96 protein-coding genes, 3 tRNA genes and 1 pseudogene (1 of these 100 only partly in view) are annotated in these 115,343 nt (G+C 45.0%); 55 read left to right on the plus strand and 45 right to left on the minus strand.

Annotated features, from left to right (window positions below; genetic code table 11):
- Window positions 1–136: 136 nt before the first annotated feature.
- On the plus strand, window positions 137–322 hold the full coding sequence (locus tag ZYMOP_RS07950; RefSeq protein ID WP_013934807.1) for a hypothetical protein: 186 nt from the start codon (window positions 137–139) through the stop codon (window positions 320–322).
- 129 nt (window positions 323–451) lie between these two features.
- On the opposite strand, the gene ZYMOP_RS07955 is transcribed toward ZYMOP_RS07950, so the two are convergent.
- From ZYMOP_RS07955 to ZYMOP_RS07965, 3 genes are all read right to left on the minus strand, one after another.
- Window positions 452–889, minus strand: coding sequence for an SRPBCC family protein (locus tag ZYMOP_RS07955; RefSeq protein ID WP_202943969.1), 438 nt, complete (start codon window positions 887–889; stop codon window positions 452–454).
- A 43-nt stretch (window positions 890–932) separates the two neighbouring features.
- Window positions 933–1,694, minus strand: coding sequence for an SDR family NAD(P)-dependent oxidoreductase (locus tag ZYMOP_RS07960; RefSeq protein ID WP_013934809.1), 762 nt, complete (start codon window positions 1,692–1,694; stop codon window positions 933–935).
- Window positions 1,695–1,781: 87 nt separating this feature from the next.
- Window positions 1,782–2,489 (minus strand): TetR/AcrR family transcriptional regulator, encoded by a 708-nt coding sequence (locus tag ZYMOP_RS07965; RefSeq protein ID WP_013934810.1) that lies wholly within the window; start codon window positions 2,487–2,489, stop codon window positions 1,782–1,784.
- A 179-nt stretch (window positions 2,490–2,668) separates the two neighbouring features.
- On the opposite strand from ZYMOP_RS07965, the gene ZYMOP_RS07970 reads away from it, so the two are divergent.
- Window positions 2,669–3,808, plus strand: a complete 1,140-nt coding sequence (locus ZYMOP_RS07970) for an MFS transporter (protein ID WP_252507415.1) — start codon at window positions 2,669–2,671, stop codon at window positions 3,806–3,808.
- 45 nt (window positions 3,809–3,853) lie between these two features.
- On the plus strand, window positions 3,854–4,033 hold the full coding sequence (locus tag ZYMOP_RS09450) for a hypothetical protein (RefSeq protein ID WP_158498507.1): 180 nt from the start codon (window positions 3,854–3,856) through the stop codon (window positions 4,031–4,033).
- 80 nt (window positions 4,034–4,113) lie between these two features.
- On the opposite strand, the gene ZYMOP_RS07975 is transcribed toward ZYMOP_RS09450, so the two are convergent.
- Window positions 4,114–5,094, minus strand: a complete 981-nt coding sequence (locus ZYMOP_RS07975) for an SDR family NAD(P)-dependent oxidoreductase (RefSeq protein WP_041582193.1) — start codon at window positions 5,092–5,094, stop codon at window positions 4,114–4,116.
- A 26-nt stretch (window positions 5,095–5,120) separates the two neighbouring features.
- Here ZYMOP_RS07975 and ZYMOP_RS07980 point away from each other — a divergent pair, with 26 nt between their 5' ends.
- Window positions 5,121–5,807, plus strand: a complete 687-nt coding sequence (locus tag ZYMOP_RS07980; RefSeq protein WP_013934813.1) for a TetR/AcrR family transcriptional regulator — start codon at window positions 5,121–5,123, stop codon at window positions 5,805–5,807.
- Window positions 5,808–6,062: 255 nt separating this feature from the next.
- Here ZYMOP_RS07980 and ZYMOP_RS09455 read toward each other — a convergent pair whose 3' ends face one another.
- Entirely contained in the window at window positions 6,063–6,332 is a 270-nt protein-coding gene (locus ZYMOP_RS09455; protein ID WP_158498508.1) for a hypothetical protein, read from the minus strand.
- Between the two features lie 921 nt (window positions 6,333–7,253).
- Here ZYMOP_RS09455 and ZYMOP_RS07990 point away from each other — a divergent pair.
- Genes ZYMOP_RS07990 through ZYMOP_RS08000 form a run of 3 tightly spaced genes read left to right on the plus strand, consistent with a single transcriptional unit; the run spans window position 7,254 to window position 9,878 of the window.
- A complete protein-coding gene (locus ZYMOP_RS07990) occupies window positions 7,254–8,096 on the plus strand; it encodes a metal ABC transporter ATP-binding protein (RefSeq protein ID WP_013934815.1) in 843 nt (280 codons plus the stop codon).
- Complete coding sequence (locus tag ZYMOP_RS07995) at window positions 8,093–8,968, plus strand: metal ABC transporter permease (protein ID WP_013934816.1); 876 nt, start codon at window positions 8,093–8,095, stop codon at window positions 8,966–8,968. The genes ZYMOP_RS07990 and ZYMOP_RS07995 overlap by 4 nt, the downstream gene beginning before the upstream one ends.
- Window positions 8,969–8,993: 25 nt before the next feature.
- On the plus strand, window positions 8,994–9,878 hold the full coding sequence (locus ZYMOP_RS08000; protein ID WP_013934817.1) for a metal ABC transporter substrate-binding protein: 885 nt from the start codon (window positions 8,994–8,996) through the stop codon (window positions 9,876–9,878).
- A gap of 74 nt (window positions 9,879–9,952) precedes the next feature.
- On the opposite strand, the gene ZYMOP_RS08005 is transcribed toward ZYMOP_RS08000, so the two are convergent.
- Genes ZYMOP_RS08005 through ZYMOP_RS08015 form a run of 3 tightly spaced genes read right to left on the minus strand, consistent with a single transcriptional unit; the run spans window position 9,953 to window position 12,574 of the window.
- Window positions 9,953–10,117, minus strand: a complete 165-nt coding sequence (locus ZYMOP_RS08005) for a DUF2474 domain-containing protein (RefSeq protein WP_252507416.1) — start codon at window positions 10,115–10,117, stop codon at window positions 9,953–9,955.
- 1 nt (window position 10,118) lies between these two features.
- Entirely contained in the window at window positions 10,119–11,138 is a 1,020-nt protein-coding gene (cydB, locus tag ZYMOP_RS08010) for a cytochrome d ubiquinol oxidase subunit II (RefSeq protein WP_013934819.1), read from the minus strand.
- A gap of 5 nt (window positions 11,139–11,143) precedes the next feature.
- On the minus strand, window positions 11,144–12,574 hold the full coding sequence (locus ZYMOP_RS08015) for a cytochrome ubiquinol oxidase subunit I (RefSeq protein WP_013934820.1): 1,431 nt from the start codon (window positions 12,572–12,574) through the stop codon (window positions 11,144–11,146).
- A gap of 751 nt (window positions 12,575–13,325) precedes the next feature.
- On the opposite strand from ZYMOP_RS08015, the gene pflB reads away from it, so the two are divergent.
- The 5 genes from pflB to pnuC all read left to right on the plus strand — a co-directional run bounded on the left by pflB (window position 13,326) and on the right by pnuC (window position 20,937).
- The gene (gene pflB / locus ZYMOP_RS08020; protein WP_013934821.1) at window positions 13,326–15,641 is read left to right on the plus strand and encodes a formate C-acetyltransferase; all 2,316 of its coding nucleotides are present in this window, start codon (window positions 13,326–13,328) and stop codon (window positions 15,639–15,641) included.
- Window positions 15,625–16,419, plus strand: coding sequence for a pyruvate formate-lyase-activating protein (gene pflA / locus ZYMOP_RS08025; protein ID WP_013934822.1), 795 nt, complete (start codon window positions 15,625–15,627; stop codon window positions 16,417–16,419). Before pflB ends, pflA begins: the two co-directional genes overlap by 17 nt.
- Before the next feature lie 173 nt (window positions 16,420–16,592).
- On the plus strand, window positions 16,593–19,031 hold the full coding sequence (locus ZYMOP_RS08030) for a TonB-dependent receptor (RefSeq protein ID WP_013934823.1): 2,439 nt from the start codon (window positions 16,593–16,595) through the stop codon (window positions 19,029–19,031).
- A gap of 44 nt (window positions 19,032–19,075) precedes the next feature.
- Entirely contained in the window at window positions 19,076–20,224 is a 1,149-nt protein-coding gene (locus tag ZYMOP_RS08035; RefSeq protein ID WP_013934824.1) for a phosphotransferase enzyme family protein, read from the plus strand.
- Window positions 20,225–20,364: 140 nt separating this feature from the next.
- Entirely contained in the window at window positions 20,365–20,937 is a 573-nt protein-coding gene (pnuC, locus tag ZYMOP_RS08040) for a nicotinamide riboside transporter PnuC (protein WP_013934825.1), read from the plus strand.
- A gap of 47 nt (window positions 20,938–20,984) precedes the next feature.
- Here pnuC and ZYMOP_RS08045 read toward each other — a convergent pair.
- The 12 genes from ZYMOP_RS08045 to ZYMOP_RS08100 form a co-directional block, all read right to left on the minus strand.
- Window positions 20,985–21,060: transfer RNA gene (locus ZYMOP_RS08045), tRNA-Lys, on the minus strand.
- Between the two features lie 140 nt (window positions 21,061–21,200).
- The gene (locus tag ZYMOP_RS08050; protein ID WP_013934826.1) at window positions 21,201–22,181 is read right to left on the minus strand and encodes a DUF481 domain-containing protein; all 981 of its coding nucleotides are present in this window, start codon (window positions 22,179–22,181) and stop codon (window positions 21,201–21,203) included.
- 24 nt (window positions 22,182–22,205) lie between these two features.
- Window positions 22,206–22,676 (minus strand): RNA pyrophosphohydrolase, encoded by a 471-nt coding sequence (locus tag ZYMOP_RS08055; RefSeq protein WP_013934827.1) that lies wholly within the window; start codon window positions 22,674–22,676, stop codon window positions 22,206–22,208.
- Window positions 22,677–22,749: 73 nt separating this feature from the next.
- Window positions 22,750–23,457, minus strand: a complete 708-nt coding sequence (locus tag ZYMOP_RS08060) for an SDR family NAD(P)-dependent oxidoreductase (protein ID WP_013934828.1) — start codon at window positions 23,455–23,457, stop codon at window positions 22,750–22,752.
- Window positions 23,458–23,594: 137 nt separating this feature from the next.
- Window positions 23,595–25,121 (minus strand): amidophosphoribosyltransferase, encoded by a 1,527-nt coding sequence (purF, locus tag ZYMOP_RS08065; RefSeq protein ID WP_013934829.1) that lies wholly within the window; start codon window positions 25,119–25,121, stop codon window positions 23,595–23,597.
- A gap of 400 nt (window positions 25,122–25,521) precedes the next feature.
- The gene (locus ZYMOP_RS08070; RefSeq protein WP_013934830.1) at window positions 25,522–26,913 is read right to left on the minus strand and encodes a glutamate--cysteine ligase; all 1,392 of its coding nucleotides are present in this window, start codon (window positions 26,911–26,913) and stop codon (window positions 25,522–25,524) included.
- Between the two features lie 168 nt (window positions 26,914–27,081).
- A complete protein-coding gene (locus ZYMOP_RS08075; protein ID WP_013934831.1) occupies window positions 27,082–27,879 on the minus strand; it encodes a 16S rRNA (uracil(1498)-N(3))-methyltransferase in 798 nt (265 codons plus the stop codon).
- An 88-nt stretch (window positions 27,880–27,967) separates the two neighbouring features.
- Window positions 27,968–28,942: a thiamine-phosphate kinase gene (gene thiL, locus ZYMOP_RS08080; RefSeq protein WP_013934832.1), complete on the minus strand. Its 975-nt coding sequence runs from the start codon at window positions 28,940–28,942 to the stop codon at window positions 27,968–27,970.
- Between the two features lie 19 nt (window positions 28,943–28,961).
- Window positions 28,962–29,432, minus strand: coding sequence for a transcription antitermination factor NusB (nusB, locus tag ZYMOP_RS08085; protein ID WP_013934833.1), 471 nt, complete (start codon window positions 29,430–29,432; stop codon window positions 28,962–28,964).
- On the minus strand, window positions 29,432–30,724 hold the full coding sequence (gene hisD, locus ZYMOP_RS08090; RefSeq protein ID WP_013934834.1) for a histidinol dehydrogenase: 1,293 nt from the start codon (window positions 30,722–30,724) through the stop codon (window positions 29,432–29,434). The genes nusB and hisD overlap by 1 nt, the downstream gene beginning before the upstream one ends.
- Entirely contained in the window at window positions 30,714–31,382 is a 669-nt protein-coding gene (hisG, locus tag ZYMOP_RS08095) for an ATP phosphoribosyltransferase (RefSeq protein ID WP_013934835.1), read from the minus strand. Before hisG ends, hisD begins: the two co-directional genes overlap by 11 nt.
- An 88-nt stretch (window positions 31,383–31,470) precedes the next feature.
- Window positions 31,471–31,782, minus strand: a complete 312-nt coding sequence (locus ZYMOP_RS08100; RefSeq protein ID WP_013934836.1) for a BolA family protein — start codon at window positions 31,780–31,782, stop codon at window positions 31,471–31,473.
- An 83-nt stretch (window positions 31,783–31,865) separates the two neighbouring features.
- Between ZYMOP_RS08100 and ZYMOP_RS08105 the strand changes: the two genes are divergently transcribed.
- Genes ZYMOP_RS08105 through cobT form a run of 3 tightly spaced genes read left to right on the plus strand, consistent with a single transcriptional unit; the run spans window position 31,866 to window position 35,400 of the window.
- Window positions 31,866–32,498: a J domain-containing protein gene (locus tag ZYMOP_RS08105; RefSeq protein ID WP_013934837.1), complete on the plus strand. Its 633-nt coding sequence runs from the start codon at window positions 31,866–31,868 to the stop codon at window positions 32,496–32,498.
- A 29-nt stretch (window positions 32,499–32,527) separates the two neighbouring features.
- Complete coding sequence (cobS, locus tag ZYMOP_RS08110; protein ID WP_013934838.1) at window positions 32,528–33,511, plus strand: cobaltochelatase subunit CobS; 984 nt, start codon at window positions 32,528–32,530, stop codon at window positions 33,509–33,511.
- A gap of 32 nt (window positions 33,512–33,543) precedes the next feature.
- Window positions 33,544–35,400: a cobaltochelatase subunit CobT gene (gene cobT / locus ZYMOP_RS08115; RefSeq protein WP_013934839.1), complete on the plus strand. Its 1,857-nt coding sequence runs from the start codon at window positions 33,544–33,546 to the stop codon at window positions 35,398–35,400.
- A gap of 85 nt (window positions 35,401–35,485) precedes the next feature.
- Here the strand turns inward: cobT and ssb are convergent, their stop codons facing one another.
- The 3 genes from ssb to ZYMOP_RS08130 all read right to left on the minus strand — a co-directional run bounded on the left by ssb (window position 35,486) and on the right by ZYMOP_RS08130 (window position 38,436).
- Window positions 35,486–36,043, minus strand: a complete 558-nt coding sequence (ssb, locus tag ZYMOP_RS08120; RefSeq protein ID WP_013934840.1) for a single-stranded DNA-binding protein — start codon at window positions 36,041–36,043, stop codon at window positions 35,486–35,488.
- Between the two features lie 141 nt (window positions 36,044–36,184).
- On the minus strand, window positions 36,185–38,119 hold the full coding sequence (feoB, locus tag ZYMOP_RS08125; RefSeq protein WP_013934841.1) for a ferrous iron transporter B: 1,935 nt from the start codon (window positions 38,117–38,119) through the stop codon (window positions 36,185–36,187).
- Between the two features lie 5 nt (window positions 38,120–38,124).
- Window positions 38,125–38,436, minus strand: a complete 312-nt coding sequence (locus tag ZYMOP_RS08130) for a FeoA family protein (protein WP_013934842.1) — start codon at window positions 38,434–38,436, stop codon at window positions 38,125–38,127.
- A gap of 368 nt (window positions 38,437–38,804) precedes the next feature.
- On the opposite strand from ZYMOP_RS08130, the gene dnaE reads away from it, so the two are divergent.
- Complete coding sequence (gene dnaE / locus ZYMOP_RS08135) at window positions 38,805–42,278, plus strand: DNA polymerase III subunit alpha (RefSeq protein ID WP_013934843.1); 3,474 nt, start codon at window positions 38,805–38,807, stop codon at window positions 42,276–42,278.
- 55 nt (window positions 42,279–42,333) lie between these two features.
- Here dnaE and ZYMOP_RS08140 read toward each other — a convergent pair whose 3' ends face one another.
- The 4 genes from ZYMOP_RS08140 to ZYMOP_RS08155 form a co-directional block, all read right to left on the minus strand.
- A complete protein-coding gene (locus tag ZYMOP_RS08140; RefSeq protein WP_013934844.1) occupies window positions 42,334–42,879 on the minus strand; it encodes an HdeD family acid-resistance protein in 546 nt (181 codons plus the stop codon).
- A 239-nt stretch (window positions 42,880–43,118) separates the two neighbouring features.
- Window positions 43,119–43,784 (minus strand): phosphoribosylformylglycinamidine synthase subunit PurQ, encoded by a 666-nt coding sequence (purQ, locus tag ZYMOP_RS08145; RefSeq protein ID WP_013934845.1) that lies wholly within the window; start codon window positions 43,782–43,784, stop codon window positions 43,119–43,121.
- Window positions 43,784–44,017 carry a phosphoribosylformylglycinamidine synthase subunit PurS gene (gene purS, locus ZYMOP_RS08150; RefSeq protein ID WP_013934846.1) on the minus strand — a complete coding sequence of 78 codons (234 nt, stop codon included), beginning with the start codon at window positions 44,015–44,017 and terminating at the stop codon, window positions 43,784–43,786. The genes purQ and purS overlap by 1 nt, the downstream gene beginning before the upstream one ends.
- Before the next feature lie 234 nt (window positions 44,018–44,251).
- Window positions 44,252–45,256 (minus strand): KpsF/GutQ family sugar-phosphate isomerase, encoded by a 1,005-nt coding sequence (locus ZYMOP_RS08155; protein WP_013934847.1) that lies wholly within the window; start codon window positions 45,254–45,256, stop codon window positions 44,252–44,254.
- 442 nt (window positions 45,257–45,698) lie between these two features.
- Between ZYMOP_RS08155 and ZYMOP_RS08160 the strand changes: the two genes are divergently transcribed.
- From ZYMOP_RS08160 to ZYMOP_RS08175, 4 genes and pseudogenes are all read left to right on the plus strand, one after another.
- On the plus strand, window positions 45,699–47,030 hold the full coding sequence (locus tag ZYMOP_RS08160) for an efflux RND transporter periplasmic adaptor subunit (RefSeq protein WP_013934848.1): 1,332 nt from the start codon (window positions 45,699–45,701) through the stop codon (window positions 47,028–47,030).
- A gap of 36 nt (window positions 47,031–47,066) precedes the next feature.
- On the plus strand, window positions 47,067–50,153 hold the full coding sequence (locus ZYMOP_RS08165; protein WP_013934849.1) for an efflux RND transporter permease subunit: 3,087 nt from the start codon (window positions 47,067–47,069) through the stop codon (window positions 50,151–50,153).
- Window positions 50,150–53,452, plus strand: coding sequence for an efflux RND transporter permease subunit (locus tag ZYMOP_RS08170; protein ID WP_013934850.1), 3,303 nt, complete (start codon window positions 50,150–50,152; stop codon window positions 53,450–53,452). The genes ZYMOP_RS08165 and ZYMOP_RS08170 overlap by 4 nt, the downstream gene beginning before the upstream one ends.
- Window positions 53,443–55,146: pseudogene (locus ZYMOP_RS08175) on the plus strand (efflux transporter outer membrane subunit); the annotation flags it as partial. The gene ZYMOP_RS08170 and the pseudogene ZYMOP_RS08175, both read left to right, overlap by 10 nt.
- Before the next feature lie 65 nt (window positions 55,147–55,211).
- On the opposite strand, the gene ZYMOP_RS08180 reads toward ZYMOP_RS08175, so the two are convergent.
- On the minus strand, window positions 55,212–56,141 hold the full coding sequence (locus ZYMOP_RS08180) for a DMT family transporter (protein WP_013934852.1): 930 nt from the start codon (window positions 56,139–56,141) through the stop codon (window positions 55,212–55,214).
- A 515-nt stretch (window positions 56,142–56,656) separates the two neighbouring features.
- On the minus strand, window positions 56,657–59,725 hold the full coding sequence (locus tag ZYMOP_RS08185; RefSeq protein ID WP_013934853.1) for a TonB-dependent receptor domain-containing protein: 3,069 nt from the start codon (window positions 59,723–59,725) through the stop codon (window positions 56,657–56,659).
- 785 nt (window positions 59,726–60,510) lie between these two features.
- Between ZYMOP_RS08185 and ZYMOP_RS08190 the strand changes: the two genes are divergently transcribed.
- From ZYMOP_RS08190 to ZYMOP_RS08230, 9 genes are all read left to right on the plus strand, one after another.
- Entirely contained in the window at window positions 60,511–61,074 is a 564-nt protein-coding gene (locus ZYMOP_RS08190) for a hypothetical protein (RefSeq protein WP_013934854.1), read from the plus strand.
- 231 nt (window positions 61,075–61,305) lie between these two features.
- Window positions 61,306–61,533, plus strand: a complete 228-nt coding sequence (locus ZYMOP_RS08195) for a DUF2093 domain-containing protein (RefSeq protein ID WP_013934855.1) — start codon at window positions 61,306–61,308, stop codon at window positions 61,531–61,533.
- Between the two features lie 198 nt (window positions 61,534–61,731).
- On the plus strand, window positions 61,732–62,667 hold the full coding sequence (locus ZYMOP_RS08200) for a ribose-phosphate pyrophosphokinase (protein ID WP_013934856.1): 936 nt from the start codon (window positions 61,732–61,734) through the stop codon (window positions 62,665–62,667).
- A gap of 45 nt (window positions 62,668–62,712) precedes the next feature.
- Window positions 62,713–63,492 carry a histidinol-phosphatase gene (gene hisN / locus ZYMOP_RS08205; protein WP_013934857.1) on the plus strand — a complete coding sequence of 260 codons (780 nt, stop codon included), beginning with the start codon at window positions 62,713–62,715 and terminating at the stop codon, window positions 63,490–63,492.
- Between the two features lie 143 nt (window positions 63,493–63,635).
- The gene (gene rpmI / locus ZYMOP_RS08210) at window positions 63,636–63,839 is read left to right on the plus strand and encodes a 50S ribosomal protein L35 (protein WP_013934858.1); all 204 of its coding nucleotides are present in this window, start codon (window positions 63,636–63,638) and stop codon (window positions 63,837–63,839) included.
- A gap of 13 nt (window positions 63,840–63,852) precedes the next feature.
- Window positions 63,853–64,230, plus strand: a complete 378-nt coding sequence (gene rplT / locus ZYMOP_RS08215; protein WP_013934859.1) for a 50S ribosomal protein L20 — start codon at window positions 63,853–63,855, stop codon at window positions 64,228–64,230.
- A 310-nt stretch (window positions 64,231–64,540) separates the two neighbouring features.
- Window positions 64,541–65,641 (plus strand): phenylalanine--tRNA ligase subunit alpha, encoded by a 1,101-nt coding sequence (gene pheS, locus ZYMOP_RS08220; protein ID WP_041582207.1) that lies wholly within the window; start codon window positions 64,541–64,543, stop codon window positions 65,639–65,641.
- Complete coding sequence (pheT, locus tag ZYMOP_RS08225) at window positions 65,638–68,007, plus strand: phenylalanine--tRNA ligase subunit beta (protein ID WP_013934861.1); 2,370 nt, start codon at window positions 65,638–65,640, stop codon at window positions 68,005–68,007. The genes pheS and pheT overlap by 4 nt, the downstream gene beginning before the upstream one ends.
- 84 nt (window positions 68,008–68,091) lie before the next feature.
- Entirely contained in the window at window positions 68,092–69,882 is a 1,791-nt protein-coding gene (locus tag ZYMOP_RS08230; protein ID WP_013934862.1) for an ABCB family ABC transporter ATP-binding protein/permease, read from the plus strand.
- A gap of 101 nt (window positions 69,883–69,983) precedes the next feature.
- Here the strand turns inward: ZYMOP_RS08230 and ZYMOP_RS08235 are convergent, their stop codons facing one another.
- The 4 genes from ZYMOP_RS08235 to hisS form a co-directional block, all read right to left on the minus strand.
- Window positions 69,984–71,087 (minus strand): DUF4167 domain-containing protein, encoded by a 1,104-nt coding sequence (locus ZYMOP_RS08235; protein WP_252507417.1) that lies wholly within the window; start codon window positions 71,085–71,087, stop codon window positions 69,984–69,986.
- Window positions 71,088–71,366: 279 nt separating this feature from the next.
- A complete protein-coding gene (gene prmC / locus ZYMOP_RS08240; RefSeq protein WP_252507418.1) occupies window positions 71,367–72,224 on the minus strand; it encodes a peptide chain release factor N(5)-glutamine methyltransferase in 858 nt (285 codons plus the stop codon).
- Entirely contained in the window at window positions 72,217–73,293 is a 1,077-nt protein-coding gene (gene prfA / locus ZYMOP_RS08245) for a peptide chain release factor 1 (protein WP_013934865.1), read from the minus strand. Before prfA ends, prmC begins: the two co-directional genes overlap by 8 nt.
- Window positions 73,290–74,549 (minus strand): histidine--tRNA ligase, encoded by a 1,260-nt coding sequence (gene hisS, locus ZYMOP_RS08250; protein WP_013934866.1) that lies wholly within the window; start codon window positions 74,547–74,549, stop codon window positions 73,290–73,292. Before hisS ends, prfA begins: the two co-directional genes overlap by 4 nt.
- 227 nt (window positions 74,550–74,776) lie before the next feature.
- Between hisS and ppa the strand changes: the two genes are divergently transcribed.
- On the plus strand, window positions 74,777–75,310 hold the full coding sequence (gene ppa, locus ZYMOP_RS08255; protein WP_013934867.1) for an inorganic diphosphatase: 534 nt from the start codon (window positions 74,777–74,779) through the stop codon (window positions 75,308–75,310).
- Window positions 75,311–75,377: 67 nt separating this feature from the next.
- Here the strand turns inward: ppa and ZYMOP_RS08260 are convergent, their stop codons facing one another.
- Together ZYMOP_RS08260 and ZYMOP_RS08265 are read right to left on the minus strand one after the other, a co-directional pair.
- Complete coding sequence (locus tag ZYMOP_RS08260) at window positions 75,378–75,719, minus strand: hypothetical protein (protein ID WP_013934868.1); 342 nt, start codon at window positions 75,717–75,719, stop codon at window positions 75,378–75,380.
- A gap of 213 nt (window positions 75,720–75,932) precedes the next feature.
- Window positions 75,933–76,421, minus strand: a complete 489-nt coding sequence (locus ZYMOP_RS08265) for an SspB family protein (protein ID WP_013934869.1) — start codon at window positions 76,419–76,421, stop codon at window positions 75,933–75,935.
- Between the two features lie 87 nt (window positions 76,422–76,508).
- Here ZYMOP_RS08265 and hisB point away from each other — a divergent pair, with 87 nt between their 5' ends.
- From hisB to ZYMOP_RS08300, 7 genes are all read left to right on the plus strand, one after another.
- Window positions 76,509–77,099, plus strand: a complete 591-nt coding sequence (gene hisB / locus ZYMOP_RS08270) for an imidazoleglycerol-phosphate dehydratase HisB (RefSeq protein ID WP_013934870.1) — start codon at window positions 76,509–76,511, stop codon at window positions 77,097–77,099.
- Window positions 77,100–77,103: 4 nt separating this feature from the next.
- Window positions 77,104–77,742 carry an imidazole glycerol phosphate synthase subunit HisH gene (gene hisH, locus ZYMOP_RS08275; protein WP_013934871.1) on the plus strand — a complete coding sequence of 213 codons (639 nt, stop codon included), beginning with the start codon at window positions 77,104–77,106 and terminating at the stop codon, window positions 77,740–77,742.
- Window positions 77,743–77,833: 91 nt separating this feature from the next.
- Window positions 77,834–78,586 (plus strand): 1-(5-phosphoribosyl)-5-[(5-phosphoribosylamino)methylideneamino]imidazole-4-carboxamide isomerase, encoded by a 753-nt coding sequence (gene hisA / locus ZYMOP_RS08280; RefSeq protein ID WP_013934872.1) that lies wholly within the window; start codon window positions 77,834–77,836, stop codon window positions 78,584–78,586.
- Complete coding sequence (gene hisF, locus ZYMOP_RS08285) at window positions 78,583–79,359, plus strand: imidazole glycerol phosphate synthase subunit HisF (protein ID WP_013934873.1); 777 nt, start codon at window positions 78,583–78,585, stop codon at window positions 79,357–79,359. Before hisA ends, hisF begins: the two co-directional genes overlap by 4 nt.
- Window positions 79,360–79,465: 106 nt before the next feature.
- Window positions 79,466–79,792, plus strand: a complete 327-nt coding sequence (locus tag ZYMOP_RS08290) for a phosphoribosyl-ATP diphosphatase (RefSeq protein ID WP_041581804.1) — start codon at window positions 79,466–79,468, stop codon at window positions 79,790–79,792.
- Window positions 79,793–79,814: 22 nt separating this feature from the next.
- The gene (locus ZYMOP_RS08295; RefSeq protein ID WP_013934875.1) at window positions 79,815–80,192 is read left to right on the plus strand and encodes a histidine triad nucleotide-binding protein; all 378 of its coding nucleotides are present in this window, start codon (window positions 79,815–79,817) and stop codon (window positions 80,190–80,192) included.
- A 310-nt stretch (window positions 80,193–80,502) separates the two neighbouring features.
- On the plus strand, window positions 80,503–81,993 hold the full coding sequence (locus ZYMOP_RS08300; protein ID WP_013934876.1) for an amino acid permease: 1,491 nt from the start codon (window positions 80,503–80,505) through the stop codon (window positions 81,991–81,993).
- 110 nt (window positions 81,994–82,103) lie between these two features.
- On the opposite strand, the gene ppc is transcribed toward ZYMOP_RS08300, so the two are convergent.
- Complete coding sequence (gene ppc, locus ZYMOP_RS08305; protein ID WP_013934877.1) at window positions 82,104–84,761, minus strand: phosphoenolpyruvate carboxylase; 2,658 nt, start codon at window positions 84,759–84,761, stop codon at window positions 82,104–82,106.
- 212 nt (window positions 84,762–84,973) lie between these two features.
- The gene (locus tag ZYMOP_RS08310) at window positions 84,974–85,552 is read right to left on the minus strand and encodes an HNH endonuclease (RefSeq protein WP_013934878.1); all 579 of its coding nucleotides are present in this window, start codon (window positions 85,550–85,552) and stop codon (window positions 84,974–84,976) included.
- Between the two features lie 258 nt (window positions 85,553–85,810).
- Here ZYMOP_RS08310 and ZYMOP_RS08315 point away from each other — a divergent pair, with 258 nt between their 5' ends.
- The 3 genes from ZYMOP_RS08315 (at window position 85,811) to ZYMOP_RS08325 (ending at window position 88,041) form a co-directional block, all read left to right on the plus strand.
- A complete protein-coding gene (locus ZYMOP_RS08315) occupies window positions 85,811–86,392 on the plus strand; it encodes a cob(I)yrinic acid a,c-diamide adenosyltransferase (protein WP_013934879.1) in 582 nt (193 codons plus the stop codon).
- Between the two features lie 151 nt (window positions 86,393–86,543).
- Window positions 86,544–87,443, plus strand: a complete 900-nt coding sequence (gene argB, locus ZYMOP_RS08320) for an acetylglutamate kinase (protein WP_013934880.1) — start codon at window positions 86,544–86,546, stop codon at window positions 87,441–87,443.
- Window positions 87,444–87,462: 19 nt separating this feature from the next.
- Entirely contained in the window at window positions 87,463–88,041 is a 579-nt protein-coding gene (locus tag ZYMOP_RS08325) for a YqaA family protein (protein WP_013934881.1), read from the plus strand.
- Between the two features lie 713 nt (window positions 88,042–88,754).
- Here the strand turns inward: ZYMOP_RS08325 and ZYMOP_RS08330 are convergent.
- Both ZYMOP_RS08330 and ZYMOP_RS08340 read right to left on the minus strand, forming a co-directional pair.
- A complete protein-coding gene (locus ZYMOP_RS08330; RefSeq protein WP_013934882.1) occupies window positions 88,755–89,582 on the minus strand; it encodes an outer membrane protein in 828 nt (275 codons plus the stop codon).
- Between the two features lie 294 nt (window positions 89,583–89,876).
- Window positions 89,877–90,491, minus strand: coding sequence for an outer membrane protein (locus ZYMOP_RS08340; RefSeq protein WP_013934883.1), 615 nt, complete (start codon window positions 90,489–90,491; stop codon window positions 89,877–89,879).
- A 390-nt stretch (window positions 90,492–90,881) separates the two neighbouring features.
- On the opposite strand from ZYMOP_RS08340, the gene kdsB reads away from it, so the two are divergent.
- The 4 genes from kdsB (at window position 90,882) to ZYMOP_RS08360 (ending at window position 93,951) form a co-directional block, all read left to right on the plus strand.
- Window positions 90,882–91,682: a 3-deoxy-manno-octulosonate cytidylyltransferase gene (gene kdsB, locus ZYMOP_RS08345; protein WP_013934884.1), complete on the plus strand. Its 801-nt coding sequence runs from the start codon at window positions 90,882–90,884 to the stop codon at window positions 91,680–91,682.
- A gap of 17 nt (window positions 91,683–91,699) precedes the next feature.
- The gene (gene kdsA, locus ZYMOP_RS08350) at window positions 91,700–92,581 is read left to right on the plus strand and encodes a 3-deoxy-8-phosphooctulonate synthase (RefSeq protein ID WP_013934885.1); all 882 of its coding nucleotides are present in this window, start codon (window positions 91,700–91,702) and stop codon (window positions 92,579–92,581) included.
- Window positions 92,582–92,720: 139 nt separating this feature from the next.
- Window positions 92,721–93,500: an EAL domain-containing protein gene (locus ZYMOP_RS08355; RefSeq protein ID WP_013934886.1), complete on the plus strand. Its 780-nt coding sequence runs from the start codon at window positions 92,721–92,723 to the stop codon at window positions 93,498–93,500.
- Window positions 93,501–93,861: 361 nt separating this feature from the next.
- A tRNA-Ser gene (locus ZYMOP_RS08360) sits at window positions 93,862–93,951 on the plus strand.
- Window positions 93,952–93,965: 14 nt separating this feature from the next.
- Here the strand turns inward: ZYMOP_RS08360 and ZYMOP_RS08365 are convergent.
- The gene (locus tag ZYMOP_RS08365) at window positions 93,966–97,088 is read right to left on the minus strand and encodes a UvrD-helicase domain-containing protein (protein WP_013934887.1); all 3,123 of its coding nucleotides are present in this window, start codon (window positions 97,086–97,088) and stop codon (window positions 93,966–93,968) included.
- 1,758 nt (window positions 97,089–98,846) lie between these two features.
- On the opposite strand from ZYMOP_RS08365, the gene sucC reads away from it, so the two are divergent.
- The 4 genes from sucC (at window position 98,847) to pgl (ending at window position 102,886) form a co-directional block, all read left to right on the plus strand.
- On the plus strand, window positions 98,847–100,043 hold the full coding sequence (sucC, locus tag ZYMOP_RS08370; protein WP_013934888.1) for an ADP-forming succinate--CoA ligase subunit beta: 1,197 nt from the start codon (window positions 98,847–98,849) through the stop codon (window positions 100,041–100,043).
- Window positions 100,044–100,164: 121 nt separating this feature from the next.
- Complete coding sequence (locus ZYMOP_RS08375; protein WP_013934889.1) at window positions 100,165–100,914, plus strand: electron transfer flavoprotein subunit beta/FixA family protein; 750 nt, start codon at window positions 100,165–100,167, stop codon at window positions 100,912–100,914.
- Window positions 100,911–101,843, plus strand: a complete 933-nt coding sequence (locus ZYMOP_RS08380) for an electron transfer flavoprotein subunit alpha/FixB family protein (RefSeq protein ID WP_013934890.1) — start codon at window positions 100,911–100,913, stop codon at window positions 101,841–101,843. Before ZYMOP_RS08375 ends, ZYMOP_RS08380 begins: the two co-directional genes overlap by 4 nt.
- 335 nt (window positions 101,844–102,178) lie before the next feature.
- Window positions 102,179–102,886, plus strand: a complete 708-nt coding sequence (gene pgl, locus ZYMOP_RS08385; RefSeq protein ID WP_013934891.1) for a 6-phosphogluconolactonase — start codon at window positions 102,179–102,181, stop codon at window positions 102,884–102,886.
- 125 nt (window positions 102,887–103,011) lie between these two features.
- On the opposite strand, the gene ZYMOP_RS08390 is transcribed toward pgl, so the two are convergent.
- Window positions 103,012–103,332, minus strand: a complete 321-nt coding sequence (locus ZYMOP_RS08390) for a hypothetical protein (protein ID WP_013934892.1) — start codon at window positions 103,330–103,332, stop codon at window positions 103,012–103,014.
- 296 nt (window positions 103,333–103,628) lie between these two features.
- Between ZYMOP_RS08390 and ZYMOP_RS08395 the strand changes: the two genes are divergently transcribed.
- Together ZYMOP_RS08395 and pdxR are read left to right on the plus strand one after the other, a co-directional pair.
- Entirely contained in the window at window positions 103,629–104,003 is a 375-nt protein-coding gene (locus tag ZYMOP_RS08395) for a hypothetical protein (RefSeq protein ID WP_013934893.1), read from the plus strand.
- Window positions 104,004–104,122: 119 nt separating this feature from the next.
- Entirely contained in the window at window positions 104,123–105,634 is a 1,512-nt protein-coding gene (gene pdxR / locus ZYMOP_RS08400; protein WP_013934894.1) for a MocR-like pyridoxine biosynthesis transcription factor PdxR, read from the plus strand.
- Window positions 105,635–105,735: 101 nt separating this feature from the next.
- Here pdxR and ZYMOP_RS08405 read toward each other — a convergent pair whose 3' ends face one another.
- Both ZYMOP_RS08405 and ZYMOP_RS08410 read right to left on the minus strand, forming a co-directional pair.
- On the minus strand, window positions 105,736–106,407 hold the full coding sequence (locus tag ZYMOP_RS08405; protein WP_013934895.1) for a pyridoxamine 5'-phosphate oxidase family protein: 672 nt from the start codon (window positions 106,405–106,407) through the stop codon (window positions 105,736–105,738).
- A 93-nt stretch (window positions 106,408–106,500) separates the two neighbouring features.
- Complete coding sequence (locus ZYMOP_RS08410) at window positions 106,501–107,295, minus strand: DUF6624 domain-containing protein (RefSeq protein WP_013934896.1); 795 nt, start codon at window positions 107,293–107,295, stop codon at window positions 106,501–106,503.
- Window positions 107,296–107,760: 465 nt separating this feature from the next.
- On the opposite strand from ZYMOP_RS08410, the gene typA reads away from it, so the two are divergent.
- The 5 genes from typA to ZYMOP_RS08435 all read left to right on the plus strand — a co-directional run bounded on the left by typA (window position 107,761) and on the right by ZYMOP_RS08435 (window position 113,401).
- Complete coding sequence (typA, locus tag ZYMOP_RS08415) at window positions 107,761–109,578, plus strand: translational GTPase TypA (protein WP_013934897.1); 1,818 nt, start codon at window positions 107,761–107,763, stop codon at window positions 109,576–109,578.
- A gap of 226 nt (window positions 109,579–109,804) precedes the next feature.
- Entirely contained in the window at window positions 109,805–110,707 is a 903-nt protein-coding gene (locus ZYMOP_RS08420) for a transglycosylase SLT domain-containing protein (protein ID WP_049778874.1), read from the plus strand.
- 470 nt (window positions 110,708–111,177) lie between these two features.
- Window positions 111,178–112,689, plus strand: coding sequence for a mannitol dehydrogenase family protein (locus ZYMOP_RS08425; RefSeq protein WP_013934899.1), 1,512 nt, complete (start codon window positions 111,178–111,180; stop codon window positions 112,687–112,689).
- A 172-nt stretch (window positions 112,690–112,861) separates the two neighbouring features.
- A complete protein-coding gene (locus ZYMOP_RS08430; RefSeq protein WP_013934900.1) occupies window positions 112,862–113,290 on the plus strand; it encodes a hypothetical protein in 429 nt (142 codons plus the stop codon).
- Window positions 113,291–113,324: 34 nt separating this feature from the next.
- Window positions 113,325–113,401, plus strand: a tRNA-Pro gene (locus tag ZYMOP_RS08435).
- A 105-nt stretch (window positions 113,402–113,506) separates the two neighbouring features.
- Here the strand turns inward: ZYMOP_RS08435 and ZYMOP_RS08440 are convergent.
- Together ZYMOP_RS08440 and ZYMOP_RS08445 are read right to left on the minus strand one after the other, a co-directional pair.
- Window positions 113,507–114,343 carry a class I SAM-dependent methyltransferase gene (locus tag ZYMOP_RS08440; RefSeq protein WP_013934901.1) on the minus strand — a complete coding sequence of 279 codons (837 nt, stop codon included), beginning with the start codon at window positions 114,341–114,343 and terminating at the stop codon, window positions 113,507–113,509.
- An 87-nt stretch (window positions 114,344–114,430) separates the two neighbouring features.
- Window positions 114,431–115,343 carry the 3' portion of a TraB/GumN family protein gene (locus tag ZYMOP_RS08445; RefSeq protein ID WP_013934902.1) on the minus strand. It continues 137 nt past the right edge of the window, so 913 of the gene's 1,050 nt are visible here — the last part of the coding sequence; its start codon lies beyond the right edge, outside the window; its stop codon occupies window positions 114,431–114,433.

Consider the following 115,343-nt stretch of genomic DNA (forward strand, 5'->3'; position numbering starts at 1 on the left):
CCGAGATTGCGCCGGCTCTTATACATCTGCTGGATCAGGTATTGCGCTCATCCGACCGACTGGCTTACAGATATCTGGTCAGGCCGCCCTTCTTGGCGATCATGAGGTGATTTAATGAAGCCCTTCCGAGACATTCGTGTCCGTAGGTGTCCATCGTGTCAATGAAATTGACGCCGAGTTCGGGCAGGCGCCCCAGTGTACGGATGATCTCGTCGTAATCGGTAGGCAGCCCCCATATGCCCTAGACGGTGATACGCATCGCGTCGAAACCAAGCCGGTTGATACTGAGATCGCTATCAATCATGAAATGTGCCGGATCTGATGGCATTATGGCTTAAAAGGCGGAATCGCTAGTAATCGCGGATCAGTATGCTGAAGCGAAGTACACATCGCCCGTCACACCATGGGCGTTGTATGCACCTAAGTGCTCATTGGCCTTTCTTCGTAAATATCATTGTGCGTCCGCGCGCGCCACTATCTTTGCCAGTTTATCGAATGCTGGCTGATATATCTGCGTCGGCATTCTAGCCTCCATGTCAGCCGCGTGTTCGGCAGGCGCTTCAAACTGACCATACCACCGGATAAAGGTAAGATTGCCGTCCGTTACGGGCAGAAGACTTATCGTCGACCGGTAGTTCCAGATTGGCAAAGCTGACTCAATAATCGAGAACGTCACCGCATGATCCACGTCGGATAGCGCCAGAAGTTGTTCGCGGATGATGCCGACGTCGCCCATTTCAAGACGGCGGATCGCGCCGACGCGATCGCCAGACTCATCGCCTTCGATCGAGCAATGTTTCACACCTGGCAACCAGTCTGCAAGGGCACCGAAATCACGGATCATCCTCCAAACGGATGAAACGGGCGCATGAATAACGCTGCTGGCCATAACGTGGATCATATGAACTCTCTCGATTGTGACTGCTTGGCCATCAAAGTGACTGGCCGCCTGTCACTTCGATGCGCTGGCCATTCACCCAGTGCATGTCGTCAGACAGGAGAGCACGAACCGCGGCTCCGATGTCGTTGGGCTGACCGACACGTCCCAAAGGCGTGATCTCTGCCAAGCCCTTGTTGATCTCGGCATCGTCACGGACCAGACCACCGCCGAAATCAGACGCTACCGCGCCAGGTGCAACGGTATTGACGGTAATGTCCCGCGTGCCCAGTTCCTTCGCCATGTAGAGCGAAATGACTTCGGTTGCGGCTTTCATGGCCGCGTAGGGACCATGATCCGTCAGGTAGAAACGCGTTGCGGCGGAGGTAATGTTGAGAATACGGCCACCATCACGGATCAGGGGAAGAAGCGCTACCGTCAGCAGATAGGGGCCCTTAAAGTGGATATTGTACTGATTGTCGAGCTGCTCCGATGTTGCCGCGTCGAAGCGGGTGTGAATGATATTACCGGCGTTCTGGACCACGTAATGCAGTGTCTGTTGCCCGAATTCACTTGCGAGAAGTGCTTTGACCTGCTCCGCAAAATCCGTGAACAACGCATGGTTCGCTATGTCCAGTTGCAGCATGCGCAATTTCGCGTCCTCGTTGTTGAGGGCGGCTTCGGCCGCCTTCGCCTCGCCTTCATTGGCATGATAAGTACCGATCACGCTGATGCCCGAGGCAATTAGATGCTTCGCAATACTGTATCCGATGCCACGATTGGCACCCGTGATGAAAGCGATTTTTGGTGTGCTCATAATCAGATTCCTTGAGGAAACAGGGCATCGTGTTTTGGAAACGTCTATTCTGTATTGACCGATCTATAATATGGGTATGGAGTAGGGTCAAGGATTTATGGATTGATCGATACGGAATGGGGCGCCGAAGCCGGTTGGTCTCGTCTCCCTTATCTCATCAGCATCTTTTTCCGTTTGTTCGTTTCGGGGCTTCATCCTGTTGATATCCCACAATGTAAGGAGAGACGTGACGGCCGCATCCAGATTTTTTGACGTCATTCCATCCCTCGCTTCGCAGGTCATGCCGTGGAAAAAGGTTGTGAGAATATCGGGCAGAACATCCGTCGCCGCAGAAACTTGCAGTTCGCCAGTGGCAATAGCGCGTTCTACACAGGCTCTAATACCTGCCCGCGTACGCTGTCGCTCTGCCGCGAGAAGAGTTTGAATGGACGCGTTTTCTGGCGAACAATTACTGGCGCCTGACACGACCAGGCATCCGGTCGGGTGTGTGTGGGCCGCCTGCATGCGCGCTGAACCGCGCAACGTACGTTCGATGGCCTCGCGTGGTGACAGGCTCTTGTCCCATAAAGGCGCCATGACCTGCCCATACGTCGCCAGATATCGCTGTACGACTTCCCGGAACAGGGCTTCCTTCGAGCCAAACGCCGCATAAAAACTCGCGGGCGAGATATTGCCCATACAGGTCTTGAGCTGGGTCAGAGAGGTTGGTTCATAGCCTTGTGCCCAGAAAAGAGCCGTGGCGGCGTCAATCGCCTTGTCGCGATCAAATTCACGAGGCCGCCCTGTCCGCGCCATATCGTTGCTCCTTTGGAAAGACTTTCATATTAAGTGATCCAGAAGTGATTGCCAAGATTTTATTGCTCTCGTATATATGTATCAATCGATCCATATATGAGTGACATATGACCCCGAAGATAACATTACCCAGGCATAACCCCGATGACCTGCCTGTTGCTGGTCTACTTGCACTCGCGATGACCGGCTTTATCTGCATCATGACCGAAACCCTCCCAGCCGGTTTGCTGCCCGAGATCGGAACTGGACTACATATTTCCCCTGCGCTGGCAGGGCAGATGGTGACGGCCTACGCCACCGGCTCCCTAAGTGCTGCCATCCCTCTGACGCTTGCTACGCAGCGATGGCGGCGTAGGCGGGTCCTGCTGTTGTCGATCATCGGCTTTGTGATATTCAATTCCATTACCGCGTTTTCAACGTATTATGGAGTGACCCTCATTGCCCGCTACGGCGCCGGCGCGGCGGCGGGTCTCGCCTGGGCATTGCTGGCCGGCTATGCGCGCCGGATGGTGACGCGCGCCCAACAGGGCCGCGCTCTAGCGATTGCCATGGTGGGCACCCCAATCGCGCTCTCGCTGGGCGTTCCCGCTGGCACATGGCTGGGGGCGGTTGTCGGCTGGAGACTGGCCTTTTGGATCATGTCGGCATTGACCCTGCTACTGATCGTCTGGGTTCTAGCTAAGGTTCCCGACTTCCCAGGCGTTACCCATCATGAGCGCCTACCGTTCCGGCATGTTCTGGAAATGCCGGGCGTGCGAGCTGTTCTGGGCGTTGTGATGGCTTGGATGCTCGCGCACAATATTCTCTACACCTATATTGTACCGTTCGTGACACCGGCTGGATTGGCGGGGCAAGCGGATCGTATTCTGCTGCTTTTTGGGATTAATGCCCTTGCCGGCATCTGGCTGACTAGCCGCACGGTTGATCGTGCTCTGCGTCTTTCCGTTCTGGTTAATCTCGCAGTATTCGCGGGCGTTGCAGGTATGTTCGCCATCGGATCAGAGTCCCGTGCGGTGATCATAATCGGTGTCGCGATATGGGGCCTGACTTTTGGAGGGGCCGCGACATTGCTTCAAACGGCACTTGCCGATGCGGCCGGCGATGGTGCGGACGTCGCGTTGTCGATGAACGTTGTCGCCTGGAACAGTGCCATAGCCGGTGGAGGCGTTCTGGGCGGCGCATTACTCGACACATGGGGCGCTGTGTCGTTCCCTTGGGCTATGGTGGTAATCCTTACAGTCGGCTTCCTGATTGCAAGGCAAGCGCGGTCGCATGGATTCCCACCCGGCCACCGGCTCGGGCATAGAGACAAGAACTGAGATTTCGATAGAGATGGATTGATGCGTTAGCGCATGGCTTTGGTAATGATAAACGCATTTATGCCACCAACCGTCTGTCCCAGCGGACTTCAGGTCATCACCCGAATGAATGGTCGGGCCCTTCTGATCTTAAATTATGATCATCCAGAAAATGTCCGCCTTCCAGAAAGCGAAGAGAGGCACGTTGTGACCGAAATAAAGGCATATTCTGCCGATCCGCTGTGAATGTAAAGCGGATCGGCCCTTCCAAGGAATACCCGTTTATCTATTTGAAGAGACACGCTATCGATAAAAAATCGGCACCCTTAGTCGAACTGTTCTCCGACCATCTCTTCGCTTTTTGTCCATAATGCATCTGCTTGTGCTGGATCGACGGCATAGGCACGGACGCCCCCGTCAAGCAGTCCTGTGGGCGCGTCATTGGGAATGACCTGTGCTACGTGGCAGTCTTCGCAATAATGTCCACCTATCGCATCTGCGGACGCAACAATGCCAGCCCATACCGAGGTTGCAGCCCCTTGGGAGATCGTCTTGAACTGAAAGGGCGGCTTGTCTTCGCTGGCAGCCTGAGCGTTAAGCTGCTTCACCATTGTCTCTAGTTCGCCTTTCGGTAAATGGCGCACGAGTTCTGTCATGATCCCGCCGGGATGAACAGCGGTGGCCCGTATGCCCTGCGCCCGATGCCGGGCATCGAAGGCGACCGCGAATAGGATGTTGGCGGTCTTTGACCGGCCATAAGCAACCCAGGGGTCATACGGCGTGTGTTCGAAGTTTGGATCGGCAAGATCAATATCCGAAAAGCGATGCCCGGCAGAGGAAAGATTGACCAGACGGGAACCTGCCCGCAGCAGGCCGGCAATCCGGTTGACTAGCACGAAATGCCCTAGATGATTGGTGCCGAATTGGGTTTCGAACCCGTCCTTCGTATGCCCGAAGGGGGTGGCCATCACACCTGCATTGGCAATGACCAGATCGAACCGTTTACCGGCCGCGTTCAGACGATCGGCCGCCGCACGAACGCTTGCAAGATCCGCGAGGTCAAGTTCAAGCAGTTCAAACGATCCGCCACCTTTTTCCGCATCACGCCTGACCTGCGCGGTTGCCTGTTCTGCCTTCGCAAGGTTGCGTGCCGCGCCTACAACTGTGGCTCCGTGGGCAGCTAGCACACGGGCCGTCTCTACGCCAAGCCCTGCTGAAACGCCGGTAACGAGGATGCGCCTGTTGGTAAGCAAAATGCCGGATAGGACATCCTCGGTGGTGGATGTTGCGCCAAACTGCTGTGTCATAGTATGTGCCATGATAGGCCTCCAGCATGAAGGGAACGCCATTCCTTGCGGAAATAGCGCTTGGGGAATTATATGGAAGTATACTCCGTTTATTTATATACGGAGCTATCATCCGTTTAACAAGAGGGAAAGAAGTGGAAGAGGATCAGAAGCGTCGTCGTAGGCCCCGCAGCGATGGACGTAAAAATCGCGAACGTCTGCTGGAAACAGCCAGGAACGCTTTTGGATCAGGCGAAATTGACATTCCTCTGGATGAAATTGCGCGGCGTACAGGTGTGGGGATTGGCACGCTTTATCGGCATTTTGCTAATCGCGACGCCCTGATCGAGGCGGTCTATCGCGATGAACTAAACAGGCTCGCAGCAGCAGCCATCCATCTGGCGGAGACTCATGCGCCTGTCGAGGCGTTGCGCGCTTGGCTAAACCTGTTCGTTGATTACATCGCGACCAAGCAGGTGATCGCACCTGCGCTGAACAGCCTCATTGGTAGAACGGATGCTATTTATGCAGACTCCCGTACCGTTCTTACCACTGCGATTGACGGGCTTGTCGCCCGTGCCACAGAAAGCGGTGACATCCGTTTTGACATCGAGCCGATAGACCTGTTGTGTGCTCTTGGTGGCGTCTCGAACTACGCGGCAGGTCCTGGCTGGGAGGCGAGGGCGAAACGCCTCGTCGATATTCTAATTACAGGCGCGCAGTTGGCAGGGTGAATGTCGGGATTTTTGTTCGTTTTTGTCAATTATTCTGTGTGGTGTCCTCCCCATCTACGAGTAGGTAAGTATTTTTACGTCCAGACACGACCATGCACGACATGCTCAAAGAAATCCCTTAAGCGGCTTTCCTTTTCTCCATCTCTCGAAGAGAGCTACGATCATGGCGCAGCCGGCGGCGCGTATCCAATGGAGCTAGATCACCGTTGTTCTGACCCCGATCGTATTTTCATGGTCGGCAGCCACTTAGGTGGCCTAGCATTTAGGCTTCCAGTCAGAACTGTGCTCACCATGGTTTGCTATGCTGCATCGCTGGCGCTCAAGAACAAGGGTTGTGCTTTGGGCGTGAACGGATGAGAAGGCTTGAACAGGGCGGGGGGAGGTCTCTTCGGCCCCCGAGACGACCAGCGCCATTTCACGGTAACCTGTCGAACGGCTCTCCCGAAAAACGTTTATCAACGAACTCAAGCATGTTTTCGACTGGCTTCGACCGAAACGCTGCCAATGCCATGGTTTGTATGACATCGGCTCCCCAGCGATTTTAGCGGATCTTTTGGCTCGGTCATGAGCGGGAACAAGTTCGATCGCGTCCTGTAGCGCCTCGTCAAGTTCGACGGTAGCGCGTAGTTGATTGAGACCGGCTGCGATGGCCGCAGCCCACGCTATCAGCCTAATATTGGGATTTTCTTCCTTGAGGCGAGAGTCGTTCCCACCAGTTCGATTTTCATCTTCGCCAAGGCAGCCAATACCACTCCGATGGAAAAACGGTCGTTGGCGCCTTCGTCGGCGCAAGCTCGTTGCGGAGACCGCTGCGGCGGCGATCGAGAGCATCTCTCCGAGTGCGGGCAATTCGATGAGGCGCTCCAGCTCTCGGTTCCTGTTGTCTTCCATGCTGACCAAGAAACCCGCGGTGGCGAACGCGCCGAACCTCTACCGAACCTCATGAGCTGGGTTCCGCGATGATGCACTTTATTGACGATGCCCGCCCTCTCCCAGTGCGCGAAGGCTCGTTCCAACGGCGAGCACACTTCTAACGTATCGCCACACTCATCGGGCTTAACTGATGCCATGGCCTAGTTAGGCGGGGAATAATTTTTGTAATCCTTATTAACTGTTGCCCCTTTAAAATAATTCTAATCTATTGACCTTCTAAAAGGCCAATTTTAAGGCCTAGCTATCTAGCCGGTGGGCAACATCTAATAATAATTATAGCTATATTTTTATTGATAATAATTCTCATTTTCTTGATTCGAGAAGTTGACGGTTTTTATCAAAGCTTTTATAAAATATGTTATGTTATAACATAATTTCTTTATCTTGTTAGATATTTAAGAAAAATAGTAGGAAATTATGGGTAATGCGACGTGAAATAAGGGATGGTGCGCTTGCATCACATTCCTCAGAACAGCCTCGGGCTCCCCTTAAAAAATCATGGCTTGCTTTGGCATGGTGGCAAAGAGCACTATGGGCTTGTTTACCCATAGCCTTGTTATGGGGATGTATCTTTTGGGCGATCCAGATTCCATGACTGACGCGGCTATTCGTTTGGAGCATATCGCAATCGCCTATAATCAAAAGCCTGTCTGGTCAGACTTAACCTTGACCTTGGCCTCAGGCAGTTTGACGGCTATCGTTGGGCCCAATGGTGCGGGTAAATCAACCCTTCTAAAGGCGCTTTTGGGGGAAATTTCGCTTACGAGCGGGCATATTAATCGTAATAATATTAAACCCTCTCAATATGGCTATTTGCCACAGGCTAAAAATATTGATCGCAATTTTCCGATTAGTGTTTTTGATCTGGCTCTATCGGGAATGTTGCCCACAATGGGCGCTTTTAAGTCTATTTCGCAGAGCCAGTTACAGCATATTAATGCGTGCTTATCGCGCGTTGGACTGAATGGATTAGAAAACCGTTCCATCAATGCCTTATCGGGTGGGCAGTTTCAACGGCTCCTTTTTGGCCGCCTTCTTGTTCAAGATGCCCAGATTATTATTCTGGATGAACCCTTTGTGGGTATAGATATTGCTACGATACGAGAACTCGAAAAGATTATCATCGAATGGCATCAGGAAGGGCGCACTGTCATCGCTGCGTTACATGAAATTGAACAGGTTGCGCGTTTATTTCCTCAAACCTTACTGATGGCGCATCAAAAAGGTTTATGGGGTAAAACCGAAAATATCCTTACAACAGACCATTTAAACTGGGCTTATGGATACGAAATTGCCGCGCCTGTCGGAATGGGGGAAATTAATACAGTAACAGCAGATAGGAATGCCGTTTTATGACTTTGTGGGACATGGTAGCGGCGCCTTTTATCGATTACGGTTTTATGCGGCACGCTCTGGTCGGGACGATCGCACTGGGGCTAGGTTCAGGGCCTGTCGGAGTATTCTTGTTGCTTCGTCGGATGAGCCTTGTCGGCGATGCCATGAGCCATGCGGTTTTGCCAGGGGCGGCTATCGGTTATCTTGTCGCAGGGGGGCTGTCTCTCACGGCTATGGGTATCGGCGGCACAATAGCCGGTTTAAGTGTCGCCCTTTTATCCGGTCTTACCAGTCGTCGATCGCGCTTGGAGGAAGATGCCAGCTTTGCTTGCTTTTATCTAACGTCGTTAGCTCTGGGTGTGCTGATTGTCTCTTTGCGAGGCTCTAACATTGATCTTTTGCACGTTTTATTTGGAACTATTCTTGCCATAGATTTTCATGCCCTTTTGCTTATGGGGGGTATCTCGACGGCAACATTGTTTACGCTGGCTATAATATGGCGTCCCTTGATTACCGAATGTTTTGATCCTGATTTTATGCAGGCAATAAGGGGACGGGGTGCCTTTTATCACCTGATTTTCTTATTATTAGTAGTTCTTAACCTTATCGCCGGTTTCGAAGCTTTGGGAACATTGATGGCGGTTGGTATGATGATGCTTCCTGCGGCGATTGCCAGACTTTGGACCCAAAATCTAATTGCTATGACAATGACGGCGGCGGTAACGGCTGCTATTTCTGGCTTTATTGGTCTGCTTGTTTCTTTTCACATCGGTTTAGCTTCTGGGCCTACTATTATCCTGACTGCCAGTATTCTCTATGGTCTCTCTCTCTTCCTTGCACCTTGCGGTGTTCTGCAGAAAACGACGATCTCCTTTAGAAAATATGGATCGTAACCCTCTCATCCTGTTGGAAAATTCTATGAAATTTTTGGGGATTTTTGCAACTATTGCGCTATGTTTTTTGAGTCAGAATAAAGTCGAGGCGCGGACGATTAAGGCTGTTGCTAGTTTTACAGTCTTGGCAGATGTTATAAAACAGGTCGGTGGTACCCATGTAAATGTTATCAGTCTGGTACCTCCAGAAGGTGACCCCCACGAATTTGAACCCTCACCCGATGATGCCAAGCATCTGAGAACAGCGGATCTGATTTTTATAAGTGGAGAAGGTCTTGAGACATGGTTTTCACGTCTTGCGCTTGTTTCTGGATATAAAGGGCGTCCGATTGTTGTTTCAAAAGGGGTTAATACCCGTATGATAAAGGAGGATGGGCATATTATTGTTGATCCTCATGTCTGGAACAGCATTTCTAATGTGGAAATTTGGGTTAAAAATATTGCCCAAGTCCTTAGCAAGGCTGATCCAGAAGATGCCCGCGATTTTGCAAGCAATGCAGCACGTTATATAATCCAACTTCAAGCCTTAGACCGCGATGCGCATGCACGTCTTGATCCCATACCGATTTCGCGGCGTAAAATTTTAACTAATCATGATGCTTTTGGCTATTTTGGGCGGGATTATGGTATTACTTTTTTATCACCCGTAGGCATTTCTACCGAAGCAGAGCCATCTGCGGCAGATGTTGCCACCATAATCCGTCAAATTCGACAGCAAGGCGGGAAAGTCTTTTTTTTCGAAAATTCTACTGATCCTCGTTTGGTTCAACAAATCGCAGCAGAAGCCGGCGTTCACTCAGGCGGAAAACTTTATGTAGAATCGCTTTCCCCGCCTAATGGGCCCGCACCTACCTATATGGCTATGTTTCAACATAATGTTGACCAAATCGTCAAAGCGCTTTCCCATTGATTACTGACCCTATCCGCTAAAAAAGCCGCAGACTTTTCAGCCTGCGGCCTTGATATTTTAAAAAATTATTTTTCTTAATGTGGAATAAGCATCTTAAGCAGTTTTGCGACTACAATTGTTACAATAACACTAGAAGCCCATAATCCAATGAACCACAGCATTCTCTGCCCGAAACCGTGGGGGGCATGATCTGCCTCATCTGGAGATAAAGGCAGACGAAAATGCTGAAGCCATTTCATTTTAGTGATACCCATCACTGCTACTTACCTTTCCGTGGAAAATTTTATAGCAATAGATAGTATAAGCGAGCACCATTGGAAGCAAAATCGCGGTACCTACTAACAGGAATATCTGGCTACTCACCGGTGATGATGCCTGCCAAATGGTGATATAGGGCGGAACAATATAAGGCCATGCTGAAAGGGCGAGACCTATATAACTGAGCCCGAAAAAGGCTAAGGCACAAAGGAAAGGGGTTCTGTCCTGACCTTCCTTAAGGCTCCGAAAGAATATAAATGCGACTAACACAATAAGCATTGCCAAAGGCGCTACCATCATAGCCTGCGTACTGTTGGTCCATGTATGCAGATAGGTCGAATGTAGCATTGGCGTCCAAACAGCGACAATGCCAATACAAATGAGCAAGAGTGTTCCTAAAAGAGCCGCCATTTTACGGCCATAATCCCGCAGAGGGCCTTCTGTCCGCCAGATCAACCAGCCTGTACCCAAAAGACCATAGCCGATAACCAAGGCAACACCGCAGAAAATAGAAAATGGATTGAGCCAATCTAAAGGCCGACCGGAAAAATAATCTTGGGTGGTATGAATACCCTGCAGCAAGCCCCCAAGAATAGTACCCTGACAAAAAGTTGAAAGGGTAGAGCCTGCCATAAAAGAAAAGCCCCAAAGTGCCTTGGCTTGTTTATTATGCGCCTGTGCCCGATATTCGAAGGCAACGCCTCGGAATATCATAGACAAAAGCATGATAATAATTGGGATATAAAGGGCCGGTAAAATAACGGCATAAGCGGTCTTGAAAGCACCGAAAAGTACGGCGCCCCCGAAAATCATCCAGGTTTCATTGCCATCCCAAACGGGGGCAATGGTATTCATCATGACGTCCCGATGCTCTTCATCTTTTTGGGTAAGGAACAAAATGCCGATACCCAGATCAAAACCATCAAGAATGACATAGATAAGAATACCTACTGCGGCAAGACAGGCCCATATAACGGGCAACCAATATTCTGTTGCAGTCATCTTAATTACTCCGTTTTACCGGAAATGTCATGCGCCAGACGAGTAGCCCCTTTCGCATGAGCATTCTGGATAGCATCTTCGGGGTTAGGACCGTGTTCGTGGGATGAGGGTTGACGAGACAGCATCCGGAATAAAATGATCATACCGGCTCCAAAAACGAAGAGATAAACGATGACAAAAGCGGTCATCGAAAAGATCATACTGGGCAATATTACCGGTGACACACTGTCAGACGTGCGGAGTAACCCGTAAATCGTATAGGGCTGCCGACCAACTTCTGTCGTGATCCATCCACATAACAAAGCGATAAAACCCGATGGTGCCATGATTAGAGTAGCCCATTGTAAGGCTGGGGAATCATAAAGCTTCCCGCGGAAACGAAGGACTAATGACCATAAGCCCAGTAAAATCATTAACCCGCCGATGCCGGCCATAGCCCTAAACGAAAAAAACAGAATAGGGGAAGGGGGTCTCTGATCTTTGGGATAATCTTTAAGACCCGGTACTTTACCGTTCAGGCTATGGGTCAGAATTATAGAACCGGCATAAGGAATACTGATCGCATAATCCGTACGCTCTGTTTTCATATTAGGAATACCAAACAGAATTTCTGATGCGGGTCCTTCACTTTCCCAGTCCCCCTCAATCGCCGCAAGCTTGGCAGGCTGATATTTTAATGTATTCAGACCATGCATATCACCGGCTAAGAACTGGAAGGGAGCGGCAAGGGTTGCCATCCATAAAGCCATAGAAAACATGACACGGACAGGCTCAGACATCTTTTTGCCCGTTTTTCGATCACGCAGCATGTGAAAAGCAGCTGTTGCTCCAACAACAAAAGCAACACACAAGAAAGCCGCCATACCCATATGCACTAAGCGGTAAGGGAAGGAGGGATTGAAAATAATTTCAATCCAACTTTTAGGTAAGAAGTGACCTGTTTTTGGGTCAATAGTATAACCCGCAGGCGTTTGCATCCATGAATTGGAAGCTAAAATCCATGTCATGGAAATAAGCGTACCGATAGAAACGAGGCAGGTCGCCAAAAAATGAAGACCTTTACCAACGCGTCCCAGACCAAAAAGCATAATACCCAAGAAGCCAGCTTCCAAGAAAAAGGCCGTTAACACTTCATAGGCAAGAAGGGGGCCGGTGATAGCCCCTGCTTTTTGAGAAAAGAGAGACCAGTTGGTTCCAAATTCATAGGCCATAACAAGGCCAGAAACCACGCCCATACCAAAAACGAGCGCGAAAATTTTTACCCAATATTTAAAGAGATGAAGATAAACATTCTTGCCTGTTTTTAACCAGAGACCTTCTAAAACAGCCAAATAGGCTGCCAGACCAATAGAAAAAGCAGGAAAAATAATATGAAAACCCACCGTGAATGCAAATTGTATTCGGGCGAGCAGTAATGCGGTCGCATCTGGTACCATAGAAATGGCTCCGTATCGGTAGTTCAGGAAATGAAGGTTTAATGGGCTGTTCAGGTTTCATCCTCCTGAATACAAGCCGCTCCTCATATTTATTTTTGTATTGATAGCATTAGGCAATGAGTCAATAGAGAATTGAGAAGATTGCAAGGTTGATGTCTTTGCGAATATATATATTTACATCCAATAAGCTTTGTTTTTTAGATTAATTAAATTTAAATATATTTAATTTATATAAAATATTTTATTTATTGATATAATGATAAAGATTTATATTTTATTTTTATTATAAAAATTATTGTGTTTATAAATATATAACCTTTTTTAAAGATATTTTTTCACGGTAATTATCGTACGTTTACTTGAAATCTTTTGTAAAAAAAGACGATATAATGACATTTTTAAGGATAAAACGAGGCAAATTGAAATAAGAAGTTACTTTTACAAGATATTGAAAATAACGATTTTTGAAATCGGATTATTTCCTCAACGATAAAAATTACATTTTTGTATTTTTATATTTTACGTTTTTCTAGGGTATGTGATTTAAAAGTCATGATTTACCTGTAAGGTTTAAAATTTTTTTACAGGATAAGATTTTTTTATTTCAAATCTATCCTTTTCTTTCATGAAGCCTCGATAAAGAAAAGACTTATATTTTGTCATTTATTTTAATAATAGCTGTCAGCTATACAAGATTTTGCTAAACTGCAATTTATACACTGTCGATTATAGAGTCAAAGGTTGAAGCGACATGACCATTTCTACCCTTGAAAAGCCTGATATTACCGCCCGTAATAGATCAAAGGCTGAAAATCCTCTGATGGAAAGTGGCCTTGATCCATGGAGAGGATTTGAAGGGCGGAAGTGGCAACGAGAAATTGATGTGCGGGACTTCATTCTTGCCAATGTGACAAGCTATGAAGGTAATAGTGATTTTCTGGCTGATATTACGCCGCGTACTGCAAAATTATGGGAAAAGCTGAAGGTCTTTTTAGAGGCTGAACGCCAGACACAAGGCGGAGTCCTTGCTGTTGATACCTCTACTGTGGCGACCATCACAGCCCATGCCCCCGGATTTATTGAACGCGATTTAGAAGTTATTGTCGGCTTACAGACGGATGCCCCATTGAAGCGGGCTATCATGCCTTTTGGCGGCTATCGTATGGTTAAAAAAGGTCTTGAAGCCTACGGCTTTGAAGAAGATAAAAATTTATCTGCTATTTTTCCGACGCTTCGTAAGACGCATAATGATGGCGTTTTTGATGTTTATACCCCTGAAATCATGGCATGCCGCCGTTCCGGTATCATTACAGGCTTGCCCGATGCCTATGGTCGGGGGCGCATTATTGGCGATTATCGACGCGTTGCCCTTTATGGGATTGATTGTCTGATTGCAGAAAAGAAAGATCAGGCCAAAAATCTGGAGCGTAATCCTTTTAATGAGGAAACGCTGCGGTTGCGCGAGGAAGTCGCAGAACAGATAAAAGCGCTTCATGAGCTGGCCGCTATGGCTAAGGCTTATGGCTTTGATATTACCCAGCCAGCCGTGACCGCACAACAAGCGGTACAATGGACTTATTTCGCTTATCTTGCGGCTGTTAAAGAAGCAAATGGTGCGGCTATGTCCTTGGGTCGTGTTTCGACCTTCCTTGACATTTATATCGAGCGTGATCTTCAAGAAGGCCGTATCACTGAAGCGGAAGCGCAAGAATTGATTGATCAATTCGTTATGAAGCTGCGGATTGTCCGCTTCCTTCGTACTCCTGAATATGATCAGTTATTTTCTGGTGATCCAACTTGGGTGACTGAATCTTTGGGCGGTATGGCGATTGATGGTCGACCATTGGTAACAAAATCCAGTTTCCGTTTTCTGCATACCTTGGAAAATTTGGGACCAGCGCCAGAACCAAATCTGACCGTTTTATGGTCAGAAAACCTTCCCAAAGGTTTTAAAGATTATTGCGCTAAAATCTCGATTGAGACTTCCTCAATCCAGTATGAAAATGATGATTTGATGCGCTCTTATTGGGGGGATGATTACGGTATTGCCTGCTGTGTTTCCGCTATGCGCATCGGAAAGCAGATGCAGTTTTTCGGGGCACGAGCGAATCTCGCTAAAGCTTTGCTTTATGCTATTAATGGGGGTCGTGACGAAAAAAGCGGGGTTCAGGTTGCACCTGCTTTTGCGCCGGTTACAGGGGATGTCTTAGACTATGAAGATGTCAAACCCCGTCTGTTACAGATGATGGAATGGCTTGCCAGCGTTTATATTAATGCCTTGAATGCCATCCATTTCATGCATGATAAATACATGTATGAACGGATTGAAATGGCACTTCATGATCGTGACATCCTGCGCACGATGGCTTGTGGTATTGCGGGCCTTTCGGTCGCCGCCGACAGTCTTTCTGCTATTAAACATGCCAAAGTAAAAATTATTCGTGATGAGCGTGGGCTAGCCACTGACTTCGAAATCGAAGGCAACTATCCCGCTTATGGCAATAATGATGATCGGGCCGATGAGATTGCCATTTGGTTGGTCGAAAGCTTTATGAACATGCTGCGAAAGCAAACGACTTACCGCAATTCTGTGCCGACCCAATCTGTATTAACGATTACGTCTAATGTCGTTTATGGCAAAAAGACAGGCAATACACCCGATGGCCGAAAAGCGGGTGAGCCTTTTGCACCAGGTGCCAATCCTATGCATGGTCGTGATTTGAAAGGGCCTGTGGCCTCGATGGCCTCTGTTGCAAAATTGCCTTATGCCCATGCACAAGATGGTATTTCCAATACCTTCACCATTGTGCCGAATGCGTTGGGCATGAATAAAGACGAACGCATTGAAAATTTGACGGGTCTTTTGTCCGGCTATTTCGGTTCAGGCGGTCATCATATCAATGTCAATGTCTTTGATCGCAATACGTTATTAGATGCGGTCGATCATCCTGAAAAATATCCGCAACTTACTATTCGTGTTTCTGGATATGCTGTCAATTTTGTCAAATTGACCCGCGAACAACAATTGGATGTGATTAACCGGACTTTCCATGGCCTTGATAATTAAAAGACCATCAGCAGCCAGCCTCTCTGAAAAGGGGGCTGGTTGTCCCAAGGATATAGAAGGGCGCATCCACTCTACTGAAATCGGTGGAGCGGTTGACGGGCCCGGCGTGCGCTTTGTCTTATTTTTGGCGGGTTGTGCGTTGCGCTGCCAATATTGTCATAACCCTGATAGCTGGTCTTTGAAAAATGGCCGTCTGACCACTGCATCCCAAATAAAGGATGAAATCGCTTCTTATGCCCATTTCCTGAAACGGGCAGGGGGCGGTTTAACGTTGAGCGGAGGAGAGCCCTTAGTTCAACCTGAATTTACAAAGACTATTTTAAAAGCGGCAAAAGCCCTCGGGTTACATACTGCGATTGACACGTCCGGTTTTCTGGGCGCTCAGGCCGATGATGATTTATTAGCGGATACCGATCTTGTCTTATTGGACATCAAGGCTTTTAGCGAAAAACGTTATAAAGAGATAACAGGGGTTAATCTTCAGCCTACGCTGTCTTTTGCACGCCGTTTAGCGGCTATTAAAAAGCCCATATGGCTGCGCTATGTACTCGTTCCCGGATTGACAGATAATTATAATGAAATCGCCAATTTAGCTGATTTTGCCGCAACCTTGGGTAATGTCGAAAGAGTGGACGTTTTACCTTTCCATAAAATGGGTGAATATAAATGGAAGTCTTTGGGACTATCTTATCAGTTAGAAAAAACCCAACCACCCTCTGAGGCACAGCTTGCCAAGGTTAGGCAGATATTTCAGGATAATGGTTTAAAATTATCCTGATTTTCTATTTTGTTGAAAATTATTCGCAAGTTTCTTGATGCGTTTTTTATAATTAAACCTTATCATTCTCCCCTAAGTTTTATGAGATAAAATTTTTTCAAGCATTTTTGAAAGCTGATATTTCATTTTTTTAGCCTAACGTAACTGTAACATGTGACCGCTAAGGGGATGGGGTGACCTATCATTATGATAATGGGTCAGAATTGTTATTTCGTCGTTGGCGGAGGTTGATTTCGTCAGCGACCTCTTTTGTTGTAGGCATTACCACGACGGCTTACGGTCAGGCAGCCGTTGCCCAGTTACCGAAAATGACGGATTCAAAAACGACGGCCACCAATATAGAAAAAAATGACGGAGATATTATTGTCACCAGTCGTTCGGGCTTCCAAACCGCTAATGGTGTTTCGGGGGTCGAGATTGGGGGTGGTCTTATTCAAAAAGAAACAGCACCCAAATCGGTTAGCCATGTCTCTACCGATTTTATCCAAAAACAGGCACCTTCGGCTAATGCTTTTGATTTAGTAGCTTTATTGCCTGGTGCGAATGTTACAGCTTCTGATCCTTTAGGTTTTTCTACCCAAACGAATATCACGGTACGGGGGCTTAGCGGGGATGCTATCGGCTATGTGCTGGAAGGTATGCCGTTAAATGATGTCGCCTATTATACGGGCTATCCTACGCAATTTGCGGATAGTGAGAATTACCAACAGATTTCACTTGCCCAAGGCTCTGCTGATCTTAACAGTCCGGTTTTAAATGCCGCGGGAGGGGTGATGAATCTTACCTTCAGAAAACCGGCGGCTAAAATGGGCGACTATGCCGATTTTTCTTATGGTTCATACAATACCAATCGGCAATTTGTCCGTTTGGATACAGGAGAAATAGGCCACAGCGGTGTCATGGGTTTTGTTTCTTATTCCCATGCCCGTACCGATAATTGGCGTGGGCCGGGATATGATGAAAAACAGCATGTCGATTTCAAGCTATTAAAAGAATGGGATAACGATAATCACGTTTCCTTATTAGGTACATGGAACAAGGGCATTACCAGTTATTACCCCCAAGTCGATAAACAAAGCTGGCAGGCTTATGGTATTTCGGGGTCTAATAATCTGAACGGTCGTTTCAATCTCAATAACGATGCTGCTGGAGCGGATTACTGGCGTCTTTATCGCGCTCCCGAAGAAATATTTTATCTGGCAGCACCCACTAAAATTTCACTTTCGAACAAAGTGAAACTCAATATTACGCCTTATGTGCAATGGGATCGCGGCAATGTCCCCGCTGGATCAACACTTAGTGAAACAGGTCTTTGGAATGGGACTGATCCTGTTACTGGCAGTATTACTTTACCCAATGCCCAAGAGGGAAATGCTACTGTCCGCTCTAATTATACGCAAAAATCCTCACGCGCAGGTATCAATGCCAGTATAGAATGGAAAATCAAAAACCATGATTTTACCTTTGGCTATTGGTATGATTATTCTTCCGATAAAGAACAAAATACTTTTACGCCCGTTTCGGAAACAGGTTACGCCCCTAATATATGGGCCGATCATCGTCAGACTATTATCAATCTTCCTGAGGGTTCCCCTTTATTAGGGGCTGATAATCGCACCCATACCTATGTCAACGCATTATATGCGGGCGACCATATAACGCTTCTTCATAAGAAACTGACCCTTGATATTGGTTTCAAAGAAGTCATTATGACACGGCACGGTTATAATTATCTTCCCGGCCCACAGCATAAAGCGAATTTCACAACCTCTGAACCTTTGCCTCGGCTAGGTATTCGTTATCAGATAAACCCTGAAAATCAGGTTTTTTTCAGTGCTTCTACTAATTTTCGTACGGCTGACGAGACCGCACTTTATAATAGTTATGATCCTACAAGTGGAGATTTACTGGTTACAGGTAATAAAAACCTGAAAAATGAATATTCAATCTCAGAAGAGTTAGGGTATCGTTATACGAGTAATAGGATAATCGGCAGCCTTACGCTGTTTAATTATAATTTTTCTAATCGTCAGATTCAGACGGTTATTGTTCAAAATGGTTCTCATATTCAGTCAACGATCAATGCGGGTAATCAGGTTTCCCGCGGTATTGATGTCGAAATTGGGCTTTCCCCTTGGCATCATCTTAGCCCTTATCTTTCAGGAGAATATCTTTCTGCCCATCAGACGGATAATTTAGCAGTCGGTGATGACTTTTTATTAACAAAAGGCAAAAAGGCTATCCGCAGCCCTAATTTCCAAGGTTCGATAGGTATTACCTACGACGATCATCATTTTTTCGGCATGGCGAGTATGAAATATACGGGCTCTCAATACAGCAGTTTTTTAAATGACGAGCGTATTCCGGCTTATGTGACAGGCAATTTGGCTATAGGGTACCGCTTCACACAAGAAGCCTTCCTTAAACATCCAGAATTGCGACTTAATTTTATTAATATTGGTAATAATCACTATTTATCCGGTGTTGCGACACCTACCGCCAATGCACAAGACAGTATCGGTAAAAATGGCACGGTTATCTCTGGAAGTGCTCCCCAATATTATATCGGTGGGGGTTTTGCTGTGCTTTTTTCCGTGAGTAGCGCATTTTAACGCCATAAAATTATTATCATTCGGAAAGAGAGCCATCCGCCATTATGATCGAGGAGAAGGACGGGCATAAAGTCGGTCAGTTTGGGGTTTCGGGTGTCCAATCTGAAAGGGATTGGCCTTATCTGAGCTTTGCAGAAATCGCTGCCATAGTTTCTTCTTATAACGCCATAGGCTGTCTTAAAGAAATCTTATGGCATAGTCGGCGGCCTTATTCTGCAGCGGCCCTTATTATAACGGATCGCAACCAGAAATTTTTTATAAAGCGTCACCATTATCACCTGAGAAATAAATCTTCTTTAGAAAAGGAACATGCTTTCGCCCGTCACCTCTCGCAAAAAGGCTTAAGTATTAGTCAGGTTATGGTCACCGCTTCCGGCGAGAGTGTTATATCTCAAGGTGAATGGTGTTATGAGATTCATGAACCCGCTATAGGGGAAGATATTTACCGCGACGTGATGTCATGGGAACCCTTCTTCTCTATAGATCATGCCTATGCTGCGGGGGAAATGCTCGCAAAATTTCATAATGCTGCCCAAGGTTTTAAAGCGTCTTCCCGCTGTGATCAATTACTGATTGCCAGCGATCATAGTCTTATGCAGCCTGATTTTATGTCAGCCTTAGTCAATAGGACAGCAACCCAAAAAGCCTTAGAAAATCAGCTTAAGGAAAAATCTTGGCAGAAGGATATTGAAGCGGTCATTTTGCCTTTTCATCAACAATTAAAACCCTTTCTTCCCTTGATCAAACCTTTGTGGGGACATGGGGATTGGCATAGTTCCAATATGACATGGACAGGAAAGGGAAAAACAGCCAAAGTCGCTATGGTGTTGGATCTCGGTATGGCGGATTACACTTCCGCTCTTTTCGATTTGGCGACCGCACTAGAGCGGAATGTTCTGCAATGGCTATTGCTCGATACGCAAAAAAATATTGTCGTTTACGACCAATTGGAGGCCTTTCTTTCGGGATATAAGTCAATAAGACCACTTACACGCACAGATAAGCAAATTTTGGCAGCCTTCTTACCTTTGGTACATGTTGAATTTGCCTTATCTGAAGTCGTTTATTTTGGGGCGTTATTAAAAGATTATGCCTCAGCTGATATTGCCTATTACCAATATTTATTAGGCCATGCGCGTTGGTTTTCAGAGAAAGAAGGGCAGGCTTTGCTACAATGGATAGCCGCTTTTTAAAATTTGAAATTTCAAAGGCAGAAGCCCTAATTTTTTATCAGATTGTGGATAAAAATAATTTTTACCTATGAAGACTATAATTTAATAGCCCACCTTTAAAAAACAGGCCATGGATGCAGCTTTTATAAAAGAGGCCGATCTTGTCCATTTTAGAATTGCTGGCGGTTATTACCAGCCTCTGCGGGATAGGTTTTTCGGCTAAACAACATAGAATATGCTGGATTTTTTATCTGGTATCTTCGCTGCTCTATGGCAAAATATTTTTCTCCATAAAGTTATATGCTGATTTTATTCTGCAAATTATCTTCAGTCTTTCCAGTCTCTATGGTTGGTATAGCTGGCGAAAAGTGCAAGATTCGATAGCGGCTATATCGATTCAGCCTGTTTCTCATCAGAATTTACTAAAAGATATTGTATTAGGTGGTTTAGCGGCATCTCTGTTCGGTTATTATATGAACCGTTATACTGACGATGCCCTGCCATGGTTGGATGCTATTTTAAGCTGTTACAGTGTTGTCGCCCAGCTTTGGGCGGCCAAACTTTATAAAGCCAATTGGTATTTATGGATTGCTGTCGATGTTTTTTATACCGCTTTATTTTTCTATCGCAGGCTTTTTTTAACCGCAGGTCTTTATATAATTTTTATTATAGTCGCCTTTATCGGACTTAAAGAATGGCAATCTGTCGAACGGCTTCAAGCTCAAAAGTCTTGATATGAAGCCTTGCCAAATAAAATTGGATGAGTTTTGTAAGGAAAAATTGGTGGACGCACTTGGGCTCGAACCAAGGGCCCGCTGATTAAGAGTCAGCTGCTCTACCAACTGAGCTATGCGTCCACTATTTCCAGACTAAGCGGTTAGTCTGTGCCCGCGCTATTAACAAAAAAAAGCAGCTTTGCAAATCATTTTTTCAAAAAAGTAACTTTAAAACAGCTGTAGCCGCTTTCTTTCTCTAAAAAACGGCACACTACCGCTTTCTATTTTTTCTTTCCTAAAGAATAAGCAAAGGTAATACGACTTGTGGTATCCATAGGCTTGGTACCTGAGGAGACGTCTTTTTCATAATAGACGCTAAAGGAAATCTTCGTTGAAAGATTGCCAATCAGTTTAGTCTCAAGGGCTGTCGTCGAACTAGCGGTAATATCGCTGCTTTCAAAAAAGATAGAGGAATCTTCAGAAAGCGTTACAAGAGGGGATAGTTTCCATTTTGTCGTAAAGGAACCGCGCATGGCGGCGGTATCTTTAATGCGATGTCCCGAAGCTTCATTATCATCAATAAAAACAGTATGCCGGAAAGCTGGGCCGCCTTCAACTGCCAGGGCTAGATTCGGTTGATCGAACACCTTATAACCAACACCAGAACCCCCTGTAATACGGGTACGATAACCCAAAAACATATCACGCTCGAACAAAGCAAGTCCGTAGACATATAAGCGTTCATCGAATTTATAATGGGGTTGGTAAGAGGCTGTGAAACGTTCTGTCGAGGTAATCCCATAAGTACTTTGAAAATCGGCACGCGTTTTAATACTGTGGCTCCAGTTGATACCATTCCGATCTAAGGAAACAGCTCCATAAATAGCTGATTGACGGGTATTACCCGTCATCTTTGCTCCCCCTAACTCAACACTGCCTTTCCAATATTGAAACATATTAGAGTCGGCGACTTGGCGAAGTTGCTGCCGTTTTTTTTCAGCATCGCGGGCAGCCACTTTCGTTTTATAATCGGCCACCATAGCATCAATTTCGCCAGCACTATCCGGCACCGTTTTTTTTGCAATGAGGACAATCGCCTTCACTGTTTTGGGATCGTCCAAATCGAGCGCACGTGAAATCATTTGCTGAATAAGTTTAGGAGGCTCTTCAGCCAAAGCCTCGGTGGTTATGGCTGAAGATAGAATAAAGATACCCGGAGAAATTCCGAAAAGTAGCCAAGGCGAAGTTAGCCTGGAATGCAAATTTTCCCTCCCAAGATTGTGTATTCATTGGATTTTTGTTGAAAATTCTGAAAGTAATTTTTCGTAAAGAGGTTTCTTAAAATCAACAATGACATCGGGTAATTGTTTCGGCTCAATCCATTTCCATGCTCGAAATTCAGGTTTTTCCGTGTTGATATTAATATCTTCATCCCTGCCTAAATAACGTGCCAAGAACCATATTTGACGTTGCCCAACATATTTGCTTTTAAAAAAACCTGCCTGCATATCTTTGGGAAAATCATAACTCAGCCATTCTTTGGAACGGCTGATGATGGCCACCATACGTGCTGGAATATGGGTTTCTTCTTCTAATTCACGTAAGACACCGACTTCAGGGGATTCATTGGCTTCCAATCCGCCTTGTGGCATTTGCCATGCATCCTCTTTCATGTCATTCCGTGCTGCTACAAAAACAAGGTTATCCTTGTTCAATAACATAATGCCAGTACCGGAACGATATTCAAGTTTATCCATAGTAAAATCCCCTTTATGCTATAAGAATGAGGCTAAAATAACAAGAAAGAAAGCCTGTATTTACTAACAGAAATTAAATGATACCCTGCCATCCATTCTTATAATCTTGCTTTATCAGTTTTATAATATGCTCAGCCGCGTCTTTCGGTGAACGTAATAAATTTTGATCTTCATCCGGAAAAATGCGCTTCCGCGTATCAGTCGCCACAGGCTTTAATTCAGCTAAGGCGAGTTTGATAGTGTTTAATGCCTCATTCTCAGCACTGTAACATAAAAGCAGGCTCTCCATGGCGCGTTTAGAAGCCCTATAGCCCCCGCCATAAGCGTTTATGGAAGAATCTTCGGGAATCGTTAATCCAATGACACGAGCCGAAGCACTTTTTTGTAGTAAAGAATGAAAAGAACTTAATAAATTTTGTTGCGCTACAGCATTAACCGAAAGCATTTGTGTAAGAGAAGAGGACGATAGATCTGTAACAGAGGTAGGTGGATCAAAGCGTGCAGCGGCTAAAACCATAATATCAAGCGCTGGCCAGCGTCCTGCAACAGAAGCAGCAAGATGGCGACAACTGCCAAGATTGGTAATATCCATCGGCGCTATAGTCGCCGATCCCCCTTTTTGGTAAATACGTTCTTCCACATTTTCTAAATCACCCGCTGTACGAGCAACTAAAATAACATGGGCACCTGCTTCCGCTAAGGCTTCTGCAGTGGCGGCTCCAATCCCTCGACCTGCCCCGGTTACCAGGGCAATAGGGTGTGTAAAAGGAAGCTTAGTCATGCTTAGTCATATGCTAAGGAGATTGTTTTCATTCGATGAACAGAAACTTTTACTGTCAGCCTATAGGGCAAAAAGAAAGGGGCTAACTCTTAAAAGTTACCCCCTTATTCAACTGTATTTTTAACGGTGACAGCCCTTTAGGCGATAGCCACTTGTTCTGAAAGTTGAATCAGCTGTTCCGATGAACTTAATTCGCCCTGATCGGTAAGCGGGGTTGGATAAGCACCCGTAAAGCAAGCATCACAATATTGAGGATGTTCATTGTTACGTCCGGCCTCTCCGACCGCACGATAAAGACCATCCATCGAAATGAAAGCCAGACTGTCGGCACCGATATATTCGGCCATTTGTGCTACCGTCATTTGCGCTGCCAGCAATTTTGCCCGTTCTGGAGTGTCAACGCCATAAAAGCAGCTATGACGGGTGGGGGGGCTAGCAATCCGTAGATGAATTTCCTTGGCACCTGCATCTTTGAGCATGCGCAGGATTTTGATGCTGGTTGTACCTCTGACGATAGAATCGTCGATTAAAACCAACTTTTTGCCTTCAATCAAAGCGCGGTTAGCATTGTGTTTCAGCTTAACACCTAAATGGCGTACCTGATCCCCCGGTTGAATAAAGGTTCTGCCCACATAGTGAGAGCGGATAATCCCTAGTTCAAAGGGTAATTCAGATTGCTGTGCATAGCCGATAGCCGCTGGTGTCCCAGAATCCGGCACAGGGATAACCATATCCGCATCTACAGGATTTTCGCGGGCTAATTCTATACCAATTGATTTACGGACAGAATAAACCGAGGTGCCATCAATCAAAGAATCTGGGCGGGAGAAATAAACATGTTCAAAAATACAAGGCCGTGGCCGCTGTTTTTTGAAAGGATGAATAGACTGCAACCCTTTTTCCGAGATGATAATCATCTCTCCCGGTTCGACCTGACGAATGTAGGTTCCACCGATAATATCAAGTGCAACGGTTTCTGACGCGCAGACAAAGGCATCCCCGACACGCCCTAACACCAAGGGTCGGATGCCCAAAGGATCACGACAGGCAATCATGCCTTCTGGTGTAAGGCAAACTAAGGAATAAGCGCCTTCAATTTGCTTTAGGGCATCAATGAAACGGTCCAGCAAGCTGCGATAGCTAGACGTTGCGACCAAATGAATAATGGTTTCCGTATCGGACGTGGACTGAAAAATAGAACCATGCCGAACCAGCTGATGACGTAGGGTCACAGCATTGGAAATGTTACCATTATGCGCAATGGCAAAACCACCAGAGGCCAATTCAGCATAAAGCGGCTGAACATTACATAAGGTGCTTTCACCTGTGGTTGCATAGCGCACATGGCCAATAGCACAAGGGCCGGGCAAGCTGCGGATAGCATCGTCCCGGTCAAAATTGCCAGCAACATGGCCAACAGCGCGACGGGAGTGAAAATTTTTCCCATCCCAACTAGTAATACCGGCGGCTTCCTGTCCCCGATGCTGTAAAGCATGTAGTCCAAGAGCTACGACGGCAGACGCTGTATCAGCACCCCAGATTCCAAAAACGCCACATTCTTCATGCAGATTATCGTCTGATAACCCGTCTTGAGAATGAGATGTTTCTGTAGTCGAGGCATTGATAGAGTCGGAAAAGAGTTCGCTCGAAAAGCTAGGCGACATATTTCGATCCGGCTGAAATTATCAGGTTTGGATATAATACACTTTTTTGTAGGATTTGTCGCGTTTCTTCTTTACATTTTGGATGGAGCAATTTTTCTTATTAAAAATCATTTTTAAAAATAAAAATTTCAAGTTGAAATTTTTTAATATTTATATTTTAATAATTAATTTTTCTATCAAGAAAAATTAGGATATATTTTTATATAAAAACGAATTAATAATTTTTTATTGGTTAAAATAATGCCATAATTATATTGTCTGATATTTATTTTGGTAAATATTCTTTGTTTTATAAATTGTTTTTTATTTTATTCATAAAAATAGGCTATTACTCAATTATAGCAATCATTATGTTATCATTTTATTATAGAAGGATGCTTAACAGAGCACCCTTCCTTAATTACCAAGCTAAAGGATGAGACCAATCACATTGTTGGTAAAGAAAATTCAGATCTTGGAATTTATTTTTTTGCTGCATTTCCAATAAATATTCAGCAGCACTTTGTCCGCTTTCCAAGATACGTTTAATCGGTTTCAAATAAAGCGATTCATCTTGTCCTTTTTCATTTAAATAGTTTCGTTTTATCAAAGCTTGTTCGATTAAGGGTAATAACTGACGACCCAATTCTAACAAGGTACGGCCATCACCCGTTACAGCCTGTAATCCTTTTTTAGGTGTATGATTCCGTAATGATTGATGATCATTAAGCGTCCAAGATTTAACGATATCCCATGCCGTATTCAATAAAGCGTCATCATAGAGAATACCGACCCAAAAAGCTCCTAAAGCTGGCGACATCAATGCAGGGCCTCCATCCGCACCCCGCATTTCCAGATAGCCTTTCAGGCGCACTTCAGGAAAAGCGGTAGAAAGATGATCGACCCAATCTGAAACCAACGGTTTTTCACCTGGTAAAGCGGGTAATTCACCCCGTAGAAAAGCGCGAAAATCCTGACCTGCGGCATCAATATAATGGCCATCTCGATACACAAAATACATAGGTACCGAGAGCATATAATCGACATAGCGATCGTAACCGAAGCCTTCTTCAAAAACGAAAGGCAAAATACCCGTACGATTAGGATCAGTATCTGTCCAGATATGACTGCGATAGGAAAGAAAACCATCAGGCTTCCCTTCCAAAAAGGGTGAATTCGCAAAAATAGCCGTTGCTAGGGGTTGAAGGGCCAAAGAAACACGGAATTTTTTGACCATATCTGCTTCGCTAGCATAATCCATATTCGTTTGAATAGTGCATGTCCGAAGCATCATATCTAACCCAAGATGCCCTACTTTGGGCATATAATTAGCCATAATTTTGTAGCGCCCCTTGGGCATTAGGGATAAGTCGCTACGTTTTTTATCTGGCCATAAACCCAACCCCATAAATCCAAGGCCGAGCGTCTCGCTAACCTCATTGATCTGCGCGATATGACGTGTAATCTCGCCATGGGTTTCATGAATACTGCGACGCGGTGCCCCCGAAAGTTCAAATTGTCCAGCCGGTTCCAAGCTGATGGCACCGTCATCACCACTTAACCCAATAATCGTATCGTTTTCGCATACTGGCTTCCAGCCAAAGCGTGTAAGCCCTTTCAAAAGAGCCTGTATGCCGCCTTCTTCTGTATAAGAAGGCGCATGATGATCCGTTTTTTTGTAAACGAACTTTTCATGTTCTGTCCCAACACGCCAGAGCTCTTGCGGTTTTTCACCTGCCTTGAAAATTCGTAACAAATCCTCACGATTCTCAATCGGACGATCTTGGCTGTTTGGGGTCTGTCGCGTACTCATACCACAAGATATAGCCTGTCTATTTTAAGGCTGCCAATCTATTTAGTCGTAACTTTTGCTCCACTCTGACAAAATTTTTCACAAAAAACAGGGAACTACTTTGGAGCAGTAGTTATTATTTAGTTCTTTTAAAGAATAACTTTCCTTTACCTTAGTTTTTTGACGAATTTATACAGGTGAATTTTGTGTTTCATTATAGATCGCGCGTGGTTGGCTATCCCAATCGCCCGCTTTGGTCATCCATAGAGTAATAGCCGCGATAGCGGCTGTATCCGCCCGTAAGATGCGAGGCCCCAAAGAAACAGGATAAGCTTGCTTAATATTTCCAATCAGGCTTCGTTCTTCATCCGTAAAACCGCCTTCTGGCCCAATTAAAATGGCAGAAGGGTGCGCTTTTCCAATCTCAGAAACGGCCTCTATCATTGGACGACCGCCTTCTTCATCGGCAAAAAATAATAGGCGTTCTGACGGCCAGTTATGAAGTAGATCTTTTAAAGAAAGCGGCTCGGTCACTTCGGAAAGCGCTGTGCGCCCACATTGTTCTGCGGCCTCAATTACATGGGATCTCAACCGTTCCAGATTGACCCGATCAACAATAGTACGTTGTGTTATCACCGGTGTAATTTGGGCGACACCCAATTCACAAGCTTTTTCATATATCCAGTCAATCCGGCCTTTTTTAATAGGCGCTGTTAACAACCATAAATCGGGAGTATTTTCTTTATCATGCAGATAGCGAATGATTTTAATCTGTAATTTTCGCCTATCCGCTTCAATCACTTCACCCAGCCAAGCGCCGGTTTGATTATCAAATAGAACTAAATGGCTACCCATTTTAAAGCGCATAACGGACAATAGATAATGCGCCTGTGTTCGTTCAGGTATAATAATCAAATTTAGGCTAAGGCGTTCTTCAATGAAAAGACGAGGGAGCGTTTTAACCGGCCATGCAGGTTCAGCGACCATAGTAAATCTTCTTTATTGGCGAAAAAACAAAAATTAAGAGATCAATTTTAGAAAGTTATCCAACGAAAATTATCTAACATGGTGCTTTTTAACAGTTGCATCCATGTTCATATCCCAAATTGCTGGGAGGTGTAATGAGGCCATGCTGGTTATAAAGAGACAGACCTTTTTCTTGAGAAAATTTACCCACCCGAAAAAGCCCGAAATTTTTTTCATCTGCTAAATGTTGTAATTTGTGCCGACAAGAAGAAGGCGCTGATAATATTAATTGATAATCATCACCCGCCGTTGCCGCTTGTAATCTTGTTGTTGGACTATCTCCAAAATAGGCAATAGCTTCTTTTGAGAGGGGCATTTTATCTAAATTAACCTTAACCCCAAGATTACTCGCTTCGGCTATGCGTTTCGCATCAATCAGTAGACCATCGGAAATATCAGCCATGGCATGGACATAAGGCGCAAGCCATGCCCCTTCTTCTAAACGAGGAACCGGACAGCGATAGGCCTGAATCAAAATTTCTGTTAGGGGATTATCAATAGGTTTTCGGCGGTTGAGAATACGCAATCCGAAACCTGCATCTCCGATTGGGCCCGTCACCCAAAGATCATCTTCGGCTTTGGCACCACGGCGATCGGGTGCCCCGCAGCTAGGCGCTAGACCTATAACCGTCATTCCCGAGAAGTGAGCGGTATGACGGGGTAGGGCGACTGTATCGCCCCCTAATAAAGGAAGATTATATTGATGGCAGGCCGAGGCCAAGCCTTTAACGAAGGCCTGATCCCATTTGTAATCTATGCCTAAACTATAGCCCATTAAGGCGCCCAGCGGTTTAGCACCCTTAGCGGCTAGATCCGAAAGATTAACCCCCACCAATTTCTGCGCCACTGTTTCTGGGGGATCGTTCGAAAGGTAATGCACATTTTCGACGATCATATCATGTGATAAGACAAGATCGCCTGTCGGGCGTGCCAAAATGGCAGCATCATCGGAAAGATTACGTGCAGCCGGGTCACCGGCAATCTGGCGTAATGCCATGATAAAAGCCTGTTCCCGGCTGGACATAGTTATTTCCTATTAGATTTTAAGCTTTTCCGCTTGCGGGACGCAGTTCTTTCGCAACCGCATCCAGCAAACCATTTACGAAGCTTTTTTCCTGACGATCATAAAAAGCATCAGCAACGTCAATATATTCGCTGATAATGGTAGCGGTTGGCACATCTGGTCGGGCTAACAATTCGTAGGAACCCGCGCGCAGAATCTGACGCATCGGACGATCGAGGCGTTCAAGACTCCAACCTGAAGAAAGATGTTTGGCAATAACGGTATCGATTTCCTGACAGCGTTCGCCTACACCTTTGACAATATCATCGAAGAAAGCGACTTCAGCCTTGATATAGGTAGCGTCTTCAATAGTCGCCCCTAACCGATACTGATGAAATTCATCCAATAAAATGGGAAGCGCCGTCTTTTCCATCTCGCGTTGATAAAGCGCCTGAACGGCAGCCAGTCTGGCTGCCGGACGGGACGCGGTGCGTTTTTTCGCGTGCGCCATTATGATTTAAGCCTTGATAATACAGATTCAGCATGGGCAGGAAGCCCTTCCGCTTGGGCTAAAGTAACCGCTGCAGGACCAATTTTACCGAGCGCTTTTTCTGAACAGTTAAGATAAGTCGTCCGCTTCATAAAATCGATTACCGATAAACCAGAAGAAAAGCGCGCGCGTCTTCCTGTCGGCAATACATGGTTGGGGCCGCCGACATAATCCCCAATCGCTTCTGGGGTATAGCGTCCCAAGAAGACTGAACCCGCATGACGGATTTTTGCAAATAAAGGATCGGGTTTAGCTACCGCTAATTCTAAATGTTCCGGTGCCAAACGATTAACCAGAGCAGGTGCTTCGTCCAAGGATTCTACTAAGATAGTAGCCCCATGTGTTTCCCAACTTTCTCTAGCTACCTTAGCAGTAGCTAATTTTCCTAGTCGATCTTCAACAGCGGAGAGTGTTTTTTCAATTAAATCAGATGAATCCGAAATCAGGATAGATTGACTCGTTGGGTCATGCTCTGCCTGACTGAGGAGATCGGCGGCCAGCCAATCAGGGTCATTGTCTTTATCGGCAACAATGACAATTTCCGAAGGGCCTGCGACCATGTCGATTCCGACTTCGCCGTAAAGCTGACGTTTAGCTTCGGCAACCCAAGCATTACCGGGGCCAACAATAACATCGACTGGCTTTATACGCTTTGTTCCACTAGCCAAAGCGGCAACAGCCTGCGCGCCGCCGATGCGCCAAATTTCATCCACTTCCGCGATGACAGCCGCTGCGATTACTGCTGGATTGATGATCCCATCCGGGGTCGGGGTGACCATAACCAAACGTTCTACGCCAGCAACCTTGGCAGGAATGGCATTCATAAGAACTGAAGAACAGTAAGCTGCCCGTCCCCCCGGTACATATAAACCGGCGGCTTCCACAGCTTGCCAGCGAACACCCATCCGAACGCCACTATCATCGGTTTGTTCGCTGTCTTTTGGCATTTGTGCTTCATGGCAGCGACGAATACGGGTCGCGGCTAATTTAAGCGCATCCATCAATTCAGAAGGCAAATTTTCACAGGCCGTCTTAATCTCATCCGCTTCTAGCTGCCATCCGATTTTATTGAGATCATGATGATCAAATTTTTGGGTTAATTCTAAAACGGCATCGTCACCGCGTTTTTTGACATCGGCAATAATCGCCGCAACATCCCGCGATACGTCACTTGCGCTTTCGCGCCGTTCGTCAACTAAACGTCCAAAATCGGCTGAAAAATCAGCTTTATTACTTTCTAATTTATGCGGCATTGTCCGTCACTCCTACCAATCGGCGGAAATTTTCAACTAAGGGCGCAATATCACCAGCACGCATTTTAAACGCAGCACGGTTGACAATTAAACGGGCAGAAATGGGCATAATCTTTTCGACTTCAACCAACCCGTTTTCTTCCAAGGTGCGCCCTGACGAGACGAGATCAACAATCCGGCCCGCAAGACCCAAAGCAGGGGCAATTTCCATTGCACCATTAAGCTTAATGCATTCTGCCTGAACCCCGCGAGCCTCGAAATGTCGATGCGTCAAATGCGGATATTTTGTAGCCACACGAACATGGCTCCATTCACGGGGATCATCTCCCTGAGCAAGCCTTTTGGGCTCGGCTATAGAAAGACGGCAGTGACCAATATTGAGGTCAACGGGGGCATAAAGCTCTGGGTAGCTGAATTCTTCTATCACGTCTGAGCCGACAATACCCATTTGGGCCGCACCATGCGCAACAAAAGTTGCCACGTCAAAAGCGCGAACCCGAATAATTTCGACATCATGACGATTGGTAGTAAAGCGCAGCAACCGGCTTTCTTTATCCAAAAAGGCAGCCTCTGGTATAATACCAGCCGCTTCCAACATAGGAAGCGCCTCTTTTAGAATACGACCTTTCGGGATAGCAAAGACAAGCGGTTTAGTCATGATGGAACGTCCATAACGTTTGCAGCACTATTCAGCAAGAAAAGGCGCTGTGAAAAGCGTAGCAAAAAGAATTTTTTTTTAAGTATGCTTACTCTGTCGGGCTGAGCGTGAGTTTTAAGGCATGAATTCGATCAGGTAACAGATCTCCCAAAGCCCTATGAACCATTTTTTCTCTATTGATTCGGCTTTCATTTTGAAAAGCCTTGGCCATAATAGTCAGAGAAAAATGGCTTTCTCCTTCATGCTTATGACCTGCATGACCCGCGTGGCTTGCACTATCATCTTGAATGACAAGCGTTTTCGGTGAAAGCGCGGCTTCAATTCTTTCTTTGATAAGGCGGGCAACGGGACCAGACTGACCATTATCAGAATCATTACCAAGGGTGCTGTGCATATTCATAAGGTCTTCCTATATAAAGATAACATCAAAAAAAACAGGAAAGGCGAGGGCTCCGTTCTCCCGAGAATCCTAAGAGCCCGAATATGGGGATAAGTTTGGCGGATAGAGGCAAAAAAAACAATTCAGCACGATTCCATGGTCGGGTTGAAGGACAGATACGACAATGTGAACATCCGGGCTGTGAATTACCGGGTGAATTTCGGGCACCGCGTCACCATAGATCAGATAATGCGGCGCCTGCTGGCGGTCTTGGTGACGAACGATGGCATTGGTTTTGTCTCGAACATGTCCGCGCCTTTAATGACAGTTATAATTTCTTTGCCGGTATGAGCGAAGAAGAAATTTATAATGCGCAACGGCCTTTTGCTGGCTGGGAAAGAGAAAGCCGAGCTTTTGCTACAAATGGTTCTCCGCCGCCCCGTTGGGCCGATTTTCAAGATCCCTTAGATGCTATCGGTGCCCGTTTTAAAAGAACAGCGCATAAGCGCTATACTTCTCATCAAAAGGGTAAAGCGGTTTCTTCTTTTGATGAAAAAGCTTTAAAAACACTAGGACTGGATGCTGATACGGATCGTCAACAGCTTAGAAAACGGTATGCTGAATTATTGCGCCGTTATCATCCTGATCGTAATGGGGGTGATCGTACGTATGAGAAGGCGTTACAGGATGTTATTGCGGCCTATACGCATTTGAAATCATCTGCGATTTTTGCATAGACATATAATATTATTCTCAAGGAGAGATCATGGCTGACTTGGAAAACTTTCAGTCCGATAGCGACAGCGGTACGGTATTGGATGCACCAGATATCAAAGTAAAAGTAAGAGATGTCTTTGGTATCGATTCCGATATGGAAGTGCCTGCCTTTTCGGTAGCCGATGAGCGGGTGCCTGATCTTGATCCTGCCTATATCTTTGATAAAGAGACCACCCTCGCGATTTTAGCTGGTTTTGCCTATAATCGCCGCGTGATGGTACAAGGCTATCATGGAACGGGAAAATCTTCTCACATTGAACAAGTGGCGGCCCGTTTAAAATGGCCTTGTGTGCGAATCAATCTGGATGCGCATATTAGTCGAATTGACCTTATAGGTCGGGATGCCATTGTCGTGCGCGATGGTCAGCAGATCACCGAATTCAAAGAAGGTATTTTACCTTGGGCTTTACAAACACCTACAGCCCTTGTCTTTGATGAATATGATGCCGGTCGTCCTGACGTTATGTTTGTTATTCAGCGTGTGCTGGAAACCGGTGGTAAGCTAACCTTGCTGGATCAAAATCGGGTTATCCGTCCCAGCCCGTGGTTTCGTTTGTTTGCAACGGCCAATACTGTAGGATTGGGCGATACCAGTGGTCTTTACCACGGTACACAGCAAATCAATCAGGGACAGATGGATCGTTGGAATATCGTTACGACTCTAAATTATCTGGCTTCTGAAACTGAAGAAAAGATCATTCTTGCAAAATGTTCTAATTATGACTCACCAGAAGGTAAGGCAATGATCGCCAAGATGGTCAAGGTCGCTGATCTTAGTCGAGCGGGCTTTATTAATGGTGATATTTCAACGGTTATGAGTCCTCGTACAGTTTTAAGTTGGGCTGAAAATAATCATATTTTCAAAGATCCTGCTTTTGCCTTTAGGGTCTCTTTCCTTAATCGTTGTGACGAAGCAGAAAGACCTCTGGTCGCCGAGTATTATCAGCGTGTTTTCGGTGCAGACTTATCTTAAATTAAGCTCTGCCTTTATGAAGGATAGGCGCCATGGCTGAAAATACCCAGATCGATAAATTCCGGCAGTATCTAAGCGGTGCAGCACGGGCTATTGCAGATAAAGATTCGCTTCAGGTGCGCTTCACCACACAGACACCTTCGATAAAGGGAAATGTTATCAGTGTTCCCATGCCTGATATTACGTTGTCGCCTGAAAATATCGCTTTGGCTCGTGGGGTAACAGACGCTTATGCTTTAAAAACCAAATGGCATGATTCAAAGCTGCATCACCATTTGAAACCATCAGATCCCACTGCAAGTGAACTTTTTGATAACCTTGAACAAACCCGTGTTGAAGCTATCGGTGCACAGGGGATGGAGGGCATCCGCCAAAATTTAAAAGCTGCGCTTGCTTTTCAGATTGCACAAACCAATTTGGCTCAGGCTAAAATTCGGGAAGAAGTACCGCTGGACATCGCTTTACCGCTTTTAGTACGGGAAAAAATGACAGGTGATCAGCCCCCTGCATCCGCAGAAAAAGCTTTAAAGCTACTCCGGCCTTGGATCACGGAAAAGGCGGGTAAAACCCTTGATGATTTAGCTAAATCGGCGGCTAATCAGAGTTCTTTTGCCGATAAGGCACTTCATTTATTACAGGATCTGCAAATTATCCCTTTGGATGATCAAGCAGAAACGAAGACGAGTCCTACTGATGATACCTCTGGTGATGAGGATAAAGAGAGCGAAGCCGGTTCATCAAGCGAACAAGATAGTCCGCAAGAAGAATCGGGTGGTGAACCACAGGAAATGCGCGGACAAGGTCAAGGGGATGAGTCCGATACTAGCGCCCATAACCCGGATCGGGACGGAAGCGATCAAGAAGAGCTGGCAACAGAGGGCGGCGATGAAGAAGGCGAAGGTCTCAGCCCAAATGCCACAGCAGGTAAAAATCAGGAAGAGGACAGCTTTCAGTATAAAATTTTTACAACCGCACATGATGAAATTGTTGCAGCGCATGATCTTTGTGACGAAGAAGAGTTACAGCGGCTACGAGCCTATCTTGATCAGCAACTAAGCCACCTTCATGGGGTCGTAACCCGTTTGGCCAATCGTCTACAACGGCGGCTTCAGGCACAACAAAATCGTAGCTGGGATTTTGACCAAGATGAAGGTTTATTAGATGCTGCGCGATTATCGCGTATTATCGCTAATCCTCTGTTACCTCTCAGCTATAAAATCGAGCGTGAAGCCTCTTTTAAAGATACGGTTGTTACTCTTCTTATTGATAATTCTGGTTCGATGCGGGGAAGGCCGATTTCAATCGCCGCGATTTCAGCTGATATTCTAGCAAGGACGCTGGAACGTTGCGGAGTGCGGACAGAAATTTTAGGCTTTACGACGCGGGCTTGGAAGGGCGGCAGCAGTCGTGAAGACTGGTTAAATGCCGGTCGTCCACCGGCCCCAGGGCGGCTTAATGATCTGCGTCATATTATATATAAAGAAGCAGATGAACCTTGGCGTCGCGCCAAAAATTCACTCGGTCTAATGATGCGGGAAGGGCTTTTAAAAGAAAATATTGATGGGGAAGCTTTAATATGGGCGCATAATCGTTTACTGGTGCGCCCAGAGGATCGGCGAATATTAATGGTTATTTCTGATGGTGCCCCTGTCGATGATTCCACGCTTTCTGTTAACAGCAGTAGTTATCTTGAAAAGCATTTAAGACAGGTTATCAATTGGATTGAAAATAAATCACCTGTGCAATTGTTGGCCATCGGGATCGGGCATGATGTAACCCGTTATTATCGGCGTGCGGTTACTTTGATGGATGCTGAACAGCTGGGCGGCGCGATTGTGGAGCAGCTGGCTGCTCTTTTTGATGACCGTAAAAGTAAAACTTCCAGTTAAAATTGAATATGTATTTTCTTTATATAAACGAAAAAGCCTGACTAAAAAGTCAGGCTTTTTTGCTTTATTCTATTTTTCATAAATCTTAAAATGGGACATCATCGTCTAAATCAATACCAAAAGGGTCGTGGCCTTCGTTCTTATTGCCACCCGCTGGGGTATTATTGTCAAAATCACCGTTGGTCTTGCCCCAATCGTTATTTTGATGGCCCGCATTACTGGAACCAAAATTATTATTGCCGGTGTTGCCGCCAAATCCACCACTACTGCCGCCGCCAAAATCGCCGCCGCTACGACTATCCAGCATGACAAGCTGCCCATTGAATCCTTGTAAAATGATTTCAGTGGTATAGCGATCCTGACCCGATTGATCTTGCCATTTGCGCGTTTGCAATTGGCCTTCGATATAAACTTTACTTCCCTTGCGAAGATATTGTTCGACAACTTTTACCAGACCTTCACTGAAGATCGAGACAGAATGCCATTCTGTTTTTTCACGTCGTTCACCCGTATTACGGTCGCGCCATGTTTCTGACGTTGCAATACGCAGATTGGCCATCCGGTTACCGTTACTAAAGGTTTTGATTTCAGGGTCACGCCCCAAATTACCCAGTATGATGACCTTATTAACGCTGCCTGCCATAACTTATGAGAATCCTTCAAAAAATCCGATATTGTCTTCCTTTAAACAAAAAGCCCTAAACAAAAAAGCACACTGTGGCGTAATTTAAGAATGACCCAACAAATCACGCCACAGGGCTAAAATATTATGTTTATGTCGACTTTAAAGTCCAAACATTCGGGCTACATGGAAAACAACGGTTGCAGCAATATAAGCAAGACCAAAGAGATAGGCCAGCGTGAACAAAGGCCACTTCCAACCATTCGTCTCACGTTTAATGACCGCAATCGTGGCAAGGCATTGCGGTGCAAAAACAAACCATGCCAAGAACGCTAAAGCTTGAGATAAAGGCCATCCTTTGCGCAAGGTATCGATTAAGGATTCCTGCGTTTTTTCTTCATCACTGCTATCAATGGAATAGACTGTAGCTAGTGCACTAACGGCTACTTCGCGTGCTGCCATCGCTGGAATGACGGCCATCGTCATCGCATGGTTAAAGCCTGCTGGCTTCATGATCGGATCAAGGGCTGCTGCTACCCGACCTGCAATAGAATATTCACTCTGTGGCACGCCTTCAGGGGCTTGCGGGAAAGCCAAAACCGCCCATAACGCGATAGATACCGTTAAAATAGTGGTTCCGGCGCGTTTCAGGAAAATCAGGGCACGTTGCCACAAACCCAAAACAATATCTCGCCAGATAGGCATCTGATAACGCGGCATTTCAATGAGGAAAAGACCTGCCTTTCCTTTTGCCAGCGTATAGCGGAAAATCAAGGCGACTAACATGGCTGCACAAATTCCGGCGACATAAAGCAGGAACATGACCAAGCCTTGTAACCCTATTCCAAAACCGACATTTTTGGCAGGGATGAAGGCCCCGATAATCACCGAGTAAACCGGTAATCGTGCCGAGCAGGTCATTAAAGGGGCAATCAATATGGTCGTTAGCCGGCTTTTAGGGTCTTCAATAGTCCGCGTTGCCATAATACCCGGAATAGCACAGGCAAAAGAGGATAATAGAGGAATAAAGGCCCGTCCGGTTAGGCCTACTCGTGCCATCATCCGATCCATCAAGAAGGCGGCTCTGACCATATAGCCTGACCCTTCCAACAGAAGGATAAAGAAAAACAGGATAAGAATTTGGGGTAAAAACACCAAAACTGATCCGACGCCCGCAATGATACCATCTACCACCAAAGATCGTATCAAGCCTTCAGGCAATAACGGTCTGATAAAATCTTGAAGGGCTGTAAAGCTATCTTCGACCCAGCTGATCGGTGCTTCTGACCAGGCAAAAACGGCCTGAAAGACAAAGAACATCAATCCGGCTAAAATGATAGGGCCTAGAAAAGGATGAAGGACGATATTATCAACCTTCTTCGACCATCCTTGCGGTTTATGGGTTACCTCGGTAACCGTTTTGGCAATATCATTGGCAATCGGTTGATAAAAAGATATATCCTCTAATATCGGCATATCACCCAGAGCGGTGGTCTTGGTTTTACCCTCTGAATGGGCTGACTCTGCCAGTATTTCTTGCGTAAGACGGGCTAATTCTTGCTTGAGTTCATCAATACCCCGCTGTCTGACGGCAACGGTAGCAATAACTTTTGCCCCTAATTTTTGAGATAAAAGATCAAGATTAATCTTCAATCCATCGCGTTCTGCCATATCGGTCATGTTAAGCGCGATGACAGTAGGAATTTTTAAACTTAATAATTGCAGTGTAAATCGTAAATGATGGGTAAGATTGGTCGCATCTAAAACAATCAGTAAGACATCAGGAATTTTTTCACCCGGCATATTGCCGAATAAAACGTCCCGTGTCACTCGCTCATCAGCACTTCCTGGATCAAGGCTATAGGTGCCGGGTAAATCCACGACATTAACAGGACAACCATCTGGCAAAGCCATGTGGCCGTATTTACGCTCAACTGTGACCCCCGGATAATTTCCTACTTTTTGATGTGCCCCCGTTAATGCATTAAATAAGGCAGATTTACCCGTATTCGGGTTTCCTACCATTGCAATTAACGGAGTACTGACCCCCGCTTTGTCCATGACTGGCGGTGAACTATCCCCACAATGCTCGCTCATATAAGTTAGGCCTGTCCTACTGAAGAAGATAGAATAGTCTCATTGGAAACGGGCACAGTCTGATCTGCCTGTGAAGTACTTACAGGGGGTTTAACCGAGATAACAGCCGCTTCATTTTGACGAATAGCAATCAGCATGTTGTTGACGCGGCAGGCAATGGGATCATGACTGATAGGGGCTAGATGTTGAATTTCTACTTCTGCCCCTTGATAGAAACCTAAGTCACGTAAACGCCGTCCTATTTGAGGATCCAAGGCTGACCAATCAACATCGGTTATAACTGTTGCCTGTCGTAGCGGCAGTTGGTTAAGACGCATAGATATTATCCCGTTAAAAAGCAGACATATAATATAATTAAATTTCTTAATTTTGAATTATTGGAATAGAAAATATATTATAGCTCCAAAATTCAATCTAGTGAGTAGTCTCATAAAAACAAATTTAATGCAACTTATTATCAATAAGAATAATGTTACGATATATTGTATCAATATTGTAACATCCGTACAGGGGCAAGCATTGAAAAATATACTCTTTACTCCAGCACTATTTTAGGATTTATCCCACGGAATTCATGCTACAAATCAGATAATTCTGTCATAATAAAGAAGCTATCCGCGCCAGGATCATCGGCATCTTAAAACCGACAAAAAGCTTTTTGTACTTGTTTCAAGGTGTTTTTACTATGTCTTATACCCCGTTTGTGCCTCTTAGGATTTTTTCTGGTTTTACGATGCTGGAAGGGGCAATCGAACCCAAAGACATTACTAAATACGCGAAGAAGCAAGGTTTCCCTGCCGCCGCTATCTGTGATCGTAACGGTCTTTATGGGGTAATGACTTTTTCAGATAGTGCTAAGAAGGATGGTGTTCAGCCTATCATGGCTACCTTTTTAGCGGTCGCACGACCTCTTCGCGGTGGTGAAAAAGGAGGCCAAGAATTAGTCATCGACTGGATTGCGCTCTATGCTCAGGATGAAACGGGCTATAACAATCTATGCACCTTGGTCTCTCATGCCCATCTTGATCGTCCACTCGATCAACCGCCGCATGTGCCGATGGAGATATTAGAAAAATATACAGATGGCCTTATAGCTTTAACAGGCGCAGGCGAAGGCGCGCTCGTAAGATTGCTGGCGGCTGAACAGCAAGAAGAAGCCGAAGCCTATCTTGATAAACTGCAAACGCTTTTTCCCGATCATCTGTATATAGAGTTAGCAAGACGGGATGATCCTATCGAAGAAGCCGCCGAAGAAGGCCTTATCACGTTGGCTTATGCGCATGGTATCCCTTTAGTTGCGACTAATCCTTCCTGTTTTTTAGAGGCTGATTTTCATCCTGCCCATGATGCAATGTTATGTATCGCCGCTTCGGCTTATGTAGATAGCCAAGAGCGCCGCCATAGTTCTCCCCATGCGTGGATAAAATCGGGCGCAGAAATGGAACGTCTTTTTGAAGACATTCCAGAGGCTATTCAAAACACACTTGTTGTGGCCCAGCGCTGTGCCTTCGCGGCTCCCGTTCGTAAACCGATTTTGCCCAGTCTGGCCGGTGATAGGGAAGGGGAAACCCTGATGCTACGCAAAGACGCATGGGCAGGATTAGAATCGCGCCTTGCCGCCATGCCGAGGCCCGTTAACCGTGCGCGCTATGAAGAACGCCTAAAGTACGAATTAAATATCATCGAAAATATGGGATTTCCTGGCTATTTTCTAATCGTTGCCGACTTCATCAAATGGGCAAAAGCTAATCAAATTCCCGTAGGGCCGGGACGAGGTTCGGGTGCTGGGTCGGTCGTTGCTTGGGCGCTTACCATTACCAATCTTGATCCTTTACAATTAGGTTTGTTGTTTGAACGCTTTCTTAATCCAGAACGCGTTTCCATGCCGGATTTCGATATTGATTTCTGCGAAACGCGGCGTTCCGAAGTTATCAGCTATGTGCAGCATAAATATGGTCTGGATCACGTTGCCCAGATTATTACTTTTGGAAGAATGAAGGCGCGCGCCGTTTTAAAGGATACCGGTCGCGTTTTACAAATGAGTTATGGACAGGTCGATAGGTTAGCTAAATTAGTTCCTAGTCAGGTTAGTGATCCTTGGACATTGGATCGCGCGCTAAAAGGCGTTCCTGAAATCACCAAGGCTTATGATACAGAAGAAGAGGTGCGGCGGCTTTTTGACCTTGCTATGAAATTAGAAGGTTTGCCACGCCACAGTTCAACCCATGCCGCAGGCGTTGTTATTGGTGATCGGCCCTTACATCAATTAGTACCGCTTTATCGTGATCCGCGATCTGATTTTCCCGTCACGCAATTCGACATGAAATATGTTGAAAAAACAGGATTGGTCAAATTCGACTTTTTGGGTCTTAAAACGCTTTCAGTACTGAACAAAGCGCTTCAAATGTTAAAACAGCGCGGTATTGAAGTTGACCTTGATCATATCCCTCTTGATGATGAAGCCGTTTTTGAACTTTTAAAACAGGGTGACACAGTCGGTGTGTTCCAGTTGGAATCGGAAGGGATGCGCCGCACGCTTGCCGCGGTGAAACCAACCCGTTTTGAAGATATTATTGCCCTTGTTGCGCTTTATCGTCCGGGACCTATGGATAACATTCCCAGTTTTGGGGCTCGTAAAAACGGGGAAGAAGAGATTGAGTATCCCCATCCTTTATTGGAACCCGTACTCAATGAAACCTACGGCATTATTGTTTATCAAGAACAGGTGATGCAGGCGGCTCAGGTTCTGGCTGGTTATTCTTTAGGGGAAGCCGATTTATTGCGGCGCGCCATGGGTAAAAAAATTCAGGCCGAAATGGACGCCCAAAGGTCACGTTTTGTGGAAGGGACAAAACAGCATAATATCGGTGAAAAACAAGCCAATGAGCTATTTGATTTAATCGACAAATTTGCCGGTTATGGTTTTAATAAAAGTCATGCCGCCGCTTATGCCTTGGTCGCTTATCAAACGGCATGGCTAAAAGCGCATTTTCGGGCAGAATTTTATGCTGCCGCTATGTGTTTTGATATGACGCTTACAGATAAATTGCAGATATTTGTGGATGATATGCGGCGTTCTGGTTTGCGTTATCTTGGGCCGGACATCAATCATAGTCAGTCTGGATTTATCGTCGAAGAAGGCTGTGTCCGCTATGCACTGGGCGCTTTAAAGGGCGTTGGTGAAAAAGCAATGGATGACATATGCCGCGAGCGCGATCTAAACGGCCCCTTTAAAAATTTGGATGATTTTGTCAATCGGATCAATCCGGCCCACCTTAATCGGCGGCAATTGGAAAGTCTCGCCTCAGCGGGCGCGTTTGATTCTCTTAATATCGAACGCTGTGCAGTGCATCGCAGTAGCGAAATGATCATCGCGATGGCGGCTAATATTTCTCGTATGCGGGATAGCGGACAAGGTGGGCTGTTTGGCGCGGCAGAAATGGCTATGCCTTCTATTCAATTACCTGATGATAAAGTCTGGACTTTGGCCGAACGGATGACAGCGGAAAAAGAAGCTTTTGGTTTTTTCTTTTCTTCTCATCCCCTTGATCATTATCATTCTTTATTGTCGGCCATGCGGATAAGAAGCCGGACAGATATTAACAGGATGATTCCACCCGCCGATAATAGTCGGATACCGACACAAATGGGCGCAATGATCGAAGAGATACGCTGGCGCAATTCGGCTCGGGGCCGCCGTTATATGATGATTGCTGCTTCGGACACCTCTGGTCAATTTCTGGCCAGTTGTTTTGATGATACGGCCGCAGAATCATTGGAAAAAGCGGCTAAAGATAACGCCTGTGTTATTATGCAGGTTGAATTAGACTGGCGATCAGGGGATGAAACGCCCCGTATTTCTGTGCGGAGCATCCAGTTTTGTGAGGCGTTAACCGCTTCGGTACGGTTAAGGATGAAGATTGAGACCGGAGAACCTGAAACGGTCAAGGCTTTATCGGATTTGATTAAACCTCATCACGGTGGTCACGGGGAGTTATATATTACGGCTCTTTTGCCCCTACCACAGGGTGGGCGCGCTGAAGTATTGATCGGTCGTGATTATATTTTAGACGCCGAATTAAAAGCCCGCATAGAACGACTATCGGGTGTGCAGGCGGTCCATTTTGGTTCGACTTTTGAAGAAAAACAGACGGCCTGATTCTTCTGGCCGTCTGTATCGAAGACTATAAGGTTTGGAATGGCTTGATTTTAAATCAAATCAAGTTTTCTTCTTGTAAATGTTTCAGGCGGATAGCCATTATCATCATCCCAATACCTTCACTGACAAAGGCGAAACCGACAGCCCAACCTAAAAAGGCAAGGGCAACGGCTGAATTGGAAAAGAAGAGGAAAAAGGCTATAATGAGGTTAATAACACCTCTTAAAATGAGCCAACTTCTTTCTTGAATGATCCGGCTAGCAATTAATAACTCGGTTACCCCGACAAGGAACAACCAACAGGCAATTAACCAGACAATGGTTAAGGCGCTAGCGATTGGATATTCAATGGCAATAATACCGGTAATAATGGCAATGATACCGCAAATAATATCAAGCCAATGGCCGCGTATCCGACGACTGCTTAATCCTGAAACTGTAGCAAAGGCACCGGCAATAATTAACAACCATCCAAAAAATATGCCGCTTGCGATAGAGGTTACAAAAGGAAAACATAAGGCTGCAACACCAAACAGGATTTGGCAAACAGCATAAGCCATTGTCCAGCCCCAGCTGCGGTTCTCAGAAAATAAACGTTTCATTTTTCTTTCTTCTCCGCAGAAATCAGATAATGATTCCGATTTTAATGCTCTTTAGCAGAATCCTATTTCTGCTATAAAGAAAGATAAAAAGAAGCGGATAGTTCCTGTCTTTTTAAAAATAAAAATATTTTGTGGGGTATTTTTAAAAACCTTCAATAGAAGGGTTCTTGTTTTATACTCTTCTCAGATAAAGGCTGTTTATAACCGGCACATTTTGAAATGACCGGTTATATTGGATATTAAGCTAAGACTTTGGTTAAAGAAGCAAAGAAATTATATCCATCTGTTCCTTTATGTGCGGCTTCAATCATTCTTTCTGGATGTGGCATCAATCCTAATACATTGCCTTTTTTATTTAAAATACCGGCAATATTACGGACAGATCCATTGACAGATTCTGTATAGCGTAACGCAATACGATCTTCATCTTCCAACTGATTCAAGGTTGCTTCATCTGCAGTAAAATTACCATCATGATGGGCGACCGGTAGCCGGATTTTTTCATTTTTTTGGTAGAGTCGGGTAAAAGATGAGGTCGTATTGACAACCTCTAATCCGACATCTCGACAAATAAAGGATAATCCGGCATTCCGCATTAAAGCACCCGGCAATAAGCCGGCTTCTGTCAAAATTTGAAAACCGTTACAAATCCCCATAACGGCGACACCGCGCTCAGCCTGTTTAATAACGGCACTCATTACAGCCGAACGGGCGGCCATAGCCCCTGAACGCAGGTAATCTCCATAAGAAAATCCACCCGGCAAGGCAATGAGATCAAGATTATTCGGTAAGTCCGTTTCCTGATGCCAAACCATCATTGGTTTAGTGCCGCAGATTTTTTCAATAGCAACGGCCATATCCCGATCACAATTAGAACCGGGAAAAACAAGAACAGCGGCTTTCATCAGGCAACCTTCTCGATACGAAAGCTTTCGATAACCATATTTGCCAATAATTTTCGGCACATATCTTCGATTTCTTGATCCGTTACCTTGTCATCGAGGTCAAGCTCGATTAGCCGGCCGACGCGCACATTATCAATGCCGGAAAAGCCTAAACGCTCAAGGGCGTGATGAATGGCTTTACCTTGCGGATCGAGAACGCCATTTTTCAGCGTAACATGAACATTGGCTTTCACTATCGCGTTCTCCGTGTCTGATTTATAACAAGCATCAGGGCGCTTCATAGCCATTCGCCGGTTTTAAACAAGGGGCAGACCATAAGCTTTATAGTCATTTTCCTTAAAAAACTTCTCTAAATTAGACAATCACAAAAGAGAAGGCTTGCCCGACATAGAAGGCATAAAAAAGTTATGACCTCAAAAACAGGCTTATTTTTTAGAGGCTCTCCTTTACCATCCCTCTAAAACACCTCAACCCATTCGCATCAGATCGTGGATATGCAGCAGGCCAACAGGACATTTTTTACCATTTTTTCCTAGGATGAACAAACTGGTGATTCTTCTTTCATTCATCAAAATCAAGGCATCTTCCGCCAAATCATCGGCCCGCATTGTTACCGGATCACAGGTCATCACGTCTTTCGCCATGCTTTCCATGAGATGATCGGCATGACGTCTTAAATCACCATCCGTGATAACCCCTAATAATTCGCCTTGTTTATTAATAACACCGGCGGTGCCAAAACTTTTTTTGCTCATTGTTACCAATACTTCACGCATCGGCTCTTCGGCATCAACCAAGGGAATAGCCTCGCCTTCATGCATTAAACGACCAATCGACTGTAGCCGAAAACCGATTTCGCCACCTGGATGTAATAATTTAAACCCGTCACGCGAAAAGCCACGATAGCGCATCATGCTTACGGCTAGAGCATCTCCTAACGCCATGGTTAAAGTTGTGGATGTTGTTGGTGCAATATTAGCCGGACAAGCTTCTTTCAATTCCGGTAATCGTAAAGTGAGCAAAGCTTCTTTGGTTAAAATGTCCCCTTTTTGAGAAGTAATGACGATTACAGGGACATCCAAAGTTTTTGCATAAGCAATCATAGGTAATAATTCACGGGTGCGTCCAGAAAAGGAAATGGCGATCATGACATCGCCCCCCATCATCATACCTAAATCACCATGCGCTGCTTCTGCTGGATGGATAAAAAAAGCAGAAGAGCCAGTAGAGGCTAACGTAGCGGCTATTTTTCGGCCGACATGGCCTGATTTTCCGATGCCGCTTACAATAATACGACCATGTGCCTTTAATAATAACTCAACAGCTTTTGCAAAATCGTTAGTAATAGACGTGGCCAGATCATGCATGGCAGCTGCTTCCGCTAGAATAACATGTCGCCCATGTTCAATAAACTGGTTATAGAGTGATATATTATCATACGAATTCTCTATCAACTTAACAGTCTGTTGCATGGGGTGCCTCTTACCTAAATAAACTATATTATTTTATAATTTTTATCAAAATTATTGACTAAATCTATCAGTAAATAACGTTGACTTCATGGAAGTTTAATCTATTAATTCTTTAATTACGCATTTTGGGAATTAAATAATTTAGTTTGCTTTAACCTTCATAAAAAAGATTAGTTTTTATAAGGTTAAGACCTTAATTTAATAAAAATTAACATAATAAGAATATTCAGGTTTATCTGTTCATTTTGACGTAAAATTTTTAACGTTATGAATTGCCAACCATTCTAAATCCGATACACGCGAAGAATATCGTTTTTGGAAAAGGCCATAGAGAAAAATTATCGGTTCTAGTTAATTTTCGGGCAAGAAAAGCCCCGTTATCCTATGCTAGAAACAGGCTTCTACCGATGAAGTCATAATGAGGAGGGGATTGCCACTTAACATGAGCGACAAAACAGACGGGCCACAGACTCCTCCTTCTGCTGAAAATAAAACAGACAAAAATCCGCCTCGACCTCTTTCAAAAAATGGCAAAATCAAAAGCTGGATTATCTGCCTTTTTATATTAGGTTTTATCTTTCTTCTTATTACCTACATTACCCATCGGAACAAAGCCTCACAGAAAAGTGGGAATACCGCCTCGCAACGACATCATAATGGTCGTTCCGGTATGGGACCGCCCGGGTCAGAGGGTGATAATATGCCGGTAACGGTGGGTATTACCCAGAGTAAAACAGCCGATGTCCCGATTGTCGTCGAAGCGCTTGGTACTGTAACCCCTGTCTTTACTATTACAGTAAAGCCTCAGGTATCAGGGGTTATTCAACATATCCTTTATAAAGAAGGTCAGCTTGTTCACGAAGGACAACCGCTTGCTGTTATTGATCCTCGTCTTTATGCAGCACAGCTAACCCAAAGTCGGGGCAATCTTATGCGTGATATAGCGCAGTTGGAAAATGCGCGAATACAACTAGCGCGCGATCGGCAGTTGGGTTCAGATTCTATTGCCAAACAGGATGTCGATACACAGGCCGCTTTGGTCCATCAGTTGGAAGGCACTGTCGAGAATGATCGAGGTGCGGTCCGCTATGCCGAGGTTAATTTAGGATATACGACCATTCCATCTCCGGTTACGGGGCGGGTAGGGCTACGCCCTGTCGATCAAGGGAATTATATCGCCTCAGGCGATACCAATGGGGTCGCTGTTGTCACCTCGCTTGATCCTATAGATGTTGTTTTTACGATGGCTCAAGATTTTGTCCCTGCTGTTGAACGACAGATAAAAATGGGTCGTCAACTTACCGGCACCGCTTTTGATCGGACAAAAACAGAAAATCTTGGAGAGGGCTGGCTATTAACACTCGATAACAAAATCGACACGACCAGCGGCACTATTAAAGGGAAAATACGCTTTCATAATGGTCAGGGAAAACTTTTTCCTAATCAGTTTGTTAATATTCGCCTTAATGTTGAAACCCTTCCCCATGTAGTTATTGTTCCTTCTTCCGCTGTTAGGGAGTCTGATGAAGGAAGCTATGTCTGGTTGGTAGACAATAATAAAAAAGTACATCGCCATTTTGTAACAACGGGTACGTCTTTCAAGGATAATATTGTTATTCTAAGGGGGCTAAAGGAAAATCAAAATATTGTTACTGAAGGCGGCGACCGCCTGATTGAAAATTCGGTTGTGCAGACTCCAGCAGATACTTCGCAGAAAATGGGGTTATCTAATCGCAGTAACCAGAATACAAAACAGTCTCAGGCACAGCATTAAAATGATAGGAACCGACAGTAGTAGGGTGCCGAGGGCATGAATCCTTCACGTCTTTTTATTTTGCGTCCGGTAGCTACTTCGCTGCTTGTCATCGCCATTGTGCTGGCAGGACTTTTGGGATTTCGTTTCATGTCGCTTTCGGCTCTACCGGAAGTGGATTATCCTACCATTCAGGTTACGACCCTCTATCCGGGGGCGTCTCCTGATGTAACCAGTGACACGGTTACAGCCCCGCTAGAGCGACAATTTGGTCAGATGTCCGGTTTATCACGGATGACGGCAAAAAGTTCAGCCGGAGCCTCGGTTATAACGCTCCAATTCGGTCTAACAGAGGCTTTGGATGTTGCTGAGCAAGAAGTGCAGGCCGCTATTAATGCGGCTAATGCTCTTTTACCTGCCGATCTCCCGGCTCCGCCCGTTTATGCCAAGGTTAATCCTGCGGATTCTCCTGTTTTAACTTTAGCGGCAATATCGGATACAATACCGCTAACAGATGTTCAAAATCTTATCCAAACGCGGCTGGCGCAAAAAATTTCACAGGTTTCAGGTGTTGGTCTTGTCGAGTTATCAGGGGGAGAGCGGCCTGCGATGCGTATTCAGGCTGATACTCAGCTATTGGCAAGTTATGGCATTTCCTTAGCAACTTTAAGAACGGCGATTACCAATGCTAATGCTAATTCCGCTAAAGGTAGCTTTGATGGACCTACGCGTTCATGGCAGATCAATGCGAATGATCAACTTTTAACCGTTAGCGATTATGAAAATCTGATTATTGCTATGCAGAATAACCGTCCTGTACGGATGCGTGATGTGGCTCAGGTTGTCTCTGGCGCGGAAAATAACCGCCTTGGGGCTTACTACAATGTTACGCCTGCTATTATTATCAATGTCAGACGGCAACCCGGTGCCAATGTTATCGCAACTGTCGATACCATTAAAAAAAGACTGCCTGAATTAGAGGCGGGCTTACCCGCTGGCCTAAAAGTTTCTGTCGTCACAGACCGGACAACCGGCATCCGATCCTCTATCGAGCATGTCGAAGTCGAATTGGTCTTGGCCGTCATCATGGTCATTTTGGTCATTTTTTTCTTTCTCCATTCTATACGTGCGACCATGATTGCGGCCTTGGCAGTGCCTATCTCTTTGATTGGCAGCTTTGCTGCTATGTATATGATGAATTATAGCCTCAATAACCTTTCTTTGATGGCGCTTACTATTGCCTCCGGTTTTGTGGTTGATGATGCTATTGTGATGATCGAAAATATCGAGCGTCATATAGAGGCTGGATTACAACCTTTTCAGGCGGCTTTAAAAGGCGCGCAGGAAATAGGCTTCACGATTATTTCTCTGACAATATCGCTTATTGCGGTTCTTATTCCGCTTTTGTTTATGAGTGATGTTGTCGGAAGATTATTCCGTGAATTCGCTATGACGTTAGCTATCACTATTTTAATTTCGGCTGTAATATCTCTAACCCTAACGCCTATGCTTTCTGCAAGATGGCTTATTCCTCATCGCCAACAGGGCGGTATTGGGGCGCGCATTAAACAAGGTTTTGATCGGCTCGAACATCATTATGAAAAAGGTCTGACATGGGTATTAGCGCACCAGCTGCTTATTCTTATTCTGACCATTTCGACCTTTGTTGCCACCGTACTTCTTTATATGGCTATTCCCAAGGGATTATTTCCCTTACAGGCGACAGGACAACTGCGGATACAAACAGATACCAGCGCTGATATTTCTTATGAGCGCATGGCACAATTGCAAAAATTGGCGGCGCAACAGGTATTAGAAGATCCGGCAGTTTCTAATCTATCCGTGATGACGGGCGTCGATGGTGTTACCAATAGTGCGCTTAATCAGGGCGTAATGTTGGTTAATCTTAAAACCACGATCACCGATGAACAAGCGGTCATAGCGCGTCTTTATAAAGCTATTGCGCGTGTTGCTGGTATCCGTGCCCATATTCAGCCGGTACAGGATTTAACGGTTGATACAGATACAGGGCCAACCCGTTTTAGATTGTCGGTTGAGGGGGCTGAAACTAATGCGGTGCATAAAGCCGCCCGCCAGATTGCCGATAGTTTAGCCAAAAGTAAAAAATTGAATGATGTCTATACCGATGCGGATGCTAAAGGAGAGGCCGTTTTCGTCGATATTGATCGCGATAGTGCCAGCCGCGTCTCTGTTACGGTTGCTGATATTGACGACACGCTTTATTCGGCTTTTGGGCAACGTATTGTCTCGACAATTTTTACAGAAACTAATCAATATCGGGTTATTTTGGAAGCCAGACCCAATCTTTTAAGTAGCATAAATGCCTTAGGTCATCTCAACTTACCGGGAAGTAGTACACTTCCGACCCCATTAGATGCGTTTTCTACCTTAAGAGAGGGCGCGGCGCCCCTGCAAATTATTCATGTAGCCCAGTTTCCTGCAGCCATGGTAGGATTTGATCTTGCCTCTAATACAGCTTTAGGTGACGGGGTCGCTACAGTTCGGGCTCAAATTGCAGCCCTTCATTTGCCCGCCGGTATTACGACAACGATGCTAGGCGCAGCCAGTGCCTATGAAAAAGCATTAGGCAATCAAATGCTTTTGATTTTGGCGGCCCTCGTCTGTGTCTATATTGTCTTAGGGGTATTATACGAAAGTTATATTCACCCTCTAACCATTCTTTCGACGCTACCCTCTGCCAGTGTCGGGGCTATTCTGGCTTTATGGTTAACAGGTCATGATCTCGATATCATCGGTATTATTGGTATTATTCTTTTAATTGGTATCGTTAAGAAAAATGCCATTATGATGATTGACTTTGCCATTGCCGCCGAGCGTGAAGAAGGCAAATCGCCGGAAGAGGCTATTTTTAGCGCCGCAATCTTACGCTTTCGCCCTATCCTGATGACAACCTTAGCGGCGTTATTTGCAGCGGTTCCCTTGATGGTGGGTCATGGTAGCGGTGCAGAACTGCGATTACCCTTAGGTCTTGCTATTTTTGGTGGCCTATTGGCTTCCCAGCTTTTGACCATTTTTACAACCCCTGTTGTCTATTTGGTTTTTGACCGCTTAGGGCAAAAAGTTTCGGCCTTGCGTAAAAAGAAAGGGACAGCAACCGCGTGAATCTGTCCCTGCCTTTTATTACCCGTCCAATTGGAACGACCCTTTTAACTATCGGGATAGCGCTTGCCGGTATCATTGCTTATTTTCGGTTGCCTGTTGCCCCGCTTCCGCAAATAGATTTTCCGGTTATTGTCGTGCAGGCCAGTATGGCAGGGGCCAGCCCTGACACTATGGCTAATAGTATTGCACAACCTTTAGAACGAAGGTTGGGTATTATTGCCGACGTTACCGAAATGACATCCACAAGTTCGGTTGGACAAACCCAGATTGCACTTGAATTCGGGTTAGATCGGGACATAAATGGTGCTGCGCGCGAAGTTCAGGCCGCTATCAGTGCGGCGCGGGCTGATTTACCGGCAACCTTACAAAGCAATCCTACCTATTTAAAAGTCAATCCATCTATGATGCCGGTCATGGTGCTGGCACTTACTTCTGATACCAAGACACCCGGACAAATTTATGAGGCCGTTTCTAATATCGTTTCACAACGGCTATCACAGGTTTCAGGAGTAGGCGAAGTTGAACTTGGCGGCGGTTCCTTACCCGGCATTCGTATTGATGTCTCGCCTTATGCCTTAAGCCGTTATGGTCTTAGCCTTGAAGATGTGCGGGCTTCTATTGAAAGTGCTAATGCTAATCGACCAAAGGGCGCTTTGGAAAGCAAGGATGGCCGTCATTTCCAAATTTATACGAACCAATTAGGCCGTGATGCAAAACTTTATGGCGAATTGATCGTCTCATGGCGTAATGGGACAACACCTATTCGCTTACGCGATATTGCCAGCGTTACTGACGGTGTCGCCGACACCCGCAATCTTGGTTTATTTAATGGTCATCCCGCTGTTGTGGTACTTATTACCCAGCAACCGGGCGCTAATCTTATTAATTTAGTCGATTCTCTTCGGTCAGAATTGCCTGGCTTAGAGAAAATGCTTCCGCCTGATGTCCATGTTACCGTAGCAAATGATCGTACCAGCTCTATTCGGTCAACCTTGAATGAAGTCCGTTGGACGTTAGTGATCTCTTTAATTTTGGTGATCGCCGTCGTCGGGGTTTTTCTTAGAAATCTCAGTGCTGTCATTATTCCGGCCGTTGCAGCTTCCGTTTCGTTGCTGGGTACTTTCAGCGTTATGTATTTTGCCGGTTTTTCCCTCAATAATCTTTCCATGATGGCGATTATTGTTGCCACTGGTTTTGTTATTGATGATGCCATTGTGGTTTTAGAAAATATTGCGCGTCACCTTGAAAACGGCATGAGCCGCATGGATGCCGCACTGTTGGGATCCAAAGAAGTCGGTTTTACGGTTTTATCTATCAGCATTTCTCTTGTCGCTGTTTTTATTCCGTTACTGTTTTTAGGCGGCATTGGTGGTCGCCTGTTCCGTGAATTTGCCGTCAGTCTGTCTGCCGCTGTTTTGATCTCTATGGTGATTTCCCTGACGACAACACCCATGATGTGTGCATGGATGTTGCATTATAATCAGGATAAGAAAAAGCAGGGGCGTTTGGCGGCCTTCTTTGAAAAAAGCTTTGACGCTGTTGAAAAAGCCTACGCTATAGCGCTTGATTGGGCGCTATCTATGAAGCCGCTAATGGCGGTTCTTTTTGTACTTGTTCTTATTTTGACCGTCTATCTTTATATTGTCGTCCCTAAAAGCTTTTTCCCCCAGCAAGATTCACCTATCCTTATGGCGGGTGTTCGGGCTGATAAATCAGCCTCGTTTCAGACGATGGAAAAGAAACTGACGCAGACAGTTAATATCCTTCGTCAGGAAAAAGAGGTGTTAACCGTTATCGGTTTTACAGGGGGAAAAAGATCGGGCGGCGCTTTTTTGATGGTTAACCTTAGACCTTGGGGCGAACGTAAAGAGAAGGCGACTACGGTTATTAATCGCCTGCGTCCGAAATTAGCCCGTTTAACTGGAATTTCTGTCTTTCTGTCCCCTCTTCAGGATTTACGTATGGGGGCACGTTCCTCGGATGCAACCTATCAATACACGCTTATTTCAGATGACAGTAAGGCTTTACAGGAATGGGTACCTAAATTGACTCAGGCCTTACAGGATTCTTCTATCATAACAGATGTTGATAATGATTTATCCTTGAATGGAATTGAATCATGGGTGGATATTGATCGTGATACTGCCAGCCGTCTGGGTATCAGTGCACGCAATGTTGATAATGCTCTTTACGATAGCTTTGGTCAGCGCCAAATCGCGACTATCTATGAAGATATTAACCAATATCCGGTGGTATTTGAATGGGCACCCAAAGATCAGCAGGGGCCGCAAGCTTTACAAAATGTCTATATCCCAACCAACAGTGCTAACGATTCTGCATCCAGTGTTAATACAACAGCGGTATCGGGGACAGGCACCAATACCGCTGGAGCCACCTCTCTCGCTAATGATTCTTCTTCTCTCTCGGTTAATTCTACCGGTAGCGGCAATAACGGTAATCCGAATTCCGCTAATCCTGCCTTACGTGATCCTTCCACAGGAAGCGCGCTCAATACGTCTGCCAGCACAATGGCACCTTTGCCTGCGATAGCAAAATTCACTTATCACGCGACGGATTTATCTATTCAGCATGATAATGGAGAAGCGGCAGCTACGATTTCCTTCAATCTTAAGACAGGACACAATCTTACCGAAGCCCAAGCTGAAATTAAAAACAGAATTGCACAGCTGATGCTGCCGCCTAATGTTCGAGGTAGTTTTGCAGGGACAGCTAAGTTAAGCGGAGATCAGAACAGTGGACAAATATTGTTATTGATCGCCGCCTTGGTAACCATCTACATTGTTCTGGGTGTTCTGTATGAAAATCTTGTTCATCCCCTCACTGTGATTTCGACCTTACCTGCGGCAGGTGTCGGGGCTGTTTTAGCTTTGCTGCTTATTCACATGGAATTTTCTGTCATTGCCTTAATCGGTGTCTTTTTATTAATGGGTATCGTTAAGAAAAACGCTATCTTAGTAATTGATGTCGCCCTCAATTTACAACGTGAACAGGGGCTTTCGGCAGAAGAAGCTATGCGAGAATCCTGTATTTTACGCTTCCGCCCTATTATTATGACCACTTTGGCGGCGGCGTTAGGTGTTTTACCCTTGGCTATTGGTTTTGGGGAAGGTTCTGAATTCCGTCAACCGCTAGGTGTGACTATTATCGGAGGGTTGGTTGTTAGTCAGCTTCTAACCCTTTTTACTACGCCTGTTATTTATATTTATTTCGACCATTTATCCCGTTGGCGTCCATGGCGACGTAAATCCAAGCCTGCCAATCAGCTGGAGAGAGCATGAAAGCCTTTTTCCTATTACCGCCGCTTGCTCTTGTTCTAGCCGGCTGTGAAATGGGACCGAATTACGTTCGTCCTTCTGCCCCGACACCTCATCAATATGGAGGCGTCGATAACAAAGGCGTTACAAAATCTCCCGGAACCGCTGCCTTAAGGGAAAGTCAAAAAGACACGGCCTCAAATCAGGCCTCTTTGAAGACAGACAAAAATAAACCGGACGATAAAAATACCGAGAAGCCCGCTTTGCCCGATATGACAACCTCGGATGGTCAAAAGATAAGTTGGCAGGAAAGTCAGCCTATGGATCATGAGATTAGAGATCAATGGTGGCTGCTCTTTAATGATCCCGATCTTAACAGGTTAATAGCAAGATCAGATACAGCTAGTCAAACGGTGGCTCAGGCTGAGGCAACATGGCGCAATGCCTTAGCGGTTATGGGACAAAATCGATCTGCCATGTGGCCAACAATTAGTCTCGCCGCATCTAATCAACACACAGTAACAGGGGGGGGCAGTCAGGTAGTCAACACGGCAGGGGGCGGTTCCTCGACCGTGAGCACTGGAAACGTCAGCGACAACTATCGCGCTGGTTTGTCCATGAGCTGGACACCTGACTTTTTTGGTAGTGTCCGACGGCAGGTTGAGAATTCACGGGCTACAGCGGAAGCGAATTTAGCGGATATTGAAACCGCACGCTTAGCACTGCACGCTGGCGTGACCAGCAGTTATCTTCAACTACGCGAAGCTGATGCCGAAATTCAAATTATGCAACAGACGATAGCCGCCTATAGCCATGCTTTAGAGGTTGCCAAAAATCGTTTCAATGCCGGTATCGCGCCCGAAAGTGACGTCTTTCAAGCCGAGACACAGTTATCTAATACGCGATCACAGATAGAAACCCTAAGGCAAAACCGCCGCACCTATGAAGATGCTATTTCAGTTTATGTCGGTGTACCTGCTGGTGATTTTCACATTGAACCCCGTGAAAACTGGCAAGCGGTGGTCCCTGAAATTCCACTCGGTTTACCTTCAACCCTATTACAACGTCGTCCAGATGTTGCCTCAGCTGAACGTAAGATAGAAGCCGCTTCGGCTATGATTGGCGTTAGAAAAGCAGCCTTCTATCCCAGTTTTAGTATGTCCCCTTATGCCGGTGACACCGCTAAAAACATAACCAATCTGTTAGCGCAGTCTTCCAGTATCTGGTCAGTAGGCGCGTCTATGGCCTTCACGGTGCTTGATTGGGGGTCTCATTTATCTCAGCTTCATCAAGCGCGGGCGCAATATGCCGAGGCTGTCGCGAATTATAGGCAGGTTGTTTTAACCGCCTATCAAAATGTTGAAGATCAGATAGCCTCTACTCAGGTCTATGATCGTCAACAGTCTCAATTGCTGGCGGCTTCGGTGAATGCTGATCGTAGTGAACAGGCGGTCTTAAAAAGATATCAAGTGGGGCTAGTCGCTTATACGGATGTTGTGACTTTGGAAACGACGGCTCTAACCGCTAGAAGGAGCCTGATCCAAACCCAGTTATTACGTCAGACTTCAGCTGTTTCTCTTATCCAAGCCTTAGGGGGGGGCTGGACAGGGCTACCGCCGCGGATGCCTTCTAATCACACTGTTTTCAAAGCAGCCGCCAAACAACGGCGCGCTGAAGAAAAAGCTGAAAAAGCCATAGCGGCATCCCATCCTCGCTAGAGACTTTCTCTGAAAATCTCTTTTATTGGCGATTAATTGTTGTGTATGTTTTTTTCCTATTCCGTTTATTCCGAAGCTTCTAAAGTCTTCTGAATTTGATGGGCTATGGGGGGAAGAGGGGCTTTTACTAAACTGCGCCCACTGCGCCATGTCAGATAACCTGATAAAAGGATAATCCCGATACCTAAAAAAGCAATATTATCGATCGGCTGATGAAAAATGACATAACTAAAAATGACGGTCCAAATCATCTGACTGTATTGAGGAAGCGCAATAGTATTCGCTTCTGCATATTCAGCAGCAATCATCATTAAAAGCTGGCCAGCCGCGGCTAAAAATCCATAGATGCTAAGATATACCCACTGGATAGGAGTAGGGATTGTCCAGTGAGGCAACATCAAAATACCATCAATAATAATTGGGCCGATAACCCCAGCCCCATAGAGGGATAAACGCGAAGGCTTTGTAACAAGCCCCCCTTTTTTCTTATCGGTAGCCCGAAATACAGCCCAAGAGGTTCCGGTGCAAAAAGCACCACCAATAGCGGCCAAGTGACCAATACCAAAAGGTCTGCTTTCTGGTCGCAACACAACTAATGTGCCTATAAAACCAATAATTAACGCGATCCATTTTGATAGCGATACTTTCTCGTTTAGAAAGACTAAGGCAATGATATTCACAAAAAGCGGCAATAAAAATAACAGGGCCATAGCTTCTGGCATTGAAAGCTTTGTGAAGGCTACCACACAAAGAAAAGTGCACAAAGCCACAGAGACTGCCCGCACTAACCAGATGAAGAAATGAGAAAAACCGAAAACATTGATATAGCTTTCATGCGGTTTTCGTACAAAAGGTATTGCGACAGTTCCCATAAGACCGGCCATAAAGGCCGCTTCGAAAGGATCAACTTGACCTTCTAATAACTTTGATCCCGCATCACTGATAGTGAATAATAAATAAGACCACAGAGCTAGAATAATGCCTTTTTTTTCCATGGTAGTATGAACTCCGGCTTCACTCTGTCTTATTCAGACAAGCGTCCAATCTTCCACTAAGTGGAGGTTGATTCTAAATTATCAACGAAAGACGAAATTGAATCCGTTCAAAAACGAATCTACAAATATAAGAAAAGCTGCTTATATTTTTTTGAATTAAAAAAAACCTAAAAAATGCAGAATAATAAATTTAATTTTTTTTCACAAAGAAATTTTCTAAAAATAGAATATTAAAATGATTTATATTGTAATTTACTTTTCAATATAGGTTTTAAAATATATCTTACTTATAAAATTAAGTAAAATAACGTACATGAATTCTTAACGCTTATTTAAAATAACCCTATGGTGCTAATAAAATTTTAACGGTCTATTTAGACCATAATCATCAAATTTCAAGCCATAGCTACTCCACAATCCACAATTCATCCGCCTCTATTTTCTTCCGCCCATAAAAGAAGGGGCCAATATTGCTATTGGTCCCTTCTTTATTAACATTAAACTATTGTGGTATCTTAGAAATCATAACTCAGACCGGCAAAGATATAGCGGCCATAGACATCATAAGTACTGGCATAAGTATTACCGTTATAAATAGCACCAGAACCATTTTGTGAGGTAATTAACGGTGGATCGGTATCCAACACATTATTGACACCAGCACTTAATGTGACTTTATCGGTCACCTTGTAATAAGCGGTCAGGTCGAGATAACTGACATTTCCGATTTTTCTATCAAAACTGGAAGTTGCGGTACCTGCTGGGTTGGCTGAGGTTCCAACATCACTTTTCACAGCCCCGACAAACCGCCACATAGCTGAAAAACCATAACCCTTCGGTAGATCCCAGCTAACACGTACTTGGTGCCGCCATTTCGGCATCGGCATACCACAAACAGCACCAAAAAGACCGGCACAATTATAGGTCGTTGCCCCACCACCCGGATTGGTCTTGTAATTTAACAGCCATGTGCCGTTCATTGAAGCACTTAAATTACCATATTTACTGCCCAGCGGATAGCTGTAGTTCACGCCGAAATCGACACCTCTTGTTGAAAGAGAGCCAACATTCATCAAAGTATCAGAGACATAACCGTTCTGACTACGCCACAAAGAGCCATTCTCATCACGATGAATGCGATCACAATAGAGACCCTTGAGCCCACAAAGCTGTAATATATTATCAGCACCCAATTGGTTGATAATATTTTTGATTTTAATATCAAAGAAATCAGCTGTGAAGTTAAAGCGACGGAAGGGGGTTAAAGCGATACCCCCTGTAAAGGTATTCGCCGTTTCAGGTTTCAGGTTAGGGTTCCCGCCTGTCAATCCATTATACTGGCTGGCGGTATTATCCGTAATCGTGCCATATTGAGATGGGGAAACGCCTAATCTTGAACACTGAGCGGCAGTCATAGATAAATCTGCCGCCGGGCCGGCACAAGGATCAGTGGACCCATCAAGGGCAACAGAGGTTGGGCTGTAAAGTTCCTGAATACTCGGCGCACGTACTGCCCGGTTATATCCACCACGCAGCGCAACACCTCTGACCGGGGAGTAAACCATCTGTCCTTTATAGGACATAACAGAACCGCTGGAGCTATAGTCCGAATAGCGGAAACCACCATTTAAAGATAATTCATTGACACCGCGCTTATGATCCATGATCGGTAAGCCGGCTTCAATGAAGAGTTCTTTTACATCATATTGACCTTGAGAAGAAAGCCGAGGTCCCCCGGTACTAGCTAAATCACCGCTGGAAAGTTCTTCATCCGTATAATCTTTCATCTTTTCACGGCGATATTCTGCACCGACACTAACACTCAAACCATGGCTAGCTGTTGGCAATTGAACACCATATTGCGAACCATCAAAAGTCAAAGATCCACTGACAACCGTTTCTTGAGTTGATCCTGTTTCGAGAGCGGGTGTGTTAAGATAGTTGATAGAGGTCTGACTTGCACCTTTCCCGCTGAAAATATCATAAGGAACACAAGCTGAATCGCTACCGTCAATGACGGAACGGCAAGTTGCCACGCCATTGTAATTGGTAACATTCATAGCATTATTTAATTTACGGATAGAAAAGTCATTTGTAGAACGATTTTGATAAACCGTTGAACCATATTGGCCATAAACATCATAGGTTAAACCTTTGACGATTTCGCCTTTCGATCCGATAACACCGCGATAGGATGTATGTTGCATCGCGCTGAGCCGTGGACCGCCTTCGACATTTCTTTTGTATATTTGTGCTGTCGAGGTGCTATAGGGTTGCCCCTGACTATCTACGGCGGAGACGGTATTACCCGTAGAACATAGGATAGACGACGCCTGAGATGTCAAAAATGGATTGTCGCAGCTGACATTACCATAACCAAAAGTACCAGATGGCGCTATCTGAGCCGTACTTCTGTCATCCATAAACTGGAATTCAGCATAGGGTTTGAAACCATCGGTTACATCATAATGAGCAAAAAAGCCCGCTGTATAACGCTGATCTGGACGCTGGATATTGCTGGGCGCACCATAATTATATGTAGAGGATTTCGGTAAAAGTTGTCCATTACTGAAATGATAGCGATCATTGCCAACAAGGGCCGTCCCAGCAGCAGATGTTGAAGATCCACCACAAATTGCATCACTAGCGCCGCTGCCATTAATTGAACAGGCACTGTAATCACGATCGGCACCGACAACAGCAGCCTGACGGCGATAGCCAAGATAAGCTACCACATGACCACGACCATCTTTAGTGCCAGCACCAAATTTCAAATTGGCATTAAAACCCCAACCGTCGAAAGCTGTATTTCTGGGGATATTTTCATTTGCATTTCCCAGAATGCGCCGCATGGTTTTATTATCGTTGCCATTATTTAAAATATTATATTGGGCATCCGCATGAAAACCCTCATAATCCGTATCCATAATGAAGTTGACAACACCCGCGACAGCATCTGAACCATAAACGGCAGAAGCACCCCCCGTCAGGACATCTACACGCTTGATCAATGACGCTGGAATAGCATTTAAATCAGAGGATTGGGCGCTGGGATCACCTGGCATCAAACGGCGTCCATTGATGAGAACCAATGTTCGCTGAGAGCCTAAATTACGCAGGTTAGCCGTAGCGGTTCCTGTGGATCCATTTGCTGTAGCGCTGTTTTGGCCGCCATAGAATTGTGGCATTCTGTTCAGCAAATCTTCAATACGGTTATAACCCTGTTTGGTAATTTCTTTCGCATTGACAGACGTAATAGGGCTGGTCGAAGTAACCCCTGGTGGCAAGCGTGATCCCGTAACCGTAATGGCATCGCTTGGTACTGCTGAAATAGATTCAGCGGGTGGTAGTGCTATAGCTTCACTGGGAGGAACAGCCGTCGCGGTGGTTCCCTTGTCTACCGCCGCGTTACCACTCGTATCATTCGTAGATGTTGTAGTAGCAGGTATATCTGCCTGAGAAGGATTCCCAACCGCTGTATCTTGCGGTGATATTTCCTGTGCAAAAAGTGGTGTGGTCCATGCAATTACCCCAGCGACCATACCCGTGGTCATGAAGGCACTTTTCAGATGTCTTCTGATCATTATTCCCCCTATTTAAGATATGCACTCCCCGTGGTCAGCCTCTCCCTGTTAGAGGCTTTCCCATGCATGTCTGAATAAATCATTGCATGTGATGACAGTACAATAATCTATCCCTTTAGAGAGATAATGTTATTTTTTAATTTTCTGCAATTACTTAATTACGGAAATTTATGTTGCTCAGACATTCCTTTAAAAATGTAACAAAATTGCAACAAGAAAGTCTGATGATTTATTAAATCATATAAATATAATTTAAATTCAAAAATAAGATTTTTAATTATTAAATTAAATTTTGTAAAAAAAAATAAGATTTTTAAATTTCTTATTATTATTTTTTTATATAAATTATATATTATTTAATAACTTTTATTTAACATATAAATATAATATAATAATTTTTTACAAATGTTTAATATTGTTAAAAAATAATAAAAATCTAAAATATAATATATTTTTAAATATAAATATAAATTTATTACTATAAATTATGTATTAATTGTTATGATTTTATCTTTGAAATTATAATATTTTTATTTTTAAATATTTTTAAAATAAAAATATATTAAATTCAGTTTTTTAATAAAAAATATTTAAATATTAATATGAATATAACCAAAAACAAAAATATATTTTGAATTAAATGACTTAATATTACAAATATACTTATTATTATATAACTATAAAAATATTAACTCCAATTTCATAATTTTATTATGATAAACTTATCCCTATGCTAACGCTTTCAAATTAACATTTATCTAAAAAAGAGAATTAGGGGACTCCGTATGAAATATTATTTTTGGGAGACGGTTGGTCTCTCTCTATTCTTGATTTCTCCCATACAAGCAGCACAAAGTCAGAATAATTTGAAAGACAGCCCTCTTTTCAGTCATCTTCTTACCTGCCGCAATATCGAAGATAAGACAGCAAGGCTGCAATGCTTTGATGATACTGTCAAAACGCTTGATGAAGCGAATACGCATCATGATATTCTTGTGCTTGATCGAGCTGCTATTATTGCGCGCCAACGGCAATCTTTTGGTTTTGGGCCACCTGTATTAGCCTTACCCAAGCCAGAAAAACCCGTATCAAAATCTAAAAGTAAAGCGCCCAATTCTGATGAATCGCTGAATGAAATGACAGATAAAGCGACATTTGTCAGTCAGGATAATGAGGGACACTGGATTATCGGTTTTGCCAATGGCGCGCGGTGGCAACAGATTGACGAGCAAATTATTCCCAATGAACCGCATATCGGGTCAGTTATTCGGCTCCGAAAAGCCTCCTTTGGCTCTTTCGTAGCCAATATTGATAAACAGTCCGCTGTGAAAATGAGACGTATCCGTTAAGATATTGCCTACCTTGAATTTCGGTAGTGATTTGTTTTTGTATCATCTTAACGTTAGGATTATACCATAAATTATCTATGGAAGAATTATCTCTTCTTTTGGACAGTAGATTTAATTTTATATTGAACTATTTTATCCTATATTCAGTTGAGCTTTATTAAAAAACTCAATCGTTGTCCGCGTTTTTGCACTGTGGAATTTGTGGTTTCTCATTTTTTAAGGAAAATAATCATGCTGATGTCGGGTCTGAAAAAAGGACGTCAGGCACAAATCAAATATCTGGATGGACATTTCCGCCTCATTTCACGAGGTGATCATGTCATCTGTGCGATTTCCGGAAAGCCGATTGATTTAGAATCATTACATTATTGGAGCGTCGAGCGGCAAGAAGCTTATGCTTCCGCCTATGAGGCCGAAATAGCTTTTTTGCGGCATGGCGAGGACAAAACAACCGCATAATTTAGCTTCATCATAAGGCAATTTTAATTATTCATATGGATAGATTACCCCTTGTTTTATAGCTTTCTGGCCTTTGACAGGTGAAGATAATAAGAAAATAAACCATAATTCTTCTTCTTATTTTCTGTGGAAGGTTTCCATTTCGGCTTAAAATGTCTAAGGGACACGCATCTTTCCGGTTACTCGCGTGAGGGATCCATGAAGCTGCTTGCCGGTAATTCTAATCTACCTATTAGTCAGGCTATTGCCGACTATCTTGAAATTGACCTAACCAAAGCGTCTGTACGACGCTTTGCCGATGAAGAAATCTTCGTCGAAATTCGTGAGAATGTGCGTGGTCAGGATGTCTTTGTTATCCAGTCAACTTGCTGGCCGACCAATGACAATCTGATGGAACTGTTGATCTGTATTGACGCCTTGAAACGGGCTTCTGCACGTCGGATCACCGCGGTGATTCCCTATTTCGGTTATGCGAGACAGGATCGGAAACCAGGGCCACGCACGCCTATTTCTGCCAAATTGGTGGCCAATCTGATCACGGTTGCAGGGGCTAGCCGTGTCTTATCGGTTGATCTCCATGCCGGACAGATTCAGGGCTTTTTCGATATTCCGACGGATAATCTCTATGCCGCTCCGGTTATGTCTGCCGATATTCTGGCCCGTTTTCCAGACAAGAAATTAACCGTTGTTTCCCCCGATGTCGGGGGGGTTGTTCGGGCCCGTGCCTTAGCTAAACGGCTGGATAACGCACCGTTGGCTATCGTTGATAAACGGCGTGAACGCCCGGGTGAATCCGAAGTGATGAATATCATCGGGGATGTCTCAGGTCGTTTTTGTATTCTAATCGATGATATCGTCGATTCTGCTGGCACGCTCTGCAACGCAGCCCAAGCTTTGCTTAATGCGGGTGCTGAAGGGGTCATGGCTTATGTCACCCATGGGGTATTATCAGGGGCTGCTGTCGCCAGAGTAGAAAAATCGGCATTATTAGAATTGGTTGTAACCGATTCTATCGGGATGCGTCCTGAAGTCGAGAAGAGTTCAAAAATTCGTCAGCTGTCTTTAGCACCGCTTTTGGCCGAAGCTATTCGGCGGATCGCGGATGAAACCTCTGTTTCTTCCCTATTTGACTAGAAAATAAGCCTGCAAAAGCAGGCTTATTTTATGATTTGAGAAAATATGATCTCCAGCCTGAATGAAGATGATATCCGTCTTGCGCATCGCTTGGCTGATATTGCCGCTGATGTCATCCGTCCTTTTTTCCGAGCCTCCTTTGATATTGATGTCAAAGCAGATCACTCACCTGTTACGCGGGCGGATCGGGGTGCTGAACAGGCCATGCGTGCCTTATTGGAAAAAGAACGACCCGAAGACGGCATCTTTGGCGAAGAAATGGGCGTCGCCCGCCCGGATGCCAAAAGAGTATGGGTCTTGGATCCGATTGACGGCACGCGCGCTTTTATTGGCGGACGGGCTAGTTTTGGTACGTTAATTGCCCTTGTTGAAGAGGGTAAACCCGTTTTGGGCATCATTAACCAACCGATCCATAAGGAACGCTGGGTAGGGGCTAAAGGCTATCCTACCTTTTTCAATGGTAAGGCTATCCAAACGCGTTCCTGCGCAACGCTTGATCAGGCTTTGTTATCGACAACAGCGCCTTGGCTTTTTGAAAAAGAAGGCGAAGCGCGATTTGATGCTTTACGGCCGCACTGTCGGGATACATTATTAGGCGGTGATTGCTATAATTACGGTTTACTGGCCTCTGGGCATGGCGATTTAGTGGTAGAACAAGGGCTAAAATTTTATGATTTTGCTGCCTTGGTGCCTATCGTCGAAGGGGCTGGCGGTGTAATGCGAGATTGGCAAAATCGTCCGTTGGATAAAAATAGTGTCGGTGAAGTCATTGCAGCGGGTGATCCTCGCTTGATCCAACCGACATTGTCTGCCATGGGTTTATAGGTTTCATAAGTTCAAAAAGATCGGCTTGTCAAATCAAGAGGTGACCTCTATAAGCCGCCTTTCTTCCACGATCCCGTCTGCACTGCCCGGCTTAATTATGGGCTGCCGTGGCGGTGGCCGATCGTCAAAATAAGGAGACGAAAATGCCCAAGCTGAAGACCAAAAGTGGGGTCAAAAAGCGGTTTAAAATAACCGCCAATGGTAAAATCAAACATGGTGTCGCTGGTAAGCGCCATCGCTTGATCAGCCATAACGCAAAATACATTCGTCAGCATCGCCGCACGGACGTGATCGCTGCATCAGAAGCTCGCATTATCAAAGTGTGGGCACCGTACGGTTTAAATTAAGGGAGGCTGACAGATGGCACGTGTAAAACGCGGTACCACGACGCGCGCAAAACATACCCGTATTCTCGATCAGGCCAAAGGTTATTATGGCCGTCGCAAAAACACTATTCGCATTGCGCGTCAGGCTGTCGAAAAAGCCGGTCAGTACGCTTATCGCGATCGTAAAGTAAAGAAGCGGTCATTCCGCGCACTTTGGATTCAGCGTATTAATGCGGCTGTTCGCGCCGAAGGCTTGACCTATGGTGTGTTCATGTATGGTTTAAAGCTGACCGGTATTGAACTTGATCGTAAAGTTCTTGCTGATCTGGCCATGAACGAAGGCGCTGCTTTCGGTGCTATCATTGCTCAGGTCAAAGCGGCTTTACCAGAAGGCGCACGCGTTGCAGCATAATGATGCGGTTTTCGCATAAAAATCCCTTTCAAGGGTAATTTTAAAAGGCATAGAGACGCCATTTCGGTTGTTTCTATGCCTTTTTCTTGTAATTTAGAGACCGATCCAGTGCGCTTCTCCCTCCGGTTTTACCGGATGAAGGTGCGTTCTGGAAAATACCCAATGGTTCGCTGTCTGCTATTTATTGATATTTAATAAAAGCTTTAGGCTTTCTTGCGCTATAAGAATGCCAAAATACCAAAAAGGCTATCAATAAAGCTTTACAATAGACGGCTTTAAACGGGCCATGGTCACAGAAATGATGGAAAGCATGACTGATCTAGATAATCTGAAAGCCGATCTTGTCAGTCGGATCTCTGAAGCAGAAGATCTGACAGGCTTGGAAGCGGTACGGGTATACGCTCTTGGGAAACAAGGGGTCGTTACAGCTCTTTTAAAGTCCCTTGGCAAAATGGCACCTGAAGAGCGGCAGGAAAAAGGGCCCGAGATCCACAGCCTGCGGCAACAAGTGACGACTGCCGTTGCTGAACGGAAGACGATATTGGAAACGGCGCTTCTCAATGAGAAATTAGCCGTTGAGACTATTGATCTATCATTGCCTTCTCCAAAGATACCCAAAGGCTCGCTCCATCCCGTCAGTCAGGTTATGGATGAGTTAGCAGAAATTTTTGCTGATTTAGGCTTTGCGGTCGCTAGTGGCCCTGAAATCGAAGACGAATGGCATAACTTTTCGGCGCTTAATATTCCGGAAAGCCATCCGGCGCGGGCTATGCATGATACTTTCTATTTTGAACCCCAAGCAGACGATAAGGCAAACGGGGAAAAAGGCCGAATGCTTTTAAGGACGCATACTTCTCCGGTTCAAATTAGAACAATGATGGGCCAAGAACCCCCCATCCGTATTATTGCTCCCGGAAGAACCTATCGTTCTGACTCTGATGCGACGCATACTCCGATGTTTCATCAGGTCGAAGGTTTAGTTATTGATAAGGGGGTTCACCTCGGTCATTTGAAATGGACGCTTGAAACCTTTGTTCGGGCCTATTTCGAGCGGGACGACATCGTCCTTCGCCTTCGTCCCAGCTATTTCCCATTCACTGAACCTTCAATGGAAGTGGATGTCGGATATACCTTGGAAAAAGGGCGTCGTATTATCGGCGGCAGTGATCCTGATGGATGGATGGAAATTCTAGGTTCTGGCATGGTGCATCCCAATGTGATTACGGCTTGTGGCCTTGATCCTGATGTATGGCAGGGCTTTGCCTTTGGTTGCGGTATTGATCGTCTTGCTATGCTTAAATATGGCATGGACGATTTACGGGCTTTCTTTGATGGCGATCTTCGCTGGCTCCGTCATTTTGGTTTTGCTGCCCTTGACGTGCCCACACTTTCAGGAGGAGTCGGCGCATGAAATTCACCCTTTCATGGCTTAAAGAGCATTTAGAAACAGAAGCCTCTGTTCAGGAAATAGCCGATACCTTAACCCATATTGGGCATGAGGTAGAATCTGTTCATAATCCGGCAGATGGCTTGGAAGCTTTTCGTATTGCACGCGTTCTTACAGCCGAACGTCATCCCCAGGCGGATCGGTTACAGATTTTGGCTGTCGATATCGGCGAATCTGAACCGTTACAGGTTGTTTGCGGCGCTATTAACGCTCGTGCAGGTTTGGTCGGTGTTTTTGCGGCCCCCGGTGTTTATGTTCCCGGTATCGATGTTACCTTAAAGGTCGCCTCTATTCGCGGTATCGAAAGCCGCGGTATGATGTGTTCTATCCGGGAATTAGGGCTAGGGGATGAACATGATGGCATTCTTGATCTCCCGAATGATGCACCGATAGGACAAAGTTACGTCGAGTGGGCAGGGCTTAATGATCCTGTTTTCGATGTAGCCATCACGCCTGATCGTCAGGATTGTATGGGCGTTAGAGGCCTTGCCCGCGACTTGGCTACTGCTGGCATTGGGCGTTTCAAACCCTTGGCTGTTCCGCGCGTTCCGGTAACGGATGCAGCACCGGCGGCTATTGCAATAGAAGATAGTGAAGGCTGTCCCGCTTTTTTTGCCCAACTTATTCGTGGTATCCAGAATGGCCCTTCACCGGATTGGATGGCTAGAAGATTGCGGGCGATTGGTTTACGACCGTCTTCGGCTTTAGTCGACATTACTAACTATGTGATGTTTGATCTTGGACGGCCTTTGCATGTTTATGATGCGGGTATTGTCAAAGGAACATTAACGGCTCGAAAGGCTAAAGAAGGAGAAAGCGTCGAAGCCTTAAATGGAAAAAGCTATACGCTTGATCCTTCTATAACCGTTATTGCGGATGATCGGGGCGTTAGAAGTATCGCGGGTATTTTGGGAGCAGAAGCGGGTATGGTTTCTGGTTCCACAACAGATGTTATCATCGAATGTGCTTATTTCGATCCAGCCGTTATCTCGCAGGCGGGTCAAAAATTAGGGCTTGCTTCTGATGCCCGAATTCGCTTTGAACGGGGGGTAGATCCTGCCTTCTTAAGTGAAGGGTTGCAAATTGCTTCCCGTTTAGTGTTGGATTTATGCGGTGGTAAAGCGACCCCTGCGGCGACTTTAGGGGAAGCGCCTTCAGCTGTGCCGGTTATTGCTTATGATCCGTCTTATGTTTCCAATCTGGCGGCTATGGATGTCGCCCCAGCTCGTCAGCGTGAAATTCTCGAGCATCTTGGTTTTGCGATTGATGCGGGATGGCGCGTTCGTGTACCAAGCTTCCGGCGTGATGTTAGTGTTGTTGCCGATATTGTTGCTGAAGTAGTTAGAATTGAAGGGCTCGATAATGTCCCTTCTACGCCGCTTGATCGTGGTGATGGGGTTGCCCGTCCGATTGCTACCCATGGACAGTTGGTCGAACGACGTGTGCGCCGTGCGGCGGCGGCTTTTGGCATGAATGAAGCCGTTACGTGGAGCTTTATTTCGGAAAAAGATGCGGATATTGTTGGCGGCGCGCATTGGAAGCTCGCTAATCCGATCAGTGAAGATATGAAAGTGATGCGGCCTTCGCTTTTACCGGGGCTATTAGCGGCAGCGAAACGCAATCGGGATCGAGGTCAATTGACTGTTCGCTTATTTGAGGTCGGACGGCGTTATTTGGCAGAAGCTGAGCGTCCAACCCTAGGTCTGATTTTTGCAGGTGAGCGCATGATGCGCGACTGGCAATATGGTAAAGCGCAAAATTTTGATGCCTTCGATGCCAAAGCGGCTGTTTCTGCCATGTTAGACGCGATTGGAATGCCGGTCGATCGCTTACAGTTATTAGGGGACGCGGGGGATGTTTATCATCCGGGGCGTTCAGGTCGTTTATGCTTGGGTCCCAAGAATACTTTGGCTGTTTTTGGAGAAATACATCCTTCCATTCTGACTGAATTTAATATGGAAGGGCCCGTTATCGGCGCAGAAATTTTTCTGGATGCTTTTCCTGTCCGTAAAAATTCAGGTCAATTAAGACCGCCTTATGCCCCTAATATGCTCCAACCCGTTTATCGGGATTTTGCCTTCTTACTTCCCAAAGACGTGCCTGCTGGTGATTTGGTAAGAAGCATTGCCGGTGCTGATAAAAATGCTATTGTTGAAGCAAGAATTTTTGATCTTTTTACAGGGGGCGCCATTGATGATAATGAGAAATCATTGGCTATCGAAGTGATGCTTCAGCCGACTGATAAAAGTTTTACTGATGCCGAATTACAGGCCATCAGCGATAAAATTGTAGCCGCAGCAACGAAAAAAGGGGCTCGATTAAGGGCCTGAATACATTGAAAAGATTTTAATGTTATTTTTCACTAGGCGGATTTTTATATCCGCCTATTTTTTTGTCTTTTATAAGGAAAACCTATGGCGGCTGAAGGCCAAAATCATAATCATGATGCCTTAACAAATTTGACGCGTTTTTTACATTATCTTTGGCCTAAAGACCGACCCGATCTCAAAAAGCGCCTTGCTTTAGCTTTGGTCATGGTCGTTTTTTCGAAAATAATCGTTCTGTTGATGCCTTTCGCTTACAAGGGCATTATCGATCATATGGTGCCCGATACCAAATCAGGTCTATCCGTTGCACTGGCCTTAACGCTTGCTTATGCGGGTAGTCGTTTTGGAGGCGTTTTATTCGACAATTTGCGGAATGCTATTTTTGAAGCGGTTGGTCAAAATGCCGCTAAAGCATTAGCTATTGAATTATTTAAACATCTGCATGTTTTACCGCTTTCTTTTCATCTAGAACGGCGAACCGGTTCGCTGACGCGTATTATTGAACGTGGTACCAAAAGCATCGATTCCATGCTTTATTACCTGATTTTTAATATTGGCCCGACCATTATCGAGCTTATCGCGACCTGTGCTATTTTTGTTTTTTCCGGCTGGGGTTGGGGTATGGTGGGGGCAACCCTCGCTATGATAATTATTTATATTCTTTTTACTCGTCTCATAACAGAAAGGCGAGTGGCATTACGCCGCCATTGGAACGAATACGATCAACAGGCAGGCCAATATGCTTTAGATTCACTGCTTAATTATGAAACTGTTAAATATTTCAACGCCGAAGCTTTGGAAACAGAGCGTTATAGTAAAGTGGCGACCAAACTTTCCAACGCTACCGTAAAAGTGGAAACTTCGCTGGCCTTTCTTAATATTGGGCAATCACTCATTACTAATCTGTTAATGGCTGGGGCGATGGGATTTACGGTTTGGGGCTGGCGCTATAATCGTTTTACGGCCGGAGACGTGGTATTAATTAACAGCCTATTACTGCAACTTTTTCGGCCTCTTGATTTTCTGGGCACGGTTTATCGCCAAGTCAGACAAGGCCTGACGGATATGGCAGCGGTTTTTCAATTAATTGATACTAAGGCCGCGATTGCAGATCATAAAAATGCGCCTGATTTACAGATTAAAAAGGGAACTGTCCAATTTCAGCATGTGGAATTCGATTATCATTCTGATCGTCCCATTTTAAAGGATATTGATTTTACGATCCCAGCAGGCCAAAGTTTAGCTATTGTCGGGTCTTCCGGTGCTGGAAAATCAACTATAGTGCGCTTGCTCTATCGTTTTTACGATGTGACAGGGGGGCGGATCACTATTGATGGTCAGGATATCCGTGATATTACCCAGCATTCTTTACGACAAGCGTTAGGCATGGTGCCCCAAGACATCGTCTTATTTAACGATACTATTGGCTATAATATTCGTTACGGACGCCCTGATGCTTCTTTAAAGGCCGTAAAACAGGCAGCAAGGGGGGCGTCAATTGCTGATTTTATCGAATCTTTACCGCAAGGATATGAAACCACCGTCGGCGAGCGGGGATTAAAATTATCCGGTGGCGAAAAACAACGCATAGCTATTGCCCGAACGCTTTTAAAAAATCCGCCAATATTATTATTTGATGAGGCGACTAGCGCGCTGGATAGTCAGAGTGAGACCGATATTCAGGCCACTTTAAATAAAATTGCCGAGCAAAGGACAACTATCATTATAGCCCATCGCCTTTCGACTATTACCCATGCTGATCAAATTATTGTTCTTGATAAAGGCCATATTATCGAGCGCGGTAATCATCAGAGTTTATTAAAACATAACGGCCTATATGCCGCTATGTGGCAAAAACAAAGTCTGGCTAAAGCCTAAATCAAAAAGGGATATGATAAAAATCATATCCCTTTTAGGTTAAATAGCTAAAAAATCTGAAATCTCATTTGAGAGGTATCAATGTAGAATGACCCGATAAATCAGGCTTCTGCTGTTATATTCTCAGTTTCAGCTTTCGGACGACGACCACGGCGACGGGGTTTTTCTTCGACGTCACTATCCTCATCCCGATTGATAGCGGGGGGTAAACGATCGGCTTCTAAACGGGCTTCCGCTTCTATAACCGCTTTCGGGCGACGACCACGACGGCGAACCGGCGGATCAATAGCTTCAGAAAGATGATTGTCGCTATCGTTTTGCTCGTCTACCTTGCGGGCTTCAATTTCTACGGCCTGTCTAGCAGCTTCTGCGGCACGCGCTTCTGCCTCAATGACCGCTTTCGGGCGACGACCACGACGGCGAACCGGTGGTTCTGCTTCTTCTTGAACAGGCGTTATAGGGACGGGTGCGGTTTGAACGGGCATTGGATTTTGAGCCTGTACGGGCTCTCTTCCCCAATTTTCAACTCTTTCGTTGTATTCTGGCCGTATATCCGAACGTTCCCGCATATCGGGTCGTTCAGAGCGTTCCGGTCGTTCTCGCATTTCCATACGCTCGTTATTGTCATCTAACGGTCGTCTAGAACGCATGTTCGGAGTATTATTATAATCGTTCTTGAGATTGGTATTATAGTCGTTTTCGCCATTATTCCGTTCATCGCTTCCTATGCGACGAGGCCGTCGTAAGCGATTATCGGCGGCATAAGGAACAGGTCGTCGGTTATCACGGTTATCGAACCGGTTATCCATAGACTGTTCATTATTTTCATTTTCCTGCGATAGATTGCGATCCCGCATTCTCGCTTCTTCATAGCGGAGCCGGCTATCGTTCAAGACACGAAAATAATGATCTGCGAATTGCAGATAATATTCGGTCATTACCCGATCACCCTGCAACTGCATATCACGCGCCATCACTTTATATTTTTCATGAAGCTGGCTTGCGTTTCCGCGTGCACGACTATCGATACGATTATTGCGATCCATCCCATTACTAGGATTGGATCGGGGCAAGCCCCCGCTACGCCCACGGCGTCGGCCGTTCTGACGATTATTGATCAACTGTTCGCTGCCTTCGTCATTACTGGTGGTTAAGTCACCATCCGCCATTCGGGCCGGATAATGGGGTATTAAATATTCGACCATTATTCCGGAAATGGCGGGCTACGTCATTCCCCCTTGACTGACGCTGCAACAAAGCAAGCGCCATAACTTTCATAGCAACTCTAGCGTTTAATTTTATGCCCCGAAGAAAGACGCCGGGAACGCGATGAAGCTACCATTGGGAATTTGGCTCAAAAAGTTGGGCGATGATGCCGACTTACTTTTATTTGCCTCTTTCTTTCTTAAGCATTTTGAACGATAAATCCAAGCATTATATTGAGATATCTGTAATTATTTCCAGCAGAGGGTCTGTTATAGCTGTTAAAAAAGTAAAATGCAGCGGGGACGTTGTTCAATATCCCGATAAATTTGGCTTTCCATGCCGGCTTTCGCCGCGATAGCCGATACAGCTTCTGCTTGATCGAATCCGATTTCAAGACAGGCGATACCGCGTTCTGTAAGAAGGGAAGGGATTTCGGGAATTAAATGCCGATAATCTGCTAAACCATCTTTACCCGCAAATAAGGCCTGATGGGGTTCATACTGCCAGACATCCCGAGGCATCATCGTCTCTTTGGCGATATAGGGTGGATTACACAATAAAAGATCAAAGCTTTCAGTGATATTATCACCCCAATAGCCTAACCGAAAATCGGCTCGCATCTGAAGGCTATTTTTTTCAGCATTAAAGCGAGCAACGGATAAAGCCTTATCCGAACAATCAATCCCAAGCCCTTTTGCGTCTGGCCATTCAGTAAGGGCTGATAAGAGCAAAGCACCGGAGCCGGTACCTAAATCCAGAATCTTTGTCGGTGTAAAATTCTTTTTTTGAAAATAGGAGAGCGCGGTTTCGATGAGGGTTTCACTATCTGGACGAGGAATTAAAACGGATGGATTGACGACCAGCCGCAAGCTCCAAAAATCACGGTAACCTGTAATATAGGCGACGGGTTCATTCTGCTTTCGCCGTTTTATTACTTCAAAAAAAGCAGCCGGAGCTGCTTTCTCTGACCAAGCCCCTAATAATAAAGCTTCGCGTTCAATTTTTAAGACATGCGCCATCAGTAATTCAGCATCCAAACGGGCGGTCATACTGACAGAAGCCAGATCAGCCGAAGCTTCGCGTAAGGCTTCGGCAATAGTCAATATCATCTCTGGCTTTTTTTTAAACTCAGTCATCAAGGCTCGCCAGTCTTTCGGCTTCATCCTCTGAGATCAAAGCCGCAATCACTTCTTCCAAGGCTGGCCCTGCCAATATTTCTGGCAAACGGTGTAAAGTTAAATTGATGCGGTGATCCGTTACTCTTCCCTGTGGGAAGTTATAGGTACGGATACGTTCGGAACGATCGCCTGATCCTACCATAGATTTTCTTTGACCGGCCCGTTCAGAATGGAGCCGTTCACGCTCTCTTTCATAAAGGCGTGCCCGCAACACTTTCATCGCCTTGGCTTTGTTTTTGTGCTGGGATTTTTCATCCTGTTGGCTAACGACAATACCACTGGGGATATGCGTAATTCTGACCGCTGAATCCGTGGTATTCACCGATTGACCACCGGGGCCAGAGGAACGGAAAATATCTATTCGTAGGTCTCGCTCATCAATCGCAACATCGACTTCTTCCGCTTCCGGTAACACAGCGACCGTTGCGGCTGAGGTATGGATGCGCCCTCCACTTTCAGTAACAGGAACACGTTGCACCCGATGGACGCCGCTTTCAAATTTTAAACGCGCAAACACACCTGCGCCGGTAATACTGATAACGACTTCTTTATAGCCGCCTAATTCAGCAGCACTTGCCGAAATCAATTCAACGCGCCAACCATGATCTTCGGCATAGCGGCTATACATTCGCAATAGATCGCCGCCAAAAAGCGCAGCCTCATCGCCGCCGGTCCCGGCACGGATTTCGAGAATAGCCGAGCGCTCATCAGCAGCATCACGCGGCAACAGGCTTAAGGCCAAGGCGCGTTCGGCATCTGACAAAGCTTGCTTTTTATCAGATAATTCTTCGACCGCCATGGCCTGCAACTCGGGATCTTCATCCCGCGTCATGCTTTCCAGCATTTCCGTTTCTTCCCGCAGGGCGCTGACATGCTGTGCGGCCAAGGCTACGGGTTCTACTTCGGCATATTCACGGGATAAGGCTACTAAACGGCTTGAATCAAGGTCAGGCCTTGCCATTTCTGCCTGTAACTCTTCCCGTCTTGCGACAATCGCCGCTAGACGATCTGGTGAAATTGCGATCATTTATTCCCCAATTCTACAACAAGCCGGTCAACGATCTGATCTAGGGGAATAGCTTCCTGTTCACCCGTTACCATGCTTCTAATGGTTACTACTTTATTCGCTAGCTCTTCTTCGCCTAAAATTATTGCATAGCGAACACCCCAACTATTCGCCTTTTGCATCCGGCGCTTCATATTGCCGCGCCATGTCATTTCTGCCGAAATATTGGCATGTCTCAAAGCTGAAAGAATCGATAACGCCGATAATTTTGCTTCATCGCCTAACGGGATAACGGCCACTTCCATAGCCGCTTCAACAGGCAAATCAATTAACATGGCCAAACGCTCGATACCGGCTGCCCAACCAATAGCTGGCGTGAGGTTACCGCCTAAGGCTTCGGATAAACCGTCATAGCGGCCACCGGCCAAGACGGTTCCCTGTGCCCCTAACTGATCAGTAATAAATTCAAAAGCCGTATGACGGTAGTAATCAAGACCGCGCACTAAACGAGGATCGCGTGTCCATGCTACACCGGCAGCATCAAGGCCGGCGGTCACTGATTTGAAAAAGGAAGCGGCCTCTTCCGTCAAATAATCATCAATAATCGGTGCTTTTTCAGCGATTATTTTATCATTTGGATCTTTGGAATCCAAAATGCGCAAGGGATTACGGGTTAAACGCTCCCGACTTTCATCGGATAGCTGGTCAAAATGGGCTTGAAAATATTCAACCAAAGCGGCGCGCCATGCTTCCCGACTTTCGCTATCCCCCAAGGTATTTAAATGTAGAGTAACATGCTCTTTAATGCCCAGTTCTTGCAAAAGCTGATCGGCCAAGCAAAGCAGCTCTACATCGGCTTCCGGTTCAGCGGCTCCTAAAACTTCGGCATCAATTTGATGGAATTGGCGATAGCGTCCTTTTTGAGGGCGTTCATAACGAAAAACAGGGCCATGCGTTGCAATTTTACAGGGGGCATATTGCTGCCATCCACTTGTAAGGTAAGCGCGGCATAAGCCAGCTGTAAATTCTGGACGAAGGGTTAGAGGTTCTCCTGACCGGTCTTCAAAACTATACATTTCTTTCGAAACGACATCGGTTGTTTCCCCTAAAGAGCGTGCAAAAACAGCCGTCGATTCAAAAACCGGAATTTCAGCACGCTTAAAACCATAAAGCTTTCGTACATGATCAAAAACGGCCAGCACATGATTGAAACGGAGCGCTTCATCGCCAAAAATATCTTGTGTGCCGCGAATCGGCTGAGGAGTTTTGATTTTCATGCCATTTTATCCGGCTAAAATAAGAAGAGATTTTTCGATAATGGCTCGCGTCTAACCTATTTTTCTTATTGTGCAAAATTTCTTATGCATGGGCTTATTCCAAGCCTCCCTTCATGATCCTGCGTCGATAGCAAGCGTGCAGAATGCACAACAGGGCCTCAGCGCATCAAAAAAAGAAGCAGATTAGACTTGTGATCAAAAGAAGGCCGCATTATCGCGATTCTATTATGGATATCAATCTTATTCCCACGGGCGATAATCCGCCTGAAACGCTGAATGTTATCATCGAAGTACCGCAGGGCGGTGAGCCGGTGAAATACGAATTTGACAAAAAATCCGGTGCCCTTTTTGTGGATCGTTTGCTTCATACGCCAATGCGCTATCCAGCCAATTATGGCTTTGTTCCGCATACTTTATCAGATGACGGCGATCCTTTGGATGCCTTGGTCTTGTCCCCGACGGCGTTTGTCCCGGGTAGCGTGATCAGTGTTCGTCCTATCGCTGTTCTTAAGATGAAGGACGAAAAAGGCGAAGACGAAAAGCTGTTAACGGTGCCTGTTGACGGCATTATTCCGCTTTATTCTGCGGTCAAAGAAGCCAGCGATCTTCCAAAAATTGTAACGGAACAGATCGAACATTTCTTTACCCATTATAAGGATTTAGAATCCAAAAAATGGGTCAAGATTGAAGGCTGGGGCAGTGCCCAAGATGCCCGTCAAATTATTATTGAAGCTATTGAACGGGCCCAGAAAAAGGCTTGATAGTTTTTATTAAGGCTTAAAATATCTTTTTTATAGTCTCGCATAGGGGACGCTTCATGGCGTTATCTTATGCGGGATTATGTTCAACCTTCGATTCGGTTTTATGCTCGATAAACTCAGATTGATAGGAGGACGAAGCGGGTAACATGCCTGCTGTCTCGGCATAAATTTCTTTTTCAACTACCGGATGACTAGCCAGCCGTTTCTGTTCGGCTATCCGTTGTTTTGCACGACGTCGAATATAGGCTTTGCCTAAAATATACCCTGTTCCCAAAATCAGACCGACAGGCCCTAATCGGCGAATCGCCCCAACAACCAAGGCACCTGTAACCAGATGTCGCAAGCCGTCATCTTGGTGAGCGCGTCCTATTTCCGCTTGCACCAATGTTTCGACAATCCTTGCAACCATGTCCGTAATTCCCTGAATGAGATAACCATTTATTTATATCTAATGTCTTTTATGAAGAACGCTAAAAAAACAAAAATGAGCCTAAAATTTTTATAATTATTTTAGACTTCGCTGTTATTCAGCCTGCATCGATAGAATCAATAGAGCTATCCTATATGCCCGCGCTTCCTCCTTGAACGGATACAGGATAGCTTAATTTTTTTGAGTTTAAATCTATTTTTTACGCGTAAAATCTACCGAAACGACATTTGAACCTTCTTCGATAGGTTTTGCCTCAGGGAGCGATGGTTTCTCTTGTGGAGATTCGTCTTCTAGCTCGTCCTCTTCTTCAAACTGTGCTTCAAATTGCAATGCAAAATGAACTGAAGGATCTACGAAATTGGTAATGGCCGCATAGGGCACCACCAGATTGGCCGGGACACCCCCAAAGGCAAGACCAATGCTGAAATGATCGTCCTCTACCATTAAATCCCAATAACGATTCTGGATGACAATCGTCATTTCATCAGGGAAACGGGCCAGTAGATGGGCTGGCACATCAACGCCGGCAGCCTGCGTTTTAAAGGTGATATAAAAATGATGATCACCAGGCAAACCACCTTCTGCCTGTACCGACCCTAAAACGCGCCCGACAACAGCGCGCAGAGCCTCTTGGACGATCTCATCATACGGAATCAGACTGTCAAAGCTTTCCTCATTCATACCGTCTTAGGTGGACGTCCTTCTCCTATCGGTCAAGATGGGATTGAGTATATTTGCATGAAAGCAACGGTAGGCTATAGCGATTTTATGCAGCGTATAGCCTCAATTCATCGTCAAACCGCCGAAACCGATGTTCTAATCCATCTTAACCTAGAAGGTACGGGACAGTATAATGTCAAAACGGGCATTGGTTTCTTGGATCATATGTTAGAACAGCTTTTCCGTCATTCGTTGATTGATTGCGATTTAACGGTAAAAGGTGATCTTCATATAGATCCCCATCACACCACTGAAGACAGCGCGATTGCCTTAGGCCAAGCGGTCAATCAGGCATTAGGGGATAAACGAGGTATTACCCGTTTTTCTCATGCCTATGCCCCTATGGATGAATCTCTAAGCCGAATTGCCATTGATATTTCGGGTCGTCCCTATCTGGTTTGGCGTTCTGCCTTTACTCAGCCACGGTTAGGCGACCTCGATACCGAAATGATTGAACATTGGTTTTTAAGCTTTGCGCAAGGCGCTGGTATTACACTCCATGTCGAAACACTCTATGGCCATAACAATCATCATATCGCGGAAAGTTTATTTAAAGGGTTAGCCTTGGCGCTTCGTCAGGCTGTTGCCATTGATCCCCGCAAAAAAGATCAAATCCCCTCTACGAAAGAGAGCTTGTAGGGCGATGACGCATACTTCTTCAACGGTTGCCCTGATTGATTATGGGGCCGGTAACCTTCGTTCAGTCGCTAATGCGTTGTTGGCAGCGGGGCTTCCCGAGAAAAGGCTGATAATTACAACCAATCCCGATGATATTCTTCAGGCGGAGCGTATTGTTTTACCCGGCGTGGGGGCTTTTGCCGCCTGTATGCACGCTTTACAAGCTATTCCGGGTATGACCGATGCGCTTAGTGAAGCTGTTCTGAAAAAAAGTCGTCCTTTTTTAGGCATATGTGTCGGTATGCAACTTCTTGCCGAACAGGGTGAAGAACATGGCATCCATAAAGGCCTGGGCTGGATAAAGGGTAGTGTGAAAGCTTTAAAACCCAATGATCCCCGTTGCAAAGTGCCCCATATGGGTTGGAATCAGATCACGTTAACCGCAGATACGCACCCGCTTTTAAAGGCCGGTGAGGCTTATTTTTTGCACAGCTATGCATTTTTTCCTACGGATACTCAGGATTTGTTGGCAAAAACGGATCACGGTGGGGCAGTAACGGCAGCGGTCGGGCATGACAATATTATCGGTGTCCAGTTTCATCCTGAAAAAAGCCAAGGCTATGGTCTTCGATTTTTATCCCGTTTTTTAGAATGGCACCCTTAGTTTACAGATTTTTTATCTTTAGCGGCGGTAACGCCTCCTTTCATCCTTTCAGCCTATCAAAGCGGCGTTCAAGCTGCTGCCGGAGAAATTCATGTCTCACTCTTTGATTATTTTTCCTGCTATCGATCTTAAAGAAGGCCATGTCGTTCGTCTCTCAGAAGGCGATATGGATCGTGCGACCATTTATGATGCAAATCCGGCGGCGCGTGCTCGCCAATTTAATGAAGCGGGTGCCCAATATTTGCATGTTGTCGATTTAGATGGTGCTTTTGCTGGCCATGCCATGAATGCGACGGCTGTTGACGCAATTGTCAAAGCCTTTCCGGGAAAAATTCAGCTCGGGGGTGGTATTCGCAGCATGGAAGCCATCGAAGGATGGTTAAGTCGGGGTATTCATCGGGTGGTTATCGGTACTGCAGCGCTTGATAATCCCGAGCTTGTGAAGGAGGCTGCTAAAAAATATCCGCATCGCATTGTTGTGGCTGTGGATGCCCGCGATGGCATGGTAACAACCAAGGGATGGGCAGAACAGTCAGAAATATCTGTTATTGATATGGCTGAACGTTTTGCCGATGCCGGTGTGGCCGCGTTACTCTATACCGATGTCGGACGGGATGGTCTGAAAAAAGGTTGCAACAGTGAGGCAACCTTGGCTTTGGCCAAAGTCAGCCAAATGCCGGTCATTGCTAGCGGTGGTGTTAGGGATATTGGCGATATCGAGTTGCTGGCACGACACACAAAAGAAGGCATAGAAGGTGTTATTTGTGGTCGAGCGATTTACGATGGCTCGCTGGATTTAAAGGCGGCTTTAACGATAGCACGACAAGGAGGGGCTAAAGCATGAGTCTTTGTACGCGCATTATCCCTTGTCTCGACGTTGCTAACGGGCGCGTTGTAAAAGGCGTTAATTTTACCGATCTTATCGACGCCGGAGATCCGGTGGAACAAGCTAAAATATATGGTGCCGCTGGCGCAGACGAGCTTTGCTTTCTTGATATTTCTGCCAGCCATGAAGGACGGGGCACCATGCTTGATGTGGTCGCCAGAACCGCCGCCGTCTGTTTCATGCCCCTTACCGTTGGAGGCGGCGTGCGTCAGGTAGAGGATGCACGGGCTTTATTATTGGCGGGTGCCGATAAAGTTGCTGTGAATTCGGCGGCGGTTGCGCGTCCTGAACTGGTTGCTGAAATAGCTGACCGTTTTGGTGCCCAATGTGTCGTCGCCGCTATTGATGCGCGCAAAAAGGGTGACACATGGGAAGTCTATACGCATGGTGGCCGCCGTCCGACGGGTATTAATGCGATTGAACATGCTAAAAATCTGACCCGTCTTGGTGCCGGAGAAATTTTGCTGACCTCTATGGATAAAGACGGCACAAGAGACGGTTATGATCTTGCCTTAACGCGTATAGTGTCCGATTCCGTTTCTGTACCCGTTATTGCTAGTGGCGGGGTTGGTAATCTTGACCACATGGTGGAAGGGGTTACCCAAGGTCATGCCAGCGCCTTGCTAGCGGCTTCTATTTTTCATTTTGGTCAATATAGTTTGGCCGAAGCGCATGAAGCCTTGGCGGCTGCGGGTTTGACGGTACGCCACCCCCCAGAAATTATAGGATGATCCGTGGGGTATTTTGCGATTCCTCGAAGTATCGTTATTCAAAAATGATTGCCTGTCTCTCTTGGCAGAGAATTAGGTTGCCCCAATTGTGAAAGACAAGCCTGCTATGTCCCAAAATACGCTTGCTTATATTGAATCGGTTATTGCAGAACGCCGAAAGGCTTCCCCAGAAGAGTCTTATGTCTCTTCTCTTTTCCATCGTGGTACGGCCCATATCGCCCAAAAATTGGGTGAAGAAGCGGTCGAGACTGTCATTGCCGCTTTATCGCAAGACAAAAAATCATTGGAAAGTGAAGCAGCTGATCTTTTATTTCATTTGGCTGTCTTGCTAACGGATCGCGGTACGAATTTTGACAATGTTTTTGCGGTGTTACAAAGCCGGGAAGGCACTTCTGGCCATGCTGAGAAAGCTGCCCGTAAAAATAAAAAATAGCCTCATTAGTGAAGGGTTTATTATGACTGTCGATATCCATCAGCCCTATGATGATGACAATATCTTTGCCCGTATTTTGCGGGGTGAGATTCCTTGTAAAAAAGTCTATGAAAATGACCATGTACTAGCTTTTCATGACATTAACCCCCAGGCTCCGGTTCATATTCTCGTTGTTCCCAAAGGTCGCTATGTTTCTTGGGATGATTTTTCAATAAAGGCTTCTGATCAAGAAATGGCCGCTTTTGTGCGTGCCGTTGGTGAAATCAGCCGAGATTCTTCGCTCAATAAGGGCTATCGACTGATCGTAAATTGTGGTCATGATGCCGATCAATTAGTACCCCATCTTCATATCCACATTTTAGGTGGAAAGGTACTCGGTGCCCATTTGGTTCAATCCTGATCCAATGGCCCAATAAAACCATGCTTATTTCGCCTTTGCTCTGTTTTATCTTTCATCAAAAGCGAAATAAGCTTTATAAAATAATATAATTATAATATCATAATTTTAGATATGTCCTTCTATTGATATATTTTTACCTTTTTTAAAAGACGTTCTGTTGAAAAGACTGTTTTTCTCTTGCCTGCTATCGATAAACCCCTTCTATTATCTGATGAGGTTGGTCGTTCAGGTTAAGAATAAAAAGAAAAATTATCCTGTAACGGTTCATAATATAGTGCGGTGTTAACCGCTTCTTATCGGGGGATAATGAATGATATTTGGGCGTGTGAAGTCTCTCGACGCCATTTTAGCGACTGCAAAAAAGAAATCTCTTCATCGCTCCTTGGGCGCTTTTCAGCTGACTATGCTGGGTGTAGGCGCGATTATAGGTACCGGTATTTTTGTGCTGACAGCAGAAGCGGCCCAAAAGGCAGGTCCCGGTATGATGGTGAGTTTTATTATTGCGGCCTGCGTTTGTGGTGTAGCCGCGTTTTGTTACGCCGAGATGGCAGCAATGGTGCCGGTTTCCGGTTCTGCTTATACGTATAGCTATGCGGTTATGGGGGAGCTTATCGCATGGATGGTCGGATGGGCGCTTATCCTTGAATATGCCGTTGCGGCCAGTGCCGTCTCTGTCGGCTGGTCAGGCTATGTGGTCGGTTTACTGGAACATTTAACAGGAACCCATTTTTCCCCTAGTTTAATAGCCTTTACCAAGGGGCCCTTTAATGGTGGTATTATCAATTTACCGGCAGCCTTTATAGCCTTGGTCATTACTTTACTCTTGATAAGAGGCACTAAGGAAAGTGCAACAGTAAGCGCTGTTTTAGTAGCTATTAAAATTACTGCCCTTTCGCTCTTTGTTGCACTGGCTATTCCCGCCATGAAAATGGAAAATTTTCATCCTTTTGCCCCCTTGGGATTTTCGGGTATTTCGGCTGCTGCGGCTTCTATTTTCTTTGCTTATGTGGGCTTTGATGCTGTTTCTACAGCAGCAGAAGAAACCAAGAATCCACAACGTAACATGCCTATCGGTCTGGTCGGTTCATTAGCTATTTGTACCATCTTCTATATGCTGGTTTCTGCCGGTGTTATTGGGGGTGTGGGGGCACAGCCTATCCTTGATGCCAATGGCCACGGTTTGGCAACGGGTAGCCATCAGTTAACGGCGGCTTGTGCTGCTATTCATGACAGTAAGGTTGTGTGTTCTAACGAGGCGCTGGCTTGGACTTTAAGAAAGGTCGGATGGACAAAAATCGGTAATCTCATTGCTTTGGCGGCGGGATTTGCTCTGCCTTCTGTCATTTTAATGATGATTTTTGGACAAACACGGATTTTCTTTGTGATGAGTCGCGATGGTCTGCTGCCAGAATTTTTCGCCAAGGTGCATAGTCGTTTTCAAACGCCTTATGTCGTTACAATTATGACCGGCGTTTTTGTCGCTGTTTTTTCAGCTTTTTTCCCAGTGGGTATCTTGGCCGATATTTCGAATGCAGGTACTTTGTTCGCTTTCTCTATGGTCGCTGTTGCCGTTTTGGTGTTGCGGCGTACGGATCCTAAGCGGCATCGTCCTTTTAAAACGCCTGTCATTTATCTGATTTCACCCTTAGCGGCGTTAGGCTGTCTTTATCTGTTTGTTAGCTTGCCACTCATGACTCTGGTCATGTTCTTTGGATGGGCTTTTATTGGGCTTATTGTCTATTTTTGCTATGGCTATCGTCACAGCAATATCGCCCGCAACATTGCTGATCCCGAGGATTAATATTTTTGACGGAGATTACCTATCCGCCTTAAATTTTTACCCAATAAAAACGGCATGGAAAAATCCATGCCGTTTTTTTATGTATTATAATGATATAATGAAGGCATCCATCAACCGCTGTTACGAAGGGCCGTCGCAATCGCATTCAAGGTCAATTGAATAGATTCGATAATATGCGGGTTTTGATCCCCACCACGACGTTTTTTCAGTAACTCAACCTGTAAATAATTGAGCGGTTCCAGATAAGGGCGACGCATTTGGATAGAGTTATCCAAGGCAGGATGGCGTTCCAAGAGCCAGTTCTGATCCGTCACTTTTAACAGACCTTCACAGCTCTTATTCCACCCATCACGGATAGAATCATAAATCTGCTCGCCGCGAATCTGATCTTCCACCAAAGGCAGATAATGCTTGGCAATAGTGAGATCTGAACGCGCTAAAACCTGTTCCATATTGGCAATAGTCGTCCGGAAGAATGGCCATGTTTTTGCCATTTCCTTGATCAGATCTTGATCTTCAAAATCATATAAGGCTTGGCCGAAACCATACCATCCGGGCAGCATTACCCGCACCTGAGACCAGCTAAAGACCCAAGGAATGGCGCGCAGATCTTCAATCCGATCTGATTTTTTACGGCTAGGTGGTCGTGACCCAATTTTTAAAAGTGCAATCTCGGGAAGCGGTGTGAATTCACTAAAGAATTTACGGAAACCCTCGGTCTCATAAACAAGCTGACGATAGCTACGGAAAGCCGAATCTGAAAGTGCATCCAAGGCTTTTTTATAGCGGCTGAAAATAGGTTCAACAATCGTCGGTGTTTTTAAGGATGTGATTAAGGTCGCCGCAACGGCCTCATCCAAATGAGCAATAGCACTATCGTGGGTGCCGTATTTGGCTGCAACGACTTCCCCTTGCTCGGTATAACGGATACGACCTTTAACAGCGCCCGCAGGTTGAGCCAAAATCGCGTTAAAATTAGATCCGCCACCGCGTCCGACCGAACCACCGCGTCCATGGAAAAACTGGATTGGGACACCCGCTTTTTCAAAAATCGGCACCAAGGAAAGACAGGCTTTATATAAGCCCCAAACCGAAGTAAGATAGCCGCCATCCTTATTCGAATCCGAATAACCGACCATGACTTCCTGAACCTGATGTTCTTTAGCGATAGCTTGCGCTTCTGGAAGTTTAAACCACGCCTCCATAACTTCGGGTGCATGTTCAAGATCGGCTACGGTTTCAAATAAAGGCGCTGCTTCGATGGCGGCTTTCGGTTCTGCGCCACCCTTATAAAGACCGGCTTCTTTTAATAGAATATAGACTTCCAAAATATCCGAAATGCTTTCGCCATTGGAAATCAGATAAGTAGTAATACATTCTGGCCCGAACATTTCATGGGCACGGGCAGCGGCCTGAATAATATCTAATTCAGAACGCGTTTCCTCGGAATATTCCGCCCGTGGAACATACAAGGTTCTTGGCTGGGACAATTCACGGCGCAATAATTGGACGCGCTGATCTTCTGGTAAATCGAGATAATTTTCTTCTACGGCAGCGATACGCAGTAATTCATTCACAACCCGCTCATGGACTTGTGAATTTTGGCGTAAATCCAAAGTTGCCAGATGAAAACCAAACGTCTCAACGGAACGAATCAACGCTTGGAAACTGCCTTTGGCGAGCGAGCCTAAACCGTTTGCTAAAGTTTTAAGATCAGCAATCAATTCATGCGGGCGTTTATACGGGGCGGCCTCACGAAGGGGGGGACGCGAAGGGTTCCGACCGGCAATTAAGCGATAGGTAGCCGCAACGCGATCGTAAATGCCATTCAAAGCACGCCGATAAGGTTCATCGGCACGGATAGCGGCTTCATCATGACTTTTATCAGCAAGGCGTAAAATATCATCAGATACGGTAACCATATCGGTTGATATTGAAAGATTAGCAATCAGCTTGTCCAACCGATGCATATAATCGGCTAGCACTGTTTCCGAACTACGCCGTAAGGAAAGCATGATCGTATCGGCATTCACATTAGGGTTGCCGTCACGGTCCCCCCCGATCCAGTTGCCGGGTTTGATGAAACTAGGTATCGGTGCGCCCAGCAGTTCTTCCCATTCGGCATAAAGCTGCGGTAAAACGGGCAAGAATGTATCGCGCAGGAAGGAAAGGGCGGTTTCAATTTCATCAGCAACCGTCAGCTTTTGCAGCATCAACGGACGGGTTTGCCATAAGATAGTAATTTGATGAATTAGGGCCTCTTCAATCGGAAGCCCATCTTCTGTTTTTGTCTGGCCAGCATCTTTTAACCGCATCAAAGTCGCAATGCGATTATAGTGATCAATCATGCTTTTCCGGCGAACTTCCGTCGGATGCGCCGTTAGAACAGGAACAATGCAGGCTTTTTCGATTAAATCGAGAATAGTCTGCTCGCTGACACCGTCTGCCTTTATATCTTTTAAGGCGCTTGCCATGTTGGCGTCGGGATCAAGAATATCCCCCTGACGATCATCGGCCAGATTGGCCAGCATTGAAAACAGCAAAAAGGCATGGGCAAAAGAGAACATGTCATTAAGATCAAGTGCCGCTAAGCGGTCGCTTAATTCATTGCTGTCAACAATCCCGCGATGACGTCTAATAGCGGCAGTGCGGATCTGTTCGATCTGATTGAACAAAGACTCTCCGCCTTGCTCTTTGATAACCTGACCGAGCAGGTTACCGAAAAAGCGGAGGTCTGGATTTTGATTGATTGTGCGCGGCTTGGTCATAGGGCATTCATTTGCCTAGCTTACCGTCCCTAGACAACCCATCTTGTGGTCAAAAGGCAGAAAATATTGCCTAGTCTTTTCGATTATAATTATATTAAATTATTTTTAGAATGAATTTTTTTGCGGTTAGCTTTGTTTTGAATAACAATTTTCCATTTTTTTGTTATAAAATAATGCAAAATTGCATTTTTACTGTGCGATTTTTTACGCTTTTACGACTCAAGTTCACTATCCCAGTAAAGCCAATCCCGCCAACTTTCATGAAGATAATGGGGTGGGAAGCTTCGGCCATTTTCATGCAATTGCCAATTTGTAGGTTGATGCGGGATAATATTTAAAAAAAGATCAGCTTGCTCTGGGGTGCGGCCACCTTTTTTTAGGTTACATGGACTACAGGCCGCGACGACATTATCCCAAGTTGTCCGACCACCTTGGGCACGGGGAATGACATGGTCAAAGGTCAAATCATGGGAACTGCCGCAATATTGACACCGAAAATGATCCCGTAGAAATAAATTAAAGCGGGTAAAGGGTGGGAATTGAGAACGCCGTACATAGCGTTTTAGAGCAATAACCGAAGGAAGACGCATTTTAAAATGGGCACTAGAAATTTCCCGTTGATACACTTCAACAATATCAACACGCTCTAAAAATACAGCCTTAACCGCTTCTTGCCATGACCAGATGCTGAGAGGAAAATAACTCAAAGGACTATAATCCGCATTAAGCACTAGTGCGGGACATCGATCAGGAGGGGTATAAGCAATAGGGCTTAAATCTGGATGATACATCAGGAGAAATCCTTGCGCTCTGGTTGACAAGTCAATTGAGAGACCGAAAATCCTACTGTTATACTAGTGTTATAAAAGCCTATAATACGCCTGTGTTTTGCCGCCTTTCGAGCTAGAAATAATAGAGTATAGCCTTGGGTCAGCTAATATCAGTATTACCTGAGCGGACAGGCAAGGCTACAAGAAACCCATTAAGCTTTTCGCTTTAAAAAAGCTTGGGGTTAATGAGAATATAGCCATTTTTAGTGAAAAAGCGACATGGTCAAATTAAATCAGATATATACGCGAAGCGGAGACGGCGGGAAAACCGGATTAGTTGATGGTTCCCGTGTTTCTAAAAGTCATCTTCTTATTACAGCGATTGGCGAAATTGATGAGACCAATGCTGCCATTGGTGTAGCACAAGCACGGCTGAGCGAAGAAAAAATTAGTCTTCAACTCGCCGTTATTCAGAATGATCTTTTTGATTTGGGTGCTGATTTGGCGACGCCTTTTTCCGCTGAGCAAAACGATTCTCCCCCTTTAAGAATTGTTCCAGCCCAAGTCACACGTCTGGAACAAGAAATAGATCAAATGAATATCAGGCTTTCGCCCCTTAAAAGTTTTATCCTTCCAGCGGGCAAATATGGAATTGCAGAACTTCATTTAGCCCGCACTATAGCGCGCCGTGCCGAACGCACTATGGTGCGCCTGAGAGAGGCCAATATTAATCTTAACCCTCATGGTCTTCATTATATCAATCGCTTGTCAGATTATCTCTTTGTGACAGCCCGTCGGGTCGCTACGCATCATGGCGGGGATATATTATGGCAACCGGGGGGTATAACCCGACCAGATTAAACGCGTTGACCTTTTAATTTTTAGGCCTCTAACCTGTAGAGAAACGACTTAAGACGCATGGTTTTTATATTTTTTCCTTGTAGGTAGGTATTTTTTCCGCAAAAGCGAAAAGCATTTCTCTAAGACCTTAGTTTTTTTCCGGAGCTTACGCATGTCCGCCATTTACGCCCCTGATAGTCCGCTGCTTAACAAGGCGGAGACACTTGCAGAAGCTTTGCCTTATATCCAGCGTTATGCGGGTGAAATTTTTGTGGTCAAATATGGTGGCCATGCAATGGGTAATCCGGCTGCTGCCAGAGATTTTGCAGAAGACGTTGTTTTATTAAAAGCAATTGGTATCCATCCGGTGGTTGTTCATGGTGGTGGCCCCCAGATCGGAAAAATGCTGAAAGATTTGGGTGTAGAGAGCCGTTTTATCGACGGGCTGCGGGTTACCGATACTGAAACCGCAAAAGTAGCGGAAATGGTATTATCGGGTGCAATCAACAAAGAAATTGTTTCATGGATAGGGCATGCCGGAGGACGGGCTGTTGGCATTTCCGGTAAGGATGCCAAGCTAGTCGAGGTTGAGAAGGTCAAAAAAACGAGTTCGGCCAATCCAGAAGAAAATATCGATTTGGGTTTTGTCGGACGACCTGTTTCGATTGATCGTCGCCTTATTGATACCATTACACAAGCGGGTATGATTCCAGTCGTGGCACCGATTGGCGTTGGGGCGGATGGGGAAACTTATAATATTAATGCTGATACTATGGCGGGAGCCTTGGCTGCTGGTCTTAAGGCTGCACGGCTGTTTCTGTTGACTGATGTCGCGGGTGTCTTGAATGCTGATAAAGCGCTGATGAGAACATTAACGCCTTCCCAGATCGAGACGTTGAAAGAAGAAAATGTTATTTCAGGGGGCATGATTCCCAAGCTGGAAACCTGTATCGAAGCCGTCAAGAGTGGGGTCGATGCCGCTGTTATCCTTGATGGGCGCGTGCCCCATGCTATTTTAATTGAACTTTTTACAGACCATGGGGCGGGTACTTTAGTTAAATTAGATCAATAGAGAGAATTGGTTCAATAAAATGTTGCGTCGAACCTATAACTGGACGCTCAGGCGTGCCTCTGATCGCCATGCATTTTTATGGCTAGCACTTTTATCTTTTTCCGAGGCCTCTTTTTTTCCGATTCCAACGGAGGCTATGCTGGTGCCGATGGTTATTGCCCGCCGCGATCAAGCTTGGCGTATGGCTGGCCTTGCGACATTGGCTTCTATAATCGGTGCCTTGTTCGGTTATGCTATTGGGTATTATCTTTATGATAGTATCGGCGGCTGGCTTATTAATATCTATGGATTAGAAGGAAAAGCGCGCAGTTTTCAGGATTGGTATGCCCGTTATGGGGCTATTGTTATTCTTGTAAAAGGTTTGACCCCGATACCTTTTAAGCTGGTAACTATTGCCAGCGGTTTTGCACGTTACAGTATTCCTAGCTTTTTAGCGGCTGCTACGATCAGTCGGGGCTTGCGATTTTTTATCGTGGCCGGTTTGCTCCGGCGCTATGGCCCGCCTATCGCGCAGTTTATCGAGAAGCGGCTCACACTCGTTGCTTCTACGTGCTTATTACTCGTGCTAGGCGGTTTCGCGATGGTTAAATTTCTGTGAAGAAAAATCAACGAAATGATAGATATGTACACTCAATACGGAAGGTGAGGATTGAGGGGTTATTTATTTTTATGACTGCTTTCCAAAGCTAAGTTAGAAAGAGCTTATTTGACCTAAAAAGCGGTCTCTCAGAGTGCTCTCTGACATCCCGTGATCTGTTTCAAGACATCGAAATCAAGACACAAATATAAGAGATGAAGAGATTAAAAGCCCAAAATTTTTAAGGCAGTATCTGACCTTATGGGATCAATACTGCCTTAAAAATTATATAATCTTCAGACGTTCTTTTTTAGGAAAAAGAGCTGAGATTAGCGGTGAACCTAGGGGAAACGGAAACCAAAGCCGAGCGTAGCACGCGCACGGGACGTATTCGCGATGGTTAAATTTCTGTGAAGAAAAATCAACGAAATGATAGATATGTACACTCAATACGGAAGGTGAGGATTGAGGGGTTATTTATTTTTATGACTGCTTTCCAAAGCTAAGTTAGAAAGAGCTTATTTGACCTAAAAAGCGGTCTCTCAGAGTGCTCTCTGACATCCCGTGATCTGTTTCAAGACATCGAAATCAAGACACAAATATAAGAGATGAAGAGATTAAAAGCCCAAAATTTTTAAGGCAGTATCTGACCTTATGGGATCAATACTGCCTTAAAAATTATATAATCTTCAGACGTTCTTTTTTAGGAAAAAGAGCTGAGATTAGCGGTGAACCTAGGGGAAACGGAAACCAAAACCGAGCGTAGCACGCGCACGGGACGTATGGTTACCGAACTGAGTCCAACGATATTGAGCATTCATGAAGAAATTCTGCGTGATAGAATATTCAATACCACCACCAACAGAATAACCATTGCTCCAGCCAACATATTTACCCGTCGCAACCCCTGCGCTGTTCAGGTAAAGATTACGCTGTTTGCCAGACGCATAACCACCCGCCATGTAGAACAACAAGTCTTTGGTAGCGAGGAAACCCATACGCAGGGTCGCATCCCATTCTTCAAAGGCTTTGCGTGCAGAATAGCCACCACCAGCTGTGGTGCCGATGTTGTTACCTTGGCTACCGACATTCATATTGCTGCCGGCGTTGTTTTCCCACATCTTACTGGGATTCCAGTAGTTGCCTTCAACACCGAAAACGAAGAAGTTATCAACGACAGCATCGACACCCAGGGTACCACCGTAACCCATGTTGTTGCGGCCACTAACGTGGTTAGAGCTAGAACGGGTCCAACCAATATCGCCTTCAACGCGTAGACCGCGGAATTTGATGCCGCTGTGATTAGCGACTTCATTTGGGTTAGGGGCTAAAGGAATAGGTTGATAGTTTACCGGCTGTGCCGTCGTCGTATCCTGAGCTACGACAGGCGCATCCTGGGTAGCACTGCTATCAGGATAAGCCGGCTGCGGGACAGCGGGGGTTCCATAATAAGGGGTCGTAGACTGTGGGTCAGCATTATCCGGTGCGACGGTATCCTGTGCCCAGGCTTGTGATGCAACCGCTGCTGTCAAGGCTGTTGCTGCAAGATAAAGCTTACGCATGCAATATACTCCATTTTACATGCGACTTCGGGAATACTTCTCGTCCGTCGTCGCTGTCGGAAAAGTTTTATACAAAGAAAAAAGTGTTAAACAAAGTTGGTTATTCGCCAAACTAGCTTGTTTATACTCTCCGGTTCTGCTGACATGGACGATTTTACACATAAATCCAATGTTATGCACCGCTTTATCTCATATTGCCCATTACTATGTGGCAATGTCGCAACAATCATCCAAAGACAAAGCAACATTCAGAGCCCCGATTAAAAATATAACCGGGGCCTTTTTATGAAAAAATTATCTGAAGCGGACACCAAACCCAAGCAGCGCACGCTGACGAGAGGTATGATTAGAGAACTGAGAGTAACGATATTGGGCATTCATGAAGAACATTTTGCTGAAGGAGTATTCGACACCACCACCAACAGAATAACCATCACTCCAGCCAACATTACGATAGCCGCCAACGCCTGAACCGCCAACACCCGTGTAAAGCGTACGTTCTCTGGTCGTGGCAAAACCACCAACAGCATATAACAGGATATCAGGCTGTGCCAAGAAGCCCATTCGTACGGAAGCATCCCATTCCTGAAAAGCTTTCGTTGAAACTGAACCACCCGTACCGGTAGAAGCGTTGTTATTACCATTATGGTCACCCCACATTTTACTGGGATTCCAATAGGTACCTTCAGCGCCTACCACAAAATATTTACCGATCTGACCATCGATGCCAGCGGTACCACCATAGCCCATGTTATTCTGGCCAACACCATTTGCCCGCGCGCGGTCCCATCCGATATCGCCTTCAATACGGAAACCACGGAAGGTCGTTGGGGTGTTTATAACCTGAGCCGGGGCCTGCGCCGCAATAGCAACCGTTGCAACGGCGGCCGCAAAAATTATCTTACGCATAAATTACTCCACTTCCGAACTCGGCATGGTCTCTATATCATTTTACACATAAGCAAAACGATAAGCTAATATACCCATTCACGAGATATCTATTAACCTATAGTTTCGTAAATAGCATGTTTAAAACATTATTGCATAATATCGGGATTGTATTGTTTATTTTTAGGTCGAATTAGTAAAATATACTATAAAACGATGATTATGTTGCTATCTTGCAACAGATGATGATGAAGAAATTTTCATTTTATTTTATACAAAAAATATAAAATTTTAAAATATAATTTCTTTTAAATGTTAATTTTTAATATAATTTAATTCTAAAAATTTAACATTTATAATCAAAGATAAAATAATTATCAATATTGAGATATAAATTAGGGATTATTTCGAATGGCCGTTGCGATTATTATACCAGCCCGTTTTGCCTCTACCCGTTATCCAGGTAAACCACTTGTACCTCTTACGGGGATAGAGGGTGAACAAAAACCGCTTATTATTCGAAGCTGGGAAGCGGCTTGTTCGGTAGAAGGCGTAGATCGTGTCGTTGTTGCAACAGATGACGAACGGATTGCTGAGGTCGTCCGAAAGGCAGGGGGCGAAGCCCTTATGACACCCTCATCCTGCCGTAATGGCACCGAGCGTTGTGCCGCCGCGCTTGATCAATTGGGGGATGATTTTGATCTGATTATCAATTTTCAAGGCGACGCACCCTTGACGCCTGCTTTTATTGTTGAAAAGCTTATTCAGATCATGAAAAGCTCTCCAGAGTATGGTATCGCGACTCCGGCGGTTACGACCTCACCTGCAGTTCGATTTCAGCTATTTGATGATCAGCAACATGGGCTTGTCGGGGGAACGACTGTCGTTTGTAATGCGAAAGGGGAGGCATTGTACTTTTCTAAGTCGGTTATTCCTCATCTTTCCAAAACAAACCGGACTGATCCGGTGCTTCCGATTTATTTACATATCGGCCTTTATGCTTATCGCCCTCAGGCTTTACGAAGTTATGCATCATGGCAGCCCTCAAGCTTGGAATTGATTGAAGGCTTAGAACAATTACGTTTTCTTGATGCTGGTGTGGCGGTCAAGGTATCTGTTATCAATAAGCCTGATTTGGAATTGTGGGAATTAAATAACCCTGTTGATCGTAATCTGATCGAAGCCACTCTGATGGCGCGTGGTATAAAATAACCAAAGGCTGCATTGCTATGTCTTATGATAAGTTAAATGAACAGCATCCGAGCATAAATCTATGTGGTCGCGATGTTGGTCTTGGACACAAGTTGTTCCTGATTGCTGGCCCTTGTGTCATCGAAACGGAAGATCTTACGCTTAGAACGGCTGAACGCCTGCGAAAGATTGCAGAAAAACTTGGTATTCTGCTAATCTATAAAAGCTCTTTTGATAAGGCTAATCGTTCTTCTAGTCAGTCTTTTCGGGGACCCGGAATTGATGAAGGCCTGCGTATTCTTGAAAAGGTACAACGCGACGTAGGCTTACCTGTATTGACTGATGTGCATACAGCTTCACAGGTTCAGGCGGTAGCCGAAGTCGTTGATGTCTTACAGACTCCGGCTTTTCTGGTGCGCCAGACCGATTTGATCGAAGCGGCGGCAGCTTCTGGACGTCCGGTCAATATTAAAAAGGGGCAGTTTTTGGCTCCCGGTGATATGGCCAATGTGGTCGCTAAAGCACGCGTCGCTGCTGCCGAGGTTGGAATCGCTGCTCCGTCTATTATGGTTGCCGAACGCGGGGCATGTTTTGGCTACAACAATTTGGTCTCTGATATGCGTGGTCTCGTCATCATGCGCGAGACCAACTGTCCATTAGTTTTTGATGCCACCCATTCTGTCCAATTACCGGGCGGCCTTGGCAATAGAAGCAGCGGAGAACGGCAATTCGTTTCAGTTCTGGCGCGTGCCGCCGTATCCGTAGGCATCGCTGGCCTGTTTTTAGAAACTCATCCCGATCCAGCCAATGCGCTTTCTGATGGCCCTAATACTGTACCCCTTGATCATTTGGAGCCTCTTTTAACTAATTTGGTCGATCTTGATAGCTTTGTGAAAGAGCGTCATTTGATTGATCAATAATATAAAATATTATTTACAATTATAGTTATAATTTATCAAAATTTATTAACTTTGTCTTAAAAGAAGTAAACTGAACGGACGTTAATAATGCTTACACAATGTTCCATTTTGGAGCATTGTGTAAGAGGAACCGTTTGTTATGGGGCAGTCTCAATTAATATCGGACAGACAAAGCCGCTTCGTTTGTTTTGGGGGCAAATGCGATAAACCGCTTGATTTCAGCTTTCTTTTTGCTTTTCAGCCTATCGTTAATATCAAAACAGGCATGATTTACGCTCAAGAAGCCTTGGTGCGTGGCTTAAAAGGGGAAGGGGCGGGTTCTATTCTTTCAAAGGTCAATGATAGTAACCGATATATTTTTGATCAAACAGCCAGAGAAAAAGCGCTCCAATCGGCTCTATCATGCCACTGGGATGGCTTAATCAGTATCAATTTTATGCCTAATGCCGTTTTCAGTCCGGCCCATTGTCTGCGCAGAACTTTAGCGACTTGTGAAAAGTTAAACCTTAATCCCAGTCGTATTATTTTCGAATGGTCAGAAAAAGAATACATAAATGATGCCCATCATATCGAAAATATTATTTCGACCTATCAGCATCTCGATTTTAAAATTGCCTTTGATGATTTTGGTAGAGCGCACTCTAATCTTAATTTGTTAACGCGCTATCATCCTAATATTATCAAGTTGGATCGTCATTACGTTATCAATATCGAAAAGGACAAGCACCGTCAGGCCATCGTCAAGGCCATGATTTCGTTATGTCGTGATCTGAATATTGATTTCGTGGTTGAAGGGGTCGAAACCATAGCCGAATTTGATATGCTGTCAGATATAGGCGTGGAGTTAATGCAGGGTTTTTTATTGGCGCGGCCCGCCCTCATGGATATGCCAAAAGCAACGATACCCTATGTAATATAACCTCTAACGAGAACAGTTTTTTAGTCTGCATAGAATTCTCCCTTTACCTTCATACGCAAAAATTTACTTTTGGCGGAGAGAGTAGGGCTTTATAAAAATCGGAAAGACCAACGGAACACTTGTTAGTGTAGCTTTTTAATAGAAAGAATTTCTTCTTTGATACAGTCTTCTTTTGTTTTCAGAATAAAGGGATATAATTAACAAGGTTTGTCCCTTTTATCAGCTTTTTCTGATAGAAATTAGCATCCTAAAAGGACAGCTGTACATAAAAAGCAGCGCATCGTTCGCCATTTCCCCTTGGCAAAAAAGAATATTTACGTTACTAGCGCGCCTCTATCAGCTTCTTTACAGCTGATAGTGCGGAGAGGTGCCAGAGAGGTCGATTGGGACGGTCTCGAAAACCGTTGTGCCCTTACGGGTACCGTGGGTTCGAATCCCACCCTCTCCGCCATTTCCCTATTCCCTTTAAAATAAGCTATATTGTTGTTTGCTGCTTTTTGCAGGGCGTTTCTTTTCTGATTGTGCAACCGTAAAATCGGTGATCGCTGTTAAAAAGGCAGAGGCCTTTTGCTTTTGGTGAACGCCATAAACAAAACGCTCACGAGCGTGGGTTAAGAAAAGATGATCGCGTGCACGCGTCACAGCCACATAGAATAATCGCTTTTCTTCAGCTGCTGCGCTTTCTTCTTCTGGCGCATGGTGAAGCATGAATATTTCTTCTTCTAGGCCGACAACAAAGACGACTGGGAATTCTAACCCCTTAGCCGCATGTATCGTCATCAAGGAAACACGATCACCGCGTTGATCGTGAAAATCAACCTCAGTTGCCAAAGCTAGTTGTTCCCAGAAAACGGAGGATTCCTGATCCCCTGTCTTTTCAGCCAGAATGCGCAGCCATGATAGGGCTGTTTCTATCTCGGCTGGCTCTAAGTCTTCCTTATTGGGTTGTGTCCTGAGCTGTATTTCGGCTTTTTTCAGGCTTTCTAATTTATCTTTCAACATTTCCATGGGAAAATGGCTTAATATTTTTACTAATGCTGCTACGGCTGGATGCGAAGTAATCAGAACCGGCGCGGTTTTTCTGAAAGGCACACCTGCCTGATTAAAGACCTTTTCAAAGGATTTTGCCTGCGCATTATGGCGATAAAGAATGGCAAAATCTTTAAAACTAAGGGCAATGTCTCGGCTTTGCTTGGTTTTTTTGCCCACTTGCGCCGTTAACATGTCATGGCCGCCCATCATTTCTTCGATTTTCTGGCTTACAAAATGAGCTTCATCCGACTCTTGACGGGCTTGGTAAAGGATAATCTTTTCGCCATGCGCCCGCATGGCCAAACCTTTTCGATCCGGCATAAGCCCATTCGCCGCATCGACAATTTCAGGGGTAGAACGATAATTCCGATTTAAAGTGACGCTAACAATAGCGGGGAAATCCTGTTGTAGCCGATCAAAACAGGCAGAATCCGCTCCTCTAAAACTATAAATAGCCTGATTAGGATCACCAATGACGGTTAATTGCGTATCATCGCCTACCAAAAGCCGGATTAATTGGTATTGTTTTTCATCAATATCTTGAAATTCATCAACTGAAATAAAGCGGAATTGCGTTTTCCAGCGGCTAAGAAGCGCTGAATTCAAGCTCAGGCCTTGGACAGCTTTTATAATGAGATCATCAAAATCGAGCCAATTTTGTTGTTGTCCCAAGATTTCTAATTGATTCCGAATCTGCTGTTCTTCGGCATTACCTGATTCGCCCCGCCTTTTGAGCTCGGATAAGCGCTTAAGTGCCTGTTCAGCCTTTCCTGCTGAAAGAGACATCGCCGCCATAAGGGCTTTTTTCCGCTCCTGATGATCTGCAACATGAAAATCGGGCGAAAGGCCAAATAAAGCGCTATCTTGACGCAAAATATGAAGCGCTAAGGCATGAAAACTATGTATGGCTAAACCAGAGGCCTGATCAGGGATGAGGGTTGTTAATCGACTTTTTAGCTCTTCAGTGGCACGGCGCGTAAAGGTGACAATCAAACATTGTTGCGGCAATATACCTTTGTTTTTGATTAGATAGGCTACGCGGCGGGTTAACATATGGGTTTTACCCGCACCCGGTCCCGCTAAAACCATTAACGGCTTTTCTGTTATCAAGGCCGCTTCTCGCTGCGGCTGATCAAGAGGCTTTAGAAAGGGCGCGATAGTTTCATCTTGTCGCGCTTTTTCTCCTAGCACTTTTTTTATAGGATCAAGCGCTAGGGCTTTCTCTTCTATCCGCGGCGCTTCTGCAATGATGGGCGCTTTCCTGACAGGCGCAAAGTTAAATAATAGGCCACCCTTTGTCAGCTGCTCCATTTCCTGTTTTTCAAACAAACGAATAGTGCCATATTCCCCGTCATAACCGGCTTCGCGAATGACTTTGCCCTTTCGCAATCGATCAATCGCTTCGCCTAGCAAGGGGTGAATCGACGTCATATCTTCAATCGCTACCGTTTCCAAGATAGCCAATTCTGATCCCAATAAGGATAAGCTGCGTTGATAGGCTTGGGTGACTTTACGAGACGTAGGCCCAACGCCCCATAATTCACTTAAAATTTCGGGCAAGGGCACTAAGCTGCTAAACTTACCAGCGGTTGAAGGCGGAATGCCCTCTTCCCGATCGGCCAAGGCTTCTACCCGATGGGCAACCCCAATGGTCAGTGGCTTACCGCATACAGGACAAAGGCCACCAAGCGCTAACGTCTCCTTGGGTGTCAGGCTGATATGGCAATGACGGTGACCATCGGCATGGTATTTCCCTTCTTCAGGAAAGAATTCAATCGTGCCGATATAGCCTTCTCCCGTTTCAAGAGCGTGGCGAAGCGGTTGGAATCCCATATCACAATCAAATAAAGTAGCTTCCCGTCCTAACTTAGCGGGCGAATGGGCATCTGAACTTGATATCAGGCGATAGCGATCCAAAGAGGAGACGCGCCAATTCATCTCAGGATCAGAAGATAAACCGGTTTCAGCCGCAAAAATATGCCCTGCTAAATCGCCATAACATTCATCAATAGAATCAAAACCGGATTTTGATCCCAAAGCTGAAAACCAAGGCGTCCAAATATGGGCAGGCGCAAGCCATGAATCCTTTCCCGATTCCAAGGTTATTTCAAGGAGATCACGAGAGTCCAATCCTAAAATTGGTCGTCCATCTGAAACAATATTGCCTATCTTGGCTAGTTTTTCGGCAAAGCGATCCGCTGCTTCAAAGTGAGAATGATATACCAGATGGTGCACTTTTCGGGTTTTGTCGCCTTTCTTATAAATGGTCGATATTTCCCCCGAAAGAATAAAGCGGACAGGTGTTTGGCATCCGATGGGTAAATTTTTCATCAAAGGCTGTTCAATCTCCGGCTTTAACCGGAACAGGCCGTTGCCTTCTGCGATTAGCTTCTCTTTCATTTCCTGCCGCCACGCCGGATGGGTGCAGTCTCCAGTCGCTACCAGATGAATCCCTTTTTCAGCTGATCCTGACGCCAAATGTTCCAGATCTAAATTACGACTGGTGGCGCGCGCATAGCGAGAATGAACATGGAGATCAGCTAAAAAATGGCTCATGAGCACACCTTATTTCTTTATTAAGCACTATAAAAATATTTATTAAAATAAAAAAATGAAAAAATAATAAAAAATTAAATTTAAAATAAATAAAAAATATTAAAATTTAAAATATATACAGTTTTTTTTCTAAAAAAATAAGATATTATTCCATTTTTAAATATAGAGACCTACATTTTTTAAAAAATACTGTGAATCCATAGAAATAATACCAAGGGAAGAATCATATATCCGTCAAGAATATCTGGAATCGCCGTTTCTGGCTTACGGGTGCCGCGATTGTCATTAACATAGGGGCATTTTCAAGTTTTCCATCCTCTGCGGATGCTGTTGTCGTCAAGGATAATGGCCGCCTTGGATTAGAGAAGCCCTCAATGTTTTAAGATGGCAGCCCTCAGAAGGCTAGCAATCAAGATGCAATCGAGACTAAATATAATTTAGGTCTTCGCTATTTCAAAGGCGAAGGCGTCCCGCAAAATAGAAGAGCCACAAGATTCTGGATTCATCAGAGGCGGAAAGGGGGGTGCTGATGCCCAAGAATTGCTTAAAAAGTTAAATAATTGGGTTTTTTGTGGGGTTTTGAAGTCAGAATATAGGCGGGGCGGGTTTTATCTATCTGTCGGCTTTTTATTTTTTGTGAGGGTTTCGAGGAAAAACAAGTTAGATTTGTTTTTGGGTATGATCAGGAAAAAGAAAAGGCGGGGTTTTAAAGGGCTAAGATGATGCTGGTGGCTATGGGATTCTTCACCTCTCAAGCGTAGTAAGAGTAGTTCAGAATATTTTCGTTTTTTCTATAAGACAGTTTGTTATTAAAAGACGGCATTTTACTACATGTTTATCAAAGGCAAAGGCCTGAAGGGCGAGTGTGCCGCTTTGGCTGATGGTGGCCCGTGCCAATGTTACGATCTCTATAGGTGTTTATCGTGTAGCTATCATTTTTAACGGATTTAGGCTCTAGATAGCCAATTTTACCTGATTTTAGCTGTGATTTTGTTGGGTCACGATTGCGGGTGAATGGGTTTATAGATAATATCCAAAATGGATTATAATGACTTGGCTGACGATTGGATGTGCCCGAGTCTCTCGATTAAGTATATCTGGGTCTCTTTAGATAGCGGCACCCTATTTTTTGAAACCCTATTTTTAATTAATCGATATTTTATTTTATAAGGTTAATTAAATATCGCCAAATATTTGGACCTTGATATTTTGGATTGATACCGAATTTTCATTTTAAAAAAATAGCAAAAATTACCTTATGAAAAGGGATGTTTTTATTTTTAATGCTTAAAGATGACTGTTTTAGAGATTAATCTTAAAAGAAGGGTCGCTTCTTAAAATAAAAAGCGACCCTTAATTTAAGCCAGCGAGCAAGGGGGCTTACTTATCCTCTGGCTTTCTCTTCAGCAATATGGAGCGCATTACTGTAAGAAATACAGCTCTTCCAGCTGTAGAAAGCTTTAAAAACTGCGCTTCTCCTGTAACAAAAATAAAAGATAGTTCAATTATGGATGTAATATTTTTTACGTAAAATAAATTTTCAAATCACAGTGAAATATTGAATATATTCATCTTTAGATCTTAAAGCCTTCTTGCAAACTGTAGCTTTATTTCTCATTCCTGTTTTTCTATAATCTGTTTTTTCTACAATCTATCCTTCTGGAAGACAGATAGGCCGGTTCATAAAAATCGGCTGTTTTTTTTCTAATCTCTGAAATACAGCTTCTATAATCTACACAGTAAAAAGGCCGGAATCAGGTGAATATATACGAATATCAGGCAATGGCCCTCTTAGGGGAACGGGGCGTGCCCGTTGTTCCCGGTCATGTGGCAACGACTATTGAAGACGCTATTACAGCAGCCGAAAAGCTTTCAGGCCCTTCTTATGTTATAAAATCACAAATTTTAGCAGGCGGACGTGGCAAGGGTCATTTTTGGGAATCGCCTTCTGATGGCGGTGGTGTGCGGATAGCTCGGGACGTCGAATCGCTTAAGAATCATGTAACCCGTATGCTGGGTAAGCATTTAGTGACAGCCCAAACGGATAAAAAGGGTATTCTGGTTGAAAAGGTTTTCATTACCGAAGCGATTGACATCGTCAGTGAATATTATCTTTCTCTGCTGGTAGATCGTCAAACAGGACGGATTACTTTTGTTGTCTCCCCAGAAGGCGGTATGGATATTGAAGCGGTCGCCCGCGATAAACCCGAAGCTATTCATCGCATTTCTGTTGATCCTGCCACAGGATTTCAGGCCCATCATGGCCGTGCTATTGGCTTTGCGCTGGGGCTTAAAGGGGACATTTTCAAACAAAGCATAAAACTGAGCGCTGCGCTTTATAAGGCTTTTGTTGAAACTGATATGAGCCTACTTGAAATTAATCCGTTGGTGGAAACGGGGGATGGCAAGCTTTTACCCGCAGATGCCAAAGTCAGTTTTGACGACAATGCGCTTTTTCGGCATCCTGATATTGCGGCGTTGGGTGAGGCGGGTACCTCTGATCCTTTGGAACAAGAAGCCAAGAAATCAGGGCTTTCCTACATTAAACTTGACGGCAGTATTGGCTGCATGGTGAATGGTGCCGGTCTTGCTATGGGAACGATGGATATTATTCAGCTGCATGGCGAAATGCCCGCCAATTTTCTGGATGTCGGCGGGGGGGCCAGTCGCGAAAAAGTGGCCACCGCTTTTCGCATCATTCTATCCGATCCTTCGGTTAAAGGTATCCTCATTAATATTTTCGGCGGTATCATGCGTTGCGATATTTTAGCGGAAGGCATTATCGCCGCTGCTCGTGAGCTGGATATTAACGTTCCTTTGGTGGTGCGTTTGGAAGGTAACAATGTCAAGGAAGGTAAGGCTGCCCTTGTCTCTTCTGGATTGGCCATTATTACAGCTAATGATCTTGGAGATGCAGCGGAAAAAATCGTCGCCGCTATCCAAAAAGCGGCCTGATCTTGCTACTGTTTGGGATAAGTCGGCCTAAGCATAAAGACTGGCGGATAGCTGACCGACACACAATGCTAAAGATGACGCTCATGGCGATTCTTCTAAAAGGCGATAAAGGGAGATTCTGATGAAAGTAATGGTGCCCGTTAAACGTGTAATTGACTATAATCTCAGACCAAGAGTGAAAGCCGATGGTTCGGGAGTTGACCTTTCCAATCTCAAAATGTCCCTCAATCCTTTTGATGAAATTTCTGTTGAAGAAGCGGTTCGTCTTAAAGAAAAAGGTATCGTTCAAGAAATCGTCTTGGTGTCAGTAGGCCCTACCAAGGCACAGGATCAGATACGCACCGGTCTCGCTATTGGCGCTGATCGCGGCATCCTTATCGAAACAGATGAGAATGTAGAACCTCTCTCCGTTGCTAAACTGCTGAAAGCTATTGTCAGTGAAGAAAAACCGGATTTAGTGATTGCAGGTAAGCAGGCCATTGATGACGATTCCAATCAGACCGGCCAAATGTTGGCTGCACTTTTGGGATGGCCACAGGGATGCTTTGCCTCTAAAATCGCTATCGCTGATAATAAAATTGAAGTGACCCGTGAAATTGACGGCGGGCTAGAAACGATCAGCCTTAATTTACCGGCTGTTGTCACAGCCGATTTACGGCTTAATGAACCGCGTTTTGTTTCCCTGCCGAATATTATCAAGGCGCGTAAAAAGCCGATCGAAATCAAAAAGCCGATAGATTACGGCGTCGATATTACGCCGCGGTTAAAAACTATCCGCATAGAAGAGCCACCTGTGCGTCAAGCCGGTGAAAAGGTCGAAACGGTTGAAGAATTTGCGGCCAAACTCAAGGAATGGGGAGTCGTAGCATGAGCATACTTGTTTTAGTCGATTACAATGGGGCTTCGATTGACGAAGGCAGTCTCTCTGCGATTACGGCAGCCCTTCAGATAGAGAATGATGTTGATCTTTTAATCGCCGGTGAAAATATCCGTGCGGCCGCTGAAGCTGCCAGCAAGATTAAAGGCATTAATAAAGTGCTTTTGGCGGATGCGCCAGCTTATGCCCATAGTTTAGCTGAAAACATTACGCCTTTGATCGTAAAATTACTGGATAATTATCAGGTTTTTGTCGCCTCTGCCAATTCCAACGGCAAGAATATCGCGCCACGCGTTGCCGCTTTATTAGATACACAGCAAATATCCGAAATTATTACGGTTGTATCCCCTGATACTTTCCGTCGTCCTATTTATGCCGGAAATGCTATTGCGACGGTGCAATCCGTGGATGCTAAAAAGGTTGTTACCGTACGCGCAACGGCTTTTGAAAAGGCCGAGGCCGAAGGCGGTTCTGCCCCTATTGAAGCCGTAGAAGCTACCGAAGACACGGGCCTTTCCCGTTTCGTCTCTGTCGATTTACAGCAATCTGGACGCGCCGATTTAAACACTGCCCCTATTGTGGTTTCTGGGGGCCGTGCTTTAGGCTCTCCCGAGAAATTCCATGAATTAATCGAAGGTTTTGCAGATTGTATTCATGCAGCGGTTGGGGCATCGCGTGCGGCTGTTGATGCTGAATATGCGCCTAATGACTGTCAGGTAGGTCAAACCGGCAAAATTGTTGCGCCAGAAGTCTATATTGCGGTGGGTATTTCCGGGGCGATCCAGCATCTTGCTGGTATGAAAGATTCCCGTAAAATTGCAGCGATCAATATTGATCCCGAAGCCCCCATTTTCCAGATCGCTGATATTGCATTGGTAGGTGATCTCTTCGAAATTATGCCTTCTTTGATCGAAAAATTCTAAACCCTTGATTCTGGTCAGTATCACGGGCTGAAATCTTTAAAAATATCCAGATAGCAGAGTTTGATTTGCTATCTGGATAAACTTTATTTTTAAAAATAACATTATAAAACAAGCTATTAGCAATATTTTTTGCTAAACTGATAGCGCTTTGCCTTCAATCCTATGCAAGGCCGTTCTAGAACGTCTTCATTCTCATTGGAGCCGGTAATGATTCGCAACAATAGTTTGAAACTGTTCCCTTGCCTTGCTGCGCTGTAAATGAGATCAAGAAACCTGTTATATAAGACAGAAAAATGCTGTCCGTTTGAAGAATAGCAGGCCTTAAGGAGAAGAAGATGACCGAAGCCGAATGGTGGGAATTCGACAGTGTTGCGGCCATGGCCAAACAGATTGCCGATGATATTGAATTTATTATTAAACAGGCGATTGAAAAAAAAGGCCGCGCTCTCATAATCGTTCCGGGTGGTTCTACCCCCAAGCTGGTTTTCCCAACCCTTGCAGAACGCGAAATTGAATGGCCCAAGGTAACCTTGATGCTGACGGATGATCGTTTGGTCGCGCGCAGTGACAAGTTAAGCAACTTTGGCCTTCTGACCAAATATTTCGAAAAAACGGGTGCCGAATTAGTCTCGCTGATTGATGAATCCTTATTGGATGACCGTGCCGCTGCGGGGCGTGCCGCTGATCAAAAACTGGCCTCTTACAAATGGCCTGCGGATCTTGTCTGGCTGGGTATGGGTAATGACGGTCACACGGCCTCTATTTTCCCGGGGCCGAATTTTGATGAAGCTGTAAATGGCCCCCGTGAACGGCGTGCCTTGGGTATTCTTCCTGATCCGCTTCCACCAGAAGCACCGGTTGCACGTGTTTCGCTCAGCCTCTCGGCATTAGCTTCTGCTCATACGGTGATGGTTGTCATCACGGGTGATCACAAACGAACTGTGCTTAATCAGGCCTTAGAAGAAGGGGCTTCTTCCCGTTTACCTGTCGGTCGGGTTCTCGGTGAAACGGAAGCTTCTATTGACGTTTATTGGACCAAATAAGCGTCTCTGATATTTTGATCACAGTTTTAAAAGCCTGTATCTTTATAAGATGCAGGCTTTTTTTAGAGTATAGCTTGATTAATTTTTTCGAAACACAAAAATATTCTGAATATTTTATTCGAAATTTATTCTCGATGATCCGGCGGTAAATCACCATCAAAGGCAATTCGCCTTAAACATTCACGATAACGTTGTTTAGCTTTTATATCTTCGGATGATTTCGGCGCTAAATAACGACATTCCAAAAATTTTTGTTCGCGTCTCGCGGCGGCCTCTGTGAAAACAGAGGATTGTGCGGCTGTTTTTTTAGCGGGAGCTATTTTTTGTCGTTCCGACCCAGCCGTTGTTATAACCAGAAGTAAACATACCGCCACCGCCGTCAGGGATGAAAGCAACGTCGCAGCAAGACTGACAACCGTATTGATTGATAAGCGAGACAAAGGCATCCCATTTCAAAAAAGCTATTACAAACTCATAAAATTTGAGCTTCTTTCGTCTGATTTATGCAGTTTAGCAAAAAAAAGACAATACTGCACAATAGCTTACTTAAATCCATCTTATGAAATCGAGGCTATTATCGCTTCAGATGATGCCAGTCATTTTCGTTGTGATCAATAGTGAATAATTTTTGAATTCACCTGATGGTCGTCGTCATTTTATATTTTTTATGCTAAAAAATGCATTATTTTTTTTCAAAAATTAATTTTAAATTATTACTTTTTTAAATATTGGGACAAAAATTATGACTATTTGGCATGTTTTAGGAAAAATGGAATTATGTATTATCAGAATGAATTCAGAGAATTTAGACGCGAGTTTTAAAAAATTACAAGGTCATTTAAGAGAAATGAAAATAACAAGAGAGGAGATTATCCACTCATCCACCCAAGAAGGCATAATGCCCGAAGAATTAACGCGTCTTCAAGAGAGTATCCGATTTATAGAGAGCGATAGCGCTACGTTGTTAGAAAAAGCAAAAGAAATATTAAAAACCTCTGATAACCAAAAAGCCGTAAATTATATACGTGACTCGATATTAGTGCCGTTTTTTTATGATTATAAAAAATACACTTCCCTCCGATCTGTTCGGGTTGGGTCTAATCGGCTGGATCAGTGATGAAATTCATGTCGAAATGCAGCGTCGATGATAAAATTATCAAAATCGAACAAGAGATAAAGCGTTCTACTGTAAAATATTTCCCTATAGCGGCATCCTTATTCGAATAGGAAAATTTTGTGAAAAGGTCGGTGACGTCGATTGGTTCTCTTATAGCTTTTATAATCGACAGAGACGATAAAACCCCCGTTTATAAACAGTTATACTATCAAATTCATGCCGCCATTCTGGATGGACGTTTAGAGGCAGGCAGTCGTCTCCCTGCCAGCCGGATTTTGGCTCAAGAATTAGGACTATCGCGCAATAGCGTAGTGACGGCACTCGATCATCTCCATGCCGAAGGCTATGTAATCAGCAGGACAGGAGACGGCACTTACGTTGCAGATTCTCTTCCTGAAGAGCATCTAGCGCCTCGCAGCGGGCTTCTTCATATAATGACGGATGATGCCATTCTAGGGCCGGGGCCATCCGAACGCGGACGTTTGTTTACCGAGTTATCCGTAACCGCAGGCCCTGCGCTTCCGATTCCTTTCGTCGCTGATCTTCCAGCTTTTGATGCTTTTCCGCTTCCATTGTGGAAACGTTTTATGGTGCAAAGTTGGCAGGAAGTGCGGCCAACTATGCTAGGTTATGCTGATCCGGCTGGCTTTCGTCCTTTGCGGAAAATTATTGCTTCTCATCTTGGGGCATCCCGACTGTTGCGCTGTCAATCATCCGAGGTTGTAATGACGTCGGGTTCTCAACAATCCCTCGATTTAATTTCACGGGTGCTTCTTGATCAAGGGGATCCCGTCTGGATTGAAGAGCCCGGTTATATAGGGGCCCGTTGTGCCTTTCTTGCCGCCGGTGCCCGTCTGATACCCGTTCCGGTAGATGAGGCCGGATTAAATGTCGAAGCGGGTAGGGCGTTAGAGCCCCATCCTCGTTTGATATTTATTTCACCCTCTCGACAATATCCCCTTGGTATGACGATGCCTATGGCACGACGTCAGGCATTATTAGATTATGCCGAGCGGATTGGGGCATGGGTCATAGAGGATGATTATGACTGCGAATTTCGCTATCGGGGGTCACCGCTTCCTGCGGTTCGTAGCCTCGACCGCTCTCAGCGGGTAATTTATCTTGGGACTTTCAGTAAATCGCTTTTGCCCTCTTTTCGTCTGGGTTATCTGGTGCTTCCAGAGACTATTCAACCCGTTTTTACAAAGGCTAAAGCTATTATAGATAGGCATCCACCGTTACTTGAACAGATTGCTTTAGGCAGCTTTTTTAAAACGGGGCAATTTGCTGCCCATATCAGACGAATGAGACAGCTTTATCACGAACGGCAGGATGTTTTATTAGATGAATTACATCAGGTCGTCGGTTCAGCTTTGACCTTTACAGCGGCAGATACAGGCATGCATCTTATTGCCTTTTTACCTGATAATGTAAGTGATTTAGCTTTTTGTGACTTAGCCCGAGAATATGGCATCTCGCTACGGCCTTTATCTATTTATTATTTGTCCGATCGTCCAAAACAGGGTTTGATCATGGGCTTTGCCGCCATTCCTGTAGCGCGTATCCGCTGGGGCGTTAAACAGTTACGGAAGGTTGTCGATCAAATGTTATCTCAAAAAGGCACAATATAGTCTCTAACTTAAAGAGTTGTTCAATAAAAAAGACGGCGGTAAACCCTATATTTTCTTCGCCGTCTTTTCGTATCATACGCTTATTATGCGATACCTGTTTATTAAATTTGGGGGGGATAGACAAAATCCTTAATAAAAGAAGGTACCTCAATATCGGGACGCAACGTTGGATCGGGTTCTGGTACGCCCGTCACCGTATGGAGAGGAATAGTGCCTGCCCATGCATCAGAGGTTTTATCCTTATCACTATCTAGCGGCGGCCCAGTGCGTACTTTGGCTGAGGCTTCATCCAGCTTTAACCGGAGAACTTTAGCGGCTGTCCATTCTTTTTCGGCTGGCTTACGGGCATGATCCCATAATCCCGGTGCTAATCTGTCTGTGAAAACGGCCAAAGCATGACGTTTTGTTTCCTCATCGCAAAGTTCAGCATTACCAAACGCCATGACCGAACGGAAATTAAGGTTATGGTCGAAGGCTGCCCGTGAAAAAACGAGACCATCAAGATGGGTCACAGTAAAACAGATCGGAACACCCTCACTTTGGGTACGCAACATACGGCTTGCTGCCGATCCGTGCCAATAGACATAGTCATCAATGCGCCAATGGCTACAAGGTGTTACAAAAGGAGCCCCTTCGAAGACATAGCCGATGTGGCATAGGATAGAGGCGTCAATAATAGAATAAATAGTCTTGCGGTCATAATGGCCCAGATGATGGAAACGCTTGACACGCGTGCGATCAGTGGGGGGTGGTGTTTCTGTTGTGTCGGCCATTATTTTGTCCTCAAAATGCTCGATATTTCAGGACAGGGTAAGATAAAAAATCAGTATTGATGAGAACCAATCCTCTAAAAAGAGGAAGGGCCATTATGATTTTTTATCTATCAAAGATTCCGAACAAGACTGTTTTTGATAAGGCGGTAAACCGTGACTGGCTCGGCGTATATCAAGCTGATCTTTATCTATAACCGGATAAAGAGAACCCTCTTTTTTAATCTGTGTGCCAAAAAATTGGGGCTTCCCATCTTTCACTAACAAATAGTCTTCCAGCAGGGCAACATAATCTCCAGGGAAATCATGATGGGCAAAAAGTTTTTGCATCATTTCTAACAAGGATTTTTGGAAGGCTATATCCCGAACATGCTGTATCAGCCGGAATTCGGCGGCGACAGCCTGACCGCCCACTTGGGAAAGGGATAAAAGCCCCTCTTTTTCAACCATTTTTTTGAAAGCACGACTATTATTGCGATCGGTTTCATCCACTGCTTTCCAGTTAACCGCTTCGCCTTTAGAAAAATTAGCTCTCACTTTCTGATCTTGTGTCCCCATTTCTATGAGCATTTTCGCTTGTCGTCGAAAATCAGAGGCGGCTTTTATGGATAGAAGCTGTTGGCTACTTTTTTCATAACCCGGGAAAGGCGTTAAGTCACAAGAGGATCCCAAAGGAGAGGTTTGGCTATTTTGGATAGCTTTGTCCGCTGTAGTATCGGCTGGCTGTATAGCTGCAAAACAAGCTTTTCCATTAACCACAAGCGACAGGCCTAAAATCACAGAAAAGATTATTTCTTTACGGGGCTTTATCAGGGTAAAAGAAAATATATCAGATTTCTGGCTATTATGACCTGACGGATTCATAAAAGCTTTAAGGGCTTTTGTTATCATCGTCGCATGTGCCTCACTTTATATATTTTAAGAATATTACTATAAAAAAATATAGTGTTGTAATGCTATTTAATATTTTAAAATGACTAAAGATTTTACGATTAATTATTGATATTTTTTTATATAAAAAAATATATTTATTTTTAATTTTATCTTATTTTTTTTATTATTTTTTTTAGAAAAATTTTATTTTTTAGAAAAAAGCCAATATATTTTATATCGCGATATAAAAAACAGATTTTTGTTTTCAGTTATTCCCTAACGGTAATTACAAGATAGCATACTTGTTGAATGAAGCTTTTTCGGTTATGGAGCCAGCATTCGTCAGAGAATTAATGCGGTTCACGTGTTAATTCTGGTTATGGTATCGAATCCTTTTATAATCCGCCTTATCCTGTGTCAGGATAGCAGGTCGGAAAAAAGATAAAAGATAGATGCTAATCTTTCTTAATGGACAGGAAACACATGAGCCTGCGCAACGTGGCCATCATCGCGCATGTCGATCACGGCAAAACGACGCTTGTCGATCAGTTATTTCGTCAATCGGGTACTTTTCGTGAAAACCAGCGTATCGACGAAAGAGCGATGGATTCTGGTGATCTCGAAAAAGAACGCGGTATTACCATTCTTGCTAAATGTACTTCTATTGAATGGGGCGGCAAGCGGATCAACATCGTTGATACCCCAGGCCACGCTGACTTTGGCGGTGAAGTTGAACGCATCCTTTCTATGGTAGATGGTGTTATTCTGTTGGTTGATGCCGCAGAAGGCCCGATGCCACAGACAAAATTTGTTACCAGCAAAGCACTTGCGCTTGGTTTAAAGCCGATTGTTGTTGTTAATAAAATTGATCGCCCTGATGCCCGTGCGGCTGAAGTGTTGGATGAAGTTTTTGACCTGTTCGTGACCTTAGGGGCCAGCGATGAACAGTTGGACTTCCCTGTGCTTTATGCTTCTGGACGTAACGGCTATGCCGGAGAGAGCGAAGAAGTGCGTGAAGGCACGCTCGCACCCCTTTTCGAAAAGATTGTGGGGCATGTAAAGGCACCGAATGTTGATGCAGAAGCGCCTTTTCGTTTTCTGGTAACCTTACTTGATCGCGACAATTTCGTCGGTCGTATTCTGACCGGTCGTATTGATGCGGGTAAGCTTGCTCTTAATCAGCCGATCCATGCGCTTGATATGGATGGTAATGTCCTTGAAGTCGGTCGCGCTTCTAAAATTATGGCTTTTCGCGGTTTAGAACGTGTTGCCGTTGAAGAAGCCTCTGCGGGTGACATCATCAGTCTAGCCGGTTTGACGGTCGCAACGGTTGCCAATACGATTGCTGATCCTTCGGTCCGTGATCCTATCGCTGCTCAGCCGATTGATCCGCCCACGCTGTCTATGCGTTTTTCGGTTAATGATTCGCCTTTAGCCGGTAAAGAAGGCACCAAGGTAACGAGCCGGATGATCCGTGACCGTCTGACGGTTGAAGCTGAATCCAATGTCGCCATTCGCGTCACGGAATCTGAAGAAAAAGATAGCTTCGAAGTTGCAGGCCGTGGTGAATTACAGCTGGGCGTTTTGATCGAAACGATGCGTCGTGAAGGCTTCGAATTATCCATCAGCCGCCCGCGCGTGTTGTTTATTGACGGTGAAAATGGCCGTGAAGAACCTTATGAAACGGTCGTCATTGACGTTGATGATGAGTTCTCAGGTACGGTCGTCGAAAAAATGTCACTGCGTAAAGCTGAGTTGACGGATATGCGTCCTTCCGGGGGCGGAAAAACCCGTATTACCTTCTCGGCACCTTCTCGCGGCTTGATCGGTTATCACGGTGAATTCCTATCCGATACGCGTGGTACCGGTATCATGAACCGTCTTTTTGAAAAATACGGCCCTTATAAAGGACCGATTTCTGGTCGCCAAAACGGTGTATTGATCTCTTTGGGCACCGGTTCTTCAGTGGCTTTTGCTTTGGGCTCTTTGGAAGAACGTGGCGTTCTTTTCATTGGTGCGGGTGAAACCGTCTATGAAGGCATGATTATCGGTGAAAATGCCCGTGAAGGGGATATGGAAGTTAATCCTTTACGCGCTAAACAGTTAACCAACATGCGTTCTTCCGGTAAAGATGATGCTATTCGTCTGACGCCACCGCGTGCGATGACCTTGGAACAGGCCATTGCTTATATCGCCGAAGATGAATTGGTTGAAGTAACGCCTAAATCTGTTCGTTTGCGGAAGCGCTATCTTGATCAGAATGAACGTAAGCGTCACGCGCGTTCTAACAAGAATCTTTAATTTAAATGGATAGAGAAAGCAGAGTGTCAAAAAAATAACAGTTCTTTTGACATCGGCTTTTGAAATATCTTTGATAAAGCGTCATCTGAATAAGATGGCGCTTTATTCTTTTAAAGAACAATAGTTTAGCTGACTGATTATAATGATGGCATAAATTTTGCTTTAACTTCCAAGATCAGGAAAAACCTTAATCACTAAGGGGCTTACGACTAGGGGGATCATAGGCGTGACGGCCAATTTTGTTTCATTATCGAAGAAAATGGAAAGCAAGATGGAAGCCATTCGTTTGGCTATCGGTCGTGCTGCACAGGATACTGGCGTCGATTTTTCCTATCTTATGGCGCAGGCCAGAAGCGAAAGCGGACTTAATCCCCATGCCAAAGCCCAAGGCTCTAGTGCGACAGGTCTCTTTCAGTTTTTAGACCAAAGTTGGCTAGGAGTCTTAAAACAGCATGGAGATTCTTACGGCTATGGTTGGGCTTCCGACGCTATTACCAAAGAAGGCGGGCGTTGGGTTGTAAGCGACGCATCGCTTAAATCCCAAATTTTTGCCTTAAGAGAAGATCCTTCAGCCGCCGCCTGTATGGCCGGCGCTTTTGCTGCTGATAATGCAGAAACGCTGGCTCAATGTCTGGGGCGTCCGGCCAGTAGAGGGGAGCTTTATTTCGCGCATTTTTTAGGGGCTTCGGGTGCCAGCCGTTTTCTTACAAAACGGGCCGCAAATGGTAATGCCTGTGCGGCCTCTCATTTTCAAAAAGAAGCAAAGGCTAATCCCGCTATTTTTTATGATCATCATGGCCGTGGGCGTAGCTTTGATGAAGTGTTTAATTTGCTTTCTTCTCGTCTCGATCACAACGCAACCGGCAGTGATAGCGTATGGGAGAAAATGAATAACTTACATTATGCATCCTATACTAAGCCTGTTGAGGGCATGAATTTTGATAAGGATAATCGTAACTTTATCGCCATGGCGATGAATGGGATTGATGGCTTAACCGCAGCCGCGATGCTTAGTCATCGACCGAATACAAAGGGTCATTCTTCCCTTGGTCTTAAACAGTCTTTCAATACTGAAAATGCTCGTTTGGCATACACGCTTATTGCCTCAAAATTATCCAATAATATTTAATTAAATCCTAGATATTATTTCTAAAAATAAGGCCGTTATAATTTTTGTAACGGCTTTTTTGTTATGTCTGTTCTATTTTTTGTGGAACTATTTCCTCTTAAATTCCTTTCTTAAGAGTAGTTAATAATTTTTTTAAATTTATAAGGATAATATTTTTAGTAAATTTGAATTTTAAAATTTAAAAATAGTTTTTATTAAAAATTTTTTAGTAAAAAATGATAAAAATATATTTTTTTATTTAAAATTTTAAAAAATACTTTGTTTTATTTGTTAATTTATTATATATTAATAATATAATTTTATTTTTTGACGGTATATTGATTTTTAATCGTTAATATACTACATAGTATGCATAAATATGGGCAGAATTACTATCTGTCTGCATGGCAGCAAAGACCACTTTTAGGTCATGGTAGAAGGATAAACGCGCTCTTTTTGGGGCCTGAATCATTTTTTTGAGGAGATAGATAATGGCAGCCACCGCTGAACTAGAAGCAGCAATCAAGCTTAACGAAAAAGCTCTGGCGGATCTTGATCCCAAACATGTAAAAATTTTTCAATATGATCGTTCAAAAATAACCCCCGGTATCGCGCATATAGGGGTCGGTAATTTCCATCGTGCGCATCAGGCACGCTATATGGACGACTGCCTTGCCATACCCGGGAATGAAAGCTGGGGCATTGTCGGGATCAGCCTGGGTGATCGGGAATCTTCCAAAGCAAAAGCCAAGGCGATGCAGGATCAGGATTGTCTATATACACTGACAGAATATGATCCTAAGGGAAAACCCTCAACGCGTGTCATTGGCTCTATCATTCAGTATCTTCACGCGCCGGAAGATCCGGAAGCGACCATGAAAGCCTTGGTTGATCCTGCCATTCGTATAGTCTCCATGACTATCACCGAAGGGGGGTATCATCTGGATAGCGAAGGAAATTTTCAGGCCGATGCGGAAAGTGTTCAGTATGATCTGAAAAATCCTAAACATCCTAAAGATACATTCGGTTATCTTGTTGAAGCTTTAGCGCGTCGTCGCCAGGCAGGGACAAAACCTTTTACTATTTTTTCTTGCGATAATCAGCGCGGGAATGGTGATGTCGCCAAAAAAGCTGTCTTAAGTTTTGCTAAGTTACGAGACAAAGAGTTGGCGAGCTGGATCGAAGAAAATGTCAGTTTCCCCAACAGCATGGTGGATCGGATTGCGCCGACGGTTACCGATGAGGATATAAAATCTGTTGCCGAGCGGACAGGCATTGAGGATCAAACCCCCGTTTTGGCAGAAACCTTTTCTCAGTGGGTTATTAAAGACGAATTTTGTAACGGTCGTCCACCTTTCGAAAAACTGGGCGCTCAATTTACGAAAAATGTTGCGCCTTATGAACATATGAAGGGGCGGATGTTAAATGCCTCTCATACGGCTATTGCACTTACAGGCGTGACCGCAGGCTATGAATATGTGGACGAAGCGCTGGATGATCCGGCTATTTATAAGCTGGTTTACGACTTTATGACGAAAGACGTTATGCCGGTTATTGAAGGACCGGATGGCACTTCGTTATCCGATTATCGGGATTTAGTGCTTCAGCGTTTCAGCAATCCCGCCTTGAAGGATCAGCTGGTACGCATCGCGGGAGACAGTGCGAATAAATTGCCCACTTTCTTGCTACCGACAATTAACGAACATACCGAAGATGAAGATACCAATAGCCGAGATCTTCGGCGGATGGCCTTTATTTTGGCTTGTTTTCGTCGCTATCTTCGCGGTCTTAATGACAAAGGTCATAAATTCTCACCGATTGAGCCCCATCTTTCCAAGGAAGAAATTGCAGAATGGGGCAGTGAGAATACAGAAGGCTTTTTAAATTGTCGGATTCTGGCTTCTTTAAATCTGGCCGATAATGAGGCTTTTGTAAAAGCGTTTAACCACGCCGTTACTTTATTAAAAACACATGGAGTCTTGGAAGCACTGACGTATCTATAAACAGATATTATAATCAGATAATGAAAGGTGTCTGCAAAGAGCAGACACCTTTAAAGTATTCAACTGCAAAAATAATACTGAATTTTTACAGGATGTGATAAAAAACTCGTATAGACGGGTTAAAGGTCAAGCTGATAGCGTTTTAGTCCAATTCTAGAATAGAGACCCAATAGTGCCGCTTTGTCAGGAAAACAGCCTTAATATCGGGCGTGATCTTCAGCAAATACACCATATCGCTACCTTTTTAAGGCTATGGTATGAAGAAAAACAGGCTGAAATTGTAGGCATCCCAGAACAAAAATCTTCTAACAAAGAAGACGATTCCGCAATGCCTGAAAAGGAATTTTTTTCTTTTTCTTTAATGGAACAGCTTAATCAAGCTTATCATAAAGCGCCTGAACTACTTTCTTATCAAATGAAAATATTATTAGACGAATGTATCGCCATGGCACAAATCGGTATCGAAGTGCTTATAAAGGCCCGTCAAACGGGGGCAGATCCGGCGATAGCGGCGGGTAGTTTGGCCTCAGCTTTAGAAAGAGATGTCCGACGGATGCGTTTATTACTCCTTCCAGAGACTCCAAGTCGTATTTGTGATTGACTATCCTGAAAAATTGATTAAGGAAGACAGCCGTCGGGGAGTAGCGCAGCCTGGTAGCGCATCTGCTTTGGGAGCAGAGGGTCGCAGGTTCGAATCCTGTCTCCCCGACCATCCTTTTTTGAGTATCCCTGTAATCGTCAAATAAAAACTACGCCTATAATCGCGTTCGTTTTTTTCTTACTTAAATAGTCTTATCTCATTAGAGAAGGTCTTATCCTATTTGGGTTTGACGAATTTCAATGTCATGCGATCACTTTCTCCGATCGCCCAATATTTCTCCTGATCTTCCGTCCCCAAAGCCAAACTAGGCGGTAATGTCCAAACGCCTTTAGGCCAGTTATGGGTATCTTTTGGGTTAGCGTTAATAGCAGACTCACCGGCAAAGATAAAACCGGCGGCTTTTGCTAAGCGAATGACAGTAGATTTTTTGACATAGCCACTGGTTTTTTCCAAAGTGCTGTTTTCGTTTTCTGGTAAACGATGTTCAACAACCCCCAGAATACCGCCCGGCTTCAAAGATCGGTAAAAGTCAGCGAAGGCCGTGGCGGCAACGTCATCGCCTGCGGATAAAAGATTGTGGACGTTACGGAAAGTCAAAACACGATCGGCTTTACCATCGGCCCAAACCGCGTTTTCTAGAGGATTAAAGCGTAATGTGATAGCCTGTCCATACCAACCTGGGTGCATGGCCATCCGTTGTAAAAAAGCAGTCTCTTTGGCATCATTGTCAGGCAGTATCGCATAATAATTACCACTATTGGCCTCAAGCGGAGCGAGTATATCGCTATACCACCCTTTTCCCGGATAAAATTCTATCACGGTTTGCGAAGGCTTTACGCCAAAAAAGCGCAATGTTTGTAGCGGATGACGATAGACGTCTCGCGCCTTATCTGATTCTGCACGACGACTGTCATTGATCGCCTTGATAAGACTTTTATCGTCATTTTGAGTAATAACTTTATGAGAAGCAGCGGCTACAGGGTAGGTTATCGCCATATTACCGGCCAAAGCAACACTTCCGATAGTGGCTATCGTCATCAATCTGCGCTTCATTCTATTTTCCTTAAATGCCCTGTCTCATGTCATAATAGCCTGAGTATCGGCACAGCTTTATCAAGTGAAAGCTAACATTCTCATGAATTAATTGTCGATTCTGACCGGATAAATTTGATGTTCGGCTAAAATACTACGCAGATTTTTGGCTCCACCCAAATGTCCTGCCCCTACAGCTAAAAAAACTGTACCGGGGGTTTTTAGTCTGTTCTCGATCCACGCTGCCCAGTGCCGATTTCTTTCTTCCAATAAAATATTCTGTAAATGTGGAAGCTGGCTCATATTTTGATTAACAATATTCGCTAGACGGTTTTCGTCACCGGCAGCCCATGCCTTAATTAATAAGCGGATGATGAAAGAACTTTGCTCATCTTCTTCTAGGCTAGAGCGTAAAAAAACCTCCTGATCAGCGGGCGATAAATTCGCTAAAAAAGAAAGCTGCTGCTTAAAATCTTCGAGTTCGTTAATATTTTTTGCTTCACTTTGGGCCTTGGCGATCAAAATAGGTTCAACACCTGATAAGGTTTTAATGCCACTTTTTTGATAATGGAGCATGGTTAAAGTCACGGCGACAAACCAAGGCTCAAAACGATCCAAGCTGTTTTTAGGCATATGAAACCGTGTTAATTCTGCCTCAATGCGACGTGTTAAGGCAATGGGTAGTCGTTTTGGCAGCGGCTTTCCTGATTTATTCAAGGCTAATTCTGAAACAATCGCTTGTACCTGATCGGCGGGCGGGGCCTTGGTTTCAATGACTAATTCCGAAGATTGTTCAAAGGCTTCCTTGATATGCCGATTAAACCAGTCATAACGCGGATCTAACAGGTGGATGGTACCAAAAAGATAAATCGTCGTATTGTTCTTATGAATCATCCATAAGGCAGGATGGGCATCTATAATAATCGAATCTGGTTTACTCTCTGAGGCGGGCAAGGCTTGGACAATTTCAGTAGAAGATAACTGGGCAATAGTCTTCCCCGAGATCGATTTATAGGATTTG

This window comes from Zymomonas mobilis subsp. pomaceae ATCC 29192 (assembly GCF_000218875.1).
GTDB lineage: Bacteria > Pseudomonadota > Alphaproteobacteria > Sphingomonadales > Sphingomonadaceae > Zymomonas > Zymomonas pomaceae.

Coding starts and splice junctions, on each gene's coding strand:
- dnaE (WP_013934843.1), top strand. CDS start 38,805: ATGTCTTATACCCCGTTTGTGCCTCTTAGGATTTTTTCTGGTTTTACG.
- hisB (WP_013934870.1), top strand. CDS start 76,509: ATGCAGCGTATAGCCTCAATTCATCGTCAAACCGCCGAAACCGATGTT.
- ZYMOP_RS08310 (WP_013934878.1), bottom strand. CDS start 85,552: ATGTATCATCCAGATTTAAGCCCTATTGCTTATACCCCTCCTGATCGA.
- ZYMOP_RS08325 (WP_013934881.1), top strand. CDS start 87,463: ATGTTGCGTCGAACCTATAACTGGACGCTCAGGCGTGCCTCTGATCGC.
- ZYMOP_RS08140 (WP_013934844.1), bottom strand. CDS start 42,879: ATGAAACGTTTATTTTCTGAGAACCGCAGCTGGGGCTGGACAATGGCT.
- purQ (WP_013934845.1), bottom strand. CDS start 43,784: ATGAAAGCCGCTGTTCTTGTTTTTCCCGGTTCTAATTGTGATCGGGAT.
- rpmI (WP_013934858.1), top strand. CDS start 63,636: ATGCCCAAGCTGAAGACCAAAAGTGGGGTCAAAAAGCGGTTTAAAATA.
- hisG (WP_013934835.1), bottom strand. CDS start 31,382: ATGACTAAACCGCTTGTCTTTGCTATCCCGAAAGGTCGTATTCTAAAA.
- prfA (WP_013934865.1), bottom strand. CDS start 73,293: ATGATCGCAATTTCACCAGATCGTCTAGCGGCGATTGTCGCAAGACGG.
- hisH (WP_013934871.1), top strand. CDS start 77,104: ATGACGCATACTTCTTCAACGGTTGCCCTGATTGATTATGGGGCCGGT.
- ZYMOP_RS07975 (WP_041582193.1), bottom strand. CDS start 5,094: ATGACACAGCAGTTTGGCGCAACATCCACCACCGAGGATGTCCTATCC.
- typA (WP_013934897.1), top strand. CDS start 107,761: ATGAGCCTGCGCAACGTGGCCATCATCGCGCATGTCGATCACGGCAAA.
- ZYMOP_RS08295 (WP_013934875.1), top strand. CDS start 79,815: ATGACTGTCGATATCCATCAGCCCTATGATGATGACAATATCTTTGCC.
- ZYMOP_RS08395 (WP_013934893.1), top strand. CDS start 103,629: ATGACTATTTGGCATGTTTTAGGAAAAATGGAATTATGTATTATCAGA.
- thiL (WP_013934832.1), bottom strand. CDS start 28,942: ATGTCCAGCCGGGAACAGGCTTTTATCATGGCATTACGCCAGATTGCC.
- ZYMOP_RS09455 (WP_158498508.1), bottom strand. CDS start 6,332: ATGTCATACAAACCATGGCATTGGCAGCGTTTCGGTCGAAGCCAGTCG.
- ZYMOP_RS08290 (WP_041581804.1), top strand. CDS start 79,466: ATGTCCCAAAATACGCTTGCTTATATTGAATCGGTTATTGCAGAACGC.
- ZYMOP_RS08160 (WP_013934848.1), top strand. CDS start 45,699: ATGAGCGACAAAACAGACGGGCCACAGACTCCTCCTTCTGCTGAAAAT.
- hisD (WP_013934834.1), bottom strand. CDS start 30,724: ATGCCGCATAAATTAGAAAGTAATAAAGCTGATTTTTCAGCCGATTTT.
- cobT (WP_013934839.1), top strand. CDS start 33,544: ATGGCTGAAAATACCCAGATCGATAAATTCCGGCAGTATCTAAGCGGT.
- ZYMOP_RS08055 (WP_013934827.1), bottom strand. CDS start 22,676: ATGGATAAACTTGAATATCGTTCCGGTACTGGCATTATGTTATTGAAC.
- ZYMOP_RS08340 (WP_013934883.1), bottom strand. CDS start 90,491: ATGCGTAAGATAATTTTTGCGGCCGCCGTTGCAACGGTTGCTATTGCG.
- ZYMOP_RS08000 (WP_013934817.1), top strand. CDS start 8,994: ATGAAATTTTTGGGGATTTTTGCAACTATTGCGCTATGTTTTTTGAGT.
- ZYMOP_RS08405 (WP_013934895.1), bottom strand. CDS start 106,407: ATGGCCGACACAACAGAAACACCACCCCCCACTGATCGCACGCGTGTC.
- pflA (WP_013934822.1), top strand. CDS start 15,625: ATGGCCTTGATAATTAAAAGACCATCAGCAGCCAGCCTCTCTGAAAAG.
- ZYMOP_RS08155 (WP_013934847.1), bottom strand. CDS start 45,256: ATGCAACAGACTGTTAAGTTGATAGAGAATTCGTATGATAATATATCA.
- ZYMOP_RS07980 (WP_013934813.1), top strand. CDS start 5,121: ATGAAGGGAACGCCATTCCTTGCGGAAATAGCGCTTGGGGAATTATAT.
- ZYMOP_RS07955 (WP_202943969.1), bottom strand. CDS start 889: ATGGCCAGCAGCGTTATTCATGCGCCCGTTTCATCCGTTTGGAGGATG.
- ZYMOP_RS08190 (WP_013934854.1), top strand. CDS start 60,511: ATGAAATATTATTTTTGGGAGACGGTTGGTCTCTCTCTATTCTTGATT.
- ZYMOP_RS08075 (WP_013934831.1), bottom strand. CDS start 27,879: ATGGTCGCTGAACCTGCATGGCCGGTTAAAACGCTCCCTCGTCTTTTC.
- feoB (WP_013934841.1), bottom strand. CDS start 38,119: ATGAGCGAGCATTGTGGGGATAGTTCACCGCCAGTCATGGACAAAGCG.
- pflB (WP_013934821.1), top strand. CDS start 13,326: ATGACCATTTCTACCCTTGAAAAGCCTGATATTACCGCCCGTAATAGA.
- purF (WP_013934829.1), bottom strand. CDS start 25,121: ATGTCGCCTAGCTTTTCGAGCGAACTCTTTTCCGACTCTATCAATGCC.
- ZYMOP_RS08015 (WP_013934820.1), bottom strand. CDS start 12,574: ATGGTACCAGATGCGACCGCATTACTGCTCGCCCGAATACAATTTGCA.
- kdsA (WP_013934885.1), top strand. CDS start 91,700: ATGTCTTATGATAAGTTAAATGAACAGCATCCGAGCATAAATCTATGT.
- rplT (WP_013934859.1), top strand. CDS start 63,853: ATGGCACGTGTAAAACGCGGTACCACGACGCGCGCAAAACATACCCGT.
- ZYMOP_RS08035 (WP_013934824.1), top strand. CDS start 19,076: ATGATCGAGGAGAAGGACGGGCATAAAGTCGGTCAGTTTGGGGTTTCG.
- pgl (WP_013934891.1), top strand. CDS start 102,179: ATGACCGAAGCCGAATGGTGGGAATTCGACAGTGTTGCGGCCATGGCC.
- pheT (WP_013934861.1), top strand. CDS start 65,638: ATGAAATTCACCCTTTCATGGCTTAAAGAGCATTTAGAAACAGAAGCC.
- hisN (WP_013934857.1), top strand. CDS start 62,713: ATGATCTCCAGCCTGAATGAAGATGATATCCGTCTTGCGCATCGCTTG.
- cobS (WP_013934838.1), top strand. CDS start 32,528: ATGGCTGACTTGGAAAACTTTCAGTCCGATAGCGACAGCGGTACGGTA.
- ZYMOP_RS08165 (WP_013934849.1), top strand. CDS start 47,067: ATGAATCCTTCACGTCTTTTTATTTTGCGTCCGGTAGCTACTTCGCTG.
- ppc (WP_013934877.1), bottom strand. CDS start 84,761: ATGACCAAGCCGCGCACAATCAATCAAAATCCAGACCTCCGCTTTTTC.
- ZYMOP_RS08235 (WP_252507417.1), bottom strand. CDS start 71,087: ATGGTCGAATATTTAATACCCCATTATCCGGCCCGAATGGCGGATGGT.
- hisA (WP_013934872.1), top strand. CDS start 77,834: ATGTCTCACTCTTTGATTATTTTTCCTGCTATCGATCTTAAAGAAGGC.
- ZYMOP_RS08200 (WP_013934856.1), top strand. CDS start 61,732: ATGAAGCTGCTTGCCGGTAATTCTAATCTACCTATTAGTCAGGCTATT.
- hisS (WP_013934866.1), bottom strand. CDS start 74,549: ATGAAAATCAAAACTCCTCAGCCGATTCGCGGCACACAAGATATTTTT.
- ZYMOP_RS08375 (WP_013934889.1), top strand. CDS start 100,165: ATGAAAGTAATGGTGCCCGTTAAACGTGTAATTGACTATAATCTCAGA.
- argB (WP_013934880.1), top strand. CDS start 86,544: ATGTCCGCCATTTACGCCCCTGATAGTCCGCTGCTTAACAAGGCGGAG.
- hisF (WP_013934873.1), top strand. CDS start 78,583: ATGAGTCTTTGTACGCGCATTATCCCTTGTCTCGACGTTGCTAACGGG.
- ZYMOP_RS08265 (WP_013934869.1), bottom strand. CDS start 76,421: ATGAATGAGGAAAGCTTTGACAGTCTGATTCCGTATGATGAGATCGTC.
- kdsB (WP_013934884.1), top strand. CDS start 90,882: ATGGCCGTTGCGATTATTATACCAGCCCGTTTTGCCTCTACCCGTTAT.
- ZYMOP_RS08070 (WP_013934830.1), bottom strand. CDS start 26,913: ATGAGTACGCGACAGACCCCAAACAGCCAAGATCGTCCGATTGAGAAT.
- ZYMOP_RS08180 (WP_013934852.1), bottom strand. CDS start 56,141: ATGGAAAAAAAAGGCATTATTCTAGCTCTGTGGTCTTATTTATTATTC.
- ZYMOP_RS08230 (WP_013934862.1), top strand. CDS start 68,092: ATGGCGGCTGAAGGCCAAAATCATAATCATGATGCCTTAACAAATTTG.
- ZYMOP_RS07970 (WP_252507415.1), top strand. CDS start 2,669: ATGACCGGCTTTATCTGCATCATGACCGAAACCCTCCCAGCCGGTTTG.
- ZYMOP_RS09450 (WP_158498507.1), top strand. CDS start 3,854: ATGATAAACGCATTTATGCCACCAACCGTCTGTCCCAGCGGACTTCAG.
- ZYMOP_RS07990 (WP_013934815.1), top strand. CDS start 7,254: ATGGTGGCAAAGAGCACTATGGGCTTGTTTACCCATAGCCTTGTTATG.
- ZYMOP_RS08100 (WP_013934836.1), bottom strand. CDS start 31,782: ATGAATATGCACAGCACCCTTGGTAATGATTCTGATAATGGTCAGTCT.
- ZYMOP_RS08300 (WP_013934876.1), top strand. CDS start 80,503: ATGATATTTGGGCGTGTGAAGTCTCTCGACGCCATTTTAGCGACTGCA.
- nusB (WP_013934833.1), bottom strand. CDS start 29,432: ATGGCGCACGCGAAAAAACGCACCGCGTCCCGTCCGGCAGCCAGACTG.
- ZYMOP_RS08315 (WP_013934879.1), top strand. CDS start 85,811: ATGGTCAAATTAAATCAGATATATACGCGAAGCGGAGACGGCGGGAAA.
- ZYMOP_RS08330 (WP_013934882.1), bottom strand. CDS start 89,582: ATGCGTAAGCTTTATCTTGCAGCAACAGCCTTGACAGCAGCGGTTGCA.
- ZYMOP_RS08060 (WP_013934828.1), bottom strand. CDS start 23,457: ATGACTAAGCTTCCTTTTACACACCCTATTGCCCTGGTAACCGGGGCA.
- ZYMOP_RS08365 (WP_013934887.1), bottom strand. CDS start 97,088: ATGAGCCATTTTTTAGCTGATCTCCATGTTCATTCTCGCTATGCGCGC.
- cydB (WP_013934819.1), bottom strand. CDS start 11,138: ATGACTGCAACAGAATATTGGTTGCCCGTTATATGGGCCTGTCTTGCC.
- ssb (WP_013934840.1), bottom strand. CDS start 36,043: ATGGCAGGCAGCGTTAATAAGGTCATCATACTGGGTAATTTGGGGCGT.
- ZYMOP_RS08425 (WP_013934899.1), top strand. CDS start 111,178: ATGGCAGCCACCGCTGAACTAGAAGCAGCAATCAAGCTTAACGAAAAA.
- ZYMOP_RS07995 (WP_013934816.1), top strand. CDS start 8,093: ATGACTTTGTGGGACATGGTAGCGGCGCCTTTTATCGATTACGGTTTT.
- ZYMOP_RS08130 (WP_013934842.1), bottom strand. CDS start 38,436: ATGCGTCTTAACCAACTGCCGCTACGACAGGCAACAGTTATAACCGAT.
- ZYMOP_RS08260 (WP_013934868.1), bottom strand. CDS start 75,719: ATGGTTGCAAGGATTGTCGAAACATTGGTGCAAGCGGAAATAGGACGC.
- ZYMOP_RS07965 (WP_013934810.1), bottom strand. CDS start 2,489: ATGGCGCGGACAGGGCGGCCTCGTGAATTTGATCGCGACAAGGCGATT.
- prmC (WP_252507418.1), bottom strand. CDS start 72,224: ATGACTGAGTTTAAAAAAAAGCCAGAGATGATATTGACTATTGCCGAA.
- ZYMOP_RS07960 (WP_013934809.1), bottom strand. CDS start 1,694: ATGAGCACACCAAAAATCGCTTTCATCACGGGTGCCAATCGTGGCATC.
- ZYMOP_RS08440 (WP_013934901.1), bottom strand. CDS start 114,343: ATGAAGCGCAGATTGATGACGATAGCCACTATCGGAAGTGTTGCTTTG.
- ZYMOP_RS08105 (WP_013934837.1), top strand. CDS start 31,866: ATGGGGATAAGTTTGGCGGATAGAGGCAAAAAAAACAATTCAGCACGA.
- ZYMOP_RS08195 (WP_013934855.1), top strand. CDS start 61,306: ATGCTGATGTCGGGTCTGAAAAAAGGACGTCAGGCACAAATCAAATAT.
- ZYMOP_RS08005 (WP_252507416.1), bottom strand. CDS start 10,117: ATGAAATGGCTTCAGCATTTTCGTCTGCCTTTATCTCCAGATGAGGCA.
- pheS (WP_041582207.1), top strand. CDS start 64,541: ATGACTGATCTAGATAATCTGAAAGCCGATCTTGTCAGTCGGATCTCT.
- ZYMOP_RS08355 (WP_013934886.1), top strand. CDS start 92,721: ATGGGGCAGTCTCAATTAATATCGGACAGACAAAGCCGCTTCGTTTGT.
- ZYMOP_RS08390 (WP_013934892.1), bottom strand. CDS start 103,332: ATGCCTTTGTCTCGCTTATCAATCAATACGGTTGTCAGTCTTGCTGCG.
- ppa (WP_013934867.1), top strand. CDS start 74,777: ATGGATATCAATCTTATTCCCACGGGCGATAATCCGCCTGAAACGCTG.
- ZYMOP_RS08185 (WP_013934853.1), bottom strand. CDS start 59,725: ATGATCAGAAGACATCTGAAAAGTGCCTTCATGACCACGGGTATGGTC.
- ZYMOP_RS08410 (WP_013934896.1), bottom strand. CDS start 107,295: ATGATAACAAAAGCCCTTAAAGCTTTTATGAATCCGTCAGGTCATAAT.
- ZYMOP_RS08380 (WP_013934890.1), top strand. CDS start 100,911: ATGAGCATACTTGTTTTAGTCGATTACAATGGGGCTTCGATTGACGAA.